This window comes from Thalassococcus arenae, from assembly GCF_019104745.1.
Classification (GTDB): domain Bacteria; phylum Pseudomonadota; class Alphaproteobacteria; order Rhodobacterales; family Rhodobacteraceae; genus Thalassococcus_B; species Thalassococcus_B arenae.
Map to the genome: position 1 here is coordinate 450,433 of NZ_JAHRWL010000001.1, position 115,343 is coordinate 565,775.

Sequence of the window (115,343 nt, forward strand, 5' to 3'; positions counted from 1 at the left end):
TGCCGAACACCTCGACCCCGGCGTTGCGCCCCTGCCCTGACGCCATGACCTGTCCCTTGACCAGCGGCGTGGTGCGCGTGACGCCGGGCAGCGCGGCCACCCGCGCCGCCATCTCGGCGTAATCGGGAATGGTGCGCAGGCTGCGGCCGAACTCGTCCACCCGCGCTGCGGGATAGACCGTGACATGGGCATTGGCGCCCAGGATGGTATCGACAAACTCCGCCCGGAACCCCGACCGCACCGCCAGTGTGGCGATCAACGCAAAGACCGCCAGCGTGATCCCCACCAGGCTGATCCAGGTCATCACGCTGACGCCGCCCTCGGCCCGCTTGGCGCGCAGGTAACGCCAGGCGATCATCCACTCGAACGGGGCAAAGGGGGCGGGGCTGCGGGGCATCTCTGGCCTCTGGATCTGCTCGGGCGGAAAGTGGCCCTTTGGTCCGGTGCGGTCAAGCCGCGGGGGCGACATCGCCGGTCCCTGCCCTATCTCGGAAAACAGGGCAACGAAAGGGTGCGTGAATGCGAATCTTGGTGATCGGGGCAAGCCGCGGCATCGGCCGCGCCTGCGTGGCGGCGGGGCAAGGGGCCGGGCACACCATGCGGGCACTCGCGCGTTCCGCCGGTGACATGGCCCCCGAACCGGGGCTCGAACCCTGGCCCGGCGACGCCACCGACGCCACCGACCTCGAACCGGCGCTTGCGGATTGCGACGCGGTTCTGATGACGCTGGGCATCCGCGAAAGCGTTTCCATGCTGTGGAAACCCGTGACGCTGTTTTCCCGCGCGACCGAAGCACTGGTGCCGCTGATGGAACGCCAGGGGCCGCGCCGTCTGGTCTGCGTCACCGGCATCGGCGCGGGCAATTCCGTCTCGGCCCTCAGCACACCCGAACGCGCCCTCCAACGCCTGGTCCTGGGCGAGCCCTACAAGGACAAGACCCGGCAAGAGGACATCATCCGCGCTTCGTCGCTCGACTGGACATTGCTGCGCCCGACGATCCTGACCAACGGGCGGCGCAGCGGCGCCTACCGGGTGCTGCGCGAACCGCGTCTGTGGCGGATGGGTCTGATCTCGCGCGCCGATGTCGCCGACTGCGCGATCCGCGCGCTGGACGATCCCGCGATGATCGGCGCCGACCCGGTCGTGACCCGCTAGGGCACCGCACCGCTTGGGCGCGAGGGCGCGCGGTGCTAAACCAGCGGCATGGAGTTCCTCTCGATCCTCTTCGCCCTTGTCATGCTCGGCCTCTTTGCCGCATCGGCGATCCTGATCGGCTGGCTGACCGGCTGGGGCTGGGGCCTGCTCTTCGCGCTGCTGGTCGGGTTGGTGGGCTGGTGGGCGGCCAGCGGCACGCCGCCGCCCCCGGGCACCCCACGCCACGGCACCAACGCCTTTCAACGCTGGGCCTCGCGGCACGAGGATTGATCTCAGGGCACCACCCGGTCCACCGCCCGCATCGCGCCCAGCGCCTTGTCATAGACCAGCGTCAGCACGCGCCATTGGCCCAACGATTTTGCCCTGCCCTCAGGTCCGGACCCAACGCGGCGTGTTGTCCAAAACCCGCATCGAACGCGGAGCGGACGTTTGAGCGACGCACCATGCCCGGGGGAACAGCCGCTCTAGCGGCCCCCCGGGCAGCGGATGGCCGCCCCCACGGCCAGCCGCTTCGGTGACGCTGGCGCGGGGATCGAGGTCGTCCAGACCTGGCTAGGATAAAGCGAAGACCACGATTGCCGGGGCGGCAGGCCGCGGCCATCCTTTGCCCTTCGCTCTGCAAGGCCGAACGTCCGCTTTGTCCGCCAAGCCGACCCTGAATGCATTCGGGAGACCCACATGGCCGACATAAAGCGTCAGATGTCCGGTTCGAGCCCTTGGCGGACACCGTGCCTGCGCGGAATCAAGGCCGCAGGCCGCCGCGCATCGCCGGGCCGCCCCCACGGCACGGCGATTTGGCGACACGGGCGCAAGGCTCGGCCGTTGTCCGGACTTGGTTGCCATAAAGCGCCCAATCCCGGCAATCGATCGCCGCACCGCGGCCCGGCAACACGCGGCTTGTCACGGTGACGATGAACGTCCCCTTCGTCCGCATACCAGCCCAATCAACCGATCGCCGGCATCGGGCGCCGCCCGGCCGCGCGACGCCCGACTTGCCGGATGTTTTTCCGTTCCAACGAAGAAAAACTCCGCTCATTTCCGGACCTTTCCACGCGGCGCGCCACGCCGCCGGACCGCGCCGACCAATCCGTCCCGAAATCGCGCCGAATCGGACGGATTGCTGCCAGCGGCCCCGCAACCCGCCCCGTCGCGACCCCACCAATCCGTCCCGAAACCGCGCGTTTCAGGACGGATCGCCGGGCGCGACTCGGCCCGTGCGCCCGGGTTGACGCCCCGCGCGCCCCGTTACCCTGCCCCTTGCGCGCCGCCGCCACTTGCGCGCCGCCGCCACTTGCCGAATATGCCAGCATGACACACGGCCCCCGCTACCCCGCTCTCATCGCGTCCCTGCCCGAAACCGTGCCCTTCGTCGGCCCCGAAGTGCAGGAACGCAGCCGCGGCGCGCCCTTCGTGGCCAGGCTCGGCGCCAATGAAAGCGTCTTCGGCCCTTCGCCCGGGGCACTTGCGGCGATGCGCGCCGAAGCCGCCGAGATCTGGAAATACGCCGATCCCACGGGCCATGATCTCAAGGCCGCCCTGGCCGCGAAACTGGGCTGCACACCCGAAAATATCGTTGTAGGAGAAGGGATTGACGGCCTGCTTGGCTATCTCGTCCGGTTGCTTGTGGCACCCGGCGATGCGGTCGTCACCTCGGACGGCGCCTATCCCACCTTCAACTACCACGTGGCCGGTTACGGCGGCGTGCTGCACAAGGTGCCCTATGCGGGCGATGCCGAAGACCTGCCCGCGCTGATCGCCAAGGCGACCCAGGTCGATGCCAAGCTGATCTACTTCGCCAATCCCGACAACCCGATGGGGTCCTGGTGCGACGGCGCGGCCATCGTCGCCGCACTCGATGCCCTGCCCCAAGGCACCCTGCTGGCCCTCGACGAGGCCTATATCGAGTTTGCACCCACTGGCACGACACCAGATCTTGCGTTCGACGACCCCCGCCTGATCCGGCTGCGCACCTTTTCCAAGGGCTACGGCATGGCCGGCGCACGGGTCGGCTACGGCCTTGGCGCGCCCGCGCTCATCCGCGCCTTCGACAAGATCCGCAACCATTTCGGGATGAACCGTGCCGCCGTCGCCGGCGCCGTCGCGGCGCTGTCCGACGATGCTTTTCTGGCGGATGTCGTGCAAAGGGTGACCGACGCCAAGACCCGCATCGCAGCCATCGCCCGCGACAACGGCCTGACCCCCCTGCCCTCGGCCACCAATTTCGTGACGATCGATTGCGGCAGGGATGGCGCCTTCGCCAAGGCCGTGCTGAACGCGCTGATTTCGCAGGGAATTTTCGTGCGCATGCCCTTCGTCGCCCCGCAGGATCGCTGCATCCGCATCAGCGCGGGCCTGCCCGCCGACCTCGACGCGCTCGCCGTGGCCCTGCCCAAGGCCCTGAAAACCGCCCGCGGCACCTAGCACCGGCCGCCCGGTTCACCAATAATTCACCACACCTGCGCGATCTTCGCGTGACAGGCCGGCGCGTCGGGTTATCCTGTTCCGCGATCCGACCAAAGGTGAACCATGCAGGACCACCATCCGCAATCGGCGCCCGATTATACCAACGCCGCCCTGGTGATGCTTTTCGTGAATCTGCTTTGGGTATTCGCGCTCATCCTGGCGCTTTTCGGATTCCTGGCCCTGATTTCCGTGGGCTATGCCCTGAACTGGCTGATCACCCGGTTCGCCCGTCACAAGGCGCGCAACTCCGTCGGTTTCGACGGCGCCTGAACGGCCTCGGCCACCACCTGCGTTGCCGCCGTCACGCCGCCCCGCCGGTGCGGAATGCCCAGCGATGCCAGCCCCGCCTCGACCGTGGCCAGCATCCCCAGAACCATATGCGCATTCACGTGGCCCATATGACCGAACCGGAAGAACCCTGTGCCCTTGGGGTCGTCCGGTTCCGACATGCCCAGCCCGATGCCCAGCGTGACCCCGGCCTGCCGGTCGGTCCAGTCGCGCAAAGCGGCGCCCCAAGGCGCGCCCAGCCGCAACGCCGTCACCGCGTGGCTGCGATGGGCCGGATCGGCCACGTTCAGCGACAGCGGCCCCTCTGCCGCCCAGACATCGCAGGCCGCCCAGATCGCCCGCGCCAGCACGGCGTGGCGCTGCCAGATCGCCTCGATCCCTTCCTCGCGGATCATGTCCAGCGCGGCGCGCAGGCCGTACAGGTGATGCGTCGGCGCGGTGCCGCCGAAATACTGGTAGAACATCTCGGGTTCGGCGCGCGGCGCCCAGTCCCAATACTTGCTGACCCGCGCCAGCCCGGCCCGCGCCTGCGCCGCCTTGTCGCTGAAGAACACGAACGCCATGCCCGGCGGCACCATCAGCCCCTTCTGCGAACCGGTGACCATCACGTCGACGCCCCAGGCATCCATCTCGAACCTGTCGCAACCCAGCGAGGCGATGCAATCGGCCATCAGCAGCGCCGGGTGACCGGTGTCATCCAGCGCCGCCCGCAACGCCGCGATATCACTGCGCACGGAACTGGAGGTATCCACGTGCACGGCCAGAACCGCCTTGATTTCATGGGCGGAATCGGCGCGCAGCGCCTCGGCCACGCGACCCGCGTCGATGGGCGCCTTGCGGCCGAAATCCAGCACCTGCGCAGCGATTCCCATGCCCTGCGCCATCTCGGCCCAGCCGTGACCGAACCGCCCGGTGGCCGGCACCAGCACTGTGTCACCCGGCGCGACGGTGTTGGCCAGCGCCGCCTCCCAGGCGCCGTGACCATTGGCGATATACATCGCCACGTGGCCTTCGGTGCGGGCGACGTATTTCAGATCGCGCACCAGGCCCGGCACCATGTCCACCAGTTCGCCCTCGTAGATATTGGGCGCGCCGCGGTGCATGGCGCGCAGGACGGCTTCGGGCATGACCGAGGGGCCGGGAATGGCAAGATAGGAACGGCCTTTGGCAAGCGACATGGAGGCTCCTGGGAACTGGCCCTTGAAATCCGGGGGCGAAGCCCAACCTAACCGCCGGTCGCGCGGCGTCAATCGGGGCCGCGCTTGCCAGTCCCGCCACGCGCCGCTAGACCGCTGCGGAAGGTATGGATCATGGAACGGATGCTGGGACGTCTCTGGACCAAGGTGGAACGGGCTGAACGCCGGTTGCGGCGTTCCTTCGGCATGGACATCACAGATCCCGCCGCCCGCCGCTGGTCGGCGCTGCATTACCACATCTTCGACCATGCCTTCCTGCGCGTCTTCTGGACCAATTTCTGGCCCGTGGCCCCCGGTGTGTGGCGCTCGAACCAGCCGACGCATCGCAGGTTCGAGAAATACGCGGCCATGGGGATCAAGACGGTGATCAACCTGCGCGGCGAGGACAAGCGCGCCCATTACCTGTTCGAAAAGGAAAGCTGCGACGCGCTTGGCCTGACCCTGGTCAACGCCAAGCTCTGGGCGCGCGAAGCCGCACCGCGGCGCCGCATCGAGGCGGTCATAGACGCGCTGCGCGCGGCCGAACGGCCGATGATGTTCCACTGCAAATCGGGCGCAGACCGCGCCGGTTTCGTCGCCGCGATGTACCAGATGATCTTCGAAGGCGTCAGCGTCGACGAAGCGCGCAAGCAGCTGGGCCTGAAATACATCCACCTCGATTTCACCAAGACCGGCGTGCAGGACTACGTGCTCGATGTCTACGAGGCGCGCCTGGTCAAGGGCGATATCGGCTTCGAGGACTGGATCCGCACCGAATACCGCGCGTCCGAAATCCAGGAAGGCTGGGACAAACGCCGCCCGGCGCTGGAAACGGCCGAGGCGCTGATCCGGCGGGCGCAGGCGTGAAACGGCGCAGCAAGGCCCCGCCGCAGCGGCTTTTCCTGTGGATCTGGCGCAATTACCTGACCCGCTACCGCGGCCTGATGGGCGTCGCGATCGTCTTCATGGCGATCGAAGGGGCGATGTTCGGTCTGCTCAGCTACATGATGAAACCGATGTTCGACGATGTCTTCGTCGGCGGCAATCGCGATGCGCTGACCTGGGTCGGCTTTGCGGTGCTGGGCATCTTCCTGACCCGCGCCGCCGCCAGCATCCTGCAAAAGGTGCTTCTGACCCGGATCTCGCAAATGACCATGGGCGATATCCGCAAGGATTTGCTGGCCCATGTGATGCGGCTGGACCTGAGCTTTCACCAGAAACACGGGCCGGGCTACCTGATCCAGCGGGTCGAGGGCGATGTCGGCGCCATCGGCAAGGTCTGGTCGACGATCATCACCGGCGCGGGGCGCGACGTGGTGGCGCTGCTGTCGCTGCTGACCGTGGCGCTCAGCATCGACGTCTTGTGGACGCTGGTGGCGCTGGTGGGCGCACCCCTGCTGGTCTGGCCGGTGATGCGCGCGCAGCGCTTCGTGCGCGGCAATGCACGGCTGGCGCGCGACCTTGCGGCGCGGCTGTCGACCCGCCTGAACGAGGTGTTCCACGGCATCGTGCCGGTCAAGCTGAACGCGCTGGAAAACCACCAGCACGCGCAATACGGCGCCCTGACCCGCGACCGTATCCGGATCGAGACGCGGTCGAGCTTCGGACAGGCCACTCTGCCCGGCCTGATCGATGTCATGTCCGGCATCGGTTTCGTCGGCGTGCTGTTCTACGGCGGGTCCGAGATCCTGGATGGCGAAAAGACCGTCGGCGATTTCATGGCTTTCTTCACCGCCATCGGACTGGCTTTCGAACCGCTGCGGCGGTTGGGCGCGCTCAGCGGCGTCTGGCAGGTGGCCGCGGCCAGCATCGAACGGATCCGCGAGATGCTGGAAACCGAGCCGGAATTGCGCGATCCGGCCCGGCCCAAACCCGCTCCGACCGGTGTGCCGGGCGTCCGGCTCAGCGATGTCCACCTGTCCTACGGCGAGTCGGCGGTCCTGCAAGGCCTGTCCCTGGTCGCCGAGCCGGGCAAGACGACGGCGCTGGTGGGCGCCTCGGGGGCGGGCAAGTCGACGGTCTTCAACCTGCTGACCCGCCTGGTCGATCCGCAATCGGGATCGGTGGAAATCGGCGGCGTGCCGGTGGCCGACATGCGCCTGCACGACCTGCGCGGGCTGATCTCGGTCGTCACACAGGACGCGACGCTGTTCGACGAAACATTGCGCGACAACATCGTGCTGGGCCGCGCGGTGGACGAGGACCGCCTGCAAGCGGCGCTGGACGCGGCCCATGTCAGCGATTTCCTGCCGCGTCTCGACGGTGGACTGGACGCCCGTGTGGGGCCGCGCGGATCGAACCTGTCGGGCGGTCAGCGCCAGCGCGTGGCGATCGCCCGGGCGCTGCTGCGCGATACGCCGATCCTGCTGCTGGACGAGGCGACCAGCGCCTTGGACGCGCAGTCCGAAGCGGTCGTGCAGGACGCGCTGGAACGGCTGTCGGTCGGGCGCACGACGATCGTCATCGCGCACCGGCTGTCGACGGTGCGCAACGCCGACAGGATCGTGGTAATGGCGCAGGGCCGTGTCGTCGACGAAGGCACGCATGACGCGCTGATGGCGCGCGGCGGGGCCTATGCCGAGCTCTACGCCTTGCAGTTCCAGAACGGCGGATGACCGGTTTCGCCCCGGCTGCGCCGGGTCGACACGCGCGGGCTGCGCCCGCGCTCAGGGGCGCTGCCCCCTTGGCCTACGGCCAATTCCCCCGGAGTTTGACCGGCAAGATGAAGGATCAGCGGCGATAGGCCCGGGCCAGGATCGCGGGATCCGCGCCCGCCAGGTAGCGCCCCAGCGTCAACAGGTTGCGGCCGCCGCGTCGGGTCCAGCCCTGCGCCCGGTATTTCTCGGCGCTGGTGATCGCGCGGGCCGCCAGCGGACCAAGCTTGCGGCCCAGGCGGCGCGCCAAGGCGACATCCTCCATCAGCGGGATGTCCGGGTATCCGCCCACCGCGTCATAGAGCGCGCGGTGGATCAGCAGCCCCTGGTCTCCGTAGGGCAGATGGAACAGCCGGGACCGCAGGTTGGCCCAGCCTGCAACGAGGCGCGGTGCGAAGCCCGGCACATCGAAGTGCAGGCGGAAGTGGTAGGCCCCCGGCGCGGCGATGACCGGCAGGACGGCGTCGCTCCAGCCCGGTGCCAGAACCGTGTCGGCATGCAGGAACAGCAGCCAGTCGCCCTGCGCGGCCTCGGCGCCGCGGCGCAATTGTCCGCCGCGCGAGGGCGGTCCGGTGACCAGCAGTGCCCCGGCCGCCTCGGCCACGCCCTGCGTGCCGTCGACCGACCCGCCATCCGAGATCACCAGCTCACGGATCAGTCCAAGGGACAGCCCTTCGCCCAGGGCTGCAAGGCAAGCCGGCAGGTCGCCGGCCGCGTCGACGGTGGGGACGATCACGGAAATCGGTGCGCGCATGGCCTTGTCCGCTGCTTCACAGGCACCCTATATGGCAGGGAAATCGAGAAGGGAAACAGCATGGCCGAAGCGGATCGCCACGTGTTGCGTGTCAGCGGCGCGGAAACGCGGGACTTCCTGCAGGGGCTGGTCACAAACGATGTGCGCAAGCTCGACCACGGGTTGGTCTACGCGGCGTTGCTGACGCCGCAGGGAAAATATCGCGCCGATTTCTTTCTGGTGCCCGATGGTGACGCGGTGCTGATCGACGTGGCCGCCGGGCTGTCCGACGACCTTGTCAGGATCCTGTCGATGTACAAGCTGCGCGCCGCTGTCACGATCGAGATGTCGGACCGCGCCGTGACGCGCGGGCTCGGCACGCCGCCCCAAGGCGCCTTTGCCGACCCCCGCCACCCGTCGCTGGGCTGGCGCGGTTATGACGGGCAACCCGGCGAGGCCGCGGATTGGGACGCGCTGCGCGTCGCGGCCTGCGTGCCGGAGACCGGGATCGAACTGTCCCCGGACGTCTTCATCCTCGAAGCCGGGTTCGAGCGCCTGAACGGCGTCGACTTCCGCAAGGGCTGCTATGTCGGCCAGGAGGTGACCGCGCGGATGAAGCACAAGACCGAGCTGCGCAAGGGCTTCGCGCGGGTATCCGTCGACGGTGCCGCCCCGGTCGGCACCGAGATCACCGCCGACGGCAAACCCGCCGGAACGCTCTTCACCCAGGCAGACGGCGCGGGCATCGCCTATCTGCGGTTTGACCGCACCGGCGGACCGATGCAGGCGGGCGGCGCGACGGTGACCTATTCCGGCTGACAGGATTTCTCGAGCATCCGCATCCGGTCGGTCGCGCCGACGCGGCGATAGACCACGTGAGCCGGCGGATTGGCGGCGTCCTGGTAGACCACCCAAAGCGCCACGCCCCTATCCGCCATCGCCCGTTCCATCTCCGCAACCAGTTGCCTGGCCAGACCCCTGCCGCGACATCCGCGAGCGACGTAGAGATGATCGATCCGCCAACGGGTTTCGGCCCGGCGCAGGGCGTCGGCGGGCCGGATCTCGGGCAGGGCCAGCAGGTATCCTACCAGCCCCCAACCGGCATCCGCGGCAAAGACCTGCGCCCCTTGCGCCTGCAAGCCCCGCAGATGGTTAAGATAGGCCGCGTCGCCGCCTTCGGAATGGTAGAGACCCGGCCTCAGCGCGGCATGGAAGTTGTGCAGCGCGCGGAACAGCGGCACGAGGTCGGACAGGTGCGGGTTGGTAATGATCAAGAAAAAGCCTCCTGGCTGATGGCCGGAGGCTGTTTCCGTCTCGAATGCGTCCCCCGGCGGTTCGGGGGAAGTGCGCGCGGGCCCCGAGGTCAGGCGCGCTCGGAATATTCCATCGTTTCGGTATTGACGACGATCGCTTCGTCCTGCGCGATGAAGGGAGGAACGACGATGCGCACGCCATTGTCCAGGACGGCGGGTTTGAAGCTGTTGGCGGCCGTCTGGCCCTTGACCACCGGCTCGGTCTCGGCGACGCGGCAGGTCACCTTTTGCGGCAGCGTCGCGTTCAGCGCTTCGGCTTCGTGGAACTCCACGACGATGGTCATGCCGTCCTGCAGGAACGGGCGGCGGTCGCCCAGAATGTCCGCCGGCAACTGGACCTGCTCATAGGTCTCGGTGTCCATGAAGATCAACTGTCCGTTGTCTTCGTACAGGAACTGCATGTCCTTTTGTTCCAGACGCACGCGCTCGACCTTGTCGGCGCTACGGAAACGCTCGTTGAGCTTGGATCCGTTGCGCAGGTTCTTCAGTTCGACCTGGGCAAAGGCGCCGCCCTTGCCGGGTTTGACATGGTCGACCTTGACCGCGGCCCACAGGCCGCCGTTGTGCTCGAGCACGTTGCCGGGGCGGATTTCGTTTCCGTTGATCTTGGGCATGGGCAAAACCGTGGTGAAAGGTTGATGATTTGTTGGCGCCCCCTATATCTGCCCAGTCGGGGGCTGGCAAGGCAACGTATCTCGTGCTGCACGCGCAGAAAGCCATGCATTTTGCGAATGGGTGCTATGCGAATTCGGGGTATCCGAATCGAGCCGAATACGCCATAACCCCCGTTACGCCGAAAAACACAAGACCAAGAATAATAGGTTGAACCATGAAAGACTTCATTGACGGCACTGCCTTCAATGCCGAACAGGGAAACCGTTCGCGAAAGCTGTTCGCGGCGGTTGTGCTTGCTGCGCTGGACGACGCGATCGCCGACGACAAGAAGTATGGCAACGGCCCCGAACAGATCGCCCGCTGGGCACGCTCGCGTGACGGGCGCGAGGTGCTGTCCTGTGCCGGCATCGACCCGAACGAACGCGTCGTCAAGGGCTTGATGGAGTTCGTGTCGAAAGGCGTGCGCACATCGGTCGCCCTGTCGCGCGAAGAAAGCGAACGCCGCAATGCAGCGGCACAGGCCGAAGCCGCCTGATCTCTCTCACTTTCCGTAGCGGAAAAGCCTCGGCAGAATGTCGAGGCTTTTTTGTTGCGCCCGAAACGGTGCGTTTCGGTCAGCCGAAATCCTGGCTCATCAGCACCCGGTGAATCTCGCGCCGCACCAGTTTGCGGACGTTGCGGGTGATGCGTTCACCCAGGGCACCCTGCAATTCCTGGCGGACGATCTCGGCGACCATGTCGCGCAGCATGTCTTCGTCGATGACTGGCACGTCGTCGCGCAACAAGGCGGCTTCACCCCAGGTCTGGTCCTCGTCCGGTTCGACCGTTTCGACCGGTTCAACCGCTTCGACCGTTTCGGCGACGATCTGGGGGCCGGATTCCCGACCGGCGTCAGCCTGAGCGACGTCCTCCGACGGCTCCTCGGCCTGGGGCTCGCTGTCGTCCCAGCCGACCGTCCGCACCGGGCGGTGGCGGAAGGCCGCGTTACCCCCTTCCTCGGGGCGGGCATCTTCGTATTCTTCGTCGTCGGCGGTACGGCCGACCATTTCTTCAAGGCGCGCGATCTTGGTGGCCAGCGACTCGTCGCCGGCCGATTTTCGTGCAGCGGTTTCCGGGGCGTCTCCGGCCGGTTCTTCGTCGCCGTCGGCTTCCACGGCGTCGTCCCCGGCCAACAAGTCGGCCAATTCGTTTTCGGCATCCCGTGTCGCAGCCTCGTCAGCCGCATCGGCAGAAGCCCCGTCAGCGATTTCGGGCTGGTCTTCGTCTTCGTCCGAGGGCATGGCTTCGTCTTGCGACGCCGCGTTTTGCTCGGCGATGCCCTGCTCGAGCGCGCGAAACACCTCTTGGTTGACCAGCGCGGTCAAGGCATCCAGGTCGCTGGCTTCGGATTCCTCGGCAAAAGCGAATTCGTAACCGTCATCCCAATCGTCATCGGCCGCGGCATCGCGCCCTTGTGAAAGGGGTGTTTCGTCGCCCCGTGACTGCGTCGGTCCGGAAGCGATGTCTTCGGGCACGCGGTCGCCGAACTGGGCGCCGGTTTCGTCGCGATGGGCGTGTTCGTCCACTGCGGTATCGCGTTCGTCCACCGTTGCATCCGGAGCGCCCGCATCCGGGGCTTCGGCCACACGCAACGCCGGCGTCAGAACGAGTTTGTCCGCCGCCTGGTGCGCCTGTGTTCGCGCTTGCGTCCGCGTGTCCTGGGAAACAAGCCTGCGAATAGAAGACAGAACGTCTTCGATTTCCACGTTCGTCACGGAATCGGTCATTGGCCTACCACTCTACCTCGGGCGACACTGTAGCCCCCGAGGCGATTCCGCACAACAGACCGGGAAAATCCTATTCTTTTCCAAGGGCGCGCAGAACACGGTCAAGATCGCGGCCCTGCTTGCTTTTCGCCGCGGGCGAGTCCTTGACAAGGTTGTAATAGTCGGACGGATCGTAGATCGGCACGTTGAGACGCAACGATTGCGCGGTCAACTCGCCGATCGACGCCAACACGGAATAGGCAGCGATGGTCTGGTCGACCTGTGCCGAAATCAACGCGGCCTGCGCATCGAGCAGTTCCTGTTCGGCGTCCAGCACGTCGAGCGTGGTTCGCGCGCCCAGCGTCGCTTCCTCGCGGACGCCTTGGAACGCCACCCGCGACGCCCGGACCTGATCGGTGGTCGAGGAAATCCGCGACTGTGCGATGCCCAGTCGAGCATAGGCATTGCCGACGTTCTGACGGATCTGGTGGCGCACCACGTGCAGGTTGCCGCGCGCAGCGTCGCGACGCGCCATCGACTGCCGGACAAGCGAAGGAAGACGGCCGCCCTGGTAGATCGGACCGGTGGCTTCAAGGGCGATCCGGCCATTCCGCGAATAGTCGCGTTCGCCGAATTCCTCCGTGGCCCCCAATCGACCGCTCAGCGTCACTGTCGGTTTCGCCGCGGTTTCCGCGATCCGGATGGACAATTCGCCGACGGCGACGTCATGGCGCGCCTGGACCATCTCGGGATGACTGCGCACCGCCGCGGTTTCCGCGACCTGCTGCGAACCGGGAAGTCGCGGCGCGCTGCGCGGCGCCTGCAGGGTTCCGGGCCGCTGCCCGGTCACCGCGCGGTATTCCTCGACCGAAATCTGCAACTCGCCTTCTGCCGCGGCAAGGTCGCTCTGGGCTGCGGACAGGCGCGCTTCGGCCAGCGCGACATCGGTCCGGGTCACTTCGCCCACCTCGAAACGATCACGCGCAGCCCGCAATTCCTGGGTGATGACGCGGACGTTGTTCCGGCGCAGGGCCACGATTTCAAGATCGCGCCGCACTTCCATGAAAGCCTGGACCGCCCGAAGCAGAACCTCTTGTTCGATCGCGAGCAACTGCGCGCGGGTCGCCAGAACCGTTTCCTTGGCGGCCTCGATCTCGAGCCGGTTGCGCCCGCCGTTATACAACGTCAGTTCGGCGATCAGGTTGATACTGGCCGTGGTCGAACTGATCCCGGTCGTACCGAACGAGCCGGTGAAGGCGGATGTGCCGCCGTTGACCCCGAAATTCCGCACCACTTCGCCCGACCAGTTGATGACCGGGCGCAGCGCGGCGACCGCCTGCGCGACGTCTTCGTCGGCCGCCCTGAGCAATGCCCTGTTCTGCTCCAACAAGCCGCTGTGCTTGTAGGCGGCAACCAATGTATCGGCCAGCGTTTCCGCCGTCGCCATTGCCGCACCCGAAAACGTCAGGAGCGCCGAAACCGCCGCCCCGGACATGATCTTGAAGAATTTGCTCGACACGCACTTACCCCTTTCAGGCGGCGTTTTTTCGCCGCAATTATCAGAGCGCGAAGGCGCGCTCCCTTTGAAATCCGTCGAGGACCGGCGCCCCCGCGTTGAAGGCGAAACGCCACGTCACCTTGCCATCGATCTTGTGACCGACGCGCATGGTGCCAAGCGTGTCCTCCATGAATAGCCCCGCAATCCGGCCGCCATCCTTCAATTGTTCCAAAAGCGGTTCGGGAACGGTTTCGATCCCGCCCTCGATGACGATCGCATCATAGGGGCCGTGTTCGGACGCGCCCGAAGCCAACGCGCCTTCGTGCAGAATGACGTTGTCGGCGTTGATCTCCGACAGCAGGTCCTGCGCGTCGCTCAGCCTGGTCGCATCGTCTTCGACCGCGACGACCGCTTCGGCGATCTGCGCGATCACGGCGGCGGAATAGCCGAAACCGGAACCGATATCGAGAACCAGATCGTTCTTGCCGATGTCCAGCGCCTCGAGCATCTTGGCGAAGGTACGCGGATCGAGCAGCACGCGACCGTTGCCCAGATCGACATTCTCACCCGCATAGGCAGCCTCGATCCGTTCGCGCGGCACGAAGATCTCCCGCGGGACGGTCAGCATCGCGTCAATGATCGGAAACTCGGTGACGTCCGAAGGGCGCACCTGATTGTCAACCATCATGCGGCGGCGCGTGGCGAAGTCGGTCATTGACGTTACTCGTTCAGTCTGAATTCGCTTCCGTATTGCCACAGTTGTGCAACGGCGGCAACGTTTCCAGGCCTTGAAGATGACTGCCTGCGTCAGCGTGCCGTAAGGGTGACACGCTCCGCCGATAGCGCTTGACGCCGCCGTCGCGAGTGCCTAAGCAAACCCATCTCTGGCGAGTTGGCGGAGTGGTGACGCAGCGGATTGCAAATCCGTGTACACCGGTTCGATTCCGGTACTCGCCTCCAAAAATTCTATTTCGGATCATGCCCTTAGGACGCCGCCCACTTTGGGTGCCGTTTTCGAGAACGTTATAGACGCAGTTTTGGTGCGAAAAACTGTTCAGGGCACCTTCCATCGGCTAAGTGCAGGGAGCATCGTCTCTTTTCAGCCGGAGGTGGCTCTGTTGCACGAATCCTGTGACGGACTCATCTGGTGAATCCCGCGTGGTAGCTGGGATGCAAGAGCAGACCCACACCCACGACCTACAAGATCAGGAACTGGCCAACCTACCATGAAGCGCTCAAGCGCCGGGGCTCGCTGACGATCTGGTTCGACCCCGAGATGACCTGGGATGGCGTGCCGACAGGCGGGCGTGGTCGCCAGCAGACCTACAGCGATACTGCCATTCGGACTTGCCTGACGATGAAGGTGTTGTTTGGCATGGCGCTGCGACAGACGACAGGGTTCGTCGAAAACTTGTTGCGCCCGGTCGGGCTTGGCTGGTCGGCGCCCGACTTCAGCACGCTGTCGCGCCGCCAGAAGACGCTGACCGTGAACATCCCGTATCGGGGCGCCAAGGGACCACTACACCTTCTGGTCGATAGCACGGGCATCAAGGTCGCGGGCGAAGGCGAGTGGCATGCACGCAAGCATGGTGGCCCCAAACGGCGCATCTGGCGCAAGATCCATCTCGGGATCGACAAGGAAACGCTGGAGGTCCGGGCTGTCGAGATCACCGGAAGCCACATCGGAGATGCACCGGTCCTGCCCGACCGTCTCAGCCAGATTCCGGAGGGCCAGGAGATTGGTAGCGTCACGGCGGATGGCGCCTACGACACCAGAAAATGCCATGATGCGATCGCAGACCGCGGCGCAGATGCCCTAATCCCGCCCCGAAAAAACGCCAAGCCGTGGAAGGCCGTCACCGCCGGAGCCATGGCCCGAAACGAAGCCTTGCGCGCCGCGAAAAATCTGGGCCGCGCGTTCTGGCGACGATGGAGCGGATGCCACCGCCGGAGCCGAGTCGAAACGATGATGCACTGCGTGAAACTGCTGGGCCAGCGGCGCAGGGCGCGGGATTTCGACCGCCAGGTCGCCGAACTTCAAGTCCGCATCGCTGTCCTGAACGGCTACACCGCGCTCAGCATCCCTGTCACAGAGGCCGTGGAATAGGTCTGTCTGGGGAAAGGGGACGCCTGCCAATAACCAGATTTGTGCAACAGAGCCGTGCACTTGCCTAATAATCAGGCAGATCGCTGATCCAGAGGTGAGCCCACGGCGGTGAAACCCCGCCGCCGGTCATGCCGCTTGACAGGTCCGGGGATGCAGATTGCTATCGAACTGCCATGCCGACCGCACAAACCATGACCGAGCAAAACATCTTCGACGAAATGTGGGGGGCCGGCGGAGCGCTGCGCGATCCCTACATGCAATTCCACAGATGGTTCGACGCCGAGGACCCCAGGCACCTGCATCGCAAGAGCCGCGAGGCAGAAGAGCTGTTTCGTCTGACCGGCATCACCTTCAACGTCTACGGCCGCGACGAGGCCGAAGAGCGGCTGATCCCGTTCGACATCATCCCGAGGATCATCTCGGGGACCGAATGGCAACGCCTGACGAAAGGGATCGAACAGCGCATCACCGCGATCAACGCCTTTCTGCACGACATCTATCACAAGCAGGAAATCATCCGGGCCGGTCGCATCCCGCTTGAGATGGTCAGCCGCAATGACGCCTTTCTGCCGCACATGATCGGGGTCGCTCCACCGGGCGGCATCTACACGCACATCGTCGGTATCGATCTGGTGCGGACCGGGCCGGACGAGTTCTTCGTTCTCGAAGACAATGCCCGGACGCCGTCGGGTGTGAGCTACATGCTCGAGAACCGCGAAACGATGCTGCAGATGTTTCCCGAGCTGTTCTCGCAGAACCGGGTGCGGCCGGTGCAGCAATATCCGCGCGATCTGCTGACCTCGCTTTCGGCCACCGCACCGGCCTGCGCCGCAAGCACCCCGACCGTGGCGGTTCTGACGCCGGGCATCTACAACTCGGCCTATTTCGAACATGCCTTCCTGGCCGATCAGATGGGTGTCGAACTGGTGGAAAGCAGCGATCTGCGGGTTGTCGACGGGCGCGTCGCGATGCGCACGACGCGCGGCTACAAGCCGATCGACGTGCTCTACCGCCGGGTCGACGACGCCTTTCTGGATCCGTTGAATTTCAATCCCGAAAGCCAGCTGGGCGTGCCCGGGATCATGGATGTCTACCGTGCCGGCGGCATCACCATCGCCAACGCACCCGGCACCGGCATCGCCGACGACAAGGCGATCTATTCCTACATGCCGGAAATCATCGAGTTCTACACCGGCGAACGCCCGCTTTTGCAGAACGTGCAGACCTGGCGCTGTTCGGAGCCCGATGCCCTGGCCTATGTGTTGGACAATCTTGACGAGGTCGTCGTCAAGGAAGTGCACGGTTCGGGCGGCTACGGCATGCTGATCGGTCCCACCGCCAGCAAGAAGGACCTTGCCGCGTTTCGAAAGAAGCTGAAAGCGCGGCCGGGCAACTACATCGCGCAGCCGACGCTCAGCCTGTCCACGGTGCCGATCTTCGCGCGGTCGGGGCTGACCCCGCGCCATGTCGACCTGCGGCCCTTCGTGTTGGTCAGTCCCGAGGGTATCAAGGTCACGCCGGGCGGGCTGACCCGGGTGGCGTTGAAACAGGGCTCGCTGGTGGTGAACTCGTCCCAGGGCGGCGGCACCAAGGACACCTGGGTGCTGGAGGACTAGGGGCGATGCTGGGCAGAACCGCCAACGGCCTGTTCTGGATGTACCGCTATCTCGAGCGGGCCGAGAATACCGCGCGCCTGATCGAAACCGGTCAGCGCATCGCCCTGACCCGGCTGGGCCAGGGCGACGAGGAATGGGGCTCGGTCCTGCAATCGGCCGGCGCGCTGACCGGCTTCGACGACGCCTATGACGAATTGACCAAGGACAACGCCATCGACTGGTTGCTTCGCAACTTGGACAACCCGTCCTCGGTCCGGTCCTGCATCGCCGCGGCGCGGCAGAATGCGCGAATGGTGCGCACCGCGATCACGGGCGACGTCTGGAGCGCCACCAACGCCGCGCACATGACCGCCGACAGGATCCTGGCGCGCAAGGTATCGGAACGCGACCTGCCCGAAACGTTGCGCCGCCTGCGCGAGAACGCGGCGCTGGTGCGCGGAGTGACGCTGGGCACGATGCTGCGCAACGACATCTTCGACTTCCTGCGGCTGGGCACGTTCCTGGAACGCGCCGACAACACCGCGCGCATCCTCGACGTCAAGTATTACGTGCTGCTGCCTTCACCCAGTGCCGTGGGCACCTCGCTGGACAACGTGCAATGGGAATCGATCCTGCGGTCGCTGTCGGCCCGTGGCGGGTTCCGGATGGAATACGGCGCGCGGGGCGGACCGCGCGAGATCGCGCAGTTCCTGCTGCTCGATCCGCGCATGCCCCGGTCGATGGTGTTCTGCATCAAGAAGCTGTGCACCAATCTGTCCTATCTGCGCCGCGAACAGGACGGAATGATCCCCGCTCTCGACCTGGCCGAAGCGATGCGCAGTGAAACCCTGTCATGCAGCATCGACGCGATCTTCGACGCCGGGCTGCACGAGTTCCTGCAGGACGCGCAGCAACGGCTGGCCGCAATCACGCGCCAGATCGAAATCGATTTCCGATTCTATGAGTGATCCGATGCACCTGCATATCCGCCACACCACGCGATACCGTTTCGATGCACCCGTCCGCTACGGGCTGCAGCAATTGCGCAAGACCCCGAAAACCGGGCCGCAGCAACAGGTCCGCGAATGGGAGACACGGATCGCCGGCGGCCGCAAGGAGCTGACTTTCACCGATCACCACCGCAACATCACCGAATTGATCGGCTTCGACCCCGATACGACCGAATTGTCGATCACCTGCGAAGGCCGGGTCGAGATGACCGACACCAATGGGCTGGCCGGACCTCACCGGGGTCCAGCGCCGCTCTGGCTCTATCTGCAGCAAACGCGCGCAACGCGGGCCCGATCGGGCGTCAAGGCGCTGCTGCGTTCGATCAAGCCCGACGCGCAACTGGAAAGCCTTCACGCGCTGTCGGCTGTCATACGCGCATCCGTGGAATACCGAACCGGGGTCTCGCGGCCGGACTGGAGCGCCGAGGACGCGATCGAGGCCGGCGCCGGCGTGTGCCAGGACCACACCCATATCTTTCTGGCGGGCGCGCGCGCCCTGCAGATCCCGGCACGCTACGTCTCGGGCTACCTGATGCTGAACGACACCACCGTACAGGACGCGATGCATGCCTGGGCCGAGGCGCATGTCGACGGCTTGGGCTGGGTCGGTTTCGACATCTCGAACGGCATATCCCCCGATGCCCGATATGTCCGCGTCGCGACGGGGCTGGACTATTCCGACGCCGCTCCGATATCTGGGTCTCGGATCGGCGGCGCAGGCGAAGCGCTGCGGGTCGAAATCACCGTCGCCCAGCAGTGAAGGCCGGACATGACGTATTGCGTAGGAATGGTACTGCAGCGCGGGCTGGTCTTCATGTCCGACACCCGCACCAATGCCGGGCTCGACAACATCTCGACCTTCAAGAAGATGAAGACCTGGTCGGTGCCGGGCGACCGGATCTTCACCGCCCTGTCGGCCGGCAACCTGGGCACCACGCAATCGGTCATCAGCCTGCTGGACGAGCGCACGAAATCCTCGGCCGACCGGGAACCCGCCCTGTTATCCGCGCCGTCGATGTTCCAGGCCGCCCGGCTTGTCGCCGACACGCTGCGCGAGGTGATCGCGCGGCAACGCCCCGCCGGTCAGACCGCCGACAGCACCTTCAACGCCACGATGATCTTCGGCGGCCAGATCGCCGGCAGCGATCCCAAGCTGTTCCTGATCTATCCCGAGGGCAACTTCATCGAGGCCAGTGCCGACACGCCGTTCTTCCAGATCGGCGAAATCAAGTATGGCCGCCCGATCCTGGTGCGCGCCTTCAAGGAGGACATGGCCTTCGAAGAGGCGATCCGCCTGCTGCTGGTCAGCTTCGACTCGACGATGAAGGCCAACCTGACGGTGGGCGCGCCGCTGGATTACCTGTGCGTCGAACGCGACACGATGCGTATCGCCGCCAGCGGCCGGTTCGAAGGCGACGATCCCGCGCTGCAGACGATCTCGCGGATCTGGGGCGATGCGCTGCAGCAGGCGCTGGACGGCCTGCCGGGCGTGGATCTCAGATCCGTCTGACCGGTGCGGTCAGCCGTACAGCCCGGCAACCCGCCCGCGCAGCTGGATCAAGGCCAGAACCGTGTCGATCGTTGGGGTCGGTGTGTCGGTGATCCGGCCCAGCTCCTGCACCGATCCGACCAGTGCGTCGATCTCCATCGGGCGTCCCATGTCCAGATCCTGCAGCATCGACGTCCGGTGCGCCCCCACCGCCGCGCCGCCCTCGATCCGGCGATCCACGTCGATCGGGAATTTCACGCCCAGCTTTTCGGCGACAGCCTGGGCTTCGACCATCATGCCGCGCGCCACCGCACGGGTGCCGGGATCGGTACACAGCACGTCCAGAGTGGCATGGGTCAGCGCCGAGATCGGGTTGAACGACAGGTTGCCCCATAGCTTGACCCAGATCTCGTCGCGCAATCGCGGCCGGACCGGCGCCTTCAGCCCCGCCGCGCCCAGGGCCTGCGACAAGGCCTGTGCGCGGTCGGATTTCGACCCGTCCGGCTCGCCCAGGGAAAACCGGTTGCCCTCGATATGCTTGATGACGCCGGGGCTGGTGACCTCGGCGGCGGGATAGACGACGCAGCCCAGCACGCGGTCGGGACCGAACCCGTCCCACTGCCTGTTTCCCGGGTCGACGCTTTCCAGCCGCGTGCCTTCCAGCGGTCCGCCGATCTTGTGGAAATACCACCACGGCACGCCGTTCACGCCGCTGACGATGGTGGTGTCCGGCCCGATCAACGGCTGCATCCGCTCCACCACGCCCGGCACCGAATGTGCCTTTAGGGTGACGATCACGTAATCCTGCACGCCAAGCGCCGCCGGATCGTCCGATGCGGTGACGGCGACCGTGCTGTCGCCGTCTTCCTCGATCAGGCGCAGGCCGTTTTCCTGCATCGCCGCCAGGTGCGGCCCGCGCGCGACCAGGCTCACATCCGCCCCCGCCTGCGCAAGCTTGACGCCCATGTAGCCACCAATGGCACCCGCTCCGAACACACAGATCTTCATGCTGTCTTCTCGCGTCCGGTATGCTGTCCCGGCGCGCCCCCTGCTTCTTCTCTTTCAGAAATACGCAAATCCCGCCGGTGGCCGCAATCGTGACCACCGGGTCGGGATCACGCCGTTTCGACCAGCCCCAGCTTTTCGGCCAGCCCGATGCGCTGCATCTTGCCGGTCGCTCCTTTCGGGATCTCGTCGAGGATCACCACCCTGCGCGGCACCTTGAACTCGGCCAGGCGCTGGCGGGCGAAATCGCGGATACCCGCCTCGTCGGCCTGCGCCCCGTCGCGCAGCACCACCGCCGCGGCGACCTCCTCGCCCAGCTTGGGATGCGGCAGCGCGAAGGTCACCACCTGCTGGATCGCCGGGTGGTCCATCAGCACGCCGTCCACTTCGAGCGGTGACACCTTTTCGCCGCCGCGGTTGATGATCTCCTTGAGCCGTCCGGTCAGATGCAGAAAGCCGTCGTTGTCGAACGCCCCCTGGTCACCCGTGCGGAACCAGCGATGGCCCTCGGCCTCGAAGAAGTTCTTGGCATTGGCGTCGGGGTTGCCCTCGTAGCCGGGGGTGACGTTGTCGCCCGAGATGCAGACCTCGCCGGTGCCGTCGATCAGCCGGTTCTCGGTCTCGTGCGCGATGCGCACCATCGGCCCGGCCTCGACACCGACGCTGCCGGGCTTCTGCCGGTCCAGCGGGTTGCAGCACATCTGGTGCGTCGCCTCGGTCATTCCATAGGCCTCGACCACCGGCGCGTTGAAGGTGCGCGCCAGTTCCTCCATCACCTGTGCGGGCAGCGACGCCGAGGACGAGCGCAGGAACCGCAACGGCACATTGGCGATCGTCTCGGCGTTGCGCGGGGCGCGCGACAGGATCGCCTGGTGCATGGTCGGCACCGCGGTGTACCAGGTCGGCCGCGCCTCTTCCATTATGGCAAAGAAGTTCATGGCGTTGAACCCGGCCGTGCAGAAGATCGATCCGCCCGAGATCAGGGTCGCGGACACCGCTGCCACCAGCCCATGGATGTGGAACAGCGGCATCACGTTCAGGCAGCGGTCCTGCGGGGTCAATGCCAGCGAATGGGCGATGTTGACCGCCGAGGCGGCCAGGTTCGATTGCAGCAGCGGGACGATCTTGGGTCGCGATGTCGTGCCCGAGGTGTGCAGGATCAGCGCGATGTCATCCGGCCCGGGCGTACCCTCGGGCGCCGCGTCCTGTGCCGCATCGGGCACCAGGCGGAAGCTGCCCGCCGGATCGGCGTCGTCGCTTTCGACCCGCAGGATCGTCATGCCGGCGCGCTGAGCCGGCGCCAGGGCCGGGCCGTCATAAGCCGCCTCGACCACCAGCGCCTTGGCCTTCAGGTCTTCCAGGTAAAAGGTGTATTCATCCTCGCGGTACGAAGGATTGAGGGGGGCCGTCGTGGCCGATTGCGCGATGGTGACGAAGGCCGTCGCCATCGCCGCGCCATTCGGCAGGACGATCGCCACCCGGTCCGAAGGTCCGACGCCCGCCGATCGAAGCTGCGTCCGGATGTCGGCCGACAGCGCACGCAAGCCGCCATAGGTCAGCCACGTCCGCCCCGGTGCCCCGATCGCCGGTGCCGTGTCCGGATGCGCCGCCAGCAGCGCCTGCAAAGTCGTCCCCATCGTCGTCTTCCTTGTCTTTTCGTATTGCCGTGTTCATCGTCGTCACTCCGCCGGGGCCATGCTCTGGCGGGTCGATTTCCTGAGATACTTAACCGCCGGGAGCACAAAGAAAAGCGCCGCGATCGCCAGGAAGCTGGCCGAAAGCGGCCGTTCGAAGAAGGCCAGCACGTTGCCCTGCTCGGCGATCAGCGTCTGGCGAAAGCTTTTTTCCATCAGCGGGCCGAGCACCAGCGCCAGCACCAGCGGCGCCAGCGGGTAGTCGGCCTTGCGCAGCAGATAACCCGCCACGCCGAAACCCGCGATCAGCCACACGTCGTGCATCTTCTGGCTGGGCGCGTAGCCGCCGACGATGCACAGCACCAGGACCAGCGCGCAGAGCACCGTGAACGGCATGCGCAACGCCCAGACGAACAGCGGGATCAGCGCGATATTGATCGCCACGGCGGCGAAATTCGCGGTGTAGAGCGACGAGATCAGGCCCCACACGAATTCCGGTTGCTCGATGAACAGCATCGGCCCCGGCATCAACCCCCACATCACCATGCCGCCCAGCAGCAGCGCCGTGGTGGGCGAACCGGGTATGCCCAGCGTCAGCATCGGCAGAAGCGATCCGGTCGAGGCGGCGTTGTTGGCGGTTTCGGGCGCGGCGACGCCTTCGATATTGCCCTTGCCGAAACTTTCGGGATTGCGCGAGGTCTGACGCGCGATGCCGTAGGCCATCAGCGATGCGGGCGTCGCGCCGGCGGCGGGCAGCATGCCGACGAAGAACCCCAGGAACGACCCGAAGCTCATGGTCTTCCATAACCGGTTCATGGCGCGGAATCCGGCCCGCAACTCGCCGAAGGTGATGCGCGCGGGCGTGACCTGCGGCGCGGATTTCGATGTCTCGATCGTGTAGAGCACCTCGCCCACGCCGTAGGCGCCGATGGCCAGCACCAGGAACGAGATGCCCGAATAGAAGCCCGGCAGATCGCCGAAGATCAGGCGCGGCTGGCCCGAGATCAGGTCGAGCCCCACCGTCGACAGCACCAGCCCGAGGCAGATCATCACGATGGTCTTGAGCACATCGTCGCCCCCCAGGCCGACGAAAGTCGTGAAGGCCAGAAGCACCAGCGCGAATTCCTCGGCCGGGCCGAAGGCGAGCGCGACATCGGCCAGCGGCGCCGCGAACAGCGTGAACAGCACGACCGAGATTGTTCCGCCCACGAAGGAAGCGACAGCAGCTGCGATCAACGCCAGTCCCGCCTTGCCCTGCTGCGCCATCGGCCGGCCGTCGAACGTGGTGGCCACCGCGGTCGAGGCGCCGGGAATGCCCAGCAGGATCGACGATACCGCGCCGCCATACATCGCGCCGTAATAGATCGCCGCCAGCAGGATGATCGCCGAGGTCGGCGGCACGATGAAGGTCAGCGGCAGCACGATCGCCACGCCATTGACCGACCCGAGCCCCGGCATCGCGCCGATGAACAGCCCGGCGGTCACGCCGAGGATGACGATCATCAGGTTCAGCGGCGACAGCGAGGTCGCGAAACCGTCGGCGAGAAGGGTCAATACGTCCATGATGGCGGCGCCTCAGAAGAATGCAGCGTAAAGCGGGAAGAAAAGCGGCTCGGTCAGGCCCTTGGGCAGCAGGATCCGTAGCGTGACCTCGAAGAAGAAGAACAGGAACACCGGCGTCAGCAGGGTGAGCGGCAGGACCAGTACCCAGCGGTGACCGCCGAAGATGCGCAGATACCAGAACAGGAACAGCGGCAGCGCGACATATGCACCCGCAAAGGGCATCAGCGCGATGGTGACAACCAGCGCGCCGGTCACCGCCAGCACGCTGCGCAGCATCGACATGTCCATGTGGAAACTGGCCCGAGCATCGGCGGCGAAGCTGCGCAAAAGGATGCCGGCGGCACAGGCGAACATCATCGCCGACAGCCAGAAGGGAAAGGCACCACCGCCCGGCCCGCCCGTCGTTCCGTTCCAGCCGATCGGCAGTTCGACGGCATGCACCATGAAGTAAAGCGCCAGGGCCATGATCCCCCCGGCAATCAGTCGATCTGCAACCAGCATGTCGCCTCCTCCGGCCGCTGCGTGTTTCCGGGTGGCCGCCGTGGACCACCCGGTTTCACTCAAGACGAATTCCCCGGGCTCAGGATGCGGGCAATTCGCCCATGTCCTTGAGGATGGCGTTGTGTTTCTCGCGCTCGGTCAGGAAGTAGTCCTGCAGCTCTGCGCCCGAAAGAAAGGACGGGTCCAGCGCTTCGTCTGCGGTGTATTCCTGCCATTCCGGCAGTTCGGACAGCTTGCGGAACATCTCGGTGTAATAGGCGACCGCCTCTTCCGGCATACCCGGAGGCGCCACGAAAGACCGTTGCATCGCGTAGACGATGTCGTGCCCCAGTTCGCGTGCGGTCGGCACATCAGGGAAGGCCGCGATGCGTTCCGGCGTGAACGCCACCAGCGGGATCGATTTACCGGCCTTGTAGAAACCCATTTGCTCGGACGGGTTGTTGACCGTCGAATTGATGTGGTTGCCGATCAGGTTCTTTGCCACGTCGCCGCCGCCGTCGAACGGCACATAGGTCATCTCGAGGCCGAATTCCCGTTCCAGCATCGCCGTGACCAGGCTGTCTTCTTGCCCGGTGCCGGTACCGCCCATTTTCCAGTCTTTTCCGGCGGCCTTCACCGCAGCGACATATTCGTCGAGATTGGTGATGCCGCTGTCGGCATTGACCCAAAGGATGAACGTGTCTTCGGCCATCCGCGCCAGCGGCGTGAATTCCGCGATGTCGACGCCGATATCGGTGCGCAGCGGGGTCGTGTAATAGCTGTTCAGCGTGGCCATGATGACATGTGCATCGCCCGACTTGTCCTTGAGATAGCGCAGCGCCTCGGCGCCCGACCCGCCGCCCTTGTTCACGGGCAGGATCGGCATCGACGACAGACCTTCTTTCTGGATGATCGACTGGAACAGCCGCGCGAGACGATCCGCGCCGCCGCCCTGCCCGGCCATGATCACCATCTCGACCGGCTTTTGCGGCGACCACCCTTCGGCGAAGGCGGATGTCACGCCGGACACCGTCAATGCGGTGGACGCGGCCAAACCCAGCATGAAACGCCGCGAGAATGTGTTGGTCATGTTAATCTCCTCCCTAAGCTTGGACGTCGCGCCTGACTGAACCGAACGCTCGATTCATCGCTTGCCCTGAGGAGGAACTACCATGTGGTAATAAAATTGCTTTGATTATCGCGTATTCGTGTTAAATCTGTCGTCAACTCTTCTAATATTTGTAAATTTGTAAATGACCAAGATCCTCATCGGACCGCAGATTCGCCAGATCCGCAGCCGTCATGGCGAAACACAGGCCCAGATGGCGCGGCGGCTGGGTGTCAGCGCGGCTTACGTGAACCTGCTCGAACACAACCAGCGCAGCCTGTCCGTCGCCGTCCTGATGGCGTTGTCCGAAGAATACGGCATCGACATCAAGGACCTGGTGACGGACGGGGAAACCTCCAGGCTGGCGGACCTGCGCGCCGCGACCCGCGATCCGATCTTTGCCGGCGACGGGCCGGACCTGCCGCAATTGCGTGCTGCGCTGGACCACGCGCCGGGCCTGGTGGAACAGTTCCTGCAACTGCACCAAAACCACCGCGGCCTGCTGGACCGTTTGAAACGTGCATCGGACGGGCAGCTGCCGCCGGTCTTCAACGTCTCGCCGGAAACCGCCATCCACGATTTCTTTCGCGATCGCGGCAACCACTTTGCGCGGCTGGAACAGCAGGCCGAAGACCTGCGCGCCCGCATCGGCGGGACGTCCGACGACATGTACGCGCTGCTCAAGCGGCAGTTGCGGCTGAACCACGGGGTGCAGACCGAATTGCGCCGCATCACCGACATGCCTGACGCCTTGCGCCTGTTCGACGATGGCCGCCGCGTCGTCGGGCTGTCCGAGGCGCTGGACCACCCCAACCGCGTCTTTCAGCTGGCGCATGTTCTGGGCTTGCTGGAAGCCGCCGAAACCGTCGACGGTCTGGTCGCCGAAAGCCGGCTGGACACCGAAGCAGGCAAAGCCCGGCTGCGTGTCGAACTGACGAATTACTTCGCCGCGGCGCTGCTGATGCCTTATGACGCGATGCACGATCTCGCCGAAGCGACGCGCTACGACATCGACCGGATCGCCGCCGGTTTCGGCGTGAGCTTCGAACAGGTCTGCCACCGCCTGACCACGCTGACCCGCGACGGCAAGCGCGGTGTTCCGTTCTTCTTTCTGCGCGTCGACCGGGCCGGCAACGTGACCAAGCGTTTCAACGCCACGGCCTTTACGCTGGCCGAAGAGGGCGGCGCCTGCCCGGTCTGGGACATCCACGGTGCCTTCAGCGTGCCGGGCATGATCGTGCCGCAATGCGTGGAACTGCCCGAGGGCGGCCGGTTCTTCACGATCAGCCGGACATCGGACCGGCCGGGCTTCGGCCCGCGGCAACGCGACAGACGGCTGGTCGTCGCCATCGGGTGCGAAATCAGCCATGCCGACCGGGTCGGGTACGCGCGGCGGTTCAACCTTGCCGACAAATCCCTGTTCAGTCCAATCGGCATCAACTGCCATGTCTGTCCCCGCCAGGCCTGTTCTCAGCGCGCGCACCAGCCGCTGCACATGAGCCTGCCGATCGATACCAAGCGCCGCGGCCAGACACGCTACGAAAGCTGAGCGCGGCGCACGAAATTCGGAACGGTTTGTTAAAGGTGCGTGCGTATGCCTGTTGCGCGGTCCGGCTCGCGGCCGCCGTGACATCAGCAACGCACGGAAACCCATGTCCGAAGCGCATCATCATTGCCTGGCGCCGACCCGCGCGCGCAGCGGGATGGACCCGCTGCTACCCTTTCTGGATTCGGCGCTGGCCGCGCCGGTGACGATCTCGGCCCGCGACGTGCAGCGGATCGACTCGGTTCGCCTGCATATCCTGCTTTCGGCACAAAAAAGATGGGCCCGCGACGGCCAACCGTTCCGGATCGTCGACATGACCCCGACGTTCCGCATCGGGCTGGAACGGCTCGGCGTGCCGGCCGATCAATTCGACAAGGACGCACAGCAATGACGACAACCGTTCTCGCCATCGACGATTCCCGGACCATCCGGAACCTCTTGCGGGTGTCTCTGGAAGGCGCGGGGTTCGCCTATTTCGCGGCTGCCGATGGTGCCGAAGGCGTGGCCATGTTCGCCGAGGTCGAACCGGATGTCGTCATCACCGACATCAACATGCCGGTCATGGATGGCTATGGCGTGATCGACAGCCTGCGCAACGGGCCGCATGCCACGACCGTCCCGATCATCGTGCTCACGACCGAAAGCTCTGACGACCTCAAGATGCGCGCCCGCGACGCCGGTGCGACGGGGTGGATCGTGAAACCGTTCGAAGACGCCGCGCTGGTGTCGGTCCTGCGCCGCGTGACGGGGCACGCGTCGTAGCATGTCGGGATCGATCCGCGATACCTTTTTCGAGGAGTGCGAGGAACTGCTCGAGGCTTTGGTCGAAGGGCTGGCCACGCTGGAGCAGGCAGACGCCGACCCCGAGACCGTGAACGCCGTCTTTCGCGCCGTGCATTCGATCAAGGGTGGCGCCGGCGCCTTCGGTCTGGACCCGCTGGTCGGGTTCGCGCACAAGTTCGAAACCGTCCTGGACCGGATCCGGGATCAGCATCTCGAAATCGACGACACGCTGATGCGCCTGTTGCACCGTGCCGGCGATGTCTTGGCCGATCATGTCGAAGCCGCGCGCGACGGTATCGAACCGAACGACGACGCCCACGGCCCGGTCCTGCGCGAGCTTGACGGCTATCTCGACGCCGAAGAGGAAGAGGCGTTTTCCTTCGACGCCGTATCGATCGGTTTCGACGCGGCCCCGATCGACGCACAGGCGGACCGCACCGAATACGCAATCCGGTTTTCCCCGCAGCCGGCGCTTTTCGCCAACGGCCACGAACCACTGCTGCTTTTCGACGCGCTGGCCGAACTGGGCGAGATCGAGGTCAGCCTGGATATCGACGCCATCCCGGAATTCACCTCATCCGCATCCGCCGATCCGACGCTCGACTGGACGATCACGCTGCGCAGTTGCGAAACCGAAACCGACGTTCAGGCGATCTTCGAATTCGTCGATTCGCTGTGCCGCCTGGAAATAACATCCCTGCCGATCGGTACGACATCACCGTCCGTGCCGCATCTGCCGGACCCGCAGACCGCTGCCGGCCCGGCGGAGGGCCCGAGCGCGGCAACACCGGGCGCCTGCGAAGGCGACGCTCCTGCGAAAAGCCGCGAGATTCGTGGGCCGAAACCCACCCTTCGTGTCGATCTCGAACGGGTCGATCGGCTGATCAATACGGTCGGCGAACTGATCATCAACCAGGCGATGATCTCGCAACGGATCGAGGAACTGGGGCTTCCGGCCGCGCACCAGGTCTTCAACGATCTCGAAGACTACGGGATGCTCGCCCGCGATATCCAGGAAGGCGTCATGGCGATCCGTGCGCAACCGGTGAAACCGCTGTTCCAGCGAATGTCACGGATCGTGCGCGAAGCATCGCAGGCTACGGGCAAACAGGCGCGTCTTGTGACCGAAGGGGACAACACAGAGGTCGACAAGACCGTGATCGAGCGGCTTGCCGATCCCCTGACCCATATGATCCGCAACGCGGTGGACCATGGTCTTGAAGACCCGGCGCGGCGCGTCGAAGCGGGCAAGGACCCGACCGGGACCATCCGGCTTTCGGCATCGCACCGGTCCGGAAGCGTGGTCATCCAGGTCGCCGATGACGGGGCCGGGCTGGACCGCGAAAGGATCCTGGCCAAGGCCCGCAACAAGGGGTTGGTTTCTTCCGAGGCGGACCTGGCCGACCAAGAGATCGACAACCTGCTGTTCCTGCCCGGTTTTTCCACCGCCGCCGAGGTTTCGAACCTGTCCGGCCGCGGCGTCGGCATGGACGTCGTCAAGAACGCCGTGACGGCGCTTGGCGGACGGATCGCAATCGATTCGACGTATGGCGGCGGGACGGTGTTCACCATCTCGCTTCCGCTGACGCTGGCGGTGATGGATGGTTTTGTCGTCACCGTCGCGGGGCAAACGATGGTCGTCCCGATCACCTCGATCCTCGAAACCATACGCCCGACGGCCGACGACCTTCACAGGCTCGGCCCCGACGGCGAGGTCATCGCAGTTCGCGGCAATTACGTGCCGGTCGTCGATGTCGCGGCGTCGCTTGGTCTGAGCCCCGCCGGGGATTGCCCGGACCCGGCGATCCTGCTGCTGGTCGCGAGCGAACGGCACGGCCTGACGGCACTGCGGGTCGACGCGATCCACGATCAGCGACAGGTCGTGATCAAGAGCCTCGAAAGCAATTTCTGCGCCATCCGGGGGGTCTCGGCGGCGACGATACTGGGCGACGGCAAGATCGCCCTGATCCTCGATACCGACATCCTCGCGGAGCCGCAGAGCGCTGTCCGCGAGACGCCCTCCAACCCCGAGCCCGTGTCCAGAAGGGAGCTACGACATGCTTGATATCCGCAAATCCGAGATGGACAGCCAGTTCGAATTCATCACCTTTTCGGCCGGTGGACAGAGCTTTTGCCTCGAGATCACGCAGATCCGGGAAATCCGGCGCTGGACTCCGGTGACGGCCCTGCCTCATACCGGCGACGATGTGCTGGGCGTGATGAACCTGCGCGGGGCGGTGATCCCCATCTTCGACCTGTCCGCACGTTTCGGCCTGGGACGCACCGCCGAGAACGAAAGAAACGTGGTGATCGTGGCGGCCAGCCACGAATCCACTTTCGGCCTGCTGGTCGAATCCGTCTCGGAAATCCTCGCGGTCGCAAACGAAGACATCCAGGAAACCCCGGACATCCAGTCCGACGCGACCAAGCAGAGCATACAGGGCGTCATCGCTGTAGACGGCGCAATGGTGCGCGTCATCAACCTGGACGCTGTCCTGCGCAGCGTCGGGGCTGTTGCGTGACGGTCATGGTGCACCCGCCCGTCCCGCCGGATATCCCGTTCAGCGACGCGGATTTCCGGGCGCTGGCCAGCTTTGCCCGGGAGCATTTCGGCCTGAGCCTGTCGGACAGCAAGAAACCGCTTGTTCATGCGCGGATCCAGAAGCGGCTGAGAGCGCGCTCCGCCAAGGATTTCTCGCAATACATGCGCCTGGTGCAGGACACCGAAGGCGGGGATGAACGCGATGCGCTGATTTCCGCGCTGACCACCAACGTCACGAACTTCTTTCGCGAAGCCCACCATTTCGACGCCCTGCGTACCGAACTGGCCCCGGTCTTGCGGCAGAAAGCCAAGCGCGGCGAACGGATCCGGCTTTGGTCCGCCGGTTGTTCGACCGGGCAAGAGCCGTTTTCCATGGCGATGGCGCTGCTGGAGGTTCTGCCGGAAACGGCGGCACGCGATATCCGCATCCTGGCCACCGATCTTGACCGTGCCGTCGTCGAAAGGGGGGCGACGGGGCGGTTTTCGGCGCAGGACATCGCGGCGATCCCGGAATCGATGCGCGCCAGATGGCTGCGCCCGGTTACCGACATAGCGAACATGTCCGAGATCGCGGAACCGATACGCCGGATCGTCCGTTTCGCGGTGCTCAACCTGGTCGAGGACTGGCCGTTCGAAGGCCCGTTCGATGCCATTTTCTGCCGCAACGTGGCGATCTATTTCGACCAGCACACCCAGCAGACCCTTTGGAAACGGATGGCCGACAAGCTCGCTCCGGGCGGTTTGCTGTGCATCGGTCATTCCGAACGCGTCACAGGTCCTGGTCTGGGACAGCTGACCAGCGTCGGTGTCACCACGTATCGCAAGGACCGCGGGAACCGAACCGAGCCGACAGGGAGGGGCGAGACATGAGCTTGAAGAACCAGTTGCGCGTGATGGTCGTCGACGACATGGCCACGAGCCGGGGTCTGATCACCCAATCGCTGGATGACATCGGCATCAAGAACTACGTCACGGAAAACGACGGCCACAAGGCGCTGGCGCGTCTCGCCGGCAGTCCGGTGCACCTGGTGCTGTCCGACTTCAACATGCCCGGCATGGATGGCCTTGGACTGCTGAAAGCGGTGCGCAGCAATCCTGCGACGCAACGGATCGGGTTCATCCTCGTGACCGGAAAGCCCACGCCCGAGATGGTCGCGCAGGCCAAGCAACTTGGCCTCAACAACATGATCAAGAAACCATTCACTTCGGCCTCGATGAAAGCCTGCCTGGAAAGCGTGGTGGGGCGGCTGTGACGACAAGACCCCACGGACACGAGATCGCCATGTCGCAGGCCATTCGACTGGTTTCATCCGAGTTGCTGACAATGGCCCATCGCCTTGGCCGCGTGGAACACGGGATCGAACACCTGTTCGATGACCGCGACGTACCACCGGAACCCGCGGCCCTGGTCGCCCTGCAGGAAATCGACGTGCTCGCACAGTCGCTGATGGCGCTTGGGGATTACCTTGACCGACTGGCCAACTCGGTTCCCGACGGCGCAGCGAACAGCGTCGGTGCCGCATTGGCGCGGATGCCGTTGCGCGGGTTGGCGCAACGGCTCTCGGGGTCGGACCCGGCGGTTTGCCGCGCCGGCCAGGTCGAAGTGTTCGAAGCGGCCGAACCGCCGTCGGCGGCCGCATCCTGCGACCGGGCGTGATACCGCCGTGATCACGCTGGTCATCGCCTGCCCCTTTCCCCTGCGCCTTCGGCAGCTTGTCACTGCCCTGCAAGGGCAACCGGATCTGCGTATCGTCGCCGCGCCGTCAGATCTGATGTCCACCTTCGTGGCGGTCGAGGATCGCAAACCCCACGTGGTGATGATCGACCGGACGCTGGCCATGAAAGCGGAATTCGAGGTGATGCGCGGCCTGTTCGCCGTTCTCGATGTGCGATGGCTGGTGTTCGAAAGCGGTCTGGGTGAACCCGCGAAACGCCCCGCCATGCCCGGGCCCACAGCCGGGGCGGACCTGTTCGAACTGGACGCAACCATGTCGGCCCGCGCGATCGTCGCGCAATTGCGCAGCGTCGCGCGGGTATCGCGCCACACCGGCCGTTCCAGGCCCGCGGGCGAGCCCGATCATTCCAGCCGCCGCGACGTCCCCGGTGTTCCGATCCTGATCGGCGCGTCGACCGGCGGGGTCGAGGCCTTGATCCACGTGCTTTCCAATTTCGGGCCGGATTGCCCTCCGACCCTGGTCGTGCAGCACACCGGCTGCGGTTTCGGAACCAGCCTGGCGGATTTGCTGGACCGCCATTGCGGTGCATCGGTTCGGCTGGCGGACCACCGACAATGCATCCCAAGCGGCGTTGTCATCATTGCCGCCGGAACCGACGCGCATCTGGTCATGGAACGCTGCTGTCCGGTCGAGGCCGCGCTGGCCGGCGATGCGCCCCGGTCGGGCCACCGGCCATCGGTCGACTGCCTGTTCCTTTCGGCTGTGCGGTTTGCGCCGAACATATGCGCCGCGCTTCTCACCGGTATGGGCAAAGATGGCGCCGCCGGGCTTCTTGCCCTGAAACAGGCCGGCGCCGCGACCATCGCGCAGGACAAGGCAAGCAGCGTCGTATTCGGAATGCCGGGCGCCGCCGTGTCGCTGGGCGCCGCCGATCGTGTCTTGCCGATCGAAAGCATCGGGCCCGCCTTGCTTGCGGAAAGCCATGCCCGTGCACAATCCAACGGACGGGCTTCGGCATGATGGACGACATGCAGCAGGTGCGGACGATCATCCAGGGCGAATTCGCCGTGTCATCCTGCGCCGATCAGGTCTTCGCGACGGTCCTGGGGTCGTGCGTGGCAGTCTGCCTGACGGATCCGTCCAGAGGAATCGGTGGCATGAACCACTTTCTGTTGCCGGGTCGCCGGGCCACCGACGGCCACGACATCCGCTATGGCGCCTATCTGATGGAGCTTCTGATCAACGGGTTGCTGAAGGCCGGTGCCTGCAAACGGGACATGAGGGCCAAGGTCTTTGGCGGCGCCTGGATGGGCGCCACCCCGACGGATATCGGCGCTGGAAACGTGGCCTTCGCACAAGAGTTCCTGGCCAGCGAGGGCATCCCGATCCTGTCCAGCAGCGTCGGCGGGACCAAGGGGCGGAAGATCCGGTTCTGGCCCGGCACCGGACGCGCGCAACAATCCCTGCTCGGCGACGCGTCCGGCTTGGCGGTGACGGAGGTTCCGACACGGCACAAGGCGGCGGCGTCGGTCACCTTGTTCTGACATCGGCGTTCTGACATCGGCGTTCTGACATCGGCGTTCTGACATCGGCGCGTCACCGTGCGCCCGAGGCCCCCGGTTGCCCCGACATCCAAGACCCCCCGACCCCGCCGAAGACTGCAGCGCGACCATGCGCGTTCGACCATCGGGTGGGGCATCGATGCCGCGCGCAGGAAAACGCGCATGGGCAGCGCGGCTCACGCATGCTAAGCGCGGCATGCGAAAGGACATGAACATGCGCCAGCCCCCGTTGCCCTTCACCCGCGACCTCGTGCTGATCGGCGGTGGTCACACCCATGCATTGGTGCTTCGTCGCTGGGGCATGAAACCATTGCCCGGTGTGCGTGTGACCCTGGTCAATCCCGGGCCGACGGCGCCCTATTCGGGCATGTTGCCGGGCTTCGTCGCCGGCCACTACCCGCGGGATGCGCTGGATATCGACCTGGTGCGCCTGGCCCGTTTCGCCGACGCGCGGCTCGTGCTGGGAGCGGTCGACGCCATCGACCTGGCCGGTGGAGAGATCCATGTTCCCGGACGGCCGGCCCTGGGCTTCGACATCGCGTCGGTGGATATCGGTATCACTTCGGACATGCCCGGCCTGCCGGGCTTTGCGGAACATGCGGTGCCCGCAAAACCTCTGGGCGCCTTCGCCATGGCCTGGGAGTCGTTCGTGGCATCGAAGGCGCCGTCCGATATCGTCGTGATCGGCGCGGGGGTCGCCGGGGCGGAATTGTCGATGGCCATGGCCCACAGGATGCGGCACGCAGGCCGCCCCGCGCAGGTGCGCCTGTTGGAGCGCGGCACCGCCTTCTCGGGTCTGCCGGCAAGATCGGCAGCGCGGCTTCGTCACGCGTTGTCGGTGCAAGGCGTGAACCTCCAGGAAAATGCGGAAATCCGCGCGATCACCACCGAGGGTGTGGTTCTCGATGACGACACGAGTGTTCGGGCATCCTTCGTCACCGGCGCGGCGGGCGCTCGACCCTATCCCTGGCTGGCCAAGACCGGTCTGGCTTTGCGCGACGGTTTCATCCGTGTCGACGGCCGGCTGCGCAGTTCCGATCCGCGCATTTTCGCCGTGGGGGATTGCGCCCATATGGACGACAATCCCCGCCCCAAGGCGGGTGTCTACGCCGTCCGCCAGGCGCCGGTGTTGTTCGACAACCTGCGCGCGGCACTCGCCGAAACCGGGGGGATGCGCCAATACCGCCCGCAACGGGACTATCTCAAGCTGATTTCGCTTGGCGGCAAGTCGGCGCTTGCCGACCGTTTCGGCCTGACATTGGCGGGCCCCGCGCTGTGGCGATGGAAGGATTCGATCGACCGGTCGTTCATGGACAAGTTCCGCGACCTGCCGGCGATGCAATCCAAGCCCTTGCCCTGGCCGCGCGCGGCGGGGCTGCGGGAGGCGGTCGGACCCAAGCCGATGTGCGGCGGCTGCGGCGCCAAGGTCGGACGCGCCAGCTTGCGCGAAGCGCTGGCGGGACTGCCGTCGGGAACGCGCGACGACACCCTGAAACTGCCCGGCGACGATGCCGCCTGTCTCAGCCTGGGGGGTGTGCGCCAGGTCTTGTCGACAGACCACCTGCGTGCCGTCACCGAAGACCCCGTGCTGATGGCCCGGATCGCAGCCCATCACGCGCTTGGCGATATCTGGGCCATGGGTGCGCAGCCGCAGGCCGCGCTCGCCTCGATCATCCTGCCGCGGATGTCGGACATGCTTGCGCGGCGCAGCCTCTCCGAGATTCTCGAAGCGGCAGCCGAGGTCATGGCAGCCGCCGGTGCCGAGATCGTCGGCGGGCATTCCACGCTGGGCGACGAATTGACGATCGGGTTCACGGTGACCGGGTTGTGCGACACGGACCCCCTAACCCTGGCCGGCGCCCGGCCCGGCGACACGCTGATCCTGACGAAACCGATCGGATCCGGGGTGCTGATGGCCGCTGAAATGACCGGCGCCGCTGCAGGCGAAGACGTGGCCGCCGCCTATCGCCTGATGGTCGAGGATCAGGGCCGCGCCGCGAACCTGCTGCGACACGCCCATGCGATGACCGACATCACCGGTTTCGGCCTTGCCGGCCACCTGCTCAACATCTGCGAGGCCTCGGGGGTTGGTGCCGAACTGGCGCTTGACGCGGTCCCTCTGTTCCCCGGTGCGCTGGCTCTGGCCCGGGCCGGAACCCGGTCGACGCTGTTCGCACAGAACCGCGCCGCCCTGCCCTGGCTGCCGGACACACCGCGCCATGATCTGCTGTTCGATCCGCAAACCGCGGGTGGGCTGCTGGCCGCCTGCCCCGGCGATCCCGACGACACGCTGAGCGCCCTGAGACAGGCGGGCTACGGCGCTGCCGCGATCGGACGCATCACGGGGACTACGGGTCAGATATCCATCGTCTGAAGCGCCGCGGCAAGGTCGTCGGCGGCGCGTTCCAGATCGGCATCGTCCAGTCCGGGCAAGTCGAGCGCATGCAGAATGCGCGGCGCGATCACCGACCGCGCCTTGCGGTATGCCGGATCGTAGTGATCGGCCATCAGCGAGGCGACGAGATCGCGGCGCCGGCCTTGCCCGATCATCGCCATCCACTCGTCGACCAGGGCTGCACCACGATGAAACCGAAGCGGCGCCAGTTTGGCACGCAAGGCTTCCGTGTCCGAAAGGATGTCGTCATAAGCGCGATCGAGATATCGCACCCGCATTTCGGACGATGCCGACACCTCGATCCAGGGCGCGGACTTCATCGCCGACCAAAGCGCCGGCGGCAGCAGCAATGTCCCGATCTTGCTGCTCTCGGCCTCGACGACCACGGGACGGGCAGGATCGAGCGCCTGCACGGCCACCGCCAGCGCAGTTTCGAAGGCCTTCTGGCTGGGCTGCCCCCCGGGTCGCGCGCCCAGAAGCGATCCGCGGTGCCGCGCGAGGTCTTCGAGATCAAGAACCTGAATGCCGCGCCTTTCAAGATGCTGTAGAAGCGCCGTCTTTGCCGTGCCGGTATTGCCGCCTAGAAGGACCAGGCGATGCGGCAGGCTTTTCCCATGCATCAGGTCGACCACCAGCCGCCGATAGCTCTTGTACCCGCCCTGCACCGTCTCGGCACGCCAGCCGATCTCGCGCAACATCCACGCGAACGAGCCCGAGCGTTGCCCGCCGCGCCAGCAATAGACCAGCGGTCGCCAGGCGCCGTCATGACCGGCAAGCGGCCCTTCTATGTGGTTGGATGCATTGCGAAAAACCAGCGCCGCTCCGATCTTTCGGGCCAGAAACGGACTTTCCTTCTTGTAGATCGTGCCGACCCGCGCGCGCTCGGCGTCGTCGAGCACCGGCAGGTTGATCGCGCCGGGTACATGATCCTCGGCGAACTCGGATGGGCTTCGGACATCGATCACGGCATCGAAGCCGTGCGACAGGAACGCGCCGATCCCGGAAAACGTCTTTTGCATGCGCCGTTACATGCCACATGCCCCAGCGGCGCACCAGCGCGACCGACGCGTCCGTCCGCACCCGCCGACGTCGCGAAAAACCCTCTGGACAGCCTGCCGCCCCTCGGCTAGACCGCCCCCACCCGAAGGCGCCGCCTTCACCCGTGCCCGGGTAGCTCAGGGGTAGAGCAGTGGATTGAAAATCCTCGTGTCGGTGGTTCGATTCCGCCCCCGGGCACCAAAGCACCTCTTAGTGTTAATGATATCAATGAGTTACAGGAAAAAATCGTCCCACCGTTTGCGCGCCTGGGCAAAAGTGGGACTTTTTTGTTCGTGAGGCGTTCGCGTTCCGGCGCACGAAATCGCTCCGTCGACGGCAGTCAATCTGTGATGTGTGTGGGCCAGAGCGTTTCGATGTGACGATACACATCAACCAGAATGAACTTTTGACGACCGATGCCGTCCTTCAGTTCCTTGGGAAACCGCGCCATCTCTTCGTAGCTTGGAAGCACAACGAACTGCACTTGATCGAGTTGAAACAAGAAGTCGTGTGGTACGCGCCACTCCCGCTCGTGCGCGTAGTCGATGGTCTTGCCGGACAGCGGGCTGGAGAACTTGGTGCCCTTTGGCCTATAGGCTGGCCAGAACGGGGTGACGAAGGTTTTCACATGCTCGTCCCAGTTCTGCTTTTCCCAATGGTCGGCGCGTACATAGTATGCAGGGCCACCACCTGCGGCGAACACATGAGGCTTTGTGAAGCCGACACCGTAAGAGGAATAATTTCCAACGTGTCTGAGCAAGCTTGACCAAGGGCACTCGGTGAAACAGACAGCAGGGTTCTTTGTCCAAGGAATGCTTGAAGCGATGAGCCTTCTATCGGTCAAGATTGAAACCAAATGTACAAATGGCGTTTCGCCCTCACCTTTGGTGAAATGCGCTACAAAGTTTGAATCACTCATTTTGAATGCCTATCGTTGTTGACTATTTGGGAGTTGTGCGCCCGGGAACTGTATTGATGCGGCTATCCAAGCGTCGCTCTTACATCTGTCATCGGGATGTACACGCGCTTGGGATTATCCGGATCGCCGAGTGGCCGAAAACCAAGGTCTTCATAGAAGCGCCAGCGACGGTCGAAGTGTTCGTCCTCGAGCACGTCGAGAACGATGGCGGCGGCACCCATCTGATCCGCGATGCCGATACACCGTTTCATTGCATCGATGACGAGGGCGGTCCCGAGGCCGTTGCCTTGCATGTCCTGCCTGACCGCGATGGCGCGGATGTAGATGACCGGAACGTCGGGCACTCGTGCGCGTTGCCACGCTTTCGGGCCGAATTCGGATCGGACCGCGAGGGCTCCCAGCGTGTAGAAGCCAACCACGGCGGTATCGTTTTCTGCAGTCGCAATCCAGGCCGCGGCCATACCAGCCTTGATCTGGTCTGACAGGGAGGACTTCAGGAAGTTGTCGATAGGTGCGAAGCCACAGGAAAAGGCGCTGCGGTCATGCAGCGCCTTGTCGAATTTCGCGATGGTCAGTGCGGGCCGGTCCGCCGGAGTATCAGCCGGCATCCTTCAGAAGGCCTTTCGACGCATCTGCCGCGCGGGCCAGTCCGGGCACGACCTTCCCCGGGGTCTCGACGGCGGCCCTGAACGCGTCGAACGCCTCGACAGGCAGAACGGAGAGAGACATACGCTGCTCCACCTCCTGCGCGCGCAGAAGAGCGGCCTGACGGATGAAGTCGGCCTCCTGCAATCCGGTCGCTGCCGCAGCCGCGCGAATGCGTTCTTCATCCGTGCGATGCATACGCAATTCCTTGCGTGCTTCCATCTTGCCCGGGGTTTGCCTGACTGAAGTGATGGCGAACATGGTCGATCTCCTTTGAGCGGAGTATGTACGGTATAACGCCGTACATGTCAAGGATTTCTGTTTCGACCGTCCTCCCTTCCCGGCCCGCCCCCATCCCGCGACAACAGCTTCATTCCGGACGCCGCCAGCACCTTCTGGCGCGCGGCGCGGGTGTAGCGCGATGCTTCCTTCATAGTCGTCCAGCCGAAGATCGCCATCAACTGCCGCTCGGTCGCGCCGTTCTCGGCCGCCAGCGCCGCGCCCGCCTTGCGCAGACCGTGGGCGGAATAGTGCTTCAACCCGGCGTCGTCGCATTGCTTGCGGAACCAATTGCCGAAGCCGTTCGAGGTGAAGGGCTTGCCGAAGGCCGTGACGAGGAAGGCGAGGTTGCCGGTGGGCGTGGCGTCGAGCACGGCCTTCAACTCGGGCAGGACTGGGATGGAGAGGGTGACGGGCTTGCGGTCGCGGTTCTTGGCCTGGGTCAGGGTGATCCAGCCGTCCTTGATGTGCTGCGGCCCGAGCCGAACGATGTCCGACCGCCGCTGCCCGGTGTAGAGCATGAGCGCGAGCGCCAGCCGCGGCTTGCCGCCGATCGGGTGATGCTCCTCGAACTGGCGGACCTCTTCCATCGTCCAGGAATGGAACCCGTCGCCCTTGGCCTTGAGGTTGGGCACGTCGCGGGCCGGGTTGCGCTGCGCCAGCTCGCACTCGACCGCAAAGGCATAGACCTGCCGCTGTGCCTTGACGAAGCCGTTGGCCGCCTCGGGCCGGTCCGCCATCTCGTCGCGCATGCGCCGGACATGACGAGGCTCCATCAGCGCGTAGGGTTTCGATCCGTTCTTCTCGCAGATCCGGTCGAGGATGCCGCGTCGGACATACTTGGTGCGGCCACTCAGCCGCTGGTATTCGGCCGAGACGTAGTACCGCTCGCAGAGCCATTTGAAGCTGCCCTTCGATCCGCGCCGCTCGAGCGGCCCGGCGGGCGCGCGTGGCGTCGCGCCCATCATCGCGGCGCGGTATTCGGCGAGGAAGTCCTCCGTCCCCGGCTGGCTGCGCAGTTGCACCTTCAGGTGCCCGGGCCGCCGCAGGTAGATGCGCACGTTCCCGTGCCGGTCGGTACTTCGATGACGTGCTTCAGGCGGATGCTGCCCGAGCCGTCTCTCATCCTGAATGTGGGCATTTCACGCGCTGCCTTTCGTCAGCCGTCAGTCGTCCCAGGGATTGTGGTCGGAGTGATCCCCATCAGGGATCAGCTCGAACACCCGGTCAAGTTTTTTCCGGTCCCAGACGGTGCGGGCATTGATCCGCTTGGGCGGCGGCATGCGCCGGTCGCGGACGAGGTGATCGAAGAGCGTGGGCGAGACCCCGATATAGGCCGCCGCCTCGGTCCGTGAGAGACCGCGGGGCGCGAGCGTGGGCGGCAGGATGGCGGGGCGCTTGGGCATGGGGCGATGGGTTTGGGTTTCGGGTATCCCGAGGATGCCGGAAAGGCAGGGAGGAACGAAGCCGAGAACGGGCGGGGTAGGCCTGTGGCGGGGAATGACAGGCGGACGGCGGGTTCCGGCTTTCAGGGCGGTGTGCCGGGTGTGCTGGCGTAGTCGCATTTTGTCGTGGGATCGGCGTAGTGCCGCGCGAAAAACATTATCAAGTCAGTGGGTTGGTACTATTGATGCATCAATAGACTTGTGATTGCGACGGATAATCTCTCCGAACAACAGCAACTTGAGGTGGCCATGCGGCATCTCTTTCATCTCGCGCTCCCGTTGTTGAGCGCGAGATGCCAACTCCCGATGCTCGGAGTTCTCGCCCCTTGAACATAGCAACCGCCAAGAGCACGATTCCGCACTGTGCATGCCAGTGATCTGAAAATACTGCGAAATTGCAGGAAACCTGCACACGACCGATTTGCATGCACGCGAAAACGCCAGTCGCGTCAGTGACTTGCGGCATTCGTGGCAGGCGCTTTTGTCTTGCCCTTTTCCCTTCGCGCTGCAGTCCTAGGACCTCTACTTTGCCGTTTGCTCACCATTGCATCCTGGGCTTCGATGCCGTGCGGTGCGGCCAGTTGGTTTGGCTGATTGTCAGACCGAACCGTTCAAAACGCCCGAAGTGTTCCAAAGAAAGCGCAACTGGGGTGCAGCGTTGTTGCCAAAGCACTACCGCTAGGCTGCTTCTTTTCTGCATCCGATTTGTTCATTGAAAGCCCCGTCTCGAGCCAATCGGCTGATCCACAGCCGCCGATTGAGTACCCGTTTTCGTCAATAGAAGGCTCGACGGTTCGAGGTGGACATGGGCTCCCGTGGCCCCCGGCGGAGGGCCTCGACGAGGTCGCGAGCTTGCGCTCGGGACTCTCATTTACGCCAAGCGCATGGCACTCATGCTGCCATCGCCGTCTAGGTTCTCTCGCAGACATGGGGCATCTCCCTTTCCTTGCTTGCCTGTCTCAGCATGGGGCCCCGCTTGAAGGGTAAGTCAGAGATCCGATCAACGGGGATGAAGTTTCCGACTTAGCGGCAACTTCAGCTGTACCCGGCGCTTTCACGAGGCACTGGGCGGGACCGGGAAGTTCGCTGTGTGTGCGCTATGAACGACGGCAATTCGGACAAAGCAGACATCTCAGTGGGCACTATTCGCCACGAGTCAAATCCGGATGCGCAAAGTAGATGGATGGATGACCATCGACCAACCGATAGAGCCCATGACACTTGACCGCGCCGCCGGATCAGGTCCAAATCAAACTGTTCGGAGGACGCCGTCGGAAAATTTCCCCGACTTTCGAGATACATCAAAAGGGGTCCCATCATGCCCAATGCAAGCCAAATTAAATCGAGGTTTCTTGGGAAGCGTGGCGATCCTTTTCATCAATTCGACCGACTGATAAGAGCGACCATCGAGCTTTCTGGCGCCGTGTCGGAGTCGCCCGAATTTTACTTTGGTCTAGCAAATGAACTCGTAGCAGAAACCCAAGCAGATGCTTCGCGAAAGCTCCTTGCCTACCGAATTCTCTCGACGCTCAATCAGTTAGACAATCCAGAATACTCCGAATCCTACAGAGATGTTATTTTCGCACTGCGACGCTCCGGGTTTTGGATTGAGAAGGCGTTTTCTCCGACTGATGAACTTAACCAAGCAGAAAACACCCTATTTGCACCTCAGCCATTCCACTTTGGAGACAGCAATTATTCTCGGGAACTTAGGACGCATATAGACAACCGAACTCCCGAAACTTCACGAAATGCTCTTTATAATGTAATCACCAGAATTCACGAAGCTACAACTTCGAACATCGATTCATCAAAAACAGCCCGAAAATCAGTCTTCTTTGAACCCATCTTTGGTCGAGGGCTGAGCCTGTTGGATGCATTGGGAGAAATACACTTTGAAGCTAGCGACAATGCCACGCGGCATGCCCTTCGGACCGACAATAACAAGCACAGTTTCGACTTTGTCGAAGAAAATTTCTTTGGGGACATCCAATACCTTCAAATGACTGCCATTAGTCAACTAGCAAAGAATCCCGGACGTCTGAAAGAATGGCCCGCTGCTGTCGCCACCTACATCGATATGTACCTGGAACGCCAAGAAGTAAAAGGGAGTCGCTTTCTGGTATTTTCGTATGCTGACAATGGGCCAGGAATTATCGAGCACATCACGCGGTTTCGGCCGGAACTTTTAGACCCCTCAGCATCTTTGCGGGAAGTCATCAATGGGCGGATGACAACTAGTTCCATCGACGGTGCGGGCGATGGCTTATCCAATATGCAAGAGGCAATGATTGGCGTTAACGGGTTCATCAATATTCAATCCGGCGGACACACCTACTCCTTCAACGGCATCAATCAGTCTGCCGGTGTCGGCATAGCATCGCGCAGTCGCGGTACTCTACTCACTTTCGTCGTACCGGCATAACCATGAGCGATTCAATAAAGGTGGTAGAAGTTCGTCTCAACGTCACGTTATCGAATTCATCAGACCTAGTTGCGGTTCAAAAAGAACTGGCAGCGAAGGTCCGGAGAGCCAGATCAGTTGCCTATGAAGAGAGGAAGCGGGGCGAAAGCAACGCACCGAGACATATAGTGTTTGCTCTTGACCGTCGGGTGGACTGGTCAACGGTCCCAGAGTTACTGGAAGACGTTAGACAACAACTACTTTCACCTGCAAGCCATCGACGCAATCCCAATTCCAGCCAATGGATGCTATACAGCGAAAAATTCGAACCAAAGGTTGTTCCGTTATATCAACCTCCGGGCATTGCACACCAAGCAAATACCACCGAGGTAATTGAGCTTACTCGAAGGTCGGACATGGAAGGAATCTTGACCCACGAGTCCGTGTTCTTTCATCACGACCGGCAGGCATTTTTTCGTTTACCGAGTGGTGAGATCAGTGACTATTTTCTTCGGGTGGGTAACGTTCAGCACGATTCACACAACATTGAGAAAATCGCTTTCTGGGCACTGCCTCGGCTGTCAGATGTTCATCACGTTCTCTGCGAGACTTGGAGCATATCGACAACTGCTGCCACGATAGCCAAGTTTATCGATACATACCGAGGTGATGGCGCTGTTGCCTGGTCGTATTTGAGTGCGTACCTTCCACAAAAGGTTTCTGATTTGCGGCACGTAACCGAACTCTTTTCCCAAGCGGCCGGAAAGGACACAAAGGTTCTGTTTCTTGTAAGCGCATCAGCCAGTGGCCGCATACACGGTGAGTACTTGAAACTGGCTCGTCAGGCCGATGCGGAGAAAAACACTCGCATTCTCACTATTTATCAACTCAACCGCACTCCCTGCGCAGGTTACGTCATACATCCGTTGGCGGACTTCTTGGAGAATCTTGGACTGAAGGGAGCAACCGACGCGTTTGATGTGGGAAGTGCGCCAGTCATCGAAATCGACACTAGCACTTATATCCCAAAGTATCGTGGCGTGACCACAAAGCCATTTTCAGTCATTCAACAGACCGCAAGAGCAAAGGAGTTTTACGAGACATATTCTGGAAACAGGATTTTCTCAATTGCTCGAAAGGGACGCACGTCGAACAGATCTCCTGGACGACATTACACCTACCACGTGGACATCCAGAAGTTGATGGAACACCCCGCATTCGCGGATCGACTTCGAACAGTGTTGTCCAACCAAGAGCCGACTACGACCATTGTGCTAACCCCTAGCAGTACAAACCAGCAATTTCTTAAACTCTTCTGTTCAGAACACAAAGCAGTATTCGGGTTTACCCCTAAGAGCACGATTGAGATAGAACGCCTGACCCAAATCTCAGAACACCAACAGATTAAGGAAGCACTTATTGATGGGAATGAACATGTGACGTTCATAGAATCAATTATTGTTGAAGGGGCTAATCTCAACGACCTGACCCAAACCATTAGGAAGACTCGAGACCAAGGCCATCCATCAAAAGCCTACATTACTTACCTTGCAGGCCTCTTTCGGCCTTATTCGGATCGCAAGGAAAAATGGGTGAATCTCTTTCCACAATGCAGCAACCATCTTGGCTTTCGGGAACGAACCAAAATAGTAGCGGTTGAGACCGTCATTATGCCCAAGTGGATTGATGAAGACTGCCCTTGGAAGCGAGAGTTACGGGCACATGAGAAGGCCCTCGAAAAAGGCGAGCTAGATGACTGGCAAGAGTCTTACATTCAGAAACGAATACTTCTGCTTTCCGGCGCAATGAAGGCTGGCGGTGATGGATTGCGAGGTTCCGAGGTTTTCTTTCGACGCAATCCTGAAGATGATTTCCCCTTCTGGTCTGGAAGTTTTTGGTTAGATAAGTCCGCAGTGGTAGCCGCAAACGCCAAGCACGGCGTTACGATTACAGAAGCTGATGTTGATGTGGCAGACTTGGTATGTGCTGTGGCATCCGCTGTCCACGCCTGGCGATGCAGTAACCCGAACTCAAGTGTCCTGTCACATGATTTGAGCTTCGATGAAGTCATCAACCAGGAAGTCACGAGTGAGAACGTTGGATTCAATGAACCTATGCTGAGAGCGGCGATTTGGCGTTCTTTGAAACCTGGCGAGATCAGTGTGTCAGGATCAAACTCGGACACTGCAAGTATGCTGTCCAATATCTTTCTGGATCTCAACGCAGAAAATCCCCATCGTGTTCTTGGTGGCGAGGCTGCGCTGATTTATGCTTGGCGGCTCCGCGGTTTGCTAGGCGCCGAGGGGCACGAGAAAGTAGATTGGCGTTATCTTCTACATTTGGCGGAAGCAGTCGAAACCCGATAATCGGTCTAATCTGCGATGCTCTCAACGCTGCGGATGTCCCAAAAGCGTGCTGCAACCGCGGCACCATCGAGCCAAGCTAAAGGTCCGGTTTGGTTCCAAGACACTACCTGGCGTGTGTCGAGCGTCTGACCCTTGTTAGCTGTTGTGTTCACTTCTTGTAATTGCCGGTCCGGCGAAGCTTGAGGAGTGGCTGAACTCCGAATTTATTGCTGGAAAACCATCCGAAAACAGCGTGAGCTCCCACGCTTCTCTAGCTCATCGACTCAAACACAATCTCAGGCAGAACCACGTTCCAAGCGTCCCGCTTCATTTGTGCCTGATAGTCTTCGGAAGAATCCTCTCGGAAACGCGTGGTGATCGCGTGGACGCTCCCGCGAATGAATCTTCTTCCTTCAGATGGCCGATATTTCTTGGCGAGCCTACAGACTGGCACTCCTGCAGAATTCGTGATGATCCAGCTCTCGCCACGTTGAACGAGCAGTAAAGGATCTTCTGGCTTTAGCCGTTGGATCGCGCGGAGAGACGCGTGGCCCGGAGCTAACCGACCGGCAAAGCTCAGGTCGACTTCTGACGGGTCCAGGGTTTGATAGACCTTCCGACACTCCGACACATCGAGTGTATCATGCGGCCGTCCTCTGATCAGGAACGCATGGTCATTCAGGCTACCAAGGATCGGATGTGTGTTGGACATCGCTATTAGTGCTAGACTTAGTCGGGCTCTTGTCATGGCGACGTACAAGAGGCGGCGCGCCGCGTCTCGGTCCTCGCCTTTCGACCGTTTTTCCCAAGCGCCGTCGAGAACAACGACATGGTCGAACTCGAGCCCTTTCGCGCGATGCGCGGACAGCAACATCAGGCCGGCTTGTCGCTTTCGAATGTCACGCCCCCATTCAGCAAGCCACTCGAGTACGTCTTTTCGGTCCGTTTCGCGATCGCCCACGTCCTGCACGAAGTCTTCTACGCCTTCCCGCAGCACAGACCACCATGGGCCTTCTGGCTGTCGATCCATCCACTTCGCGAGGTCTGAGACAGCAAGCCCGGATCGCTCTCGAGCCCGTAGCCAGTTGACCAGCGTCTGGGTTTCTCGCAGCCGCCAGAAATTAGGGGCATCTGCGTTCGCAGCTTGGACGGGAATGTTCCGTGCCTCGCAGTAGCTGCGGACAGGCTGAAGGTAGCTCCATTCACGCGCTATGATTGCGGCCTTTGCCCAGTCCCAGTGCGGAACGATCTTGGACAGTCGCTCCAATTCCTCGACGGCAAGAACGGCCTGGCTGAATTGATCGCCTGCATCCTTGATGACTTGGACGCGACCGCGGCCGAAACTGTCGAGACGTTGTAACTCGCCGCCAGCTCGATCATCTTTGCGGGCTCGATTGACGGTGATGTCGTGAACCGCCTTCATTCGCTCGGCTGCAGGGTCGATCACCTGGTTTGCAGCGCGGATGATGTTGGCCGTTGAACGGTAGTTCTCGATCATGTGGCTGGGCTGGGCTTTGTAATCTTCCTCGAAGCGGCGAATGAAGGCCACGGATGCGCCCGCGAAGGCGTAGATATTCTGGTCGTCGTCGCCGACCGCAAAAAGGCTCAGTCGGCGATCTTCGTCCTCGACCGAGCGCCCTGCAACAGCAGCGATCAGTTCGTATTCGTCTGGCCCGATGTCCTGATACTCATCGACCAGGATCCAACGATAGCCTTCTATGAGGGTCTCACGCTGGGCCTCGGCCTCGTCCCGTGATAGCCCTTCACCTTTCAAGAGGGCGACGGCCTGGGCCATGATCCGGTCGAAGTCGACGCTTTCGACCTTCTCGGCGCGTTTCGCGAAGCTGGCACCGATCATGCGCATCGCAAGACCATGGCAAGTGGAGATGGTGACGCCGCGCGCATCGTCGCCGATCAGATCGAACAGGCGACGCCGGATTTCAGTGGCGGCATGGCGGTTGTAGACCAAGGCCAGGATGCCGCGTGGGTTCTCGCGCTTCACTCGGATCAGGTAGGCGATACGGTGGACCAGAATGCGGGTCTTGCCCGAGCCGGGACCCGCTAGGACCAGCACGTTGGTCTGTTCACGCTCGTCCGCAACGATCCGCGTCTGTGTGGTATTGCCCAAGGATTCAACGATGTTGCGCCACGACTCTGGCGTTGTCTGGCGGCGAAGCTCCGCGCTTCTTCCCGGCAGCCACTTCTGAACAAAGCTATCGCGGTCGAGGGTGAAGTAATCCTCCGAAAGCCTCAGCGCGTCATGGACAGACTCGAGCCCCTTTTCGGCATAGGCGGCCATGATATGGGTCTGCAGGACTTGCTCTTGATAGTGCAGCTTCAATGGCTCGAAATCGGATTCTGTGAAGGGCTGGGGGCCGGGCGCCAGGTGGATCGTCATGGCTGGCCGGAAAATCGTCATGCCTTTTCCGAGTGTGACGACGCCCTGTTCATGGAGCCAGAGCAGCGCGCGGTCGAGGAGCTTCGTGGGATCGTTGACCGCGCTCGAAAGCTCGAAGTCGCCAGTCAGCGCTGCCATCAGCTTGCCCAGTGTCGTTTCGACCTGGATATCCTTGCCCCGCGCCCGGTCGGGTGCTTCCTGCTGAAGTGTCGTCAACAGAACTCGGCCCGCGAGACGGCGGAGCTGGGCCGTCACTGAGAGGGCTTGCCAGTTGCGTTGTAGGCGCAGCGACAGGTGCTCCCGGTCGAGTTTGCGGACATAGAGGCTCCCGATCCCCTCGCTTTCGTCGCGACCGTCCCGCGCGATGCCGCGAACCAACTTGTCGACGATGTCAGGGCGCACGGTTGGATGCCCGGCGTCTCTCAATTCCTGCGAAAGAAGCTTGAGGTTCAAGGTCGAGCTTGCTCCCAGCTCAAGGTCCGGGGCCAATTCCCGAAGCTTGTCGATCAGGTCCCTTTCAAGGCTGTTCGCCTCCAACAGGCGCTTCTGCGAAGAGTCCTCCACGCCGAGATGCACGAAGATGGTGATCGCGGTGTCGTTCGACGCGATGCCAAGCGCCTCAAGATCATTCAGCGCCTTGCGCATCTGACCTGACGAAAAACCCGAGATGCCACAGAGCTCATCCGTCGAGATCCCCTGGTCCGGCGGCGCGTTGATAAGGCTCCGAACGAAGGCGCGAAGCCTGAGCCGATAGCCCTCCGTCATATTTGCCTTGGCGATGATGCTGTCCGCCTCGGCGAAGGTCCGGATGCGAAGCGACGACGGATACACCCGAACGCGGTTTTCCTCTCGCCGCAGCAGCACGGCTTCTTCTAGCCACGACACGGCTGTCTTCACCCTTGTGTCATCGGTTGCGGAGTCGCGCTGGAAATCGAGGTCCTGTTCCTCACGCACGATCTCCCCGGCGGTCGCGACCACCTCGCCTTTCTGCTTCGTTCGCCTGTCAAGACGGCGCAGGGCCTTTAGGATTGCACCGATCTCCCTGCGCTCAAGGCGAGAGCGCGCCGAGAGGCTGAACTGCCGCTCGATGTCGTCACGGCTGAAGAGGAGAATGCAGCGGGCATGATCCCGATCACGTCCGGCCCGTCCCGCTTCTTGCAGATAGTTCTCCAAGGAACCCGGGATATCGGCATGGATCACGAGCCGGATATCCGGCTTGTCGATCCCCATGCCAAAGGCATTCGTGGCGGCGATCACGCGCAGATCGCCCGCGGCAAATGCCATCTGAACGTCTCGTTTCTGTTCCGGGCTGAGGCCGGCGTGATAATGGGCCGCGGCAAAACCGCGTTCCTTCAGGAAGGCCGCCACACGTTCAGTTGCCGAGCGCGTGGAACAATAAACGATCGCGCCCGACGTTCCCTGCCGGGGAAGGGCCTCCTTGATGATCCGGACCACATCCCCTAGTTTCTTGCCCTTGTCTGTCGGCACGATCTCGAAAGACAGGTTCTCGCGAACGGCACCCCCGTCGAGAAGGGTTAGTTCAGTCGCTAGTCGATCTCGGAAATGGTCAGTGATGTCGCGGATTACATCGGGTTTCGCAGTCGCCGTCAGGCAGATGATCGGCGCTGGCTCTTCGCCTCCGGAATACTGTTTGATGAAGCGCCCGACATAGCGGTAGTCGGGGCGGAAATCGTGCCCCCACTTCGAGACACAATGCGCTTCGTCGAGCACCCAGTAGCCGACTTCCCTTTGACTGAGAACCGAACGGACCGAGGGGCTGCGAAGCTGTTCGGGCGAGATTAGCAGGATCGCCGCATCGCCAAGACGCACCTGGTTCAGGGCATCCTGCCGTTCCGGCATGGAGAGCATGCCGTTGATCGTGACGCAGGACGTGATCCCTTGGCGTCTCATCCCCTCAACCTGATCTGCCATGAGGGCAACAAGAGGCGAAATGACGACTGTGAGCGCGCCCGTTTTTGTGAACTGTGACAAGGCCGGCAGCTGGTAGCAGACTGACTTGCCCGTCCCCGTGGGCAGAATGCCGAGAACTGGGGTCTTCGCCATCGCGGTGCCGACGATTGTCTCTTGTAGGGGACGTCCATCGGGACCGGCAGGGTTCGGACGGAACCCGCTGAATCCGAACCAATGCTTGAGCAGGGCCTTGGGGTCATTCTGCGACTGACACCAGCCACACTGGGGATCGGTGCAGGGCGTGTCTCGCAAGCGCTTCACCAGGCGGCTGGCCTCCGGGAACTGGTGCCGCACCCAGGGCGGCATGACGGAGTCGCCGCCCGCGACTGAGATCCAGGCCAGCGCATAGGCCAGCGGCCACCCATTCCGTTCTGCCTCGGGGATGACCGTTTCGATCTGATGACTACATGCAGCGCCGCGCAGAAGTCCGCGAATGGCCGATTGCGCCTCTGCGGGGCTAGGTCGCTGGGCACCGCGTACGAATTCAAAGACGGCGTTGAAGCCAGCGTGATCGCTTCGGGTCGTCGTCAGGTAGTGGTATGCGCGGGTCGTATCAGGATCGACATGATCGATGTCACTCAGCGCCCTGATCTGATTGTCGAGAACGGTCAGCACCAGTTCGGCATCAAGACGCGGATCGTTGACATGCCCTGCCTGCAAGCGGCCATCCTGATAATGTTTCACCAGGCTATGGTAGGGGTTTCGAGGGAAAGCGAGCGGATTGAGCCAGAGCGTATCGATGATCGGTTTCTTGAGAAGCCGGAGATCAACCTTGGTGTTTTCGAGGTGTTTTGCGTCGAAGTGAATGAAATTGTGCCCGAGAAGGAAGTCGGCCTGTCGCGCGAAGCTGTCGAGTCTTGAGAGGGCGTCAATTAGGTTGCCACGGTTGAATTCGACGGCCTCTTCCGTTCCATGCCGGACACCCGCGAAACTCTGGATGCGGTTTGTCTTGGGATCGATCTCAAGATCGATGGACACACATCGATTGAGGAGCGCGCTTGCGTGCGCAGCTTCTGGATGTAGTCCGTCCTCCAAGTACCCGTCCCGTTACGCCTTCGCCCCAATTCAGGTTATCCATTACAAATCTGGGAAATCAAAGGCAAACGGCTGACGTTTCAGTCACTTCCCTTCCCTGTGGCTTGCTGAACCACCCTTGCCGGAGTGGCGCAATACGCGCGGGAATGTTCAGCCGGGAATGCCCAGCTCGGCCCAAAACTCTTCAGGTGCCGGCGAAGTCAGGTCCCAAAGCACCTCGATTGGCTTCTCACCCTGCCATCCGGCGAACCTGGGTTGCCCGCAGTAGATGAATGGGTTGACCTTGCCGTTCACCTTGTTCCCGCGGCGGATGAACAGGTGTACCTCATGACCTTCCTCACCGCTGATGACCCGGCCATGCTTGCTGTCCTGGCGCGTCTGGTTCTGGCTGAACCATTTCAGTCGTGACGGGCTGAGAAACGCGTTCTCATAGGTCAAGTCCTGGGTCGAGACATTGGCGAGAAGGATCATGATCTTCTTTTTGGGCAGTGCCTTCATCCCGGTGCGCCAGACGTTTTGCTTGTACTCTTCGCCAAAGAACTCGGCGATGTCTGGCACGTAGTAGCGCTGCCAAAGCTCCAGAGCCTTTGGCTTGCCGACAAAGGTCGCGGAGGGCTCGGCGGCCTCGCGCTGGGTGGGCGTTTCCGCCAAGCGCCATTCGACCAACTCGCGCACAAGCGGTTCCAGCTCCCCGGAAGCGTCAGGTCGCGCCAGCCGAAAGCCGTCGCTGCCCTGCGCCAGGTGCGGGTTGAAGGCCAGCTCCGACGCGCCATCGCCCGGTTGCCGCCCGGCGACAACGTCGCGCAATCCGGTCAAAGCGGATCGGGACAAACCCCTGGGCCGTTCCAGCTCGCGTAAGAGACGACCGTGAGTGGCGAAAGGACGTTCTGGCAAGGCGTCGCCCATGTCCCGCACGAAATCGAACCAGCCGCCATGACCAGAAGCGCGAGGATCGAAGCCGTTACGGAAGACCTCGACAGCCGTAGGGCGAATACCGTTCCGGTCCCGGAAGTCGACATAGAAGGCTTCGAGCTCCGCCGCGCCTTCTTTCGGGCGGAGGAGATTGCGCAAGATGTCGATGACCTCGAGCTCATAGGTGATCTCGCAGCCCTTCGGCATCTGGAATTCACCGGCCTGAAGCGCCTCCAGTTTGGTCGAGATCGAGCGATCCCCTGCGCCGGCCTGCAGAAGGGTCGCGACCTTGGTAAGGAAGCTGCGGTGGTTGCCGATATAGTCGATCACCTGCAGCACCTTGCCTTCGACGCGGCGCAGGCCACGGCCGAGTTGTTGCAGCCAAATGATCGCGCTTTCGGTGGGACGCAGCATTAGCACGGTGCCGATCTCGGGCACGTCCACGCCTTCGTTGAACATGTCGACCGCGAAGAGGATGTCGATCTCTCCGCGACCGAGCGCTGCGAGGGAGCTCGCGCGCGGAGCGGAGCTTTGGCCCGAATGGACCGCGACTGCGTTCAACCCGGCGGCGCGGAAGTAATCCGCCATGTAGTCGGCATGGCGCATAGAACAGCAAAAGCCGATCGCGGGGCCGGTTGCGCGTTTGCGGTATTGTTCCAACGCGTTTAGGGCTCGCGCCTCGGTGGCGAGTGCGGCGTCCAGCGCGGTCGGGTCGAACTGACCCGAGCGCCATGGAATCTGGGCGTAGTCCACGTCATCCGGCACGCCGAAGTAGTGGAAGGGTGACAGGTGCCCCGCATCGATTCCGCGAAACAGGTCGCATTCGTAGACGAGGTTTTCGCCGCAAAGGCCAAGCAAGTCGGCGCCATCGGTCCGGTCGGGCGTTGCGGTGAGGCCCAACAGGAAGCCGGGCGTGAAATGCTCGATCAGCTTCTGATAGGTGCGGGCGGCGGCGTGGTGGAATTCATCGACCACGATGTAGTCGAAATGGTCTCGGTCGAACTGGCGCAAGTGACCGACGCGGCCCAGTGTCTGGACCGAGGCGAAAAGGATTTCCGCGTCCGTTTCTTTCTCGGTGCCCGTGTAGCGGCCAAGCTTGGCCTCTGGGCGGACTTTGCGAAAGGCTGCCATCGCTTGGGTCAGGATTTCGTCGCGATGGGCGACGAAGAGGATGCGGCCCGCCTTGGCATGGATCGTGTCAAAAGCAGCCAGCCAGGTCTTGCCCAGGCCGGTGGCCAGCACGGCCAGCCCGGCGCGGTGGCCGTTGGATCGGCTCTGCGCAAGGGCCGCAAGCGCCTCCTGCTGGATCGTGTGAGGCTCTGGCGGCGGGCCTTCCTCGGCAACAACACGCGCCGTGAACTCAGGCATCGGTCGCGCCCTGCGGCGTTTCCCGTAGGCATCGATCCATGCGGCCGTCAAAGGTTTGACCTCAGGTCGCGCTAGCAGGTCCTCGAAGGCCGCTCCGACGCTGTCTGCTGCCTCTTCGGAATGCAGGTTCCATTCCACGCCATCGGTCAGCGCCGATTGGGACAGGTTCGAGCTACCGACAATCGCCGCCCCGCGCGCATCGGCGGCCCGGAACAGCCAGGCCTTGGGATGAAAGCTGAGGCCGCCTGTTTCGAACACAAACAGCTCTGCACCCTCAAGATCCAACAGGCGTGCCAAGGCGGTCGGGTCGGTCGTGTCGAGATAATCGCCCACAACGATCCTGAGCCGTCCGCCACGTGCCAGCAACTCGCGGAACCAGGGCTCGAGCAAGGCCACGCCGCTGTCCATGGCGAAGGCAATCGCAAGGTCGACCGATTGCGCGGTGTCCAGCCGTTCAGCGAGCAAAGGCAGGAGCGGATCGCGGCCGCCGGTTGTCAGGCGAGCGCCACTGGCCTCCCGCAGGTGGAAATGATCGTGATCGGATGAGGCGATGAAACCGGCTGTGCCTCGGCCAAGTGCCGCACCCACCTTGGCCAGCATCGCCATCTGTTCCGGGCCGGTCAGGTCATCCCATGCGGGCACATGCCGAGGGGCGGGGATTAATCCGGCCTCACGGTGCATGCAGATCGGGCAGTTGAGGCGCGGGTCAGTCACACTCGTCCAGATTGATCTTTTCTACTGAGACCATTGGTAAGGATCGCCGCTGGCATGTCCAGGCGCTGGGGCGATGCAGCGCCGGTTCGATCGGAGACTTTCGGCCTCAACCATCCTCGGAAAGGTGGGACACAAATCCGAAAAAATCCAATAAACATTGTGCAAGAAAAAAGTCCCACCGCCTCGCAACTTATTAAAATAAAAACAATAGGTTATGCCGCCCCGGGCACCACTCGTCCGTCTCGTCCGCTAATATCCCGCATACGAGAAATGGCTCCGTTTGTCGAATGCGCGCGCGATCAATTTCGACTCGACCTGGAATGGATGCGGACAAGTAGGATTGGGATGTCTTTCTCCCGGATGGACGACGGTAATGCTGAGATCGTTTCGAGCTTCGGAGACCTTGTCCACGAGTTGATGCCTACAGTCGTCCTGTGCCGGCCATTGCGCTGCGTCCGGATCCGATCCGGCTTGGGCCAGGTGTTCGGAAGTGGGCAGTTGCGCAACCCGCGAGTGCTGCGGCGCAGCCGGCCGGGTTGCTACCGGTGGTTTCCGGCTTGTCCCGGGCTTGCGCGGCGGGCCGCGTTTTCGCTGCAACACGCCGATCTGCATATAGGAGACGACCGAAAAACAGGCGATTGATGAACCGAACTGTGAAATACTGAGCGAAATGAAAACTCTTGTCGCCTGTCTTGCCAGCCTCGTTTGGGGATCGTTCGCCAGCGCCGCGCCAAACGACTTGTCTCGCGTTTTCGCCAGTTGCGCCGGTCGTTATTCGGCGATGGTCGAACATGCGTGGCTTGTTCGGGACGCCCGGGTCGATGAATTCGAGGATCACAGAGAGCGTTTCGTGCGATTTCTCGACTCCGTCGGACATGCTGGCGATGTCGCACTCATGGCGCATAGGATCGATGCGAAATACGCGCAGTCGCGACTGCTGAGCGAAAGCACGTTCGGCAACAACGCCGCAATCGCGGCGCGGGCCGCGCGGCGCGCCGAAGCGCAGTTGCGCGCGTGCAGGCTGTTGCTGGGCGATGGCTGAAGGCCCCTGAGCCCGCCCGAAGCGCCGGAAAATCTGGCACTCCGGGGAATTCAGCCTCTTATTTGATCGAAATTCCGCAAAGTGCGACACACACGTACCGGGACGCTCGTCGTTTCCCGAAAGGCCCGACTTAGATCGCGCGAGGGTATCTGCACCCTTTTGATCGTGCGATGACGCCGGCCTAGGAACCCTGAACGTCATCGCACTCCGCAATTGAATTGCGTGGGAGACGCATATGGGCGCATCGCCGGCCCAATGCAACCGACCCGCGCGACGTGCAAAGGAACACGCGATGTTGAAGAAATCACTTGCCTCTACCGCCGCTGCCCTGATCTCGGCAAGCCTGCCCGCCAGCGCTCAGGACGTTTCCTGCCCGATCAAGGTGGGCGTCCTGCATTCGTTGTCCGGCACCATGGCCATCTCGGAAACGACGTTGAAAGACACCATGGAAATGCTGATCGACCAGCAGAACGAAAAGGGCGGTCTTCTGGGTTGCGAACTTGAAGCCGTGGTCGTCGACCCGGCCTCCGACTGGCCGCTCTTCGCCGAAAAGGCGCGTGAACTGCTGACGGTGCACAATGTCGACGTGATCTTCGGGAACTGGACCAGCGTGAGCCGCAAATCCGTGCTGCCGGTGATCGAGGAATTGAACGGCCTGCTGTTCTACCCGGTTCAATACGAAGGCGAGGAAAGCTCGAAGAACGTTTTCTACACGGGGGCCGCGCCGAACCAGCAGGCGATCCCGGCGACGGATTATTTCCTCGAGGAACTGGGCGTCGAGAAATTCGCCCTGCTCGGCACCGACTATGTCTATCCGCGCACCACGAACAACATCCTGGAAAGCTATCTTCAGCAAAAGGGCATCGCGGCCGAAGACATCTTCGTCAACTACACGCCTTTCGGCCATTCCGACTGGTCCAAGATCGTGGCCGATGTGGTGGCTCTGGGCGCCGACGGCAAGAAGGTCGGTGTCATCAGCACGATCAACGGCGACGCCAATGTGGGTTTCTACAAGGAACTCGCGGCTGCGGGCATCTCGGCAGACGACATTCCGGTCGTGGCGTTCTCGGTGGGCGAAGAGGAACTGTCGGGCCTCGACACGTCGAACCTGGTCGGACACCTTGCAGCCTGGAACTACTTCCAGTCTGCCGACACGCCCGAAAACGAAGCCTGGGTCGCCGCCTGGAAGGCGCGGATGGGCGAGGATCGGGTGACCAACGATCCGATGGAGGCGCATTACATCGGCTTCAACATGTGGGTGAACGCGGCCACGCAGGCCGGGACGACCAACGTGGATGCCGTTCGCACCGCGATGTACGGACAGGAATTCCCGAACCTGACCGGTGGCACCGCCGTGATGCTGCCGAACCACCATCTGTCCAAGCCTGTCCTGATCGGCGAGATCCAGGCCGATGGCCAGTTCGATATCATCAGCCAGACCGAGGAAGTGCCGGGCGACGCCTGGACCGACTTCTTGCCGGAATCGGCCGTGCTGACGTCCGATTGGAAGGATCTCGGCTGCGGCATGTACAACACCCAGACCGAAACCTGCGTGCAGATCCAGTCGAACTACTGATCCACCGATTGGTTTCAGACCGAACGGGAGGGCGGTCGCCGCCCTCCGACACCCCGGAAAGAGAGCGCCAATGACCCGTGCTTTGTGCCGGTTTCTGGTTCTTCTGCTGACATGCGTCGCCCATCCGGTGGCGGCGCAACAGGCGGATGCGCCGATCCAGCAGATCCTGCAAACCCATGGCCAGGTGATCGAGAGATCCTCGCGTCAGACCATCGGTCCGGCGATCGACGCCCTTGCAAAAAGCGGCTTGCCCGAGGCACAGGCCGTTCTCGAGAAATGGCAGGCCAAGCAGATGTGGCGGCACCGCGACAGCGGCTTGTTCGTCTGGGCTGATGAGGTTGACCGCGACACCCTGCGGATCTTCGATTTCGCGGGTGGCGCCGAGATCGGGACGGTCCCCGATGACGACTATGCGCAACTCAAACCCAATTCCGGCATTCGCGGCCTGATCGGTGCGGCGCTCGTGCAATTCCAGTTGACCGACCCGTTGCCTGCAAACCGCGCAACGGCGCTGGACGCCATCGAACGCGATCCCGAACCGTCGCATCTGGACGCTTTGCGCGCCGCTTCGAACGATGAACCCGATCCGGTTCTCGAGGCCCGCAAGCAGCGTCTCGAACGCCTTCTGACCATCCGGTTCGATCCGGATGATGCCGCACGGATCGCCGCGATGGACGGATTCCGGGGCGATCTGGGCGTCGATGTCCGCGCAGCGCTGAACCCGTTGCTGGCAACGCGTACCGAGGCGTCCGCCATCCGACCCGAAGGCGCGGACATCGCGCGATTTCTCGAACCGGGAACCGAGGCGTTGTCCGAGGATGCGGCCTATCGCCTGCTGGTGGCTTCCGGACTGGCAGAACCCAGGATCAGCCGCGCCGACAAACGCCGCGCGCTCGAGGCGAATATCGACAACGGCACGGTCGCAGGAATCGAGCTGGCCACGCTTGACAGCATCGCGGCCCGCGACATGGCCTATGACGCACTGGCCGAGAGAGGCGTCGTCACGCCCGTTGCCACCGAGGCCGAGGTTGCGACCGCGCTGGCCTCGCATGTGTTCTTCGACCGCTACATCGGCGCACCTGCCCCTGTGGCACAAGCCGCAGCCGAGGTCTTGGAAAGCATCGAAACCAAGGTCGCGATCAACCAGACACTGGATCTCGGACTGGATGCCTTGTCGCTTGCCTCGATCTATTTCCTGGCGGCGATCGGGCTGGCCATCACCTTTGGCGTGATGGGTGTCATCAACATGGCCCATGGCGAATTCATCATGATGGGCGCCTATACCGGTTACGTGGTGCAACTGTTCGTCCCGGACTACACGCTGTCCATCCTGCTCGCCATTCCGCTGGCCTTTGCGGTCACCTTCGGCGCGGGCGTCGCCTTGGAGCGGCTGGTGATCCGCTGGCTTTACCACCGGCCTCTGGAAACGCTGCTGGCGACGTTCGGCGTGTCGATCGCACTGCAGCAGATCGCCAAGAACATCTTCGGCACCCAGGCCCGCCCGCTGACCGCGCCTTCCTGGCTGGACGGGTCGCTTGTGTTCAACGACATCGTGTCGATCAGCTATATCCGGATCGCGATCTTCGTGCTGGCGCTGCTGTTCCTGGCGCTTTTCCTGTTGGTGATGAACCGCACGCGGCTGGGACTGGAAGTGCGGGCCGTCACCCAGAACCCGCGCATGGCGGCGTCGATGGGGATCAACCCCGACCGCATCAACATGCTGACCTTCGGCTTCGGCTCGGGCGTCGCCGGCATCGCGGGCGTGGCCATCGGGCTGTATGCCAAGGTCACCTCGGAAATGGGTGCGGACTACATCGTGCAAAGCTTCATGACCGTGGTCGTCGGCGGTGTCGGCAACATCTGGGGCACATTGCTGGGCGCGACGCTGGTCGGCACGCTGCAAAAGGGGATCGAATGGCTGAACCCGTCGAACACGCTGGCGGCGCAGACCTACATGATCCTGTTCATCATCCTGTTCATCCAGTTCCGGCCGCGTGGGATCATCGCGCTCAAGGGCCGCGCGGCGGAGGCATGACATGACGGATATCACGCTCTCGGCACCGCGCCGACCGTTCGTCGCACGCCACCCGTCGGTCGTGGTGTTCCTGGCCTGTCTTGCCCTGTTCACCCTTGGCGTGACGATCCTGGCCGAAGGCTTCGGCATCGGGGTGATCTCGACCTCGTTCGTCAAGACCCTGGGCAAGACGCTGTGCCTGTGCCTGGTTGCGCTGGCGATGGACCTGGTCTGGGGTTATTGCGGCATCCTCAGCCTGGGCCACATGGCCTTTTTCGGGATCGGCGGCTACGCCATCGGGATGTGGCTGATGTATGCCCGGACCGAGATCATCGTCCGCGACAGCCTGGCCAACGTGCCCCTGCCGCCGACACCGCAGGAAATCTCGGACGGGATCGCCACGCAGATCTTCGGCGTCGTGGGCGCCTCGGAATTTCCGCCGATCTGGGCGGTCGCCCATTCCCTGCCGCTGCAACTGGCCGCGGTGGTTTTGGTGCCCGGTCTGCTGGCGCTGGTTTTCGGCTGGCTGGCTTTCCGGAGCCGCGTCACCGGCGTCTACCTGTCGATCCTGACCCAGGCGATGACACTGGCGCTGTCGCTTTACCTGTTCCAGAACGACAGCGGGCTGCGCGGCAACAACGGCCTGTCGGGCCTGCAGAACCTGCCGGGGCTGGGCCACGTGCCGCAATCGGCGGTGTCGATGTGGTTCTTCTGGGCGTCGGCGCTGGCGCTTGGCGCGGGCTATCTGCTGTGCGCCTGGATCGTGTCGGGCAAGTTCGGCTCGGTCATCCGGGCGATCCGCGACGACGAGGCGCGGGTGCGCTTTCTGGGCTACCCGGTCGAAGCGTTCAAGCTGTTCGTGTTCACGCTGACGGCCATCATCGCGGGGATCGCGGGCGCGCTTTACTATCCGCAGGCGGGCATCATCAATCCGGCCGAAATCGCGCCCATCGCGTCGATCTACCTGGCGGTGTGGGTCGCGATCGGCGGGCGCGGGCGGCTGTACGGCGCGGTGATCGGCGCGGCCTTCGTATCGCTGGTCTCGACCTGGTTCACGGGCGGGCAAGCCCCCGACCTGAACCTGGGTTTCTACACGATCAAATGGGTCGACTGGTGGACCGTGCTGCTGGGTTTCAGCTTTGTCGCCGTGACCCTGTTCGCGCCCAAGGGAATCGGCGGGCTGGTCGATCTGTTCACCGATCGCCGCAGCCCGGACCGGCACGGCGCCGATCTTGGCCCCGATCCCGGCGCCCTGCGCGAAAGGGAGGCTGAACAATGAGCTCGCTTCTCGAGGTGTCGGGCGTGTCGGTATCCTTCGACGGGTTCAAGGCGATCAACAACCTGTCGTTCCAGATCGGCGCGCGCGAATTGCGGGCGGTGATCGGGCCGAACGGGGCGGGAAAGACGACCTTCATGGACATCGTCACCGGCAAGACGCGCCCCGACAGCGGCCGCGTGACATACGGCACCAAGGCGGTGTCGCTGTTGTCTATGTCCGAAAGCCGGATCGCCCAGGCGGGTATCGGACGCAAGTTCCAGCGTCCGACAGTGTTCGAGGACCAAAGCGTGCGCGCCAACCTGACTATGGCGTTGAAAGGCGACCGGGGGCCGTTCGCCGTGCTGTTTTCCAGGACCACCCGCGCCCAGGCCGAACGGGTGGCCGATCTGGCAGCAGAAATCGGGCTGTCGGGCACGCTCGACCGGAAGGCTGGAGAACTCAGCCACGGTCAGAAGCAATGGCTGGAGATCGGCATGCTGCTGGCGCAGGACCCGCAGCTTTTGCTGGTCGACGAACCCGCCGCCGGCATGACACCCGCCGAGCGCGAACACACGACGGACCTGCTGGTCGAGGCGGCCAAGACACGCGCCGTGGTGGTGGTCGAGCATGACATGGAATTCGTCCGCCGCCTGAACTGCCGGGTCACCGTCCTGCACGAAGGCTCGGTCCTTGCCGAAGGGTCGATCGACCACGTCACGTCGAACGACAAGGTGATCGAGGTGTATCTTGGCCGGTGACATTCTGAAGATCGAGGGACTGACCCTGCATTACGGCGGCAGTCAGATCCTGCATGGCGTCGATATCACTGCCGCCCGAGGCAAGGTCACCTGCGTGATGGGCACCAACGGCGTCGGCAAGACCAGCCTGCTCAAGGCGATATCCGGCACGCATCCGCGCAGCGGCGGCACCTATCGGCTGGATGGCGAAGAAATCGGCCGCGCCAGTGCCTTTGCCCTGGCGCGAAAGGGCGTCGCCTATGTGCCGCAGGGGCGCGAGATCTTTCCTTTCATGACGGTGCAGGAAAACCTGGAAACCGGGTTCGCCTGCCTGCCCCGCGACCGGCGCCGGATACCGCCCGAGATCTTCGACCTGTTCCCGATCCTGCGGGACTTTCTGAACCGGCGCGGCGGCGATCTGTCGGGCGGGCAACAGCAGCAGCTGGCCATCGCCCGGGCGCTGGTCACGCGACCGAAACTGCTGCTGCTGGACGAGCCGACAGAGGGCATCCAGCCCAACATCATCAAGCAGATCGGCGACGTGATCCGGCAGTTGCGGGACGGCGGCGATATGGCGATCGTGCTGGTGGAACAGTTCTTCGACTTCGCCTTCAGCATCGGCGACGACTTTATCGTGCTGGAACGCGGTGCGCCGAAACTGAAGGGCCGCGCCGGAGAGTTGCAGCGCGAAACGTTGTTGCAGGCGGTTTCGGTCTGATCAGGCGCGCGGGCGGGTCATGCCGGGATCAAAAGGCGACGGGGCAATGACCCGGGCCCCGACGCGGTCGCCGCACAGGTCCAGCTGCATCTCCGAACCAATGTCCGCAAACGATGGTTCCACAAAGCCGTAGGCGAGGTTCATGCCGACGCGATACCCCCATGCGCCGGAGGTGATCGTGCCAACAACCTTGTCTGCGACCATCAGTGACGCGCCGGGATGCGCCGGCGCGTGGGTCGCGGCGATCTGCAGGCTGACCAGCCGACGCCTCGGACCGGCGGCTTGCCGTTGCTCCAGGGCCGCCTTGCCGACGAAATCGTCCTTCTCAAACTTCACGAAGCGGCCGAGCCCGGTCTCAAACGGGTCGAATTCGGTGATCAAGTCGGCCTTCCAGTGCAGAAACCCCTTCTCCATCCGCATCGATTCGACCGCGCGGGCGCCGAAGAGTTCCAGGCCATGCGCCTGCCCCGCTTTGCGCAGGGCGATGTAGGCGGCATAGAGCGATGCATTCGGCACGTGGATTTCGTAGGCCAGTTCGCCGGAAAAGCTGACGGCCATGACCGTGGCAGGGGCGAAGCCGACAAAGCACTCGCGCACCGACAGCCAGGGGAATGCCGCCGCCGACCAGTCACCGCGCGCGCAGGCCGACAGCACCGCGCGCGCCTTGGGTCCGGCCAACACAAGGATCGTCTGATCGTTGGTCAGGCTGCGCAGCGACACGTCCTCGCCGTCGCGCAGATGCAGGCGCAGCCAATCCATGTCATGAAATTCGGACGCTGCCGCCGAGCCGTACCAGACGCGCTCGGGCCCGCGGTCGCCGGCGGGCAGGTTGGCGATGGTCGCCTCGGCCTTGACCATGCCGTGCCGGTTCAACAGATAAGTCAGCCCCACCCGGCCCGTCCTGCGCGGCAAAGCCCCGCAAACCATCCGGTCGAGAAAGGCGTGCCGGTCGGCCCCGGTGATCTCGATCCGGTTGAAGCCGTTGACCTCGCACAGGCCGACATTGCCCGCGACGTTGCGCACCTCTTGCCCGATCACGTCGAACGCCTCGTCGAACCCGAAGCCCAGGGATGGATGGAAATCCCTTGCGGGCTTGATGTAGTCGACCCTTTCCCAACCGTTGACCACGGTGAACTCCGCCCCTTCGGCTGCCAGAACCGGGGTCAGCGGCGTCGTCTTGGCGGGTCTGCCCGCCGGGCGATGTTCGTGGGGAAAGTGAAAGCGGAATTCGTTCTGGTAATCCTCGATCGCCTTCAGCGAGGTCAACTCGACATTGGCATGCCCGGTGAACCGGCGCGGGTCGAGACACCAGGTGTCATAGCATGCCTCGCCGTGCACGATCTGCTGGGCCAGCAACCAGCCGTGACCGCCGCCTTCACCCAGCCCCGCGCGCAGCCCGATGATGCAGAAGGCGTTGCGCTTGCCGGGGATCGGACCGACCAGCGGCGCGCCGTCGATGGTGTAGGTGATCGGGCCGTTGACCACGCGCTTGATCCCGACTTCGGCCAGCACGGGCATCCGCTCGAAGGCGCCTTCCAGCACGTCCATCACGCGGTCGAGGTCATCGGGGCAGAGATCGTTGGAGAAATCCGGGCTGATCCCGTCCATGCCCCATGTCTTGCAGTCCTGTTCGTAAAAGCCCACCAGCAGGCCGTTCTTCTCCTGCCGCGAATAATAGTCGCTGATCGGGCAGCGCAGCAACGGCATCCGGTGGCCGGCGTCGACGATGGCGGGGATGTCCTCGGTCACGAAATACTGGTGTTCCATCGAGGCGACCGGATGTTGCACACCCATCATCGCCCCCACCTCGTTCACGCGGTAGCCGCAGGCATTCACGACCACGTCGCAGTCGATATCGCCTTTTTCGGTGTGTACGGTCCAGGTATCGTCCTTGTGCTGCGTCAGTCCCGTCACCGCCGTTTGGCGGTACACCTCGGCACCGGCCTTGCGGGCGTGAAATGCGAGCGCCTGACACAGTTGCGCAGGATCGATGTCGCCATCTTCGCCGTCCCAAAGCCCGCCGAGCAGGTTCTCCGTCGAGATCAGCGGGTGGCGCCGGGCGCATTCGGCCGCGTCGATCACCTCGAACGTCACGCCCATCCCGCGTGCCATCGACGCGAAGTGACGATAGCCCTGCATCTGCGCCTCGGTATTGGCCAGGCGGATGCCGCCATCGCCGTGGTGGTAACCGACCGGATAGTCGGGATCGTCGCGCAGCTTCTTGTAAAGCGCGATGGAGTGCGACTTCAGGCCGACCATCGTCTGGTTCATCCCGAAATTCGTCACCTGCGCAGCGGAATGCCAGGTGGTGCCACTGGTCAGTTCGTCGCGTTCCACCAGGACAACATCGGACCAACCTTCCTGGGCGAGGTGATACAGGGTTGAACATCCGGCAATGCCACCGCCGATGACGACCACGCGGGTTTGCGATTTCATACCGTCTACTCCTCTGCGCCTTGCAGCGCATGGTGGGCAAATGCGCAAGAGCCGCAACGGGTATCTCTCTTTTTGCAGAATCGAAGAGCCCGGCTGCGATCTTTTCGGAAACGCGACGTCGCCGTTGCGGCGCTTGCAATGCTATGCGCTGTTCTCAGGACGGAACGGAGGCGCGGTATGGCCAGGGAACGCGGCAAGCGCGGCGGACGCGCGGAACGGCATGCGATGCGGTCGGCGAAACCGCTGGTCGACCCCTGCCCGCCCGGCCAGTTCGGCGGCCGATACAAGCCGCTGGACGACGCGGATTGCGCGCGGATCTTCGACACGGCTTTGCGGCTGCTGGAAACGCTGGGCATGGGAGCGGTGCCGGACCGGCTGCGCGACGATCTTTTGGCGCAGGGGGCGCAGGCCGACGGTCAAGGCCGGGTTGCGATGCCGCGCGCCCTGGTGAAGGCGGCGGTCAAACAGGCCGCAAGGACGTTCACGCTGCACGGGCGCGATCCCAAGCGGTCGATCGAAGTGGGCGGCGACAAAGTGTGGTTCGGCACCGGCGGCGCGGCGGTGCAGACCCTGGACCTGGACAGCGGATGCTACCGGCCTTCCACGCTCAGCGATCTGTACGATTTCACCCGGCTTCAGGACGTATTGCCCAACGTCGCCTGGTTCACCCGCTGCTGCGTGGCGACCGATGTGTCGGATCCCTACGACCTCGACGTCAACACGGCATACGCGCTGATCCGCAACACCACCAAACCCGTGGCGACGTCGTTCACCCTGGCCGAGCACGTCGCGCCCATCGTTGACATGCTCGACATCGCCGCAGGCGGATCTGGCGCCTTTGCCGAGCGACCCTTCCTCAAGGCCCATGTCAGCCCGGTCATCTCGCCGATGCGGTTCGGGGAAGACGCGGTCGACGTGGTCTACGAATGCATCCGCCACAACATCCCCTTGTCCTGCATCACCGCGGCGCAGGCCGGGGCGACAGCGCCGGCGACGCTTGCGGGGTTTCTCGCGCAATCGCTGGCCGAAACCTTGGCCAGCCTGGTCATGGTTCACGTCATCCGGCCCGGTTTTCCAATGGTGTTCTCGAACTGGCCGCTGGTGATCGACCTGCGCACCGGCGCGTTTTCGGGCGGCAGCGGCGAGACGGCCGTACTGAACGCCGCTTCGGCCCAGTTGTCGAACTGGCTCGGGCTGCCATCCGGCGTGGCTTGCTCGATGACCGATGCCAAGGCGATCGACGCGCAGCACGGTATGGAAAAGGCGCTGACCTCGCTGTCCGCCGCGCTGGCGGGCGGCAACCTGATCTACGAAAGCTCGGGCATGACCGCGTCGCTTCTGGGCGTCAGTTTCGAGGCCTTCGTGCTGGATGACGAGATGCATTCCCACACCTACCGCGCGCTGCGGGGGATCGAAGTGACCGATGCCAATCTGGGCTTCGACGCGATCTGCGAGGCGGTCAGGGGCGACGGGCATTTCCTGGGCGGCCCGCAAACGCTCGCGGCGATGGAGCGCGACTATTTCTATCCCAGCCTGGCCGACCGCGACACGCCGCAGGGATGGGCGGGCAAAGGTTCGCCCGACGCCCGGACCCGTGCACGGGACCGTGCGCGGGCCATTCTGCGCGACCATCATCCGCAATACCTGTCCGACGATCAGGACAAGGCGATCCGCAGCGCGTTCCGGATTCTCTAGGTCAGTCTCGGGTATAGGCAGCCAGGGTCGCCTCGACCCCGTCCTGCCAGAGCATCGCCAGCCAGCCGCAGAAGGCTTCGGCGAACCGCGGCTCGTGCAGCAGATCGCCATAGAGATGGTCCTGGCGCAACCAGGTTTGCGGCTCGTCGCGCGCGGCGAGCGCGGTTGCGTTCAGATCGGCCCAGAAGGGATCGTTCGGCTCGATCACGCTGCCGTCCTGCCGGGTGCCGGCGCACATCCTTGCCCAAAGCGCCTCGACCAGCGCCAAACCCGTCACCGGCGTGCCCTTGGCCAACGCGTCGCGCAGGATCGGCAGGACGAAACCGGTATGCCTGGACGATCCGTCGAACGCGACGCGGCGCGTCGTGTCGTGAATCATCGGGTTGGCGAAACGGCGGGTGATCAGATCGACATAGGCTTCGGGCGTCATGCCCGGAACCGCGGCGACATGCGGCACGATTTCGGTCCGCTCGACCTTGTCGAAGAACGCGGCAAGACCGGGATGGGCCATGCAATCGGCGATGGTGGCCAGCGAAAGAACCTCTCCGGCATTCGCGATGACCTGATGACCCCCGTTCAGAACCCGTATCTTCATCGCCTCGTAGGCGTGAACGTCTTCTGAAAAAGTCGCTCCGGCGCGATCCCAATCCGGTCGCCCGGCGCAAAAGCGATCTTCGATCACCCATTGACGGTAATTCTCGTGCGTGACGGGTGCGGCATCGTCGATACCCAGTTCGCGGGCAAGGGCGATTTCGTTGGGACCGGTCGCCGGCACGATGCAATCGACCATCGAATTCGGAAAGCTGGTATGGGCGTCGATCCATTCCGCCAGGTCCGGATCGCTCATATGCGCCAGCGACACGACGGTCTGGCGCAGGATCGCGCCGTTTCCCTGCAGGTTGTCGCAGCTTTGGCCGGTGAACGATCCGTGTCCCGCGTCGCGGCGCAACCGCAGTGCGGCGACCATCGCGCCAAAGGCGGTGCGAGGTGTATCGGGATTGGCGGCATCATGCTGGATGTCGGGATGGGATGCGTCGAACCCGCCGGTCACCGGATCGATATAGTACCCGCCTTCGGTCACGGTCAGCGCGACGATACGGATCGCCGGATCGGCCATCTGCCGGATCAGCGCGCCGTTGCCTTCCTCGATCGGCAGGTAGTCGATCATCGCGCCGGTAACTTCGACCGATCGCCCCGCGGGATCGAGTTCGATCAGGGTCGTCAGGCAATCCTGTGCCAGCAGGCGGTCGCGCATCGCCGCGTCATAGGGGCGGACACCGGCGCCGATGATCGCCCAGTCCATCGCCAGCCCGTCCTGCATCAGGCGGTGCAGATACCACGCCTGGTGCGCCCGGTGGAAATTGCCCAGCCCGATATGCACGATGCCCGGCGTCAGGCGCGACCGGTCATAGCGCGGGCGCAAGACATCTTGGGGCAACGCCGACAGGGTCGCATTGCTGAGTTTGACGGGTGCTGTTCCGGTCTCTGCGTTCTGCATCAGCTCATCCACTGTCCGCCGTCGACGTTGTAGCACTGGGCGACGATGTATTCGGCGTCGTCGCTGGCAAGAAACACCGCCATGCCGGTGAGGTCTTCGGCGCGGCCCATGCGCCCGTAGGGCACGGCCTCGGCCACTTCCTTTTTCTTCTGTCCGGGTGCCTTGCCTTCGTATTTCGCGAAGAAGGCGTCGACCCCGTCCCAGTGTTCGCCGTCGACCACGCCGGGTGCGATGGCGTTCACGTTGATCCCGTGCCGGATCAGGTTCAGCCCCGCCGATTGCGTCAGGCTGATGACCGCGGCCTTGGTGGCGCAATAGACCGCAACCAGAGGCTCGCCCCGGCGTCCGGCCTGGCTGGCCATGTTGATGATCTTGCCGGAAATCCCGTTATCGATCATGTGCCGCGCGACGGCCTGCATCGTGAACAGCGTGCCGCCCACGTTGACGTCGAACACGCGGGAATAATCCTCGCGGGTGATCTCGGTGATCGGCGCGGCAGTGAACAGCGCCGCGTTGTTGATCAGGATGTCGATCTGCCCAAACGCGGTGATGGTCTGGGCCACACCCGCTTCGATGCTGGCCTGGTCGGTCACATCCATCTGAACCGCAATTGCCGCATCGCCCAGCCGCGCTGCGGCGTCCTGCGCGCGCGCGCTGTCGATATCGGCGATCGCGACCCGTGCCCCTTCACTGACATAGCGTTCCGCGAAGGCCAGCCCGATACCCCGGGCAGCCCCCGTGATCAGAGCGCTTTTGCCAGCGAGGCGGGTCATTCGATCCGCAGCCCCTGCGCGTCGAAGCGATGCAGATGCGTCTCGTTCGGGGTCAGGTAGACGGTATCGCCATGCGACACCGGCAGTTCCCCGTCGACCCGCACGGTCATCGGATCGCAACCCGGGATGCCGTGGATGTGGAGGAAGGTATCCGATCCAAGATGCTCGGCCACACCGACCTTGCCCTGCCAGGCACCCTCGGAAGAGGAGACGGCGATATGCTCGGGGCGGATGCCGATGGTTTGCGCGTTGTGCTTGGCGGCTTCCGGCCCCTCGATCAGGTTCATCTTGGGCGAACCGATGAAGGCGGCGACGAAGGTGTTGCGCGGGTTGCGGTAAAGCTCCAGAGGGCTGCCCACCTGTTCGATATGGCCGGCGCGCAGAACCACGATCTTGTCGGCCATGGTCATGGCTTCGACCTGGTCGTGGGTCACGTAGATCATCGTCGTGTCCAGCTTCTTGTGCAGCTCGCTGATTTCCATCCGCATGCCCACGCGCAGCGCGGCATCGAGGTTGGACAGCGGTTCGTCAAAAAGGAACGCGGCCGGTTCGCGGACGATGGCGCGGCCGATGGCGACACGCTGGCGCTGGCCGCCGGACAGCTGGCCGGGGCGCCGGTCGATGTAGTCGGACAGGTTCAGAACCGACGCCGCGTTTTCGACGCGCCGGTCGATTTCGGCCTGGTCCATCTTGGCCATGCGCAACGGAAAGGCGATGTTCTTGCGCACCGACATATGCGGGTAAAGCGCATAGGACTGGAACACCATCGCCAGGCCGCGTTTGGCCGGCGGCACGTTGGTTGCGTCATTGCCATCGATGCGGATCTGGCCGCTGGTGATGTCCTCGAGCCCGGCGATCAGGCGCAGCAAGGTAGACTTGCCGCAACCCGACGGGCCGACGAACACGCAGAATTCGCCGTCTTCGATGGTGAGGTCCAGAGGCGGGATGACCTCCACCTCGCCGAAGCTTTTCGTCACCTTGTCGAGCGTGATACGTCCCATGGGTCGTTTTCCTTTTCAGTGTCCCGGCGTCGATTTGCGGAAGGGGCTTATTTCACCGCGCCGAAGGTCAGGCCGCGGACAAGCTGTTTCTGGCTGAACCAGCCGAGGATGAGGATCGGTGCGATGGCCATGGTCGAGGCCGCGCTGAGTTTCGCGAAGAACAGGCCTTCGGGGCTGGAATAGCTGGCGATGAAGGCCGTGAGAGGGGCGGCGTTGACCGCCGTCAGGTTCAGCGTCCAGAAGGCTTCGTTCCAGGCGAGAATGAAGTTCAGAAGCATGGTCGAGGCGATGCCGGGAATGGCCATCGGCGTCAGGATATACAGCACCTCTTCCTTCAGCGTCGCACCATCCATGCGGGCCGCTTCCAGGATCTCGCCCGGGATTTCGCGGAAGTAGGTGTAAAGCATCCAGACGATGATCGGCAGGTTGATCAGCATCATCACGATGACCAGGCCGGCCCGGCTGTCCAGCAGCCCGAGCTGGATGAACAGCAGGTAGATCGGATAAAGCACGCCCACCGCCGGCAGCATCTTGGTCGACAGCATCCACAGCAGGATGTCCTTGGTCCGCTTCGAGGGCACGAAGGCCATGGACCAGGCGGCGGGAACCGCCACGATCAGGCCCAGGATCGTCGAGCCGCCGGCGATGATGATCGAGTTCATGAGGAAGCGCATGTAGTTCGAGCGCTCCATCACGATGCCGTAGTTTTCCAGCGTCCAGTCGAAGTTCAGAAAGATCGGCGGGCTGGCGATGGCCTGACCTTCGGTCTTGAACGAGGTCAGGATGGTCCAGAGGATGGGAAAGAAGATCAGCAATCCGATCGCCCAGGCAAGGCCTGTATTGATCATCTTGCGGCGGGGTGTGACGGAACGGGCCATGATCAGTTGTCCAGGTTCTTGCCGACGATCCGCATCAGGAAGATCGCGACGATGTTGGCGAGGATGATGGCGTAGACGCCACCGGCGGAGCCGAGACCGACGTTCTGGCTTTCAAGCACCCGCTGGAAGATCAGGTAGGACAGGGTCCGGGTTCCGAATGCGCCGCCCGTGGTGACGAAGATCTCGGCGAAGATGGCCAGAAGGAAAATCGTCTGGATCAGGATGACGATGGTGATCGCGCGGCTCAGGTGCGGCAGCACGATGAAGAAAAAGCGCTTGAGCGGCGGGGCGCCGTCCATCTCGGCGGCTTCGAGCTGTTCGCTGTCCAGCGACTGGATCGCGGTCAGCAGGATCAGCGTCGCGAAGGGCAGCCACTGCCAGCTGACGATCATGATGATCGAGGGCATGGCGGCATCCGACAACCAACTGACAGGCTCGGCGCCGAAAAAGCGCCACAGATGGGAGAAAAGTCCGTTCACGGGATCCATGAACATGTTCTTCCAGACCAGCGCCGACACGGTCGGCATGACGAAGAAGGGTGCGATCACCAGGATACGGACAACGCCCTGTCCCCACATCGGCTGATCCAGCAGCATCGCCAGCAGCACGCCCAGGACCACGGTGATCGCAAGAACGCCGATGACGATGACCAGCGTGGTCTGCACGGCGGGCCAGAAGGCGCTTGAGGTGACAAAGCGGACGTAGTTGTCGAAACCGGTCCAGCCCTGGTCGCCACCGCGCAGCGGCAGGTAGGTGCGGAACGAGAACCACAACGTCATGATCAGCGGGACAAGCATCCATCCCAGAAGCAGGACAACGGCGGGAGCCATCATCATGCGGGCGGCGGATCGGGAAGCCTTGGTAGCCATTTTGGATGCACCTCCACTATGGGCTGTCACGGGGCTTGTGCAGCGCGATGATAGTACAAATTGACGGGGTGGTTCGAAGAAACTGCGCGAGGGGCGGCACACGGCCGCCCCTCGGCGGGAAGTCAGGCTTACTTGTAGCCGGCCGCTTCCACGGCTTCGTTGGCGATCGCCTGCGCCTTGGCCAGCGCTTCTTCGACGGTCTGCTGACCGGCATAGGCGGCCGAGAATTCCTGGCTCACTTCGGTCCAGAAACCGGCCCATTCGGGGATCGCGGCGAACTGGATGCCGACATAGGGAACCGGGTCCACGGTCGGGTTCTGCGGATCAGCCGACAGGATCGAGTCGAGCGTCTTCTGCGCGAACGGAACGGCCTGGTATTCGGGGTTTTCGTAGAGCGAGGTCCGTGCGCCGGGAGGCACGTTGGCCCAGCCTTCGTTCGCCGCGACAAGCTCGATATACTCTTTCGAGGTTGCCCATTCGATGAACTGCTTGGCAGCGTCAGCCTTTGCGGTACCGGCAGGGATTGCCAGCGCCCAGGCCCAGAGCCAGTTGGCGTTCTTGCCGAGGCCGGTATTCGGCGCCAGCGCGAAACCGACACTGTCGGCGACGGTGGAGTCGTTGGGGTTGGTCACGAAGGACGCCGCAACGGTTGCGTCGATCCACATGCCGCACTTGCCCTGCTGGAACAGCGACAGGTTTTCGTTGAAGCCGTTGGTGGCGTATCCCGGAGGGCCGGATTCCGACATCATCTCGACGAAGAAGTTGAGCGTGTTCGCCCACGCTTCGCTATCGAGCTGCGCGTTCCAATCCTCGTCGAACACGCGTGCGCCGAAGGAGTTCGCCATCGTGTTGATGAAGGCACCGCCTTCACCCCAGCCGGCCTTGCCACGCAGGCAGATGCCGTTGACCTCGTTGGCCCGGTCGGTCATCGCAGCCGCGGCTTCGCGGATGAATTCCCAGGTCGGCGAGTCGGGCATTTCCAGACCGGCCTTTTCCATGAGGTCGGTGCGGTACATGATCATCGAGCTTTCGCCGTAGAACGGGGCCGCGTAAAGCGTCCCGTCATGCGACAGACCGGCCGCCATTGCGGGCAGGATGTCGTCGACGTCATATTCGGCCGACAGGCCGTCCAGCGGCACGAGCCAGCCGTTCGCACCCCAGATCGGCGTCTCGTACATGCCGATGGTCATGATGTCGAACTGACCGCCCTTGGTGGTGATGTCGGTGGTCACACGCTGGCGCAGGACGTTTTCCTCGAGCGTCACCCACTCGACCGTATGGCCGGTCTTGGCGGTGAAGTCGTCGGTATAACCCTGCATCCGGATCATGTCGCCATTGTTGACGGTGGCGATGGTGATCGTCTCGGCTTGTGCTGCGGCGCCGGTGACCAGCGCGAAAGCCGTTGCCGCACGAAGTGCGTTCTTGAGGTACATCCCTTTCCTCCCTGTGACTGGATGTTGTGGCGCAACGATAGGGGAAATCTTGTCGCGACGTCAATAAATATTTTACGCGCGATAAGTTTTAGTTCACGCCGAAGCGCGCAGGATCAGGCGTGCCGGGAACAGGGTTTCCGTGCGCGACCGGAATTTCCCACCGCTTTCAACAAGTTCGAACAGCGTCTCGACGCTGCGATTGGACACGCCGTCATAGTCATGCGCGGCGGTCGTCAAAGACGGGCACGTGAATTTCGAGAACGGGTGATCGTCGTTCGATGCTACACGCAGGCTGCAATCCGGCTCGCGACCGACGCGAATCCCCAGTTCGTAGCACGCCGACAGGAATCCGATCGCAAGGCGGTCGTTGCTGCACAGAACCGCATCCGTCGGTAGGGCACGCTGTTTCAGGATCTCCAGCGCGCCGCGCTTGCCGATCTCTTCAAAGGCCCAGCCTTCGCCGGGGATGCTGACGACATGCGGCTCGAACCCCAGCCGTTCCATCATGTGCAGATAGGCGATACGGCGCTTGTTGGCGTTCGGGTTGGCGGGTGTTTTCATCTCGAAAAACGCGGGCGGTTCGCCCGTGCGGGTCAGGTATTCCACTGTCTGCGAGACAAAGCTGAAGTTGTCGGAGCCGATGAACGCCGCCCCCAACCCTTCGATGTTGCTGTCAAAAAGCACTGTCGGCACATCGCGGCAGAACTTTTCCACGGCACTTCGGTCGGATGCGCGGCCGAGCGGCGCCAACAAGACGCCCGCCGGTTTCAACGATCGCAGGCCATCGAGGATTTCGGTCTCGAGAGACGGGTCGCCGTGCGAGCTGTAGAGCGTCGGCCGGAAACCCGCTGCGATGCAGCGTTCCTCGATGTTGCGGGCGATCTCGGCGAAGAACGGGTCAGCCAGGTAGGGAACCACGATGCCGATATTCTTGGTCAGCTTGCGGTTCTGGTTCATGGCGTAGATGTTCGGCCGGTATTCGTAGGTCTCGAGCGCGGCCTCGATCTTTTCCCGGGTCGTGGCCCGGACGCTGTCGGGATCGTGAAAATACTTCGACACGGTCGGCCGGGAAATACCGCTGACCGCCGCGAATTCCTCCATGTTTCGGATCTTCTTGCTGCGCACCGCTTCCTCCTGACTGGCGCCTCGCTCGCAAGGCCGGGATGACACCAAGGTCGGCTCAACTATAACCCTAGATAGTTTTCGCGCGCAAACTTTGGATGATGATTTCGTAAAAATTTCGCGGGCGATCGAGTTTGCGCGGCTTTCGTTCTTGCCGGCGCATCGCGCGGGCAATTGCGTCAACGCCGCTTTCCGCTAACCTGACGCGACGATGACACTGTTGCACCCCGATCGCCTTTTTCCGCCGGACCCCGCCACCCGCGATGTGGCACGGCGATTGTTCGCCACGATCGAAACGGCCCCGATCGTATCGCCGCATGGCCATACCGATCCGGCGTGGTGGGGCGAGAACCGCGCCTTTTCCGATGCGGCCGAGCTTTTCGTCATTCCCGATCACTATGTGGTGCGGATGCTGGTCAGCCAGGGCGCACAATTCGCGTCACTGGGAATCGGACAAGACGCGACGACCGATCGCCGCGCGATCTGGCGCCGCTTTGCTACGGCCTACCACCTGTTCCGAGGCACCCCGTCACGGGCGTGGATCGATCATGCCCTGGTGCATGTCTTCGGCATCGGCGAACGCCTGTCGCCGGACACCGCGGACGACGTATTCGACAGGATCAACGAACACCTGCAAAGCCCGGAGTTCCGCCCTCGGGCGTTGTACGACCGTTTCGGGATCGAGGTTCTGGCCACCACCGACAGCGCCCTGGACGACCTGCATCACCACCACGCCGTTCAAGACTGCGACTGGACCGGCCGGATCGTGCCGACCTACCGGCCCGACGCGGTCGTCGACCCGGATTACGAAGGGTTTCTCGGCAACCTGGAGCGGTTCGGCGCGTTGACGGGTTGCGATACCCATCGCTGGCAGGGCTATCTCGAGGCGCATTGGCGTCGGCGTGCGTTCTTCAAGTCGATGGGCGCCACAGCCACGGATCACGGCCACCCCACGGCGCAAACCGCCGATCTGTCCGAAGCGGATGCCAGTTCGCTGTATCAGCGGCTGATCCGCGGCAATGCCCGGCCCGAGGATCCCGAGCTTTTCCGGGCCCAGATGCTGACCGAGATGGCGCGCATGTCCTGCGAGGACGGGCTGGTGATGCAGTTGCATGCCGGGTCTCACCGCAATCATTCCGGTCTGGTACACCGCCTGTTCGGTCGCGACCGCGGTTTCGACATTCCCACCCGCACCGATTTCACCAACGGTCTGAAACCGTTGTTGAACGCCGTGGGCATGGATCGGCGGTTGACCCTGATCCTGTTCACGCTGGACGAGAGCACCTATGCGCGTGAACTTGCGCCGCTGGCGGGCGCCTACCCGTCCTTGCGCCTGGGGCCGCCGTGGTGGTTCCACGACAGTTTCGAAGGGATGCGCCGGTTCCGCGAAATGGCGACCGAAACCGCGGGATTCTACAACACGGTCGGGTTCAACGACGACACCCGGGCGCTGTGTTCGATCCCCGCGCGCCACGACGTGGCGCGGCGCTGCGACTGTGCGTTTCTTGCCGAACTGGTGACCAGCCACCGTCTGGACGAGGACGAGGCGTTCGACCTGGCGCCGCTGTTGGCCGGCGGTCTGGCGCGGGAAGCCTACAGGTTGGGGGGGCGCTGAGATGCGGCAGACATGGCGGTGGTTCGGTCCGGTGGACAAGGTCAGTCTGGCAGACATTCGCCAGGCCGGAGCCGAGGGCATCGTCACGGCGCTGTACGACATTCCTCCGGGTCAGGCCTGGCCGCGCGCCGCCATCGCCGCGCGGCGGTCCGAGATCGAGGCGGCCGGGTTGAGCTGGGACGTGGTGGAAAGCCTGCCGGTCAGCGAGGCGATCCGCACTGGCGCAAGCGACAGCGCCGCACATCTGGAAGCCTACAGGCAATCGCTGGAACACCTCGCCGCCGAAGGCATCGCGGTGATCTGCTACAACTTCATGCCGGTTCTGGACTGGACCCGCACCGATCTGGCCCACGAACGCCCTTCCGGCGCGCGTGCGTTGCGTTTCGATCTGGTGGATTTCGCCGCGTTCGACATCGCGATCCTCGAACGGCCGGGCGCAGCGGGGGACTATGAAACCGCCGTGGTCCGGCAAGCCCAAGAGCGGGCCGCCAGTCTGTCCGATGCGGACCGGACAGGGCTGACCAATACGATCCTCGCGGGGCTTCCCGGTGCGGTCGAACACTGGACCCTGGACAGTTTCCGCGCCCGTCTGGCGGCCTATGACGGCATCGACGCCAAGGCCTTGCGCGCCAATCTGAAACGCTTTCTGAGCGAGGTCGTGCCGCATGCCGAGGCGCTAGGCCTGCGGCTGTGCTGCCATCCGGACGATCCGCCCTGGCCGCTGTTCGGGTTGCCGCGCATCCTGTCGACCGAAGCCGATTATCGCTGGCTGGTCGACGCGGTGCCCAGCCCCGCGAACGGCATTACCCTGTGCACCGGGTCGCTGGGTGCGCGCGGCGATGTCGACCTGCCGGGCATGATGGCCCGTTTGGGCGAACACGTGCATTTCCTGCATCTGCGCAACGTGCGCCGCGAAGCCGGCAGCATCCCCTGTTCGTTCTTCGAGGATGACCATCTGGCCGGTTCGACCGACATGGTTGCGGTGATACGCGCGGTTCTGGCCGAACAGGTCCGCCGCAAGGCCCAAGGACGCGCCGATTGGCAGATCCCGATGCGTCCGGATCATGGCCAGGAAATCCTGGATGACCGCAACCGCAAGGCCGCGCCGGGCTATCCGGCGATCGGGCGGTTGAAAGGGTTGGCCGAACTGCGCGGCGTGATGATGGCGCTCAGCCACCCGGGCTGAACGTCAGTCGTCCGCCAGGGCGTCCTTGCCCACCCGGCGATAGTTCACGAAGGCATTGGCGCTCATCACCACGCAGAAGCTGTCCATGTCGATCAGCACGTAGCCACGTTCCAGCAGGGCTCTGCGCAAGGCTTCGATGTCGGCCTCGTACAGGCGGCGACGACCGGTCAGTTCGCGCAGGAGCTTCTGCGGGATCCGGTAGCGTCCCGACACCTTGCCACCGAATTCTGCGCCATACAGCGTGGCCAGCTTGTCTGCGGCGGTCTCGATCGTCGTCATTCGCATATCCGTTAGATTTTTTTATCTATAGACAAACAATATCCATCTAACTACGACGACGCAAGCAATCGGAGTATGCGCGATGGATGATCTCGCCGAAGTGGAGGCCGCCGAGGAGGGCCTGACCAAACAGATTCGCAACGCGCTCGAGGCAGAGGATGCCGAGCGGCTGAACGCATTGCTCGACCCCCTGCCCTACAGCGAGGCGCTGCGCGAGGTGCTGACGCTTTCGGCGGACGAACGCGACCGGCTGCTGAACCTGGTGCCGACGGAACTGGCCGCAGAGCTGATCGAAGAAGCCCCGAACGAAATGGCGGTCGACCTGGTCGAGCGGATGGAACCCGAACGGGCGGCGGATGTTCTCGAGGAACTGGATTCGGACGTTCAGGCCGACGTGATCGGCGAGATGGACGAGGAGGACGCCGAGGCGATCCTGTCCGAGATGGACGAGGACGAAGCCGCCGACGTGCGCCGCCTGGCCGCCTACGAGGATGGCACCGCCGGTGGTCTGATGATGTCCGAGGTTTTCCGTTTCCCCGATCGTGCCACGGTGGGCGCGGTGCTTCGGATGGTGGCCTCGGATGATGCGGATTTCGACCGGTACCGCGGACAACATCCCTATGTCACCGATCCCGACGGCCGTCCCGTGGGCGTGGTGTCGTTGCGCAGCCTGCTGACGGCCAAGCGCAGCGCGGCGCTGACGTCGATCATGATCGAGCCGCTGACAGTGACCGTCGACACGACGCTGGAAGTGCTCGAGGACATCTTTGACGAACACCCGTTCCTGGGCGTTCCGGTCGTCGACGAAGCCGGAATCCTGGTCGGCGTCGTGTCGAGGACGGCGGTGTCGGACGCAGTGCTGGAGCGATCCGAAAGCGAAAGCCTGAAACGGCAGGGTGTGGTCGGCGACGAATTGCGCTCGATGCCGCTCTGGCTGCGGTCGCGGCGTCGCCTGGCCTGGCTGTCGGCCAACATCGTGCTGAACGTGATCGCCGCCAGCGTCATCTCGGCCTACGAGGAAACCCTGGCCGCGGTGATCGCGCTGGCGGTGTTCCTGCCGATGGTGTCGGACATGAGCGGCTGTTCGGGAAACCAGGCGGTGGGCGTGACGATGCGCGAACTCAGCCTGGGCCTGGTGCGCCCGGTGGACGCATTCCGCGTCTGGCTCAAGGAAATCTCGGTCGGCGTGATCAACGGTATCGCGCTTGGCATCCTGATCGGGATCGTGGCCTGGTTGTGGAAGGGCAATCCGGCGCTCGGGCTCGTGATCGGGCTGGCGCTGGCGCTGAACACCATGCTGGCTGTGTCCATCGGCGGGGTGGTGCCGTTGCTGCTGAAACGCGTGGGCCAGGACCCGGCGGCGGCCAGCGGCCCTCTGCTGACCACGATCACCGACATGGCGGGCTTTTTCCTGGTTCTCAGCCTTGCCACGCTGATGATGCCCTGGCTGCTGAGGTAACCGCGATGAAGGACCACAAACCCCCGCGCACCGCGCCGGCGCCGATGGTCATCGGATGGATGGAACTGGTCGATCTGCCGCTTTTGGGGCTTGACCGCGTCAAGGCCAAGATCGATACGGGCGCGCGCACTTCGGCTCTTCATGCCACCGACATCGAACCGTTCGAAAAAGATGGCGAACCCTGGGTGCGGTTCCGCACCCTGATTTCCGACGGTCTGCCCGAAAAGGTGATCGAAACCCCCTATCACAGCGAACGCGCCATCAAAAACACCAGCGGCGTGCCCGAAGACCGCTATATCATCCACACCCAGATGCGGCTGGGCAAACGCCGCTGGGCGATCGACCTGTCGATCACCGACCGCACCAACATGACCTTCCCGATGATCGTCGGACGGGCGGCATTGAAGAACCACAATATCGTCGTGCACACGCGCCGGACCTACCTGATGACGTCCAGCCCGCCGAAGCCGAGCAGAAAGGACAGCCGATGAAGATCGCCATGCTTGCGCGCAATGCCAAACTCTACTCGCACCAGCGCCTGAAAGAGGCGGCCGAGGCGCGCGGTCATCAGCTCGACATCGTCGACACGCTGCGCTGCTACATGAACATCGCCTCGCGGCGGCCGGAAATCTATTACAACGGCGAAAAGCTGGATGGCTACGACGCGGTTATCCCGCGCATCGGCGCATCGGTCACGTTCTATGGCACCGCGGTGCTGCGCCAGTTCGAGATGATGGGTGTCTACCCGCTGAACGAAAGCGTCGCCATCGGGCGGTCGCGGGACAAGCTGCGTTCGATGCAGCTTTTGGCGCGCGACGGTGTGGGCCTGCCGGTGACGACCTTTGCCCATGATCCCAAGCAGACCGAGGAAGTGCTGAAGCTGGCAGGCGGCGCCCCGATCGTCATCAAGCTGCTGGAAGGAACCCAGGGCATCGGGGTGGTTCTGGCCGATACCGACCGGTCGGCGAAATCGGTGGTCGAGGCGTTCCGCGGCGCCGGCGTGAACATCATGCTGCAGGAATTCATCAAGGAAGCGGGCGGCACCGATATCCGCGCCATCGTGGTGGGCGGCCGGGTGGTCGCCGCGATGAAGCGCTCGGGCGCCGAGGGCGAGTTCCGGTCCAACCTGCATCGCGGCGGGTCGGCGCAGGTGATCAAGCTGTCGACCGAGGAACGCGCCACGGCGGTGCGCGCCGCCAAGACGATGGGGCTCAATGCCTGCGGTGTCGACATGCTGCGCAGCAATCACGGCCCGGTGGTGATGGAGGTGAACTCGTCACCCGGGCTGGAGGGCGTGGAGAAGGCCACCGGGCTGGATATCGCGGGCAAGATGATCGAATTTCTCGAAAAGCACGCCAAGGTCGGCGCGACGCGGACCAAGGGGCGGGGCTGATGCCGGCTCGGGCTGCCTTTCCCATCGGACGGGCCGAGATCGCGCCCGGCAACCGGCGCACCGTCGATCTGCCGGTCAGCGTGCTGTCCGACCACACTCCTGTGACGATGTCTGTGCATGTCGTCCACGGGCGCCGGCCCGGGCCGACGGTTTTCGTCAGCGGCGGGGTGCATGGAGACGAGGTGATCGGCGTCGAGATCGTCCGACGCCTGCTGCGGGTGCCCAGCCTGGATTCGCTGCGCGGAACGCTGATCGCAGTGCCCATCGTCAACGCCTTCGGTTTCATCAGTCATTCGCGCTACCTGCCCGACCGGCGCGACCTGAACCGCATGTTCCCGGGCAGCGAAACCGGACCGCTTGCGTCGCGGCTGGCCAATCTCTTCATGACCGAAATCGTTGCCCGTGCCGATATCGGCATCGACCTGCATTCGGCCGCCATCCACCGCACCAACTATCCCCAGATCCGGGTATCGCCCAACAGCGACCGGACGCGCGAACTGGCCGGAATTTTCGGCGCGCCGATCGTCATGCAATCGCCCTTGCGGGACGGATCGCTGCGACAGGCCGCCAAGGCCGCCGGGACGGATGTGCTGCTGTACGAGGCGGGCGAGGGTCTGCGCTTTGACGAACTGGCGGTTCGTGCCGGGCTGGTCGGCATCCTGCGCGTGATGAACCACATGAAGATGATCCCGGCCAAGGGCATCTCGAAGCCGAAAGCCTATCCGCAATTCTGCGGGTCCAGCAAATGGCTGCGCGCGCCGATGGGCGGGTTGCTGAGAATCTTCAAGGCCGACGGGGCGATGGTGCGCCAGGGCGATCTGCTGGCATCGGTGTCCGACCCGTTCGGAGAACGGGAACGCGCGATCGAAGCGCCGTTCGACGGCATCATCGTCGGTCGCGCCGTGATGCCCGTCGTCAACGAAGGCGACGCGGTCTTCCACCTTGGTCGCGTCGGGTCTTTCGCCAAGGCCGAAGGTGCGGTCGAGGATATCGCGACGCAGTTGGGCGACGACCCGATGTTCGACGAAGACGAGATCATCTGACCGTTCCGAAAGCACGAACACCTTTCCGGCCCGGCGCAATTGCGTGTTTGCCCGGCCACCGGTTTTCCGCTACGAACGAATTAGTAGGCAATGTACGGGAAGACAGGACGTGGCGCGGCGCAAAAGCGAGATGCTCACCGAGGTCGAACTGGAGTTCATGGTGGCCTTGTGGTCGATCGGGTCGGGCACCGTCCGACAGATCATGGATGCTTTGCCCGGCGACGACAAACGCGCCTACACGTCCGTCGCGACCATCCTGAAGGTGCTCGACGACAAGGGCTTCGTGCGCTGCGAACGCCAGGACCGCACGCTTGTCTACCAACCGGCCGTCGACAAGAGCGACTATGAGGGACGGTCCCTGAAGAACCTGTCGGATTCTTTGTTCGGAGGAACCCCGACCGCGCTGGTGGCGCGGCTGGTGGATGACGAAGACCTGACGGAAGACATGATCCACGAAATCAAACAGATCATCGAAACGAGGATCAGGAAGGATGACACTTGACCAAGCCATAGGGGGGGTGGTCTGGATCCAAATAATGGTTCTGTTGACCGCTGGTTTGCTGGCAATCCTCGAATGCGCGTTCGCCGTAGGCGGCCGACGACGGGCCTACGGAACCAGGCAACGGCTGGCGCTGGCCACCTGCACGGCACTGGTGGTTCTGATCGCAGCCGGTCCTTTTGTGGCCCGGCTGCCCTTCGCCGCTTCGGTCAACGCCACCGACGTTCTCGTGTCGCAATACCTTAAGGGAAATCTGGCCGGCATCACAGCCAGCGACATCAACTGGCTGCTGTCGCTCAAGACCCGGCTTGTCGATGCCCTTGCCGCCGGCGCGGGATGGGGTGCGATCGCCATCGTCGCGATATTTGCCGGGGCCTTTGTGGTGCGCCTGGTCTATCTGGCGTGCAACATGGTCTGCATCTTGTCCATCGTCCGGAACGGAACGGAGATGTGCCGCGGCCGCAAGATCACCGCCGTGGTCAGTTCGGACACGAGCGTGCCCTTCTCGACCCGAGGATTGACGCGCTATTATGTCGTGATCCCGCAGCAAGTCGCGGCCGATCGCAAGACGCTGTCACTGGCGATGGGGCATGAGCTGCAGCACATCCGTCAGGGCGACGTGGACGCCGAAATCGTGATGTCGCTGTTGTCGCTTTTTCTGGTGCTGAACCCCGGCTTCTGGTTCATCGCAGCGCGGGTTCGACGGCTGGGCGAATATGCCTGCGACCGCGCGGTTCTGGCGCGCCGCAGGTTCGACGCGCGCAGCTATTCGCTGCGCCTTCTCGAAGTCGCTCACCATGCACTGACCTGCCGCCATGCCAAGCAGCCATCCGCGTTCGGAGTGCCGCTGGTCGGTCGCAGCCTGCCGTTCCTGCGTCGCCGGACGGCGCTCAAGGATCGGGTTCTTGCGATCGCCAGCCATGTCGACAATCCCGTCCGCGAAAACCGGCTCTTGGGAAGCTTGCTGGGTGCAACGATGATCTGTGGCGTGCTATTCGGTGCAACGGCCTTTGCGCGGCCGGCCGACTGGAGCCATGACCGGATCATGCTGAGCACCGTCGCCAATCTGGAACGGCTCAACCAGCACAACACGCTGGCGCAACGATCCTGGTGATCCGGGACAGCGGAAGAACGAAAACCGGCGGCTTTCCGGGCCACCGGTTTTTTCGGGTCGGGAAGGCCTCACACTTTCCAGAAGCAGAACAGCCCCCAGAGGACCGACAGACCCAGCGGCCACCAAAGCGGCATTCCGAACAGTCCCAGCCAGGCGAGGAAGATGTAGCTGGTTCCGAGCAGCGTCAGGAACAATCGATCGCCGCGGGTGGTTGTCAGCCCCAGGATGCCCTTGCGGGCGTGTCCGCCGGGATACTTGATCTCGATCGCCGTCAGCACGCCGATGGCGGCGAAGATCCCGATGAAGACCAGGGCGGTGGGCCAGGTCCAGGCCATCCAGCTCAGCATGTCATACCCTCCCCATCGCAAAACCCTTGGCGATATAGTTGCGCACGAAATAGATCACGATGGCGCCCGGGATGATCGTCAGCGTCCCGGCTGCGGCCAACAGGCCCAGTTCGTAGCCCGCGCTTGACGCGGTGCGGGTCATCGTCGCGGCAATCGGCTTGGCCTCGACCGCGGTCAGGGTCTTGGCCAGCAACAGTTCGACCCACGAGAACATGAAGCAGAAGAACGCCGCCACGCCGACGCCCGCGCGGATCGTCGGGATGAAGATCGACGTGAAGAAACGCCAGAACGGGTAGCCGTCGACATAGGCTGTTTCGTCCAGTTCCTTGGGCACGCCGCGCATGAACCCTTCGAGAATCCAGACCGCCAGCGGGATGTTGAACAGGCAATGCGCCAGTGCAACGGCCAGGTGTGTGTCGAAGATGCCGATGGCCGAATAGAGCTGGAAGAACGGCAGCGCAAAGACCGCCGCCGGCGCCATCCGGTTGGTCAGCAGCCAGAAGAAGAGGTGCTTGTCGCCGATGAAATGATAGCGCGAAAAGGCGTAGGCCGCGGGCAAGGCGACGGTGATCGAGATCACCGTGTTCAGCGTCACGTAGATAATCGAGTTGATATAGCCCCAGTACCATGTCGGATCGGTAAAGATCGTGCGATAGGCGTCCAGCGTGAAGCTTTGCGGAAACAGCGAGAACCCAGCGAGGATCTCGTTCGTGGGCTTGAAGCTCATCGTGACCAGCCAGTAGATCGGCAGCATCAGGAAGGCGATGTAGAGGATCGGAACCAGGTATTTCAGACGCATCATCCAGCCCTCAGTTCAGGTCGTCTTTGGTCATGACGGTGTAGAACACCCATGACACCAGCAGCGTGATGGCAAAGTAGATCAGCGACATCGCCGCCGCCGGACCCAGGTCGAATTGCCCAAGCGCGATCTTGACCAGATCGATCGACAGCAGCGTGGTCGAGTTGCCCGGTCCCCCGCCGGTCAGCACGAAGGGTTCGGTGTAGATGTTGAAGCTGTCCATGAAGCGCAGAAGGATCGCGATGGTCAGGACGTTCTTCATCTTGGGCAACTGGATGAACCGGAACACCGCCCAGTTCGAGGCGCCATCGATCTTGGCCGCCTGGTAATAGGCGTCGGGGATCGACACCAGTCCGGCATAGCTGAGCAGCACCACCAGCGAGGTCCAGTGCCAGACATCCATCGTGATGATCGTCACCCAGGCCGCCACCGGGTCCTGCGTCATGTCATAGTCGATGCCCAGGACGTGGTTCAGCGTGTAGCCCAGCAGGCCGATATCGGGCAATGCGAAGATGTTCCACATCGCGCCCACCACGTTCCACGGGATCAGCATCGGCAGCGCCATCAGCACCAGGCAGACCGGCACCCAGAAACCCTGGCGCGGCATGCACAGCGCGATGGCGATGCCCAGCGGCACCTCGATGATCAGGATCAGCGCGGTGAAGAAGAACTGCCGCCCGAGCGCGGCATGGAACCGTTCGGATTGCAGGATCTGCTGGAACCAGTCCAGCCCCTGCCAGAAAAAGACGTTGTCGCCGAAGGTTTCCTGCACCGAGTAGTTGACCACCGTCATCATCGGGATCAGCGCGTTGAACGCCACCAGGATCAGGACGGGCAGAACCAGGAACCAGGCACGGTTGTTCTGGGTTTTCATTGCGCGACCTCCGTTGCCAGCCAGCCGTCGGCGTAAAGGCGGGTCTGGTGCGGAGCGAAGGACAGATGCACCTCGGCGCCCTGTTCCGGCACCGGACCGGTGATGATGGCGGAAACCGGCGTGTCGCCCACGACGGCTTCTACCACGCTGTAGCGGCCGACATCGGCGGCCTTGCGGACCCGTGCGGCGATGCCCGCGTCGGCGATATCGACGAATTCCGGGCGGATGCCGATTTCCAGCTTGCCGGACGCGCCCTTTCGCACCGCGCCTTCCAGGGCCACGGCCTGTCCCTGGAAGAAGGCCCCGCCGTCGCGCAGTTCCGCGGGCAGCACGTTCATGCCGGGCGAGCCGATGAAATGGCCGACAAAGGTATGTGCCGGGCGCTCGAACAATTCGACCGGCGTGCCGATCTGCACCACCTCGCCGTCCTGCATCACCACGACCTGGTCGGCAAAGGTCAGCGCCTCGGTCTGGTCATGGGTGACGTAGATCATCGTCAGGGCAGTTTTCTGATGCAGTTCCTTGAGCTTGGAGCGCAGCTTCCATTTGAGATGCGGGTCGATCACCGTCAGCGGTTCGTCGAACATCACCACGTTGACATCGTCGCGCACGAGGCCCCGCCCCATCGACAGCTTCTGCTTGTTGTCCGGCGCCAGACCCGAGGCACGACGATCCAGCATGTCGGTGACTTCCAGCATCTCGGCGATGGTCCGGACCCGGCGGTCGATCGTCGCCGCGTCCACGCCGCGGTTCTTCAGCGGAAAGGCCAGGTTGTCGTAGACGCTCATCGTGTCGTAAATCACCGGAAACTGGAACACCTGGGCGATGTTGCGCGCCTCGGGGGTCAGTTCGGTGACATCCTTGTCGTCGAACAGCACGCGGCCTTCGGACGGGATGAGCAGGCCCGAGATGATGTTCAGCAGCGTGGACTTGCCGCAGCCAGACGGACCCAGAAGTGCATAGGCACCGCCGTCTTCCCAATCGACGTCGATCTGTTTCAGAGCGTAGTCGTCAGGCCCCTTGGGTGCGTCCATGTAGCTGTGGCGCAGCTTGGAAAGTGTGATCTTTGCCATGTCCTGTCCTTACGCCGCACGGGTGCCGTCGGCACCGAAATAGAAGCAGTGCGACGGGTCCATGAAAAAGGTGTGATCCTCGCCGACGCGGTAGGGATGCACGCCATGCGACAGCGACACCCAGCTGTTGCCGCGCAGATCGAAATGCGCACTGCTTTCGGATCCGCTCAGCTCGGTCACTTGAACGCGACCCGTCAGCGGCACGAAGGCCTGTTCGGTCTGCACCGGAAGGATGTAGTTGGGTCGGATCGCGACGGTGTAGCGGCCGTCCGCCAGACCCGCGGCGTCACCGTCCGCTTGCCAGCTGATATCGCCCATCCGCATCTGTCCGCCCTGCTTGTCGACCGGGGCGATGTTGATCGGCGGGTCGGAAAAGACCTGCGCGGCGGGCAGGCTGCCGGGATCGCGGTAGATATGCGCGGTGCGGCCGAACTGGGTGACGCGGCCGTCCTGCATCAGCGCGGTGTAGCCGCCCAGCAAAAGCGCCTCTTCCGGCTCTGACGTGGCATAGACCACGACGGCTCCGCGGCCGGCGAAAAGCTCGGGCAGTTGTTCGCGCAATTCCTCGCGCAGCTTGTAGTCCAGGTTGGCCAGTGGCTCGTCCAGGAACACGGCCTTGCTGTCCTTGGCGATGGCACGGGCCAACGCCGTGCGCTGCTGTTGACCGCCCGACAATTCATGCGGTTTGCGGTGCAGCATCGGGCGCAGTTTCAACAGGTCTGCGGCCTTTTCGACGCGCCCCTGAATTTCGGATTTCGCAAGGCCCGCGACCTTGAGCGGCGAGGCGATGTTGTCATACACGCTCATGTGCGGGTAGTTGACGAAGAACTGGTGTACCAGGCTGATCTGGCGCTTTTGCGTGTTGAGCGCGGACACGTCTTCGCCGTCCATCACGATGCGGCCCGAAGCCAACGGATCGAGACCCGCCATCAGCTTGATCAACGATGTCTTGCCCGATCCGGTCGGACCCAGCAGCACGTTGAAATGCCCGGTTTCCAGGGTCAGCGTCGTCGGCTTTATGTGCTGCACACCGGCGACGGATTTGGTGATGTCGATGAGCTCAAGCGCCATGATCGTTCCGGCTTGGTTGCGGCGCGGGCGAAGGCCCGCGAGAGGAGGCTGGGACCCGAAGGTCCCAGCCCGGTCGGCGGAATGACGACCCGCCAGGGAGTGACGTCAGCTCAGTTCTGCGACCAGCGCGCGACAAGCTCGTCGTAATCGACGGTCTCGCCCTGCGGCTTTTCGTTGTCGAGCTTCGGCTTGGCCCCGCCATTGGCGAACCACCATTCCGCGTCCTTTTCCTCGTTCAGACGCGGGCCGCAGCCGCCATAGACGTTCTGCGCCTCGTCGGCCCGCTGCATCCGGGCCATGGTGATGTCCATCTCCTCGGCCAGGCGGTCCATCGCCTCTTGCGGGGTGAAGGCGCCCGAGTTCACGTCACCGATCTGCTGCCACCAGATCTGGGCCAGCTTGGGATAGTCGGGCACGTTGATACCCGTCGGCGACCAACGCACGCGGTCGGGCGAGCGGTAGAACTCGACCAGGCCGCCCAGCTTGGGCGCGCGTTCGGTGAAGGATTCATGGTTCACCGTGCTGTCGCGGATGAAGGTCAGACCCACATGCGACTTCTTCACGTCGACGGTTTTCGAGGTGACGAACTGGGCATAGAGCCAGGCCGCCTGCGCCCGATCCGACGGGGTGGACTTGAGGAAGGTCCACGACCCCACGTCCTGATAGCCGACCTTCTGGCCCTCTTCCCAATAGGGACCGTGCGGGCTGGGTGCCATCCGCCACAGCGGGTTGCCGTCGTCGTCCACGGTATTGTTGCCTTCGGATTTCGGCTTGACCATGTCGGCGGTGAAGGCCGTGTACCAGAAGATCTGCTGGGCCACGTTGCCCTGGCTGAGTGCCGGCAGCGACTGGTAGAAGTCGAACGACGCCGCACCCGGAGGCGCGTAGTTGCGCAGCCATTCATCCCATTTGCGGATCGCGTAGACCGCCGCCGGGCCGTTCGCCGCACCGCCGCGGGTCACGCTTGCGCCGGCCGGATTGCACGAACCGGCTTCCATGCGGATGCCCCATTCGTCGATCGGCACGCCGTTCGGTTCGCCTTTGGAACCGGCGCCGGCCATCGACAACCAGGCATCGGTCATCCGCCAGCCCAGGTCGGGCGCGCGCTTGCCGTAATCCATGTGACCGTAGATGCGCACACCGTCGATTTCCTTGACGTCGTTCGAGAAGAACTCGGCGATGTCCTCGTAGGCCGACCAGTTGACCGGCACGCCCAGGTCATAGCCGTATTTCGCCTTGAACGCGTCCTTCAGGTCTTGCCGGTCGAACCAGTCCTTGCGGAACCAGTAGAGGTTGGCGAATTGCTGGTCGGGCAACTGGTAGAGATCGCCATCCGGGCCGGTGGTGAACTGGATGCCCATGAAATCCTGTAGATCCAGCGTCGGCGACGTGGTCGCGGCCCAGTCGCCGGCCATCTGGTCGGTCAGGTTGTAGGCCAGCTGTAGCCGCGAATGGGTGCCGATCAGGTCGGAATCGTTGACATATCCGTCATAGAGGTTCCGCTGGGTCTGCATCTGGGTCTGCACCGCCTGCACGACCTCGCCCTCGCCGAGGATCTGGTGGTTGACCTTGATCCCGGTGATTTCCTCGAAGGCCTTGGTCAGCACGTCGGCTTCGTAGCTGTGCGTGGGGATGCCCTCGGACAGCACGTTGATTTCCATGCCCTTGAAGGGTTCGGCGGCCTGGATGAACCACTTCATTTCGGCCAATTGTTCGTCTTTGCTCAGCGTCGAAGGCTGAAATTCGCTGTCGATCCAGCGCATTGCAGCCGCTTCATCGGCGTAAAGCGAACCTGTTCCCGCAATCACGGCAGCCGCCGCAACTGCGGAGAGAAGATACGTCCGCATCTTGTCCTCCCAATATATCGTTTGACCGGCTTCACGCCGGTGTGATGACCCTTGCAACTTGGTGACTTTCCGTCAACTAATTTTTTAGTAGATGGCCGCGCCCCCGGTCCCGGCGACGCAGTCGGCCGCGCGGTGCCCAGCCGCTTTTCCTTGATTTGTCGACGGTTTTTTGGCTCCCTCGCGGGCAGACGAGGGAGGGCGCATCGCATGAAGGCCGGCGTTATCGGGATAGGCGACATGGGTTCGGGCCTTGCCCGCAACCTCATCAAAGCGGGGCTCGAAACCTGGGGAATCGATCTGCTGCCCAAGCGGATGGCCGCTTTCGGCGATCTTGGTGGCCACCCTGCGGACTGCGTGGCCGAAGTCGGCGCCCATGCGGATGTCGTCTTTGTCATGGTGATGAACGGCGACCAGGCGAAGTCGGTGATCCTGGGCCCGGACGGTTTGCAAGGCAGCATGAAGCCGGGTGGCGTGGTGTTGCTGACGGCGACGATCAAGCCGCGCGAGGCGCGCGAGATCGGTGCGGCGCTCGACGGCAGCGGCCTGCATCTGATCGACAGCCCGGTTTCGGGCGGCTATCCCGGAGCGCAGTCGGGCACGCTGACGCTGATTGCCGCGGGCGAGGATGCGGCATTCGCCAGGGCGGCCCCGGCGATGGAGGCCGTGTCGTCGGTCATCCACCGCGTCGGCACGAAACCCGGTGACGGCCAGACCGTCAAAGCCTGCCTGCAATCGCTGATCGGCGCGCAGTTTTCAGCCACCTTCGAAGCCGCTGCACTGGCCGCCAAGGCCGGTGTTCCGGGCGAGGTGATCCTGAACGTCTTCTCGACCTCGTCGGCCGGTTGCGGGATCGTCAACAACGCCTTGCAGAAGATCATCGACCGACAGTTCGAGGGAACCGGCAGCCACATCAACACGATGCACAAGGATCTGACCATCTCGATGGGGCTGGGCGAGGAACTGGGCGTGCCGTTGCACACCGCCGCCGCGGCGATGCAGGTATTCCACGCGGGCCGCACGCGATATCCCGATGGCGACAACTGGGTCTGCACGCGGGTGATCGAAGATATCGTCGGCGCCGAGCTGCACCGCAATTCGGCCAAGAAAACCCGCTGAGGGAGCGCGCCATGAAACTGGGTGTCATCTGCGACGGCATAAGCCGCGACCTCGCCCACGCGGTCGATGTGATGGATGAATTCGGCCTGACCCATGCCGAACTGCAATTCGTCGGCGACACCGAGGTGGGCGACCATTCGGCGGAAGAGATCCGGGCCATCGACGCCCTGCTGCGCGACCGGGGCAAGCCGGTCTCGTGCCTTTCGCGCCACATCTTCGCGGGCATGACCAGGGACAACGTGCCGGGCGACGCGCTGCACACCCGACACATGGACGCGCTCAAGCGGGTGATCGGCATGGCGCATGTTGTCGGCAGTCCGCTGGTGCGGATCATGACGCCGAAAAAGGAACAGATCCTGTGGGGCCACAACGGCGCCGAAAAATGGAACGTCGCCCACGGCGCATGGGACGCGATGCTGCCACTGATCGCCCCCGCCTGCGACGTGGCGCGCGATGCCGGCGTGACGCTTGTGGTGGAAACCGGCAACGGCACGATGGTCAACTCGAACTGGACGGCGCGCAAGCTGATCGACGATCTCGACGCCAAGGAGGTGCTCAGGGTGCTGTGGGACCCGGCCAACAATTGCTGGTGTCACGAACGCGCCTGGCCGGACGGGTACGAGACGGTGAAGGACGGCTATCTCGGCCATGTCCACATCAAGGACGTGACGGTCGATACGCCGCGCGCCACGCTGCATGTCCGGCGGATGGGAGACGGCCAACTGGCCGACCAATTCCAGGCCATCGCCGATGCGCTGCGCGCCGATGGCTATGACGGTGTGGTGAGTTTCGAGTCGGTCTACCACCCCGGCAATGGTGACTTCGAAGAAGGCTTCCGGCAATGCATCGACCGCTTCAAGTCGCATTTTGAGTAACGTGCGCCCTTCCATCGCCGTGTTCGGAGCCGGGCTGATCGGCCAGGCGCATATCCGACGCGTGACCGCGCAGGCCCGCCTGGCCGCCATTGTCGACCCGGCGCCCGCGGCACGGGCCTTGGCGAACGAACATGGCGCACCATGGTTTCCCGATCCCGAAAGCTACCTGTCCGGCCACCGTCCGGACGGCGCGATCATCGCCACGCCGAACCGATTGCACGAAGCGCATGGCCTGGCCTGCGCGGCGTCGGGAATCCCGATGCTGGTGGAAAAGCCGATCACCGCCGACACGGCCGGTGCCGCGCGGTTGGTGGACGCCGCCGAAAAGGCCGGCGTGCCGCTGCTGGTAGGTCATCACCGCCGGCACAATCCGCTGATCGACGCCGCGCGGGCGGCGATCGCGTCGGGCCGGTTGGGCGATATCGTGGCCGTGACCGCGCAGTTCTGGCTGTACAAGCCCGACGTCTATTTCGAACAGGGCTGGCGCCGCATGCCCGGTGCCGGTCCGGTCTTCATCAATCTCATCCACGATGTCGACCTGTTGCGATTTCTTTGCGGCGAAGTCAGCCAAGTGATGGCGATCGAGTCGAACGCCACACGCGGCTTCGATGTCGAGGATACGACCGCCATCCTGATGCGTTTCGTCAATGGCGCGCTTGGTACCGTGACGGCATCCGACACGATCGTCGCGCCGTGGAGCTGGGAATTCACCGCCGGTGAAAACCCGGCCTATCCCCATGTGCCGATCCAAGCCTACAAGATCGGCGGAACGGACGCATCGCTGAGCATCCCCGACCTGACCCTCTGGCGGCACACGACCATGAAGGGATGGTGGGAACCGATGGTCTCGGAAACCCTGCCCTACGCTGCGGCGGATCCGCTTGACCGGCAGATGGCACATTTCGTGGACGTGATCGCCGGTCGCGCCGTGCCGCTTGTCAGCGGCCGCGAAGCCCTGCGGACGCTGGCCCTTGTCGAAGCGATCAAACACGCCGCCGAGACCGGTGTGGTTCAGCCGCTGAACCCGGGCTGAGCGACGGCGCGTGCAGCCTTGCTGCCGAAATACCGGGCATCCGTCCCGGTCAGTGTTCCGCACAGGCCGGAATGAAAATTTACCAATTGATAAAATTTCGACCTGTGGCATCATGCTTTCCGATCAGGAATGAACAGGAAACAGCCATGACCAGCCCCCTGACCCCCGGTATCGCCGCAGGCCGTCTGAGCGCCGACGAGGTCGCCCGGAATTTCAGCGACCTGCACGCGCCGCTGGATGCGCACGAGGCGCTGGTGGCCGCGGATCGCTGCTATTTCTGCCACGACGCGCCGTGCATCACCGCCTGCCCGACCGACATCGACATTCCACTGTTCATTCGCCAGATCATGACCGGCACGCCCGAGGCGGCGGCGCGCACGATTCTGGAGCAGAATATCCTAGGGGGCATGTGCGCCCGCGTCTGCCCGACCGAAACCCTGTGCGAAGAAGCCTGCGTGCGCGAGGCAGCCGAAGGCAAACCGGTCGAGATCGGGCGGCTTCAGCGCTTTGCCACCGATCGGCTCATGGACAAGGGCGAACATCCCTTCACCCGCGCCGCGTCCACGGGCAAGCGGGTTGCGGTGGTCGGCGCCGGCCCGGCGGGTCTGGCCTGTGCGCACCGTCTGGCAATGCATGGCCATGACGTGGTGATCTACGAGGCGCGGGCCAAACCGGGCGGGCTGAACGAATTCGGCATCGCGGCCTACAAGTCCACCGACGATTTCGCGGCGCGCGAAGTGGACTGGCTGCTGCAGATCGGCGGGATCACGGTCGAGTACGACCGGGCCCTTGGGGATGCGATCACGCTGGACGCGTTGAAGGCCGAATTCGATGCGGTGTTCCTGGGCGTTGGCCTCGGCGGCGTGAACGCGCTTGGCGCTTCGGGCGAGAACCGCGACGGCGTAGCCGACGCGGTGGCCTTCATCGCCGACCTTCGTCAGGCCACCGATCTGACCACCCTGCCCGTCGGCCGCGACGTGGTCGTGATCGGCGGCGGCATGACGGCGGTGGATGCGGCCGTGCAGTCGAAACTGCTGGGGGCGGAAAACGTCACCATCGTCTACCGGCGCGGTCGCGACCGCATGTCGGCCAGCCGCTACGAACAGGACCTCGCGGCGGCCAAGGGCGTGCGTATCCTGTGCAACCTTCAGCCGGTCGCGGTGCACGGCAACGGGGCTGCGACCGAGATCGAGCTGGAATACACCGCCGACAGCGGCACAGGCTTGCGGGGCACCGGAGAAACGATCCGGCTGAAGGCCGACCAGGTCTTCAAGGCCATCGGCCAGACCCTGACAGTGGATGGTGGCCTCAGGCTGGAGGGACGAAAGATCGCCGTCACCGGCGCGGGCCGCACCAGCGACCCGAAGGTCTGGGCCGGAGGCGATTGCACGCCCGGCGAGGACCTGACCGTCGTTGCGGTCGCCGAAGGCCGCGACGCCGCCGAAGACATCCACAAGACCCTGACTTCGTGATATGGTGAGACCTTTCTCACATCGCATTTTCGGAGCCTGGGCCATGACCGCGACCGAAGCCGCCGTTGCCGAGCACTACACCACCGGACAGTTGTTCGATCGCGTGATCGAGGCCCTGCGGGCCAACGGGGTCGATCCCGACAAGGCGACCGCAAGCGATCTCAAACTGGGGGATGAATTCCATACCGGCGGCGTCCTCGCCACCGACAACCTGCTGGAACAATTGACGATAACGCCCGATCTGCGTGTTCTCGACGTGGGGGCGGGAATCGGCGGCACGTCGCGCTACATCGCCGACCGGTTCGGAGCGCATGTGACGGGTGTCGATCTGACACCGGAATTCGTCGAAACCGCGCGGCGTCTCAGCAGCCTGGTCGGGCTGGACCCGAAAACGGACTTTCACATCGGCAGCGCGTTGGAAATGCCGGTACCCGATGCCGGATTCGATCTGGCGGTGATGATGCATGTCGGCATGAACATCGCGGACAAGCCGGCCCTGCTGGCCGAAGTCGCCCGCACGTTGAAACCCGGTGGGCGCTTCGCGGTCTTCGACGTCATGCAGGGCGATCGGCCCGGCCCGCTGCAATTCCCGGTGCCATGGTCGACCGGCCCCGCGACATCGTTCCTGGCGTCTCCGTCGCAATACGTTGCTGCGGCGACGGCCGCGGGATTGACGCTGGTACGGCAGACCGACCGCTCTGATTTCGCCAAGGCGTTCTTTGCCAAGGCCCTGTCGAAGCCACCCGCTGCGATGGGGATTCACCTGATGATGGGCAACACCGCACCCGAAAAATTCAAGAACTACGTCGCCAATCTCGAAACCGGCCGACTGTGCCCGGTCGAGATGATCTTCGACAAGACCCGCTGAAAGGACCTTTGACCATGGCCAGCCTGCAAAGCGACTTCCTGGGCATCTCGAGCCCCAACCCGTTCTGGCTGGCTTCGGCCCCGCCCACGGACAAGGAATACAACGTCCGCCGCGCCTTCGAGGCCGGTTGGGGCGGCGTCGTGTGGAAGACGCTGGGCTCCGAAGGCCCGCCCATCGTGAACGTGAACGGCCCGCGTTACGGCGTTGTCTACGGTGCCGACCGTCGTGTTCTGGGAATCAACAACATCGAGCTGATCACCGACCGCCCGCTCGAGGTGAACCTCGAGGAGATGGCTCGGGTCAAGGCCGACTGGCCCGACCGCGCGCTGATCGCCTCGATCATGGTTCCCTGCGAAGAGGCGGCGTGGAAAGCGATCCTCCCGCGGGTGGCCGAAACCGGCTGCGACGGAATCGAGCTGAATTTCGGTTGCCCGCACGGGATGAGCGAACGCGGGATGGGGTCCGCCGTGGGCCAGGTGCCCGAATACATCGAGATGGTGACCCGATGGTGCAAGCAGTTCTACGACAAGCCGGTGATCGTGAAACTGACCCCCAACATCACTGATATCCGCTATCCGGCGCGGGCGGCCAGAAACGGCGGTGCCGATGCGGTGAGCCTGATCAACACCGTCAGCTCGATCACCTCGGTGAACCTCGACACCATGTCGCCGGAGCCGTCCATCGACGGCAAGGGCAGTCACGGCGGCTATTGCGGTCCGGCGGTGAAACCCATCGCGCTGAACATGGTGGCCGAAATCGCCCGCGATCCCGAAACGCGCGGCATGCCGATCAGCGGCATCGGCGGCGTCACCACCTGGCGCGACGCGGCCGAATTCATGGCGCTTGGCGCGGGCAATGTGCAGGTCTGCACCGCGGCGATGACCTACGGGTTCAAGATCGTGCAAGAGATGATTTCGGGCCTGTCCCAATGGATGGATGAAAAGGGCCACACCCGGCTGACCGATTTCGTCGGACAGGCGGTGCCCAACGTGACGGACTGGCAGTACCTGAACCTGAACTTCGTCACCAAGGCGCGGATCGACCAGGACGCCTGCATCAAGTGCGGGCGTTGCTATATCGCCTGCGAAGACACCAGCCACCAGGCGATCTGGATGAAACCGGGCCGGGTGTTCGAGGTCAACGACGCCGAATGCGTCGCGTGCAACCTGTGCATCGATGTCTGCCCGGTGGAAAACTGTATCACCATGGAGCGCCTGCCCGCCGGTGCCGTCGATCCCCGAACCGGCAAGGTGGTCAGCGACGAATACGCCAACTGGACCACGCACCCGAACAACCCGATGGCCAAGGCGGCGGAGTGAACGTGCCGACCGCGGCGATGCGATGCGGCAGTGCCTGGATCCCGGATCGGGTTCCGCCATGCCGCTGACGATCCCGAGGCTGCCGCGATGAAGCTGTTCGACATCACCCGCTGGCCGGCATTCCTGGTCTTCGTGCTTGCGGGCGGCATGGCGGCATCCTTTGCCTTCGTCACGGTCAACCTGTTTTCGCAGGCGATGCGCAGCGTCGAATTCCTGCAAACCTTCGGCCGCGAGGCGATCCGCCACGGAGCATTGTGGCAGGTCGGTGAACTGAGCGTTTGGGGCGGGCTGGCCCTGTCCTGCTGGCTGGTCTTCAAGATCTGCGAACACGACCTGACAAACCGGTATTTCGACTGGGCGCGCAAGCGACCGCGGCGCGCCCCGGGCCAGAGGGCCGAAGGAAAGGGGCTGGAGGACTAGGCCGTCAAGACCCGTCGGAAATGCGTCATCAGATGTGTTTCCGCCTCGGTCCATGGATCCCGGCCCTCTCCCAGAACGGCCCGAACCTGGACGTCGAAATCGGCGTAGTGCTGGGTCATCGCCCAGATCGAAAAGATCAGGTGATGCGGGTCGACCCGCGCGATCTTGCCCGCGTCGGACCAGGCGCGGATGACGGCGGCCTTTTCGTCGACCAGCGATTTCAACGCGCCCTTCAACGCCGGCAGGATGTTCGGTGCGCCTTGCAGGATCTCGTTGGCGAACAGGCGGCTTTCGCGGGGGTAATCGCGCGCCATATCCAGCTTGCGGCGGGTATAGGCAAGGATCTCCGCCACCGGCTCGCCTGCAGCATCCAGCGTCACCAACGGGTCCAGCCAGGTTTCGAGGAGCCGTTCCAGAAGTGTGACGTGAATTTCTTCCTTGCCCGCGAAATAATACAGGATGTTCGGCTTGGACAAACCGGCCTCGGCGGCGATCTGGTCAAGCGTCGCGCCACGGAACCCGTGCTGCGAAAAGACCTCCAGCGCCGCCTCTTCGATCCGGGCGCGGTTGCGCAGCTGGATGCGACTGAGCCTGGGTTCGGCATCCGCGCCATTCTGGTTCGCCTGCTGGTCCATCGCCGCTCCGTCGCCTGAATGGGCAATCCCTTTCGATCCGCGGGACCGCCCACGACAATTCCTTGACAGCCTGCCGGTGGTCGGCAAGGCTAAATTTACCAGTTGGTCAAAAAGAAACAAGATCGCGGCATGTTTTGCGCCGCGGAACAGGGGGTAGACATGGCCGCTCCGGGGGAAAACCTGCGCATCAACGGTGACCGGTTGTGGGACAGCCTGATGGAAATGGCCAAGATCGGGCCGGGCATCGCGGGCGGAAACAATCGCCAGACCCTGACCGACGAAGACAGCGAAGGCCGCCACCTTTTCCGGCGCTGGTGCGAAGAGGCCGGGCTGACCATGGGCGTGGACGAGATCGGCAACATGTTCGCGCGGCGCGAAGGAACCGACCCCGACGCGCTGCCGGTCTATGTGGGCTCGCATCTGGATACCCAGCCCACGGGCGGCAAGTATGACGGCGTGCTGGGTGTGTTGGGCGGGCTGGAAATCATCCGGTCGCTCAATGATCTGGGGATCAAGACCAGGCATCCCATCGTCGTCACCAACTGGACCAACGAGGAAGGCACGCGCTTTGCCCCGGCCATGCTGGCCAGCGGCGTTTTTGCCGGAAAGCACGATCTGCAATGGGCCTATGACCGGGTGGATGCCAAGGGCAAGCGGTTCGGCGACGAGTTGGAACGCATCGGCTGGAAGGGTAAAGAGCCGGTCGGGGATCGCAAGATGCACGCCTTCTTCGAGCTGCATATCGAACAGGGCCCGATCCTCGAGGCCGAGGGCAAGGATATCGGCGTGGTCACCCACGGACAGGGCCTGCGCTGGATCGAATGCACGGTGACCGGCAAGGAAAGCCATACCGGTTCGACGCCCATGCACATGCGCAAGAATGCCGGGCGTGGCCTGGCGCTGGTGACCGAGCTGGTGCACGAGATCGCGATGAAGAACCAGCCCAACGCCGTCGGTGCCATCGGCCATGTCGACGTCTACCCGAACTCGCGCAACATCATCCCTGGCAAGGTCGTCTTTACCGTCGACATGCGCACACACCTGCTCGACAAGCTGAACGCCATGGTCGCCGAATTCATGGAGCGCGCGCCGAAGCTGTGCGAAGACATCGGCACCGAGTTTTCCTGCGAGATCGTCGGCCAGTTCGACCCGCCCGCCTTCGACGAGGGCTGCGTGAAAGCGGTGCGCGACGCCGCCGAACGGCTGGGTTATTCCCACATGGACATCGTCAGCGGCGCCGGGCACGACGCCTGCTGGATCAACGATGTCTACCCCACCGCCATGGTCATGTGCCCCTGCGTCGACGGGCTGTCACACAACGAGGCCGAGGAGATTTCCAAGGACTGGGCCACGGCGGGCACGGATGTTCTGTTCCACGCGGCGGTCGAGACGGCGGGGATTGTGGGGTGAGTATCCCGTTTGAAAACCTTGATATTCCCACCGCTGCTGTCTTAGAGCACGAAGTGATATTTAAGGCGTTTGAGAACGGTTACTTACGTCGCTGCGCTGACGAGTTGTGCGAACTTAAGGGTATAGATGTCGGTTCGATCCCCACTCCGCCCTACCGCCAAGTGCGCTATCTCTCCTTGCTGTATTGCTTACTAGTCTTCCCAAGGGAGTTGTCTAAAGGGTCTGAAGCTTTCGCGGAGACCTTAGAGATTGTAAGCAAGGACGAAAAATTTCGCGCCATATCAGGCGAGAAGCCAGCTGAGTTTCTGAGATTAGTTCGGAATTCAATATCTCATGCTCGCTTGAGGTTTGAAGAAACGGGCATTCGCTTTGAAGATCGAGCCAGAGGTCAAAAGCATTTTGACAAGCTGATTTCTTACCAGGATGTCGACTATGTTTTGACCACACTCCACAACATCTACAATACCATGAGGCACCCAGAACTTCGTGAAATTTGGGAACAAAGAACAGGGGAGTGAGCACAATGACAAAGATCATCAAGAACGGCACCATCGTCACGCATGACCTGACCTACAAGGCCGATGTCCGGATCGAGAACGGCACGATCACCGAGATCGGGCCGAACCTGTCGGGCGGCGAGGAGCTGGACGCCACCGGCTGCTACGTCATGCCCGGCGGCATCGACCCGCATGTGCACCTGGAAATGCCCTTCATGGGCACCTATTCCTCCGACGATTTCGAATCCGGCACCCGCGCGGGACTGGCGGGTGGCACCACGATGGTGGTGGATTTCTGCCTGCCCAATCAAGGCGAAAGCCTGCTGGACGCCATCAAGCGGTGGGACAACAAGTCGACCCGCGCCAATTGCGACTATTCCTTCCACATGGCGGTGACCTGGTGGGGCGAACAGGTGTTCGATGACATGAAGACCGTGATCGAACAGCGCGGCATCAACACCTTCAAGCACTTCCTTGCCTACAAGGGCGCGCTGATGGTGAACGATGACGAGCTGTTCGCCAGCTTCAACCGCCTGGCCGAACTGGGCGGCATCGCCCTGGTTCATGCCGAAAACGGCGACGTGGTGGCCGAATTGCAGGCCAAGCTGATGGCGCAGGGCAATACCGGCCCCGAGGCGCATGCCTATTCGCGCCCCTCCCAGGTCGAGGGCGAGGCCACCAACCGCGCCATCATGATCGCCGACATGGCGGGCGTGCCGCTCTATGTCGTGCACACCTCTTGCGAAGAGGCGCACGAAGCCATCCGCCGCGCCCGCCAGCAGGGCAAGCGCGTCTGGGGCGAGCCGCTGATCCAACACCTGACGCTGGATGAGAGCGAGTATTTCAACGCCGATTGGGATCACGCCGCGCGCCGTGTCATGTCTCCGCCCTTCCGCAACAAGATGCATCAGGACAGCCTGTGGGCGGGCTTGCAATCGGGGTCGCTGTCGGTCGTGGCCACGGATCATTGCGCCTTCACCACCGAGCAGAAACGCTTTGGCGTCGGCGATTTCACCAAGATCCCCAATGGCACCGGGGGCCTCGAGGACCGGATGCCGATGCTGTGGACCCATGGCGTGGCGACCGGGCGGCTGACGCCGAACGAATTCGTCGCCGTGACCTCGACCAACATCGCCAAGATCCTGAACTGCTACCCGAAGAAGGGCGCGATCCTGGTGGGCGCGGACGCCGATATCGTGGTCTGGGATCCTGAGAAGGAAAAGACCATCACCGCGGCGACCCAGCAATCCGCCATCGATTACAACGTCTTCGAGGGCAAACACGTCAAGGGCCTGCCCCGCTTCACCCTGACCCGCGGCCATGTCGCGGTGCATGACGGCGAGATCCGCACGCAGGAAGGCCATGGCAAGTTCGTCGCCCGCGAAGGCAACACGCCGGTCAACCGCGCGCTGTCGTCCTGGAAGGATCTGACCGCTCCGCGGCCGGTGGAACGGACGGGCATTCCCGCCACTGGGGTGTGACGGTGCCGCTGCCGCCCGGCCAGTTCGAGATGTCGCGCTTTCCGCGGTTCGGCTTGCCCGAATACGCGAGCCGGACCGTGGTGTCCTTGCGCGACGACATCCGTATCGGGATATCGGCCGGGCACGAGACGGCGCTGGCCACGATCCTCGACGCGCTGGACCGGGTAGAACAGGTGTCGGACTTTCACTGCGTCACGGGCTGGAGCGTTTCGGCCCTGCACTGGGAGGGCTACAGGTTCGCCGAGGTTGTCGATGCCTTGCGGGATGGACACGGCGCCGGACCGGAGCGCGCGCGGGTCGTCGAGTTCCGTTGCGCAGACGGATACAGAACGGTGATCGCCCTCGAGGACCTGATGCAAGCCGACGTCATGCTGGCCGACCGCCTGAACTGCGACGCGATCGGCCTGACGCATGGCGGCGCGCTGCGGCTTGTCGCACCGGGTCTCTATGGCTATCAGAACGCGAAACACATCCGCTCGATCCATCTGCGAGCCAAGGCGCCCCACAGGAGGTCCCTGCGCACCCGGCTTTTGCGGCATCCGCGGGCGCGGGTCGCCCACGAGGAACGCAGCGAGCTTTTGCCGCCGGTCATAGCGCGCTGGATCTACCGGCCCCTGATCCGCCCGGTCGCCAGCAGGTTTGCACGCGGCGAGCGGAACGCCGATATCGGAAGGCCCACGTGAAGACCGTCATCTCTGCAAAATCGCTCGACCTGACCTTCCAGACCAATGACGGCCCGGTGCATGCACTGAAAGGTGTCGATCTGGACATCCACAAGGGTGACTTCGTCAGTTTCATCGGCCCTTCTGGCTGCGGCAAGACCACCTTTCTGCGCTGTATCGCCGGGCTCGAACATCCCACCGGCGGCACGCTTTCGGTAAATGGCATGACACCGGACGAGGCACGGCGCGCGCGGGCCTATGGCTATGTCTTCCAGGCGGCGGGGCTTTACCCGTGGCGCACCATCGGCGGCAATATCCGGCTGCCGCTCGAGATCATGGGGTTTTCCAAGGCGGAACAGACCCGGCGGGTGGCCGAGACGCTGGAACTGGTGGAACTGGCGGGGTTCGAAAAGAAATACCCCTGGCAATTGTCCGGCGGCATGCAACAGCGGGCGTCCATCGCCAGGGCGCTGGCCTTTGACGCCGACATCCTGCTGATGGACGAACCCTTTGGCGCGCTGGACGAGATCGTTCGCGACCGCCTGAACGAGGAATTGCTGGCGCTGTGGCGGCGCACCGGAAAGACCATCGCCTTTGTCACCCATTCGATCCCCGAGGCGGTCTATCTGTCCACGCGGATCGTGGTCATGTCACCGAGACCGGGCCGCATCACCGATGTGATCGACAGTCCACTGCCCGCCGAGCGTCCGCTGGATATCCGCGACGAAAAGGTCTTTATCGATATCGCCCACCGCGTCCGCGAAGGGCTGCGCGGGGGGTACCAGGAATGATCCGCCGCGCCACCCGCGACGACATCCCCGCCTGCGCGCGCATCATCGCCGATTGGGAAGCCGAGACGGATTACCTGCCCGACGGCCCCGGTGCCGACAAGATCGCGGCGATCATCGACGACGCGTTCGACGCGCGCGAGATCTGGGTTTCCGGCGATCCGGTCGACGGCTACTTGTCGGTCGACCCCGAAAAAAACAAGATCGGCGGGTTGTACCTGGCGCGGCGCGGTCAGGGGTTAGGCAAGGCGCTGGTCGACCGCGCCAAGCAGGATCGCGATTTCCTGTGGCTGACGGTTTTTGCGCCGAACACGCGCGCCTTTGCCTTCTACCGCCGCGAAGGGTTCAGCCTGACTTCGCGCCTGCCGGCCTCTGATGGCGAACCTGCGGTGCTGCGGATGGAGTGGCAGCGATGACCCGGTTCGTTCCGGTCCTTTCCGTCATCGTCACCATTCTTGCGCTTTGGTATGCAGCCTGCATACCGATGAACGTCAAGGAAGTGCTGACCCAGGCCGAACGCGACGGCGCGGTCATCAACCCCGAGGGCGCGCAGACCCGGCGCGACCTGAGCCATTTCGGCCTGGTGTTCCGCAATCTCGACCATCTGGGCGGCAGCTGGAGCCAGGACCGCGCCCGCCTGCCCGCGCCCCATCAGGTGGCAGCCGAGCTGTGGCAATCGACCTGGGTCGAGGAAACCACCGGGCGGCGCGGCATCGTGAAGTCGGGCAGCCTGTCGAACCGGTCGCTGGTCTATCACGGGATGGTCACGCTGGGTGCGACCTTTGTGGGATTCCTGATCGGTGCGGGGCTGGGTGTGCTGCTGGCAGTGGGCATCGTGCACAGCCGCACGATGGACCGGTCGGTCATGCCCTGGGCCATCGTCAGCCAGACCGTTCCGATCCTCGCGCTCGCGCCGATGATCATCGTGGTGCTGTATTCCATCGGGCTGGAAGGGCTGATGCCCAAGGCGGTGATCTCGGCCTATCTGTCGTTCTTCCCCGTCGTTGTGGGCATGGTCAAGGGGCTGCGCAGCCCGGACGCGATGCAACTCGACCTTCTGCGCACCTACAACGCCAGCGGCGCCGAGACGTTCTGGAAATTGCGCCTGCCCGCTTCGGTGCCCTACCTCTTCGCCTCGCTCAAGATCGGTATTGCCGCGTCTTTGGTGGGCGCCATCGTTGGCGAATTGCCGGTGCAGCGCGGCGGCCTTGGTGCGCGGATGCTGGGCGGCAGCTATTACGGCCAGACCGAACAGATCTGGGCGGCGCTGTTCGTCGCCGCGGCACTGGCGGCCACGCTGGTCTGGTTCGTCGGCTGGATCGAACGGCGCACGGCGCGGGCCATGGGGGCGCGGCCATGATGCTGGTGGTTGCCGCGCTGGTCGTGTGGGCCGTGGCCTGGTGGATCAATTCGCGCCTGTCGAACGGACCGAGCGGCGACACGCGCGCGGTGCGCATGACGGTCCCGGTGCTGTTCGGGCTGACGGTTCTGGCGGTCTGGGAACTGGTGGTGCGCGGGCTGCAGGTGCCCGCGGTGATCCTGCCGCCACCCAGCACGATCTTCACCACGCTGGCGGGGTCGATCCCGATCCTTTGGGAAGACTTCGTGCAGACCTTCGTCAAGGGTGCGCTGTCGGGCTACGCGATCGGTTGCGGCGCGGCCTTCGTGACCGCGATCCTGGCCGACAGGTTCGAGTTCCTGCGCCAAGGTCTGCTGCCGGTGGGCAATTTCATGGCCGCCCTGCCGATCGTCGGCACTGCACCGATCCTGGTGATGTGGTTCGGCTTCGACTGGCAATCCAAGGCAGCGGTGGTGGTGGTGATGGTGTTCTTTCCGGTTCTGGTGAACACGGTATCCGGCCTGCGCGACACCGGCGCGATGCAGCGCGACCTGATGCACACCTATGGCGCGACCTACTGGCAGACTCTGGTGAAACTGCGCCTGCCTGCAGCGATGCCGTTCATCTTCAACGGTCTTAAGATCGCCACCACGCTGGCGCTGATCGGGGCCATCGTTGCGGAATTTTTCGGCTCTCCCACCCGCGGCATGGGCTTTCGCATCTCGACCAGCGTGGGACAGCTTGCGCTGGACATGGTCTGGGCCGAGATTGTCGTTGCCGCGCTGGCGGGCAGCCTGTTCTATGGCGCCGTGGCGCTGATAGAAAAGGCGGTGACCTTCTGGCATCCCAGCCAGCGGGTCTGAGACTGACAACAAGAACCCGGATAGCGACCGGGCGAAAAAACAAAAAGACGACCACAACAGACTAGGAGGTCTGAAGATGAAGAAGACATTGCTTTCCACCGCCGCCGCATTCGCGCTGGCGACCCCGGCGCTGGCCGCCGACGACGTGACGCTGCAGCTCAAGTGGGTCACACAAGCGCAATTCGCAGGCTACTATGTGGCGCTCGAAAACGGGTTCTACGAGGAAGAGGATCTGAACGTCACGATCCTGCCGGGCGGGCCGGACATCGCGCCGACGCAGGTGATCGCAGGCGGCGGCGCGGATGTGACCGTCGAATGGATGCCCGCGGCGCTGGCGGCGCGCGAAAAGGGCCTGCCGCTGGTGAACATCGCCCAGCCGTTCAAGTCGTCGGGCATGATGCTGACCTGCTGGAAGGACGCCGGTATCGCATCGCCCGAAGACCTCAAGAACCGCACGCTGGGCGTCTGGTTCTTCGGCAACGAATTTCCGTTCATGTCGTGGATGAGCAGCCTCGGCATTTCCACCGACGGCAAGTCGGAAAACGGGGTCGAGGTGCTCAAGCAGGGCTTCAACGTCGACCCGCTGCTGCAACGCCAGGCCGATTGCATCAGCACGATGACCTACAATGAATACTGGCAGGTGATCGACGCCGGTGTCAGCCCCGATGAACTGGTGACCTTCAAATACGAGGATCAGGGCGTCGCGACGCTCGAAGATGGTCTCTACGTGCTCGAGGACAAGCTGAGCGATCCGGAATTCACCGACAAGATGGCGCGCTTCGTCCGGGCGTCGATGAAGGGCTGGAAATGGGCCGAGGAAAACCCCGAGGACGCGGCGATGATCGTGCTCGACTATGACGAGACCGGCGCGCAGACCGAGGGTCACCAGATCCGCATGATGGGCGAGATCGCCAAGCTGACCGCAGGCTCGAACGGGGCGCTTGATCCGGCGGATTACGAACGCACGGTGGCGACGTTGCTGGCGGGCGGGTCGGACCCGGTCATCACCGCCGCACCGGAAGGCGCCTGGACCCACGCGATCACAGATGCGGCGCTGAACTGAGCCGGTCGACCAGCCTTGGAACGGGGCCCGGATGCGGGCCCCGTTTCGCGTGGCGCCCGCGTCTGGTTCCGCGGGCTGGCGACACCGCGACTGGGTCGTTGACAGCCGCCCCGCCGCTTGCAATCCCTTGCGCATGAAGCCGGTTTTCCCAAGCCTTGCCTTGGCCGCGATAGCCACCCTTGCCGCTGCCGATCTGCCCGCGCCGGTCACCGATGCGGATTACCTGCCGATCGACAGGGCCGAGGCGGAACTGGGGCAATTGCTGTTCTACGATCCGATCCTGTCGGGCAACCGAACGGTATCCTGCGCGACCTGCCACCACCCGGCCCTGGCCACCGCCGACGGCGTGGCCTTGTCGCTGGGCGATGGCGGCGTCGGATTGGGGCAGAGCCGCCGCGCCGATCCCGAAAACCTTCCCGAACAAAGGATCCCGCGCAATGCGCCGGCCTTGTTCAACCTGGGCGCCCGCGAGTTCACGGTGATGTTCCACGACGGCCGGATCGAGGTCGACCCGGCCCAACCCGGCGGCATGCGCAGCCCCTTGGGCGAGGACCAGACCCGCGGATTCGCGTCTGTCCTGTCGCTGCAGACCATGTTCCCGGTGCTCAGCGCCGACGAGATGGCGGGCCACTACGGCGAGAACGAGATCAGCAAACTGGTGCGCGCGGGCCGAATCACCGGCGAGAACGGCGCCTGGGCGGCCATTTCGCACCGGGTGGCGGCCTTGCCGGATTACGTGCAACGGTTCCAGGCCGTCTATCCGCATGTCACCGCGCCCGAGGATATCGCCTTCACCGACATTTCCAACGCAATCGCTGCCTTCATCGCATTCGAATGGCGGTCGGATCAAAGCCCGTTCGACGCCGCCCTGCGCGGCGCGGGAGACTTGCCCGAGATGGCGGCGGCGGGGCGTGATCTGTTCTACGGCAAGGCCCGCTGCGCCGAGTGTCATTCCGGCAAGTTCCAGACCGATCATGGCTTTCACGCCATGGCCGCACCGCAGATCGGACCGGGCAAGGCCGCGCGGTTCGAAAGCCACGCCCGCGACGAAGGGCGGATGCGCGTCACCGGCCGGGCCGAGGACGCCTTTGCCTTTCGCACGCCTTCGCTGCGCAATGTCACCGAAACCGCGCCCTATGGTCATGCCGGGGCTCATGCGACGCTGGCCGGGTTCCTGCGCGACCACGTGGAACCCGGCGGCAACCTCGACAGTTTCGACGCGGCCCAGGTCCGGCTGCCCGAACTGCCGGTCGAGGATTTCCGCATTCTGTCGGACACAGCCGAGATCGACGCGATCAAGGCGGCCAAAGGCTTTGCCGTCGATCTGACGGACACCGACTTGCAGCAAATCGAAGCTTTCCTTGCCGCGCTGACCGATCCGGAGGCCTTGGCCGGCCGGTTGGGTGTGCCGGACAGCGTACCCAGCGGCCTTCCTGTGGACCGCCCCTAACGCAACTCCAGCCGCATCACCGCACCTGCGGCGTGTTCGGCATCGTGCAGGATCGCGCCGTCGGGGCCGATCACCTCGACCCGCGCTGTTCCGGCCTGACCCAGACCGAAATGCAGCGGACCAGCCTGTCCGCCCGCATGCCCGCCACCAACGACGATCTGCTGCGTCTGAACGCCTGCCGGCGTTGTCACGCGCACCATCCCGCCAACCAGCCGGGTGTTGCCTGCCGCGCGGATATCGACCGCCAGCCAGCCACCCGCATCTGGCGTCACGTTGCGATACAGCTCCATTGGCGCGCGGCGGTTGATCACCACCACGTCCAGCAGGCCATCGCCGTCGAAATCGGCCAGCGCAGCCCCGCGCGACCGTGCCATGCTGGCCAGCCCGGCCGTGTCGGCGGCTTCGGCGAACGTGCCGTCCGGCTGCTGCATCAGCAGGTTGTTGGGGTCCAGCATCGCCATGCCGGGCATCTGGTCGACATTGCCCTTGGCGATGAACAGATCGGCGCGGCCGTCATTGTCCATGTCACCGAATTCGGCATGCCAGCCGGTGGACGGACGGCCATCGCCGCCGGTAAAGGGGCGCTGCGCGTAGCTGCCGATGGAGAACGGTGCAGCGACATAGCTGCCATCTGCCTGCGCGATCTGCATCAGCTGATCGCCCATCGAGGTCAGCATCACCTCGTCCCGCCCGTCGCCGGTGATGTCGCGGCTGGCGATGCCCATCCCCCACAGCGACACGCGCGGCCAGCCGTCCGCTTCGGTCAGAAACCGCTGTTCGACGGGGTCATACATCTGCTCGAAACCCTCGCGGATGTAATAGTGGCGGTCATTCGAGATGCGCAGTCGCAGCGTGCCCGAAGCATCCCGTGCCGCCAGCATCGACAACGTGCAAAAGCCCGGCCCCAGCGTTTCGGCGCGCCAGCCGTCCGGGCCGGGAAACAACAGGTCATGGCTGTCACAGGTGCCGAACGGTCCCTCAGGGTCGTGCCGGTCGACGTAGTTGCCCACCGCCATCACCGGGCGGTCGAAACCGGAAGGCCACCACGCGGTGAAGGCCGTGGACCAGTCGTCGCGGACAGGGATATCCCAGGCCGTGGTGACATCCTTGAACCTGCAATCGGGCCCACCCTGCAGGACGACATTCGCGCCAACCCGCAACACGAACAGATCCAGCCAACCGTCGCCGTCGATGTCCAGGGGATAGGCCCCGGTCACACCGGTCAGTCGCGGAACCGAAACATCGGCAAAGCGCATCCCACCCTGGTTGACGAACAGCCGCGCCGGCGCGGTTCCGCCAGCGGCAAACAGGTCCGGACGCGCATCGCCGTTGCAATCCAGAACCGCCACACCGCCGCCGACGAAGTGTTCCCAGTCGCCCTGGTAGACATGTTCGGGCAGGTTGGCCGAGACGTCCTCGAACGCGATTTGCGCCGTTGCCGACTGGGCGCAGATCAGCACGAGCGCCAAGGCCGGTCTCACAGCGCGGCCATCGCCTGACTGGTCGCCGTCGAAAGCGCCAGCGCACCCGCGCCCAGTGCCCAGACCGGATCCTTCCAGGCGTGGACCTCGACGCGGTCGCGGAATCGTTCGACATCCAGTGTCATGGACAGCATTTCTTCCAGCACGCCCTCGGAATAGAAATAATCGAAGGTCAGCCGTTCGCCGGTGATGATGATCCGTTCGGGATCGAACAACTGCATCACGTTCGACAGACCTAGCGCGAGATAGCGGCTGGCACGCAGAAAGATCGACCGCGCCGCCTTGTTGCCGGCCTTGGCTTCTTCGTACAGCCGCTTGACCGTTTCGTCCGGGTTCAAGGGGTCGGGCGTGTCGCCGCGCAACGCCGTCGTCGCCTCGCGCACCAGGGCGTAGTCGGCCAGATATGCCTCGAGACAGCCGCGCCGCCCGCAGCGGCACAGCGCGCCGTCCAGCTGCACCTTGGTATGGCCGATCTCCATTCCCAGCCCGCGGGCACCGCGGAACAGGCGGTTGTTCAGCACGAAACCCATGCCGATTCCGTTCTCGATCGTGACGACGCAGAAATTGTTCATCGCCCGCCCCTTGCCGAACCACAGCTCGGCCAGTGTCAGCAGGTTGGCGTCGTTCTCCAGCACGGTCTCGATGCCAAGCCGGTCGCGGATCATCCGGGCCAATGGCACGGAGCGGCTGTTGAGCAATGGCGACCAGTTGACCGACCCGGTCACCGTTTCGACCAGACCCGGAAGGCCTATCCCGACAGCGCGGATATCGTCGCGAGGCGTCCCGGTTTCGACCAGCAACGCCGTGACCAACCGGTCGATCCGGTCGACGACATGTGAGGGGTCGGCGTCGCGGCCATCGGCGGCGAGGCTGACCTGGTGAATCTGCTCGCCGGCGAAATTCATCATCGTGGCGGCGTGGCGCAAATCGGACAGCTTGATCCCGATCACCCGGACCGCATCCGGAACCACCGCCAGCGACACCGGCGGACGGCCCCGCCCGCTTTCGCGCGCACCGCCCTCGACCTCTTGCAGGTAGCCCGCGCCGATCAGATCGGAAGACAGGGCCGTGACCGTTCCGGGGCTGATTTCCAGCGCGCGCGCGATCTCGACCCGCGGCACGGCGCCCATCGACCGGACGAGGTCGAGCACCTTCTGCCTGGGCGGAATGGACGGGTCCGACAAGGGCGCGAGCGATGGTCCGCAGCCCCGCGCGGCGCTGTCGGGACGGTCCTTTACCGATAGGTTCAAATTTTTCTCCTCTCGAATTAATTCGGTCCCAATTCCCGCAGGCTGTCAAGAGTATCTTTCAATGCAGCGGTTCATTACCCCGAAACGCCATGTGATCTGCAAACTTTATTTTGACAACCGAAATTATTGAAAGCAAACTGGGGGCGTTGCGACTCGGATCGGGGGAGACCCGGGATGCGTCGCCCAATGGGAGGAAACCATGAAGAAATCTGTGATTGTCGGCGCCGTTATGGCCGCCGCGATGTCGACCGCCGCATTCGCGCAAGAGCTGACCGTCGGCGTGAGCTGGTCGAACTTTCAGGAAGAACGCTGGAAGACCGACGAAGCCGCCATCAAGGCCAAGCTGGAAGAACTGGGCGCGACCTATGTGTCCGCCGACGCGCAGGCTTCGGCCGCCAAGCAGCTGACCGATGTCGAGGCGCTGATCGCCCAGGGCGCCGATGCGCTGATCATCCTGGCGATGGACAAGGACGCGATCGGCCCCGCCGTCGACAAGGCCGCCGCCGAAGGCATTCCGGTCGTGGGCTACGACCGTCTGATCGAGGATGACCGGACCTTCTATCTGACCTTCGACAACAAGGGTGTCGGCCGCATCATCGCCGAAACCGTGACCGCCGCGCAGCCCGAAGGCAACTTTGCCATCATCAAGGGCGACAAGGGCGACCCCAATGCCGGCTTCCTACTGGAAGGCATGATGGAAGTGATCGGCGACGATGTCGCCGCCGGCAAGATCACCATCGTCGGCGAGGCGTTTACCGATGGCTGGAAGCCCGACAACGCCCAGAAGAACATGGAACAGATCCTGACAGCCGCCAACAATGACGTCGACGCCGTGCTGGCGCAGAATGACGGCATGGCGGGCGGCGCCATCGCGGCGCTGTCGGCGCAGGGCCTGAACATTCCCGTGGGTGGTCAGGACGGCGACCATGCCGCACTGAACCGCGTGGCCCGTGGCTCCCAGACCGTGTCGGTCTGGAAAGACAGCCGTCAGCTGGGCGCCGCCGCGGCCGAGATCGCCGTGGCGCTGGCCAACGGCACCGCGATGGATGCCATTTCCGGCGCGGTGAAGTGGTCCGGCGGTGAAAAAGGTGTCGAGATGAACGCCATCTTCCTGGCGCCGACCCCGGTCACCAAGGACAACATCAACGTCGTGATCGACGCGGGTCACATCGCCAAGGACAAGGTCTGCGAAGGCGCCATGGACGGCGTTGCAGGCTGCTGATCGCAGCGACGATCCCGGGCACCGGCGGCAATACGCCGGTGCCCGTTTTGCCAGTCACTCCGTACAATTCGTCGCGATCGGCGGCCGGCAATCGCCAGGCCACGAACGCGCCATGACCGGGACAATGACATGACCGACACCACGCAAGGCAGCGCAGCCGCGAAGGACAAGGGCGATGGCGCCCTGACCCGCTTCCTGCGCGCCACCGAACTCGACACCCGCCTGCTGGGCATGCTGGCCGCGCTGGCGTTGATCTGGGTGGGCTTTCACATGTATGGCGCGCTGGTCAACGGGTTCGGCGCGTTCTTGACACCGCGCAACCTGTGGAACCTCAGCGTGCAGACCTCGTCCATCGGGATCATGGCCTGCGGCATGGTCCTGGTCATCGTTACCCGGCATATCGACCTGTCGGTCGGCTCGGTTCTGGGTTTCTGCGCGATCATCATGGGCGTCACGCAGGTCTGGATCCTGCCGCAATGGTTGGGCCTGGGCCATCCGCTGATCTGGATCATCGCGGTCATCGTGGGGATGATCGTCGGCACGATGATCGGCGCGCTGCATGGCTGGCTGATCGCCTATCGCGGCATTCCGGCCTTCATCGTCACGCTGGGCGGCTTGCTGGTCTGGCGCGGCGCGGCCTTTCTGGTGGCCCGCGGCGAAACCATCAGCCCGGTGGATTCCACCTTTCAATTGCTGGGCGGCGGACCCTATGGCGCCATCGGCGCCACCGGCAGCTGGATCGTCGGCCTGGTCGGCTGCGCCGCGGTCGTCGCCCTGGTGTTGTTCGGCCGCCGCCAACGCCGCAAGTTCGAATTTCCGCTGCGCCCGGTCTGGGCCGACAGCTTCATCGCCGCGCTTGGCTGCGCCGCGCTGGTCGGCGCCGTGCTGCTGGTCAATTCCTATCCCTGGCCGCGTGGCATCGTGCGCCAATACGCCCAGGCCGAAGGCATCGAGATCCCCGAGGGCGGGCTGTTCATCAGCCACGGCTTCGCCATCCCGGTTCTGATCCTGGTGACCGTGGTCATCATCATGACCTTCATCATGTCGCGCACTCGGTTCGGCCGCTATGTCTATGCCATCGGCGGCAACCCCGAGGCGGCGGCGCTGTCGGGCATCAACACCAAGTGGATGACGGTCAAGATCTTTGCCGTCATGGGCCTGCTGACCGGCCTGTCGGCCACCGTCGCCTCGGCCCGTCTGGGTTCGGCCACCAACGCGCTCGGCACGCTGGACGAACTTTACGTCATCGCCGCCGCGGTGATCGGCGGCACATCGCTGGCCGGTGGCATGGGCACGATCTATGGCGCGGTGCTGGGCGCGCTGGTGATGCAATCGCTGCAGACCGGCATGGTGCTGATCGGCTTCGACGCGGCGATCCAGCAGATCGTCGTCGGGTCGGTTCTGGTGCTGGCGGTCTATCTCGACAATCTCTACCGCCGCGGCGGCAAGGCATGAGAGGTACGGACATGAGCACCAAGCAAACTCCGCTGGTCGAACTAAAGGACATCTCGATCGCCTTCGGCGGCATCAAGGCGGTCGACCACGTGTCGATCGACCTGTATCCCGGCGAAGTCGTGGGCCTTCTGGGCCATAACGGCGCGGGCAAGTCGACGCTGATCAAGATCCTGTCGGGCGCCTATCAGAAGGATTCCGGCGAGATCTGGATCAATGGCGAGTTGGCCGACATCCAGAGCCCCCGCGACGCCCGGCGCTACAACATCGAGACGATCTATCAAACGCTGGCGCTGGCCGACAACCTCGATGCGCCGTCGAACCTGTTCCTGGGCCGCGAGCTGACAACGCCTCTGGGCCTGATCGACGATGCCAAGATGGAGGCCGAGACCCGCAAGATCATGGCGCGGCTGAACCCCAACTTCAAAAAGATCAAGGTGCCGGTCAGCGCGCTGTCTGGCGGTCAGCGGCAATCGGTGGCCATCGCGCGGGCGGTCTATTTCAACGCGCGCATCCTGATCATGGACGAACCGACCGCCGCGCTTGGCGTGCACGAGACGCAGATGGTGGCCGACCTGATCCAGGAACTGAAGAAACAAGGGCTGGGTATCTTCCTCATCAGCCACGACACCCGCGAGATGATGGATTTGTGTGACCGGGTCAGCGTGATGAAAAACGGCCAGCTGGTCGGTACCGAGCGGGTCGAGGACGTGACCGAGGACGACATCCTGTCGATGATCATCCTGGGCAAGAACCCGCGCGACGCGGCGGCATGATGTATATCGGGCTCGATCTAGGCACGTCGGGTCTGAAAGCCGTTCTTGTCGACGCGGGGCAGGCAGTGCTTGCCGAGGCATCCGCGCCCCTGACGGTCAGCCGTCCGCAAAGCGGCTGGTCGGAACAGGACCCGTCGGCCTGGATCGCGGCGGCGGATGCGGCGATGGCGGCGCTTGGCGCCCGGATCGACCTGTCGGCGGTCAAGGCCATCGGGCTGTCCGGCCAGATGCATGGCGCGACGCTGCTGGACGCGGAAGACCGGGTGCTGCGGCCCTGCCTTCTGTGGAACGATACACGGGCATCGCAACAGGCTGCCGCGATGGATGCCGATCCTCGGTTCCGCGCGATCACCGGCAATATCGTCTTTCCCGGCTTCACCGCGCCCAAGGTAGCCTGGGTGCAGGCGAACGAACCGGATATCGCAGGGCGGATCGCCCGCGTGCTTTTGCCCAAGGATTACCTGCGCCTGCACCTGACCGGCGAGGCGGTGTCCGAGATGTCGGATGCCGCCGGCACGTCCTGGCTGGATGTCGGCGCGCGCGACTGGTCCGACGCGCTGTTGGACGAAACCGGGCTGGACCGCAGCGCCATGCCGGGGCTGGTCGAAGGGTCCGAACCTTCAGGCACTTTGCGCGACGCGCTGGCCGCGAAATGGGGTTTGCCCAAGGGCGTGATCGTTGCCGGCGGCGGTGGCGACAATGCGGCGACTGCCGTGGGATTGGGCGTTGTGGCCGCGGGTGACGGGTTCGTATCGCTGGGCACGTCGGGCGTGCTTTTCGCAGCCTGCGACGCATTCCAGCCCGACCCGGCCACCGCGGTGCACACGTTCTGCCACGCCCTGCCCGGCACGTGGCACCAGATGGGCGTGATCCTGGCCGCGACCGATGCGCTGAACTGGCTGTCCCGGGTGCTGGATCGCAGCCCGGCGGCGCTGACCGCAGAGCTCGGCGCACCGACAGCGCCCGGACCGGTGACTTTCCTGCCCTATCTGGGCGGCGAACGGACGCCGCATAACGACGCCGCCATCCGCGGCGCCTTCACCGGCCTCGAACACGCCACCGACGCCGCCGACCTGACCCGCGCGGTGCTGGACGGCGTGGCTTTTGCGTTCCGCGATTGCCTGGATGCGCTGGCCGCCACGGGAACGCGGCTTGACCGGCTGATCGCGGCGGGCGGCGGATCGAAATCAGACACCTGGGTGCGGACCATCGCCAACGCGCTGGATCTGCCCATCGACCTGCCGCAAGCGGGCGATTTCGGCGCCGCCTTCGGCGCTGCGCGGCTGGCCATGCTGGCCGCGGGCGCGGATGTCGAAATGACCCGCCCGGCCATCGCCGCGCAGGTCGCACCCGACGACGGTCTGCGCGGCGCTTACGCCGAGGCGCAGGAACGCTACCGCGCCACCTATCGCGACCTGAAAGGATCCAAGACATGACCGATTTCTTCGCTGGCATTCCCAAGGCGCGGTTCGAGGGCAAGGACAGCGCAAACGATTTCGCATTCCGCCACTACGATCCCGACGCGGTGGTCATGGGCAAGCGGCTGGAGGATCACCTGCGCTTTGCCGTCGCCTGGTGGCACAGCTTTGCCTGGCCCGGCGGCGATCCGTTCGGCGGGCAGACCTTCGAACGGCCGTGGTTCGGCGACACGATGGAGTTGGCGCGGCTCAAGGCCGATGTGGCGTTCGAGATGTTCGACATCCTGGGCGTGCCGTATTTCTGTTTCCACGACGCCGACATTCGTCCCGAAGGTGCGGACTTCGCCGAGAACACCGCGCGGCTGGACGCGATCACCGATTACATCGGCACCAAGATGGCGGCCGGCGGGCCCAAGCTGCTTTGGGGTACCGCGAACCTGTTCTCGCATCGCCGCTTCATGGCGGGTGCCGCGACCAATCCCGACCCCGACGTCTTTGCCTTCGCAGGGGCGACGATCAAGACCTGCATGGACGCAACGCACAAACTGGGCGGCGAGAACTATGTGCTGTGGGGCGGGCGCGAAGGCTACGAGACGCTGCTGAACACCGACCTGAAACGCGAACGCCAGCAGGCGGGCCGGATGCTGCAGATGGTCGTGGACTACAAGCACAAGATCGGGTTCGGCGGCACGATCCTGATCGAGCCGAAGCCGCAGGAGCCGACCAAGCACCAATACGATTACGACGTCGCCACGGTTTACGGGTTCCTCAAGGATTTCGGGTTGGAAGGCGAGGTCAAGGTCAACATCGAACAGGGCCATGCGATCCTGGCCGGGCATTCCTTCGAACACGAGATCGCCACGGCGGCAGCCCTTGGCATCTTCGGGTCGATCGACATGAACCGGAACGACTACCAGTCCGGATGGGACACCGACCAGTTTCCCAACAACGTCCCCGAGGTGGCGCTGGCCTATTACGAGATCCTGCGCGCCGGCGGCTTCACCACGGGCGGCACCAATTTCGACGCCAAGCTGCGGCGCCAGTCTCTGGATCCGGCCGATCTGATCCTGGCTCATATCGGCGCGATGGATGTCTGCGCCGCGGGGCTCAAGGCCGCCGCCGCGATGATCGAGGATGGCGGGCTGGAACGGATGCGGGCCGATCGCTATGCCGGCTGGGATACCGACGACGCCCGGGCCCTGCTGACCCGCGCGACGCTGGAGCATTGCGAAGCGTGCGTGCGCGAACAGGGCATCAACCCGCAACCGCGTTCGGGCCGGCAAGAGGCGTTGGAAAACTGGGTCAACCGGTTCGTTGGCTGAGCCTCAGTTGCGTTGTAGCGCCGCGCGCAAGGCGCGGTAGCTGGCCTTGGGCGTGCGTGTCTGCGTGTCGAAATCGACATGAACCAGCCCGAAGCGGCGCTCATAGCCAAAGGCCCATTCGTAATTGTCGAGCAGCGACCAGGCGAAATACCCCTTCAACGGCACGCCGTCCCGTTCGGCCCGGATCACCGCGCCGATATGGTCGTCCAGGTATCGTGTGCGGATCGTATCCTCGACCGCGCCGTCGGCCAGGGCGTCGGCATTCGCCATGCCGTTTTCCGTCACGTAGATCGGCACGTCGCCGGAAAAGTCGCGCGCGCAGCGGGTCAGTTCCTTGTAGAACCCTTCGGGCGAGATTTCCCAACCCATCTGGGTCTTCGGCAGATCGCCGTCATGGTGCTGCAAGGCGGGCCAGGCATCGTCGGCGGGGCCGGTCAACGTGCGGAAGTAGTAGTTCATTCCCAGCCAATCCACCGGCTGCGCGATTTCGGCCATGTCGGCTTCCCAGCCCCTGGGCATGTGCGGGCCCAAGCCCTCGAGCGCGACATCGGGGTAGCTGCCCTTGAACACGCCCTGCAGGAACCAGCGGTTGAAGATCGCGTCTGCACGATCGTTGGCGATGGCGGCCTGCCGGCTGTCATCGACCGGTTCGTAGTGGGTGACGTTGATGACGATGCCCATGTCGCCATACCCGTCCGACCGCAGCGCCGAAACAGCCCGTCCATGCGCCTTGAGCACGTGGTGCATCGCCCGCGCTGTATCACGGATATCGCGGTGGCCGGGGGCATGGCGGCCGATGAAATGGCCGATCCAGGACACGCAGATCGGTTCGTTGATGGTCGCCGTGTGGCTGACCCGGTCGCCGATGCGCTGCATGACGATGCGCGCATAATCGGCGAACCAGTCGGCGATATCGGGGTTGGTCCAACCGCCCACGTCCTGTAGCGCGCTTGGCAATTCCCAGTGATAAAGCGTCAGGAAGGGCCGGAGCCCCCGCGCCAGTTGCGCGTCGACCAGGCGGTCGTAGAAATCCAGACCTTCTTGGTTCACCGTGCCGCGACCTTCGGGCAGGATGCGCGACCAGTTGGTCGAAAAGCGATAGGCGTCGAAATGGCCGTTCGCGACCAGATCGAGGTCTTCTTCGAAACGGTGGTAGTGGTCGCAGGCAATCGCGCCATGTTCGTTGCGGATCACGTTGTCGGGTGTCGCCGCATAGCTGTCCCAGATGCACGGACCGGCGCCGCCGAAAGACTGCCCTTCGATCTGATAGGCCGAAGTAGCGGCTCCGAACAGGAAGTCCCGCGGCAGGTCGCTGCGCTTGAAAGTCATGCCCATGAAGTGCCTCCGGGATGCCGGTTTCCGCGTCGTGGAAACCGCAATGGCGGGGCGCTTGTCAAGCGCTAACAGTCCATGCGTCCGGCCGGTTCACAGAAGTTCCCGCTCGGCCACCAACACGCCGTCGGCGATGGTGTCCGGCGGATGCAAGATGACTTGTGCACCGGCTTCGACACCGCTTAGAACCTCGGCGAAACGGCCATCGCGGCGGCCCAGTTCCAGCGGCACTTCGCGCGCATAGCCGTCTTGGAACAGGAATGTGAACCAGTTGCCGTCGCGGCGGAACACGGCGCTGAGCGGGATCAGCAGCGCGTCGTCGGTGCGCCATTCCTCGATTCGGACATAGACGGCATAGGCTTCGCCCAGGCCGGCCCACTCGGCGCGCGGCGAGACGAAATCCAGCACCGCATCGACACGCTGTTCCTCGATCCCGAGCGCCGAGACAACAGTGCGTGCCGCCGGTTCGATCAGCCGCAATCTGGCGTCCAGCGCGGTGTCGCCGCCCCAGCGTTCTATCTTGGCCGCCGCACCGGGTTCGAG

General features: G+C 63.7%; 104 protein-coding genes and 2 tRNA genes (2 of these 106 only partly in view). 65 read left to right on the forward strand and 41 right to left on the reverse strand.

The features are described 5' to 3' along the window. Positions 1-397 carry the beginning of a lipoprotein-releasing ABC transporter permease subunit gene (locus tag KUH32_RS02240; protein WP_217776446.1) on the reverse strand. Its footprint begins 890 nt before the window's first position, so the window shows 397 of its 1,287 coding nt (coding positions 1-397); it begins with the start codon at positions 395-397; its stop codon lies off the left edge, out of view. A gap of 122 nt (positions 398-519) precedes the next feature. Here KUH32_RS02240 and KUH32_RS02245 point away from each other — a divergent pair, with 122 nt between their 5' ends. The 4 genes from KUH32_RS02245 (at position 520) to KUH32_RS02260 (ending at position 3,888) form a co-directional block, all read left to right on the forward strand. Then, complete coding sequence (locus KUH32_RS02245) at positions 520-1,155, forward strand: NAD(P)-dependent oxidoreductase (protein ID WP_217776447.1); 636 nt, start codon at positions 520-522, stop codon at positions 1,153-1,155. A gap of 48 nt (positions 1,156-1,203) precedes the next feature. After that, positions 1,204-1,425: a hypothetical protein gene (locus KUH32_RS02250; protein ID WP_217776448.1), complete on the forward strand. Its 222-nt coding sequence runs from the start codon at positions 1,204-1,206 to the stop codon at positions 1,423-1,425. A 1,038-nt stretch (positions 1,426-2,463) separates the two neighbouring features. Continuing rightward, positions 2,464-3,576 carry a pyridoxal phosphate-dependent aminotransferase gene (locus tag KUH32_RS02255; RefSeq protein ID WP_217776449.1) on the forward strand — a complete coding sequence of 371 codons (1,113 nt, stop codon included), beginning with the start codon at positions 2,464-2,466 and terminating at the stop codon, positions 3,574-3,576. Positions 3,577-3,681: 105 nt separating this feature from the next. After that, a complete protein-coding gene (locus KUH32_RS02260; RefSeq protein ID WP_217776450.1) occupies positions 3,682-3,888 on the forward strand; it encodes a hypothetical protein in 207 nt (68 codons plus the stop codon). Here the strand turns inward: KUH32_RS02260 and KUH32_RS02265 are convergent. Next, positions 3,849-5,084, reverse strand: coding sequence for a pyridoxal-phosphate-dependent aminotransferase family protein (locus KUH32_RS02265; protein ID WP_217776451.1), 1,236 nt, complete (start codon positions 5,082-5,084; stop codon positions 3,849-3,851). The two genes, KUH32_RS02260 and KUH32_RS02265, sit on opposite strands and share 40 nt — an antisense overlap. 141 nt (positions 5,085-5,225) lie before the next feature. Between KUH32_RS02265 and KUH32_RS02270 the strand changes: the two genes are divergently transcribed. Further along, positions 5,226-5,948 carry a fused DSP-PTPase phosphatase/NAD kinase-like protein gene (locus KUH32_RS02270; protein WP_217778241.1) on the forward strand — a complete coding sequence of 241 codons (723 nt, stop codon included), beginning with the start codon at positions 5,226-5,228 and terminating at the stop codon, positions 5,946-5,948. Further along, positions 5,945-7,696, forward strand: a complete 1,752-nt coding sequence (locus tag KUH32_RS02275; protein ID WP_348541072.1) for an ABC transporter ATP-binding protein — start codon at positions 5,945-5,947, stop codon at positions 7,694-7,696. Before KUH32_RS02270 ends, KUH32_RS02275 begins: the two co-directional genes overlap by 4 nt. A gap of 115 nt (positions 7,697-7,811) precedes the next feature. Here KUH32_RS02275 and KUH32_RS02280 read toward each other — a convergent pair whose 3' ends face one another. Beyond that, a complete protein-coding gene (locus tag KUH32_RS02280) occupies positions 7,812-8,489 on the reverse strand; it encodes a TIGR04283 family arsenosugar biosynthesis glycosyltransferase (protein WP_217776452.1) in 678 nt (225 codons plus the stop codon). Between the two features lie 60 nt (positions 8,490-8,549). On the opposite strand from KUH32_RS02280, the gene ygfZ reads away from it, so the two are divergent. Continuing rightward, on the forward strand, positions 8,550-9,287 hold the full coding sequence (ygfZ, locus tag KUH32_RS02285) for a CAF17-like 4Fe-4S cluster assembly/insertion protein YgfZ (protein ID WP_217776453.1): 738 nt from the start codon (positions 8,550-8,552) through the stop codon (positions 9,285-9,287). Here ygfZ and KUH32_RS02290 read toward each other — a convergent pair. Beyond that, complete coding sequence (locus tag KUH32_RS02290) at positions 9,275-9,742, reverse strand: GNAT family N-acetyltransferase (protein WP_217776454.1); 468 nt, start codon at positions 9,740-9,742, stop codon at positions 9,275-9,277. The two genes, ygfZ and KUH32_RS02290, sit on opposite strands and share 13 nt — an antisense overlap. 89 nt (positions 9,743-9,831) lie before the next feature. Next, a complete protein-coding gene (gene efp / locus KUH32_RS02295; protein WP_217776455.1) occupies positions 9,832-10,395 on the reverse strand; it encodes an elongation factor P in 564 nt (187 codons plus the stop codon). Positions 10,396-10,610: 215 nt separating this feature from the next. Here efp and KUH32_RS02300 point away from each other — a divergent pair, with 215 nt between their 5' ends. Next, the gene (locus tag KUH32_RS02300) at positions 10,611-10,931 is read left to right on the forward strand and encodes a DUF6280 family protein (protein WP_217776456.1); all 321 of its coding nucleotides are present in this window, start codon (positions 10,611-10,613) and stop codon (positions 10,929-10,931) included. Positions 10,932-11,010: 79 nt separating this feature from the next. Here KUH32_RS02300 and KUH32_RS02305 read toward each other — a convergent pair whose 3' ends face one another. From KUH32_RS02305 to KUH32_RS02315, 3 genes are all read right to left on the reverse strand, one after another. Further along, the gene (locus KUH32_RS02305) at positions 11,011-12,162 is read right to left on the reverse strand and encodes a hypothetical protein (protein WP_217776457.1); all 1,152 of its coding nucleotides are present in this window, start codon (positions 12,160-12,162) and stop codon (positions 11,011-11,013) included. Positions 12,163-12,232: 70 nt separating this feature from the next. Beyond that, positions 12,233-13,660: a TolC family outer membrane protein gene (locus tag KUH32_RS02310; RefSeq protein WP_348541073.1), complete on the reverse strand. Its 1,428-nt coding sequence runs from the start codon at positions 13,658-13,660 to the stop codon at positions 12,233-12,235. Between the two features lie 40 nt (positions 13,661-13,700). Then, positions 13,701-14,354 carry a protein-L-isoaspartate O-methyltransferase family protein gene (locus tag KUH32_RS02315; RefSeq protein WP_217776458.1) on the reverse strand — a complete coding sequence of 218 codons (654 nt, stop codon included), beginning with the start codon at positions 14,352-14,354 and terminating at the stop codon, positions 13,701-13,703. Positions 14,355-14,525: 171 nt separating this feature from the next. Here KUH32_RS02315 and KUH32_RS02320 point away from each other — a divergent pair. The 6 genes from KUH32_RS02320 to KUH32_RS02345 all read left to right on the forward strand — a co-directional run bounded on the left by KUH32_RS02320 (position 14,526) and on the right by KUH32_RS02345 (position 19,861). Beyond that, positions 14,526-14,599 (forward strand) — tRNA-Cys (locus KUH32_RS02320). Positions 14,600-14,804: 205 nt separating this feature from the next. Then, complete coding sequence (locus KUH32_RS02325) at positions 14,805-15,746, forward strand: IS5 family transposase (protein ID WP_217778247.1); 942 nt, start codon at positions 14,805-14,807, stop codon at positions 15,744-15,746. A gap of 191 nt (positions 15,747-15,937) precedes the next feature. Beyond that, the gene (locus tag KUH32_RS02330; protein WP_217776459.1) at positions 15,938-17,362 is read left to right on the forward strand and encodes a circularly permuted type 2 ATP-grasp protein; all 1,425 of its coding nucleotides are present in this window, start codon (positions 15,938-15,940) and stop codon (positions 17,360-17,362) included. Between the two features lie 5 nt (positions 17,363-17,367). Beyond that, on the forward strand, positions 17,368-18,309 hold the full coding sequence (locus tag KUH32_RS02335; protein WP_217776460.1) for an alpha-E domain-containing protein: 942 nt from the start codon (positions 17,368-17,370) through the stop codon (positions 18,307-18,309). A gap of 4 nt (positions 18,310-18,313) precedes the next feature. Continuing rightward, positions 18,314-19,111: a transglutaminase family protein gene (locus KUH32_RS02340; protein WP_217776461.1), complete on the forward strand. Its 798-nt coding sequence runs from the start codon at positions 18,314-18,316 to the stop codon at positions 19,109-19,111. A 9-nt stretch (positions 19,112-19,120) separates the two neighbouring features. Further along, positions 19,121-19,861 (forward strand): proteasome-type protease, encoded by a 741-nt coding sequence (locus KUH32_RS02345; protein ID WP_217776462.1) that lies wholly within the window; start codon positions 19,121-19,123, stop codon positions 19,859-19,861. Positions 19,862-19,870: 9 nt separating this feature from the next. Here the strand turns inward: KUH32_RS02345 and KUH32_RS02350 are convergent, their stop codons facing one another. From KUH32_RS02350 to KUH32_RS02370, 5 genes are all read right to left on the reverse strand, one after another. Further along, positions 19,871-20,848 carry a 2-dehydropantoate 2-reductase gene (locus KUH32_RS02350; RefSeq protein ID WP_217776463.1) on the reverse strand — a complete coding sequence of 326 codons (978 nt, stop codon included), beginning with the start codon at positions 20,846-20,848 and terminating at the stop codon, positions 19,871-19,873. Between the two features lie 107 nt (positions 20,849-20,955). Next, positions 20,956-22,482 carry an acyl--CoA ligase gene (locus tag KUH32_RS02355; protein WP_217776464.1) on the reverse strand — a complete coding sequence of 509 codons (1,527 nt, stop codon included), beginning with the start codon at positions 22,480-22,482 and terminating at the stop codon, positions 20,956-20,958. Positions 22,483-22,524: 42 nt separating this feature from the next. Next, positions 22,525-24,042, reverse strand: a complete 1,518-nt coding sequence (locus KUH32_RS02360; RefSeq protein WP_217776465.1) for a tripartite tricarboxylate transporter permease — start codon at positions 24,040-24,042, stop codon at positions 22,525-22,527. Positions 24,043-24,054: 12 nt separating this feature from the next. Next, positions 24,055-24,543 carry a tripartite tricarboxylate transporter TctB family protein gene (locus tag KUH32_RS02365; RefSeq protein ID WP_217776466.1) on the reverse strand — a complete coding sequence of 163 codons (489 nt, stop codon included), beginning with the start codon at positions 24,541-24,543 and terminating at the stop codon, positions 24,055-24,057. Between the two features lie 79 nt (positions 24,544-24,622). Further along, positions 24,623-25,612, reverse strand: a complete 990-nt coding sequence (locus tag KUH32_RS02370) for a Bug family tripartite tricarboxylate transporter substrate binding protein (protein WP_217776467.1) — start codon at positions 25,610-25,612, stop codon at positions 24,623-24,625. Positions 25,613-25,775: 163 nt separating this feature from the next. On the opposite strand from KUH32_RS02370, the gene KUH32_RS02375 reads away from it, so the two are divergent. The 11 genes from KUH32_RS02375 to selD all read left to right on the forward strand — a co-directional run bounded on the left by KUH32_RS02375 (position 25,776) and on the right by selD (position 36,113). Beyond that, positions 25,776-27,179 carry a helix-turn-helix domain-containing protein gene (locus KUH32_RS02375; RefSeq protein ID WP_217776468.1) on the forward strand — a complete coding sequence of 468 codons (1,404 nt, stop codon included), beginning with the start codon at positions 25,776-25,778 and terminating at the stop codon, positions 27,177-27,179. 103 nt (positions 27,180-27,282) lie between these two features. Continuing rightward, a complete protein-coding gene (locus KUH32_RS02380) occupies positions 27,283-27,567 on the forward strand; it encodes an STAS domain-containing protein (RefSeq protein ID WP_217776469.1) in 285 nt (94 codons plus the stop codon). Next, the gene (locus KUH32_RS02385) at positions 27,564-27,938 is read left to right on the forward strand and encodes a response regulator (protein WP_217776470.1); all 375 of its coding nucleotides are present in this window, start codon (positions 27,564-27,566) and stop codon (positions 27,936-27,938) included. Before KUH32_RS02380 ends, KUH32_RS02385 begins: the two co-directional genes overlap by 4 nt. Before the next feature lies 1 nt (position 27,939). After that, positions 27,940-30,024 carry a chemotaxis protein CheA gene (locus KUH32_RS02390; RefSeq protein WP_217776471.1) on the forward strand — a complete coding sequence of 695 codons (2,085 nt, stop codon included), beginning with the start codon at positions 27,940-27,942 and terminating at the stop codon, positions 30,022-30,024. Further along, the gene (locus tag KUH32_RS02395) at positions 30,017-30,481 is read left to right on the forward strand and encodes a chemotaxis protein CheW (RefSeq protein WP_217776472.1); all 465 of its coding nucleotides are present in this window, start codon (positions 30,017-30,019) and stop codon (positions 30,479-30,481) included. Before KUH32_RS02390 ends, KUH32_RS02395 begins: the two co-directional genes overlap by 8 nt. Positions 30,482-30,486: 5 nt before the next feature. Then, entirely contained in the window at positions 30,487-31,371 is an 885-nt protein-coding gene (locus KUH32_RS02400) for a CheR family methyltransferase (RefSeq protein WP_217778248.1), read from the forward strand. Then, the gene (locus KUH32_RS02405) at positions 31,368-31,754 is read left to right on the forward strand and encodes a response regulator (RefSeq protein WP_217776473.1); all 387 of its coding nucleotides are present in this window, start codon (positions 31,368-31,370) and stop codon (positions 31,752-31,754) included. The genes KUH32_RS02400 and KUH32_RS02405 overlap by 4 nt, the downstream gene beginning before the upstream one ends. A 29-nt stretch (positions 31,755-31,783) precedes the next feature. After that, positions 31,784-32,158, forward strand: coding sequence for a DUF8776 family protein (locus KUH32_RS02410; RefSeq protein WP_217776474.1), 375 nt, complete (start codon positions 31,784-31,786; stop codon positions 32,156-32,158). A 7-nt stretch (positions 32,159-32,165) separates the two neighbouring features. Continuing rightward, on the forward strand, positions 32,166-33,197 hold the full coding sequence (locus KUH32_RS02415; RefSeq protein ID WP_217776475.1) for a CheB methylesterase domain-containing protein: 1,032 nt from the start codon (positions 32,166-32,168) through the stop codon (positions 33,195-33,197). Beyond that, a complete protein-coding gene (locus tag KUH32_RS02420; protein ID WP_217776476.1) occupies positions 33,194-33,721 on the forward strand; it encodes a chemotaxis protein CheD in 528 nt (175 codons plus the stop codon). Before KUH32_RS02415 ends, KUH32_RS02420 begins: the two co-directional genes overlap by 4 nt. A 232-nt stretch (positions 33,722-33,953) precedes the next feature. After that, positions 33,954-36,113 (forward strand): selenide, water dikinase SelD, encoded by a 2,160-nt coding sequence (gene selD, locus KUH32_RS02425; protein ID WP_217776477.1) that lies wholly within the window; start codon positions 33,954-33,956, stop codon positions 36,111-36,113. Here the strand turns inward: selD and mnmH are convergent. Beyond that, positions 36,095-37,153, reverse strand: a complete 1,059-nt coding sequence (mnmH, locus tag KUH32_RS02430) for a tRNA 2-selenouridine(34) synthase MnmH (protein ID WP_217776478.1) — start codon at positions 37,151-37,153, stop codon at positions 36,095-36,097. The two genes, selD and mnmH, sit on opposite strands and share 19 nt — an antisense overlap. Positions 37,154-37,298: 145 nt before the next feature. Between mnmH and KUH32_RS02435 the strand changes: the two genes are divergently transcribed. Further along, positions 37,299-37,373 (forward strand) — tRNA-Phe (locus KUH32_RS02435). Between the two features lie 139 nt (positions 37,374-37,512). Here KUH32_RS02435 and KUH32_RS02440 read toward each other — a convergent pair. The 5 genes from KUH32_RS02440 to KUH32_RS02460 form a co-directional block, all read right to left on the reverse strand. Next, positions 37,513-38,091 carry an abortive infection system antitoxin AbiGi family protein gene (locus KUH32_RS02440; protein ID WP_217776479.1) on the reverse strand — a complete coding sequence of 193 codons (579 nt, stop codon included), beginning with the start codon at positions 38,089-38,091 and terminating at the stop codon, positions 37,513-37,515. Positions 38,092-38,153: 62 nt separating this feature from the next. Then, the gene (locus tag KUH32_RS02445) at positions 38,154-38,699 is read right to left on the reverse strand and encodes a GNAT family N-acetyltransferase (RefSeq protein WP_217776480.1); all 546 of its coding nucleotides are present in this window, start codon (positions 38,697-38,699) and stop codon (positions 38,154-38,156) included. Then, positions 38,689-38,997 carry a type II toxin -antitoxin system TacA 1-like antitoxin gene (locus tag KUH32_RS02450; RefSeq protein ID WP_217776481.1) on the reverse strand — a complete coding sequence of 103 codons (309 nt, stop codon included), beginning with the start codon at positions 38,995-38,997 and terminating at the stop codon, positions 38,689-38,691. Before KUH32_RS02450 ends, KUH32_RS02445 begins: the two co-directional genes overlap by 11 nt. A 47-nt stretch (positions 38,998-39,044) precedes the next feature. Beyond that, entirely contained in the window at positions 39,045-40,076 is a 1,032-nt protein-coding gene (locus KUH32_RS18615) for a tyrosine-type recombinase/integrase (protein WP_348541074.1), read from the reverse strand. Positions 40,077-40,181: 105 nt separating this feature from the next. Beyond that, on the reverse strand, positions 40,182-40,421 hold the full coding sequence (locus tag KUH32_RS02460; RefSeq protein ID WP_217776482.1) for a helix-turn-helix transcriptional regulator: 240 nt from the start codon (positions 40,419-40,421) through the stop codon (positions 40,182-40,184). 1,357 nt (positions 40,422-41,778) lie between these two features. Between KUH32_RS02460 and KUH32_RS02465 the strand changes: the two genes are divergently transcribed. Together KUH32_RS02465 and KUH32_RS02470 are read left to right on the forward strand one after the other, a co-directional pair. Beyond that, a complete protein-coding gene (locus KUH32_RS02465) occupies positions 41,779-42,885 on the forward strand; it encodes a hypothetical protein (RefSeq protein ID WP_217776483.1) in 1,107 nt (368 codons plus the stop codon). 2 nt (positions 42,886-42,887) lie between these two features. Continuing rightward, entirely contained in the window at positions 42,888-45,230 is a 2,343-nt protein-coding gene (locus KUH32_RS02470) for a hypothetical protein (protein ID WP_217776484.1), read from the forward strand. Between the two features lie 250 nt (positions 45,231-45,480). On the opposite strand, the gene KUH32_RS02475 is transcribed toward KUH32_RS02470, so the two are convergent. Both KUH32_RS02475 and KUH32_RS02480 read right to left on the reverse strand, forming a co-directional pair. After that, the gene (locus tag KUH32_RS02475; protein WP_217776485.1) at positions 45,481-50,613 is read right to left on the reverse strand and encodes a RecQ family ATP-dependent DNA helicase; all 5,133 of its coding nucleotides are present in this window, start codon (positions 50,611-50,613) and stop codon (positions 45,481-45,483) included. A 150-nt stretch (positions 50,614-50,763) separates the two neighbouring features. Then, entirely contained in the window at positions 50,764-53,493 is a 2,730-nt protein-coding gene (locus tag KUH32_RS02480) for a DUF3427 domain-containing protein (RefSeq protein ID WP_254898967.1), read from the reverse strand. Between the two features lie 964 nt (positions 53,494-54,457). Here KUH32_RS02480 and KUH32_RS02485 point away from each other — a divergent pair. The 6 genes from KUH32_RS02485 to urtE all read left to right on the forward strand — a co-directional run bounded on the left by KUH32_RS02485 (position 54,458) and on the right by urtE (position 60,952). Further along, the gene (locus KUH32_RS02485; RefSeq protein WP_217776486.1) at positions 54,458-54,649 is read left to right on the forward strand and encodes a hypothetical protein; all 192 of its coding nucleotides are present in this window, start codon (positions 54,458-54,460) and stop codon (positions 54,647-54,649) included. Positions 54,650-54,941: 292 nt separating this feature from the next. Beyond that, complete coding sequence (urtA, locus tag KUH32_RS02490) at positions 54,942-56,225, forward strand: urea ABC transporter substrate-binding protein (protein ID WP_217776487.1); 1,284 nt, start codon at positions 54,942-54,944, stop codon at positions 56,223-56,225. 70 nt (positions 56,226-56,295) lie between these two features. Beyond that, positions 56,296-58,260, forward strand: a complete 1,965-nt coding sequence (urtB, locus tag KUH32_RS02495) for an urea ABC transporter permease subunit UrtB (protein ID WP_217776488.1) — start codon at positions 56,296-56,298, stop codon at positions 58,258-58,260. Position 58,261: 1 nt separating this feature from the next. Beyond that, positions 58,262-59,518 carry an urea ABC transporter permease subunit UrtC gene (gene urtC, locus KUH32_RS02500; protein WP_217776489.1) on the forward strand — a complete coding sequence of 419 codons (1,257 nt, stop codon included), beginning with the start codon at positions 58,262-58,264 and terminating at the stop codon, positions 59,516-59,518. Then, positions 59,515-60,255, forward strand: coding sequence for an urea ABC transporter ATP-binding protein UrtD (urtD, locus tag KUH32_RS02505; protein ID WP_217776490.1), 741 nt, complete (start codon positions 59,515-59,517; stop codon positions 60,253-60,255). Before urtC ends, urtD begins: the two co-directional genes overlap by 4 nt. A 1-nt stretch (position 60,256) precedes the next feature. After that, positions 60,257-60,952, forward strand: coding sequence for an urea ABC transporter ATP-binding subunit UrtE (urtE, locus tag KUH32_RS02510; protein ID WP_217778252.1), 696 nt, complete (start codon positions 60,257-60,259; stop codon positions 60,950-60,952). Here the strand turns inward: urtE and KUH32_RS02515 are convergent, their stop codons facing one another. Then, complete coding sequence (locus KUH32_RS02515; RefSeq protein ID WP_217776491.1) at positions 60,953-63,388, reverse strand: GcvT family protein; 2,436 nt, start codon at positions 63,386-63,388, stop codon at positions 60,953-60,955. Positions 63,389-63,565: 177 nt separating this feature from the next. Between KUH32_RS02515 and KUH32_RS02520 the strand changes: the two genes are divergently transcribed. Continuing rightward, on the forward strand, positions 63,566-65,083 hold the full coding sequence (locus tag KUH32_RS02520) for a trimethylamine methyltransferase family protein (protein WP_217776492.1): 1,518 nt from the start codon (positions 63,566-63,568) through the stop codon (positions 65,081-65,083). A gap of 1 nt (position 65,084) precedes the next feature. Here the strand turns inward: KUH32_RS02520 and KUH32_RS02525 are convergent, their stop codons facing one another. The 7 genes from KUH32_RS02525 to KUH32_RS02555 form a co-directional block, all read right to left on the reverse strand. Continuing rightward, positions 65,085-66,581, reverse strand: coding sequence for a mannitol dehydrogenase family protein (locus KUH32_RS02525; protein ID WP_217776493.1), 1,497 nt, complete (start codon positions 66,579-66,581; stop codon positions 65,085-65,087). Then, a complete protein-coding gene (locus tag KUH32_RS02530) occupies positions 66,581-67,354 on the reverse strand; it encodes an L-iditol 2-dehydrogenase (RefSeq protein ID WP_217776494.1) in 774 nt (257 codons plus the stop codon). Before KUH32_RS02530 ends, KUH32_RS02525 begins: the two co-directional genes overlap by 1 nt. Then, a complete protein-coding gene (locus KUH32_RS02535; protein ID WP_217776495.1) occupies positions 67,351-68,355 on the reverse strand; it encodes an ABC transporter ATP-binding protein in 1,005 nt (334 codons plus the stop codon). The genes KUH32_RS02530 and KUH32_RS02535 overlap by 4 nt, the downstream gene beginning before the upstream one ends. A gap of 47 nt (positions 68,356-68,402) precedes the next feature. Then, entirely contained in the window at positions 68,403-69,233 is an 831-nt protein-coding gene (locus KUH32_RS02540) for a carbohydrate ABC transporter permease (RefSeq protein WP_217776496.1), read from the reverse strand. 2 nt (positions 69,234-69,235) lie between these two features. Continuing rightward, complete coding sequence (locus tag KUH32_RS02545; protein WP_217776497.1) at positions 69,236-70,102, reverse strand: carbohydrate ABC transporter permease; 867 nt, start codon at positions 70,100-70,102, stop codon at positions 69,236-69,238. A gap of 128 nt (positions 70,103-70,230) precedes the next feature. After that, on the reverse strand, positions 70,231-71,535 hold the full coding sequence (locus KUH32_RS02550) for an ABC transporter substrate-binding protein (protein WP_217776498.1): 1,305 nt from the start codon (positions 71,533-71,535) through the stop codon (positions 70,231-70,233). Positions 71,536-71,628: 93 nt separating this feature from the next. Next, positions 71,629-72,660, reverse strand: coding sequence for a LacI family DNA-binding transcriptional regulator (locus tag KUH32_RS02555; protein WP_217776499.1), 1,032 nt, complete (start codon positions 72,658-72,660; stop codon positions 71,629-71,631). Positions 72,661-72,868: 208 nt separating this feature from the next. Here KUH32_RS02555 and uxaC point away from each other — a divergent pair, with 208 nt between their 5' ends. Both uxaC and uxuA read left to right on the forward strand, forming a co-directional pair. Beyond that, positions 72,869-74,272, forward strand: coding sequence for a glucuronate isomerase (uxaC, locus tag KUH32_RS02560; protein ID WP_217776500.1), 1,404 nt, complete (start codon positions 72,869-72,871; stop codon positions 74,270-74,272). A gap of 1 nt (position 74,273) precedes the next feature. After that, entirely contained in the window at positions 74,274-75,458 is a 1,185-nt protein-coding gene (gene uxuA / locus KUH32_RS02565) for a mannonate dehydratase (RefSeq protein ID WP_217776501.1), read from the forward strand. Positions 75,459-75,461: 3 nt separating this feature from the next. Here uxuA and KUH32_RS02570 read toward each other — a convergent pair whose 3' ends face one another. Next, complete coding sequence (locus tag KUH32_RS02570) at positions 75,462-75,737, reverse strand: hypothetical protein (protein ID WP_217776502.1); 276 nt, start codon at positions 75,735-75,737, stop codon at positions 75,462-75,464. A gap of 82 nt (positions 75,738-75,819) precedes the next feature. On the opposite strand from KUH32_RS02570, the gene mgtE reads away from it, so the two are divergent. The 6 genes from mgtE (at position 75,820) to KUH32_RS02600 (ending at position 81,245) form a co-directional block, all read left to right on the forward strand. After that, positions 75,820-77,196, forward strand: a complete 1,377-nt coding sequence (gene mgtE / locus KUH32_RS02575; protein WP_217776503.1) for a magnesium transporter — start codon at positions 75,820-75,822, stop codon at positions 77,194-77,196. Positions 77,197-77,201: 5 nt separating this feature from the next. After that, the gene (locus KUH32_RS02580; protein WP_217776504.1) at positions 77,202-77,687 is read left to right on the forward strand and encodes an ATP-dependent zinc protease family protein; all 486 of its coding nucleotides are present in this window, start codon (positions 77,202-77,204) and stop codon (positions 77,685-77,687) included. Beyond that, positions 77,684-78,589 carry a 30S ribosomal protein S6--L-glutamate ligase gene (rimK, locus tag KUH32_RS02585; protein WP_217776505.1) on the forward strand — a complete coding sequence of 302 codons (906 nt, stop codon included), beginning with the start codon at positions 77,684-77,686 and terminating at the stop codon, positions 78,587-78,589. Before KUH32_RS02580 ends, rimK begins: the two co-directional genes overlap by 4 nt. Next, positions 78,589-79,632, forward strand: coding sequence for a succinylglutamate desuccinylase/aspartoacylase family protein (locus KUH32_RS02590; protein ID WP_217776506.1), 1,044 nt, complete (start codon positions 78,589-78,591; stop codon positions 79,630-79,632). Before rimK ends, KUH32_RS02590 begins: the two co-directional genes overlap by 1 nt. Positions 79,633-79,741: 109 nt before the next feature. Further along, the gene (locus KUH32_RS02595; RefSeq protein ID WP_348541075.1) at positions 79,742-80,134 is read left to right on the forward strand and encodes a BlaI/MecI/CopY family transcriptional regulator; all 393 of its coding nucleotides are present in this window, start codon (positions 79,742-79,744) and stop codon (positions 80,132-80,134) included. A 34-nt stretch (positions 80,135-80,168) separates the two neighbouring features. After that, positions 80,169-81,245 carry a M56 family metallopeptidase gene (locus tag KUH32_RS02600; protein ID WP_217776507.1) on the forward strand — a complete coding sequence of 359 codons (1,077 nt, stop codon included), beginning with the start codon at positions 80,169-80,171 and terminating at the stop codon, positions 81,243-81,245. A 68-nt stretch (positions 81,246-81,313) separates the two neighbouring features. Here the strand turns inward: KUH32_RS02600 and KUH32_RS02605 are convergent, their stop codons facing one another. The 6 genes from KUH32_RS02605 to KUH32_RS02630 form a co-directional block, all read right to left on the reverse strand. Continuing rightward, complete coding sequence (locus tag KUH32_RS02605; RefSeq protein WP_217776508.1) at positions 81,314-81,592, reverse strand: DUF2160 domain-containing protein; 279 nt, start codon at positions 81,590-81,592, stop codon at positions 81,314-81,316. A gap of 1 nt (position 81,593) precedes the next feature. Next, complete coding sequence (locus KUH32_RS02610; protein WP_217778255.1) at positions 81,594-82,391, reverse strand: carbohydrate ABC transporter permease; 798 nt, start codon at positions 82,389-82,391, stop codon at positions 81,594-81,596. Between the two features lie 10 nt (positions 82,392-82,401). Continuing rightward, positions 82,402-83,265, reverse strand: coding sequence for a carbohydrate ABC transporter permease (locus KUH32_RS02615; protein ID WP_217776509.1), 864 nt, complete (start codon positions 83,263-83,265; stop codon positions 82,402-82,404). After that, positions 83,262-84,338 carry an ABC transporter ATP-binding protein gene (locus KUH32_RS02620; protein WP_217776510.1) on the reverse strand — a complete coding sequence of 359 codons (1,077 nt, stop codon included), beginning with the start codon at positions 84,336-84,338 and terminating at the stop codon, positions 83,262-83,264. Before KUH32_RS02620 ends, KUH32_RS02615 begins: the two co-directional genes overlap by 4 nt. A 9-nt stretch (positions 84,339-84,347) precedes the next feature. Beyond that, on the reverse strand, positions 84,348-85,409 hold the full coding sequence (locus KUH32_RS02625; protein WP_217776511.1) for an ABC transporter ATP-binding protein: 1,062 nt from the start codon (positions 85,407-85,409) through the stop codon (positions 84,348-84,350). Between the two features lie 110 nt (positions 85,410-85,519). Continuing rightward, complete coding sequence (locus KUH32_RS02630) at positions 85,520-87,256, reverse strand: ABC transporter substrate-binding protein (RefSeq protein ID WP_217776512.1); 1,737 nt, start codon at positions 87,254-87,256, stop codon at positions 85,520-85,522. Positions 87,257-87,463: 207 nt separating this feature from the next. Between KUH32_RS02630 and KUH32_RS02635 the strand changes: the two genes are divergently transcribed. From KUH32_RS02635 to KUH32_RS02665, 7 genes are all read left to right on the forward strand, one after another. After that, complete coding sequence (locus KUH32_RS02635; RefSeq protein ID WP_217776513.1) at positions 87,464-88,372, forward strand: NAD(P)-dependent oxidoreductase; 909 nt, start codon at positions 87,464-87,466, stop codon at positions 88,370-88,372. Between the two features lie 11 nt (positions 88,373-88,383). After that, entirely contained in the window at positions 88,384-89,247 is an 864-nt protein-coding gene (locus KUH32_RS02640; RefSeq protein WP_217776514.1) for a sugar phosphate isomerase/epimerase family protein, read from the forward strand. Between the two features lies 1 nt (position 89,248). After that, positions 89,249-90,280: a Gfo/Idh/MocA family protein gene (locus KUH32_RS02645; RefSeq protein ID WP_217776515.1), complete on the forward strand. Its 1,032-nt coding sequence runs from the start codon at positions 89,249-89,251 to the stop codon at positions 90,278-90,280. 146 nt (positions 90,281-90,426) lie between these two features. Continuing rightward, positions 90,427-91,752, forward strand: coding sequence for an NAD(P)-dependent oxidoreductase (locus KUH32_RS02650; RefSeq protein WP_217776516.1), 1,326 nt, complete (start codon positions 90,427-90,429; stop codon positions 91,750-91,752). A 43-nt stretch (positions 91,753-91,795) separates the two neighbouring features. Then, entirely contained in the window at positions 91,796-92,620 is an 825-nt protein-coding gene (locus KUH32_RS02655) for a class I SAM-dependent methyltransferase (RefSeq protein WP_217776517.1), read from the forward strand. Between the two features lie 14 nt (positions 92,621-92,634). Beyond that, a complete protein-coding gene (gene preA, locus KUH32_RS02660; protein WP_217776518.1) occupies positions 92,635-93,939 on the forward strand; it encodes an NAD-dependent dihydropyrimidine dehydrogenase subunit PreA in 1,305 nt (434 codons plus the stop codon). A gap of 30 nt (positions 93,940-93,969) precedes the next feature. Beyond that, positions 93,970-94,359 (forward strand): hypothetical protein, encoded by a 390-nt coding sequence (locus KUH32_RS02665; RefSeq protein ID WP_217776519.1) that lies wholly within the window; start codon positions 93,970-93,972, stop codon positions 94,357-94,359. On the opposite strand, the gene KUH32_RS02670 is transcribed toward KUH32_RS02665, so the two are convergent. Next, positions 94,356-94,994: a TetR family transcriptional regulator C-terminal domain-containing protein gene (locus KUH32_RS02670; protein WP_217776520.1), complete on the reverse strand. Its 639-nt coding sequence runs from the start codon at positions 94,992-94,994 to the stop codon at positions 94,356-94,358. The two genes, KUH32_RS02665 and KUH32_RS02670, sit on opposite strands and share 4 nt — an antisense overlap. 159 nt (positions 94,995-95,153) lie before the next feature. On the opposite strand from KUH32_RS02670, the gene KUH32_RS02675 reads away from it, so the two are divergent. The 10 genes from KUH32_RS02675 (at position 95,154) to KUH32_RS02720 (ending at position 104,547) form a co-directional block, all read left to right on the forward strand. Continuing rightward, a complete protein-coding gene (locus KUH32_RS02675; protein ID WP_217776521.1) occupies positions 95,154-96,404 on the forward strand; it encodes a Zn-dependent hydrolase in 1,251 nt (416 codons plus the stop codon). Continuing rightward, positions 96,401-96,922: a HEPN family nuclease gene (locus KUH32_RS02680; protein ID WP_217776522.1), complete on the forward strand. Its 522-nt coding sequence runs from the start codon at positions 96,401-96,403 to the stop codon at positions 96,920-96,922. Before KUH32_RS02675 ends, KUH32_RS02680 begins: the two co-directional genes overlap by 4 nt. 5 nt (positions 96,923-96,927) lie before the next feature. After that, positions 96,928-98,382, forward strand: coding sequence for a dihydropyrimidinase (gene hydA / locus KUH32_RS02685; protein ID WP_217776523.1), 1,455 nt, complete (start codon positions 96,928-96,930; stop codon positions 98,380-98,382). 2 nt (positions 98,383-98,384) lie between these two features. Continuing rightward, positions 98,385-99,065 (forward strand): molybdopterin-dependent oxidoreductase, encoded by a 681-nt coding sequence (locus KUH32_RS02690; RefSeq protein WP_217776524.1) that lies wholly within the window; start codon positions 98,385-98,387, stop codon positions 99,063-99,065. Further along, positions 99,062-99,835 carry an ABC transporter ATP-binding protein gene (locus KUH32_RS02695; protein WP_217776525.1) on the forward strand — a complete coding sequence of 258 codons (774 nt, stop codon included), beginning with the start codon at positions 99,062-99,064 and terminating at the stop codon, positions 99,833-99,835. The genes KUH32_RS02690 and KUH32_RS02695 overlap by 4 nt, the downstream gene beginning before the upstream one ends. After that, the gene (locus KUH32_RS02700; protein ID WP_217776526.1) at positions 99,832-100,248 is read left to right on the forward strand and encodes a GNAT family N-acetyltransferase; all 417 of its coding nucleotides are present in this window, start codon (positions 99,832-99,834) and stop codon (positions 100,246-100,248) included. Before KUH32_RS02695 ends, KUH32_RS02700 begins: the two co-directional genes overlap by 4 nt. Then, positions 100,245-101,192: an ABC transporter permease gene (locus KUH32_RS02705; RefSeq protein ID WP_217776527.1), complete on the forward strand. Its 948-nt coding sequence runs from the start codon at positions 100,245-100,247 to the stop codon at positions 101,190-101,192. The genes KUH32_RS02700 and KUH32_RS02705 overlap by 4 nt, the downstream gene beginning before the upstream one ends. After that, entirely contained in the window at positions 101,189-102,034 is an 846-nt protein-coding gene (locus KUH32_RS02710) for an ABC transporter permease (RefSeq protein WP_217776528.1), read from the forward strand. The genes KUH32_RS02705 and KUH32_RS02710 overlap by 4 nt, the downstream gene beginning before the upstream one ends. A 76-nt stretch (positions 102,035-102,110) precedes the next feature. Beyond that, a complete protein-coding gene (locus KUH32_RS02715; protein ID WP_217776529.1) occupies positions 102,111-103,097 on the forward strand; it encodes an ABC transporter substrate-binding protein in 987 nt (328 codons plus the stop codon). Positions 103,098-103,230: 133 nt separating this feature from the next. Beyond that, positions 103,231-104,547 (forward strand): cytochrome-c peroxidase, encoded by a 1,317-nt coding sequence (locus KUH32_RS02720; RefSeq protein WP_217776530.1) that lies wholly within the window; start codon positions 103,231-103,233, stop codon positions 104,545-104,547. Here KUH32_RS02720 and KUH32_RS02725 read toward each other — a convergent pair. Both KUH32_RS02725 and KUH32_RS02730 read right to left on the reverse strand, forming a co-directional pair. Further along, positions 104,544-106,016: a CRTAC1 family protein gene (locus KUH32_RS02725; protein ID WP_254898969.1), complete on the reverse strand. Its 1,473-nt coding sequence runs from the start codon at positions 106,014-106,016 to the stop codon at positions 104,544-104,546. The genes KUH32_RS02720 and KUH32_RS02725 overlap by 4 nt on opposite strands. An 8-nt stretch (positions 106,017-106,024) precedes the next feature. Beyond that, positions 106,025-107,278 carry an ROK family transcriptional regulator gene (locus tag KUH32_RS02730; RefSeq protein WP_254898970.1) on the reverse strand — a complete coding sequence of 418 codons (1,254 nt, stop codon included), beginning with the start codon at positions 107,276-107,278 and terminating at the stop codon, positions 106,025-106,027. Between the two features lie 199 nt (positions 107,279-107,477). On the opposite strand from KUH32_RS02730, the gene KUH32_RS02735 reads away from it, so the two are divergent. From KUH32_RS02735 to xylA, 5 genes are all read left to right on the forward strand, one after another. After that, complete coding sequence (locus tag KUH32_RS02735; RefSeq protein WP_217776532.1) at positions 107,478-108,500, forward strand: substrate-binding domain-containing protein; 1,023 nt, start codon at positions 107,478-107,480, stop codon at positions 108,498-108,500. Positions 108,501-108,629: 129 nt separating this feature from the next. Continuing rightward, entirely contained in the window at positions 108,630-109,955 is a 1,326-nt protein-coding gene (locus KUH32_RS02740) for a sugar ABC transporter permease (protein ID WP_217776533.1), read from the forward strand. Positions 109,956-109,966: 11 nt separating this feature from the next. Then, positions 109,967-110,728 carry an ATP-binding cassette domain-containing protein gene (locus KUH32_RS02745; protein ID WP_217776534.1) on the forward strand — a complete coding sequence of 254 codons (762 nt, stop codon included), beginning with the start codon at positions 109,967-109,969 and terminating at the stop codon, positions 110,726-110,728. Further along, a complete protein-coding gene (gene xylB, locus KUH32_RS02750; protein ID WP_217778258.1) occupies positions 110,728-112,164 on the forward strand; it encodes a xylulokinase in 1,437 nt (478 codons plus the stop codon). Before KUH32_RS02745 ends, xylB begins: the two co-directional genes overlap by 1 nt. Then, positions 112,161-113,468 carry a xylose isomerase gene (gene xylA / locus KUH32_RS02755; protein ID WP_217776535.1) on the forward strand — a complete coding sequence of 436 codons (1,308 nt, stop codon included), beginning with the start codon at positions 112,161-112,163 and terminating at the stop codon, positions 113,466-113,468. The genes xylB and xylA overlap by 4 nt, the downstream gene beginning before the upstream one ends. A 3-nt stretch (positions 113,469-113,471) precedes the next feature. Here the strand turns inward: xylA and KUH32_RS02760 are convergent, their stop codons facing one another. Next, entirely contained in the window at positions 113,472-114,797 is a 1,326-nt protein-coding gene (locus tag KUH32_RS02760) for a GH1 family beta-glucosidase (RefSeq protein WP_217778259.1), read from the reverse strand. 96 nt (positions 114,798-114,893) lie between these two features. After that, positions 114,894-115,343, reverse strand: partial view of an efflux RND transporter periplasmic adaptor subunit gene (locus KUH32_RS02765; RefSeq protein WP_217776536.1) — the end only. It continues 759 nt past the right edge of the window; the window shows 450 of its 1,209 coding nt (coding positions 760-1,209); its start codon lies beyond the right edge, outside the window; it ends in the stop codon at positions 114,894-114,896.

What these genes read in the sequence shown, in the direction of transcription:
- KUH32_RS02245 (WP_217776447.1), top strand. Translation starts at nt 520, where the DNA reads ATGCGAATCTTGGTGATCGGGGCAAGCCGCGGCATCGGCCGCGCCTGC.
- KUH32_RS02250 (WP_217776448.1), top strand. Translation starts at nt 1,204, where the DNA reads ATGGAGTTCCTCTCGATCCTCTTCGCCCTTGTCATGCTCGGCCTCTTT.
- KUH32_RS02255 (WP_217776449.1), top strand. Translation starts at nt 2,464, where the DNA reads ATGACACACGGCCCCCGCTACCCCGCTCTCATCGCGTCCCTGCCCGAA.
- KUH32_RS02260 (WP_217776450.1), top strand. Translation starts at nt 3,682, where the DNA reads ATGCAGGACCACCATCCGCAATCGGCGCCCGATTATACCAACGCCGCC.
- KUH32_RS02265 (WP_217776451.1), bottom strand. Translation starts at nt 5,084, where the DNA reads ATGTCGCTTGCCAAAGGCCGTTCCTATCTTGCCATTCCCGGCCCCTCG.
- KUH32_RS02270 (WP_217778241.1), top strand. Translation starts at nt 5,226, where the DNA reads ATGCTGGGACGTCTCTGGACCAAGGTGGAACGGGCTGAACGCCGGTTG.
- KUH32_RS02280 (WP_217776452.1), bottom strand. Translation starts at nt 8,489, where the DNA reads ATGCGCGCACCGATTTCCGTGATCGTCCCCACCGTCGACGCGGCCGGC.
- ygfZ (WP_217776453.1), top strand. Translation starts at nt 8,550, where the DNA reads ATGGCCGAAGCGGATCGCCACGTGTTGCGTGTCAGCGGCGCGGAAACG.
- efp (WP_217776455.1), bottom strand. Translation starts at nt 10,395, where the DNA reads ATGCCCAAGATCAACGGAAACGAAATCCGCCCCGGCAACGTGCTCGAG.
- KUH32_RS02300 (WP_217776456.1), top strand. Translation starts at nt 10,611, where the DNA reads ATGAAAGACTTCATTGACGGCACTGCCTTCAATGCCGAACAGGGAAAC.
- KUH32_RS02305 (WP_217776457.1), bottom strand. Translation starts at nt 12,162, where the DNA reads ATGACCGATTCCGTGACGAACGTGGAAATCGAAGACGTTCTGTCTTCT.
- KUH32_RS02315 (WP_217776458.1), bottom strand. Translation starts at nt 14,354, where the DNA reads ATGACCGACTTCGCCACGCGCCGCCGCATGATGGTTGACAATCAGGTG.
- KUH32_RS02330 (WP_217776459.1), top strand. Translation starts at nt 15,938, where the DNA reads ATGACCGAGCAAAACATCTTCGACGAAATGTGGGGGGCCGGCGGAGCG.
- KUH32_RS02335 (WP_217776460.1), top strand. Translation starts at nt 17,368, where the DNA reads ATGCTGGGCAGAACCGCCAACGGCCTGTTCTGGATGTACCGCTATCTC.
- KUH32_RS02340 (WP_217776461.1), top strand. Translation starts at nt 18,314, where the DNA reads ATGCACCTGCATATCCGCCACACCACGCGATACCGTTTCGATGCACCC.
- KUH32_RS02345 (WP_217776462.1), top strand. Translation starts at nt 19,121, where the DNA reads ATGACGTATTGCGTAGGAATGGTACTGCAGCGCGGGCTGGTCTTCATG.
- KUH32_RS02350 (WP_217776463.1), bottom strand. Translation starts at nt 20,848, where the DNA reads ATGAAGATCTGTGTGTTCGGAGCGGGTGCCATTGGTGGCTACATGGGC.
- KUH32_RS02355 (WP_217776464.1), bottom strand. Translation starts at nt 22,482, where the DNA reads ATGGGGACGACTTTGCAGGCGCTGCTGGCGGCGCATCCGGACACGGCA.
- KUH32_RS02360 (WP_217776465.1), bottom strand. Translation starts at nt 24,042, where the DNA reads ATGGACGTATTGACCCTTCTCGCCGACGGTTTCGCGACCTCGCTGTCG.
- KUH32_RS02365 (WP_217776466.1), bottom strand. Translation starts at nt 24,543, where the DNA reads ATGCTGGTTGCAGATCGACTGATTGCCGGGGGGATCATGGCCCTGGCG.
- KUH32_RS02370 (WP_217776467.1), bottom strand. Translation starts at nt 25,612, where the DNA reads ATGACCAACACATTCTCGCGGCGTTTCATGCTGGGTTTGGCCGCGTCC.
- KUH32_RS02375 (WP_217776468.1), top strand. Translation starts at nt 25,776, where the DNA reads ATGACCAAGATCCTCATCGGACCGCAGATTCGCCAGATCCGCAGCCGT.
- KUH32_RS02380 (WP_217776469.1), top strand. Translation starts at nt 27,283, where the DNA reads ATGTCCGAAGCGCATCATCATTGCCTGGCGCCGACCCGCGCGCGCAGC.
- KUH32_RS02385 (WP_217776470.1), top strand. Translation starts at nt 27,564, where the DNA reads ATGACGACAACCGTTCTCGCCATCGACGATTCCCGGACCATCCGGAAC.
- KUH32_RS02390 (WP_217776471.1), top strand. Translation starts at nt 27,940, where the DNA reads ATGTCGGGATCGATCCGCGATACCTTTTTCGAGGAGTGCGAGGAACTG.
- KUH32_RS02395 (WP_217776472.1), top strand. Translation starts at nt 30,017, where the DNA reads ATGCTTGATATCCGCAAATCCGAGATGGACAGCCAGTTCGAATTCATC.
- KUH32_RS02400 (WP_217778248.1), top strand. Translation starts at nt 30,487, where the DNA reads ATGGTGCACCCGCCCGTCCCGCCGGATATCCCGTTCAGCGACGCGGAT.
- KUH32_RS02405 (WP_217776473.1), top strand. Translation starts at nt 31,368, where the DNA reads ATGAGCTTGAAGAACCAGTTGCGCGTGATGGTCGTCGACGACATGGCC.
- KUH32_RS02410 (WP_217776474.1), top strand. Translation starts at nt 31,784, where the DNA reads ATGTCGCAGGCCATTCGACTGGTTTCATCCGAGTTGCTGACAATGGCC.
- KUH32_RS02420 (WP_217776476.1), top strand. Translation starts at nt 33,194, where the DNA reads ATGATGGACGACATGCAGCAGGTGCGGACGATCATCCAGGGCGAATTC.
- selD (WP_217776477.1), top strand. Translation starts at nt 33,954, where the DNA reads ATGCGCCAGCCCCCGTTGCCCTTCACCCGCGACCTCGTGCTGATCGGC.
- mnmH (WP_217776478.1), bottom strand. Translation starts at nt 37,153, where the DNA reads ATGCAAAAGACGTTTTCCGGGATCGGCGCGTTCCTGTCGCACGGCTTC.
- KUH32_RS02440 (WP_217776479.1), bottom strand. Translation starts at nt 38,091, where the DNA reads ATGAGTGATTCAAACTTTGTAGCGCATTTCACCAAAGGTGAGGGCGAA.
- KUH32_RS02445 (WP_217776480.1), bottom strand. Translation starts at nt 38,699, where the DNA reads ATGCCGGCTGATACTCCGGCGGACCGGCCCGCACTGACCATCGCGAAA.
- KUH32_RS02450 (WP_217776481.1), bottom strand. Translation starts at nt 38,997, where the DNA reads ATGTTCGCCATCACTTCAGTCAGGCAAACCCCGGGCAAGATGGAAGCA.
- KUH32_RS02460 (WP_217776482.1), bottom strand. Translation starts at nt 40,421, where the DNA reads ATGCCCAAGCGCCCCGCCATCCTGCCGCCCACGCTCGCGCCCCGCGGT.
- KUH32_RS02465 (WP_217776483.1), top strand. Translation starts at nt 41,779, where the DNA reads ATGCCCAATGCAAGCCAAATTAAATCGAGGTTTCTTGGGAAGCGTGGC.
- KUH32_RS02470 (WP_217776484.1), top strand. Translation starts at nt 42,888, where the DNA reads ATGAGCGATTCAATAAAGGTGGTAGAAGTTCGTCTCAACGTCACGTTA.
- KUH32_RS02480 (WP_254898967.1), bottom strand. Translation starts at nt 53,493, where the DNA reads ATGCTGGCCAAGGTGGGTGCGGCACTTGGCCGAGGCACAGCCGGTTTC.
- urtA (WP_217776487.1), top strand. Translation starts at nt 54,942, where the DNA reads ATGTTGAAGAAATCACTTGCCTCTACCGCCGCTGCCCTGATCTCGGCA.
- urtB (WP_217776488.1), top strand. Translation starts at nt 56,296, where the DNA reads ATGACCCGTGCTTTGTGCCGGTTTCTGGTTCTTCTGCTGACATGCGTC.
- urtC (WP_217776489.1), top strand. Translation starts at nt 58,262, where the DNA reads ATGACGGATATCACGCTCTCGGCACCGCGCCGACCGTTCGTCGCACGC.
- urtD (WP_217776490.1), top strand. Translation starts at nt 59,515, where the DNA reads ATGAGCTCGCTTCTCGAGGTGTCGGGCGTGTCGGTATCCTTCGACGGG.
- KUH32_RS02515 (WP_217776491.1), bottom strand. Translation starts at nt 63,388, where the DNA reads ATGAAATCGCAAACCCGCGTGGTCGTCATCGGCGGTGGCATTGCCGGA.
- KUH32_RS02520 (WP_217776492.1), top strand. Translation starts at nt 63,566, where the DNA reads ATGGCCAGGGAACGCGGCAAGCGCGGCGGACGCGCGGAACGGCATGCG.
- KUH32_RS02525 (WP_217776493.1), bottom strand. Translation starts at nt 66,581, where the DNA reads ATGCAGAACGCAGAGACCGGAACAGCACCCGTCAAACTCAGCAATGCG.
- KUH32_RS02530 (WP_217776494.1), bottom strand. Translation starts at nt 67,354, where the DNA reads ATGACCCGCCTCGCTGGCAAAAGCGCTCTGATCACGGGGGCTGCCCGG.
- KUH32_RS02535 (WP_217776495.1), bottom strand. Translation starts at nt 68,355, where the DNA reads ATGGGACGTATCACGCTCGACAAGGTGACGAAAAGCTTCGGCGAGGTG.
- KUH32_RS02540 (WP_217776496.1), bottom strand. Translation starts at nt 69,233, where the DNA reads ATGGCCCGTTCCGTCACACCCCGCCGCAAGATGATCAATACAGGCCTT.
- KUH32_RS02545 (WP_217776497.1), bottom strand. Translation starts at nt 70,102, where the DNA reads ATGGCTACCAAGGCTTCCCGATCCGCCGCCCGCATGATGATGGCTCCC.
- KUH32_RS02550 (WP_217776498.1), bottom strand. Translation starts at nt 71,535, where the DNA reads ATGTACCTCAAGAACGCACTTCGTGCGGCAACGGCTTTCGCGCTGGTC.
- uxaC (WP_217776500.1), top strand. Translation starts at nt 72,869, where the DNA reads ATGACACTGTTGCACCCCGATCGCCTTTTTCCGCCGGACCCCGCCACC.
- uxuA (WP_217776501.1), top strand. Translation starts at nt 74,274, where the DNA reads ATGCGGCAGACATGGCGGTGGTTCGGTCCGGTGGACAAGGTCAGTCTG.
- KUH32_RS02570 (WP_217776502.1), bottom strand. Translation starts at nt 75,737, where the DNA reads ATGACGACGATCGAGACCGCCGCAGACAAGCTGGCCACGCTGTATGGC.
- mgtE (WP_217776503.1), top strand. Translation starts at nt 75,820, where the DNA reads ATGGATGATCTCGCCGAAGTGGAGGCCGCCGAGGAGGGCCTGACCAAA.
- KUH32_RS02580 (WP_217776504.1), top strand. Translation starts at nt 77,202, where the DNA reads ATGAAGGACCACAAACCCCCGCGCACCGCGCCGGCGCCGATGGTCATC.
- rimK (WP_217776505.1), top strand. Translation starts at nt 77,684, where the DNA reads ATGAAGATCGCCATGCTTGCGCGCAATGCCAAACTCTACTCGCACCAG.
- KUH32_RS02590 (WP_217776506.1), top strand. Translation starts at nt 78,589, where the DNA reads ATGCCGGCTCGGGCTGCCTTTCCCATCGGACGGGCCGAGATCGCGCCC.
- KUH32_RS02600 (WP_217776507.1), top strand. Translation starts at nt 80,169, where the DNA reads ATGGTTCTGTTGACCGCTGGTTTGCTGGCAATCCTCGAATGCGCGTTC.
- KUH32_RS02605 (WP_217776508.1), bottom strand. Translation starts at nt 81,592, where the DNA reads ATGCTGAGCTGGATGGCCTGGACCTGGCCCACCGCCCTGGTCTTCATC.
- KUH32_RS02610 (WP_217778255.1), bottom strand. Translation starts at nt 82,391, where the DNA reads ATGCGTCTGAAATACCTGGTTCCGATCCTCTACATCGCCTTCCTGATG.
- KUH32_RS02615 (WP_217776509.1), bottom strand. Translation starts at nt 83,265, where the DNA reads ATGAAAACCCAGAACAACCGTGCCTGGTTCCTGGTTCTGCCCGTCCTG.
- KUH32_RS02620 (WP_217776510.1), bottom strand. Translation starts at nt 84,338, where the DNA reads ATGGCAAAGATCACACTTTCCAAGCTGCGCCACAGCTACATGGACGCA.
- KUH32_RS02625 (WP_217776511.1), bottom strand. Translation starts at nt 85,409, where the DNA reads ATGGCGCTTGAGCTCATCGACATCACCAAATCCGTCGCCGGTGTGCAG.
- KUH32_RS02630 (WP_217776512.1), bottom strand. Translation starts at nt 87,256, where the DNA reads ATGCGGACGTATCTTCTCTCCGCAGTTGCGGCGGCTGCCGTGATTGCG.
- KUH32_RS02635 (WP_217776513.1), top strand. Translation starts at nt 87,464, where the DNA reads ATGAAGGCCGGCGTTATCGGGATAGGCGACATGGGTTCGGGCCTTGCC.
- KUH32_RS02640 (WP_217776514.1), top strand. Translation starts at nt 88,384, where the DNA reads ATGAAACTGGGTGTCATCTGCGACGGCATAAGCCGCGACCTCGCCCAC.
- KUH32_RS02650 (WP_217776516.1), top strand. Translation starts at nt 90,427, where the DNA reads ATGACCAGCCCCCTGACCCCCGGTATCGCCGCAGGCCGTCTGAGCGCC.
- KUH32_RS02655 (WP_217776517.1), top strand. Translation starts at nt 91,796, where the DNA reads ATGACCGCGACCGAAGCCGCCGTTGCCGAGCACTACACCACCGGACAG.
- preA (WP_217776518.1), top strand. Translation starts at nt 92,635, where the DNA reads ATGGCCAGCCTGCAAAGCGACTTCCTGGGCATCTCGAGCCCCAACCCG.
- KUH32_RS02670 (WP_217776520.1), bottom strand. Translation starts at nt 94,994, where the DNA reads ATGGACCAGCAGGCGAACCAGAATGGCGCGGATGCCGAACCCAGGCTC.
- KUH32_RS02675 (WP_217776521.1), top strand. Translation starts at nt 95,154, where the DNA reads ATGGCCGCTCCGGGGGAAAACCTGCGCATCAACGGTGACCGGTTGTGG.
- hydA (WP_217776523.1), top strand. Translation starts at nt 96,928, where the DNA reads ATGACAAAGATCATCAAGAACGGCACCATCGTCACGCATGACCTGACC.
- KUH32_RS02700 (WP_217776526.1), top strand. Translation starts at nt 99,832, where the DNA reads ATGATCCGCCGCGCCACCCGCGACGACATCCCCGCCTGCGCGCGCATC.
- KUH32_RS02705 (WP_217776527.1), top strand. Translation starts at nt 100,245, where the DNA reads ATGACCCGGTTCGTTCCGGTCCTTTCCGTCATCGTCACCATTCTTGCG.
- KUH32_RS02710 (WP_217776528.1), top strand. Translation starts at nt 101,189, where the DNA reads ATGATGCTGGTGGTTGCCGCGCTGGTCGTGTGGGCCGTGGCCTGGTGG.
- KUH32_RS02715 (WP_217776529.1), top strand. Translation starts at nt 102,111, where the DNA reads ATGAAGAAGACATTGCTTTCCACCGCCGCCGCATTCGCGCTGGCGACC.
- KUH32_RS02720 (WP_217776530.1), top strand. Translation starts at nt 103,231, where the DNA reads ATGAAGCCGGTTTTCCCAAGCCTTGCCTTGGCCGCGATAGCCACCCTT.
- KUH32_RS02735 (WP_217776532.1), top strand. Translation starts at nt 107,478, where the DNA reads ATGAAGAAATCTGTGATTGTCGGCGCCGTTATGGCCGCCGCGATGTCG.
- KUH32_RS02740 (WP_217776533.1), top strand. Translation starts at nt 108,630, where the DNA reads ATGACCGACACCACGCAAGGCAGCGCAGCCGCGAAGGACAAGGGCGAT.
- KUH32_RS02745 (WP_217776534.1), top strand. Translation starts at nt 109,967, where the DNA reads ATGAGCACCAAGCAAACTCCGCTGGTCGAACTAAAGGACATCTCGATC.
- xylB (WP_217778258.1), top strand. Translation starts at nt 110,728, where the DNA reads ATGTATATCGGGCTCGATCTAGGCACGTCGGGTCTGAAAGCCGTTCTT.
- xylA (WP_217776535.1), top strand. Translation starts at nt 112,161, where the DNA reads ATGACCGATTTCTTCGCTGGCATTCCCAAGGCGCGGTTCGAGGGCAAG.
- KUH32_RS02760 (WP_217778259.1), bottom strand. Translation starts at nt 114,797, where the DNA reads ATGACTTTCAAGCGCAGCGACCTGCCGCGGGACTTCCTGTTCGGAGCC.